The following is a 100,714-nucleotide window of genomic DNA, read 5'->3' on the forward strand; positions in this document are numbered from 1 at the left end:
AGGAGATCGGCAAATGCGAAGCGGAGGCGAAGAAGATCGCCGCCAAGCTCGCCAACGCCGATTTCATCGCGCGCGCCCCCGAGGAGGTGGTCGAGGAGAACCGCGAGCGCCTCGCCGAGGCGCAGGGGCGGGCGGAGCGGCTTTCGGCCGCGCTCGCGCGCCTCGGCTGAGCCTCGCCAAAAAAAAAGGGCGTTTGCGAGACGGCTCGCAAACGCCCGACACGTTCAGAACGTAAGGGCCGGCAGAACGTAAGGGCCGGCTCAGCCCTTGAGCAGCGGCTCGAGCAGCTTGTCGAGCGTTTCGGGCGAAACCTCGCCGCTCTGCTTCTTGCCGTTGATGAAGAAGGTCGGGGTCGCGCTGACGCCGAACTCCTTCGAGGCCTGATCGCGCACCTTCTGCACGTCGTCGAGCAGCTTCTGGTTGTTGAGGCACGCCTCGAACGCTTCGCGGCCCATGCCGGTCTGCTTCAGCACGGCTTCGAGCTTGGTCGCCGGCTGGTCGACGAAGGCCCAGTTCTTCTGCTGCGCGAACAGGAGGTCGATCACCGCGTCGCGCTTGTCGTCGCCTGCGCAGCGGGCCAGCATGAAGGCGGCGGCGGCGAGCGGGTCGAGCGGGAATTCGCGCAGCGTGAAACGCACCTTGCCCGTGTCGATATATTTGCTCTTGAGGACCGGATAGGTCGACTGGTGGAAGGCCGCGCAATGCGAGCAGGTCATCGAGGCGTATTCGACGATCGTGATCGGCGCGTCTTTCGAGCCTTCCCAGACGTCGGGCAGGGCGCCCGGCGCCATCAGCGATTCGGCCGAGACCGTGGCGCCCTGCGCGCGCGCCGGCGCCTGAAGGCCGAAGGCGGCGAGAACGGCGAAGGCCGCGCCGGCGGCGCCAAGCGCGAGGCGGCGGCTGAACAGGGCGGCGAACTCGGTCTTCATGAAAAACTCTCCTGCGGGACGGCGACGCGGCCCTAGCGGCCGTCCTCCCGCGCCTTGCGGCTTAGCACATGGGCGCCGAGGCGCGTCAAGGCGTCGCGCAGCGCTTCGTCGTCGATCGCGCACGCCGCGGCGGCCGCGGCCGTCACGATTTCGGGAGGGGGCGGAGCGGGGCGGGGCGCAGGCGGCGCGCGCCGCTCCAGCGGACCCTGCTTCAGTTGCAGGCGGTCGACGCAGCGCCAGCCGAGATGGGCGTTGACCTTTTCGAGAATGACGCCGGACAGATGCTGCATTTCGAGCGCGAAGCCGCCTTCGACGCGCACGCTCAGCGTGGCCGCGGCGCCGGCGCGCCCGCGCGGCGGCCAGTTGAGCGACAGCGGCTGCGAGACGGCGGCGATCCGCTCGCCGACGATCTCGTCCCAGTAAAGCAGCACGCCGGCCTGCGAAAAGCCGCGGCGCGCCAGCGTCTTGTCCATGGCCGACGCGATCAGGTCGGCGATCGGCCGCGGCCCTCGCCTCCTGAACCCCTGCGTCCTGTTTTCGCGCGCGGCCATGGCTCCATTGTAGCGCGGGCCGCCGGCGAGGGCCATGGGCCGGCGGCGCCGGGCTCAGGGCTCGTGCAGCGCGGCGGCGCGACGCCTGATCTCGTCGAGCGAAACATCCTCGACATGGGTGGCGATCCACCACACGAGGCCGAACGGGTCCTCGAACTTGCCGCCGCGGTCGCCGTAAAACTGCGTCCTGACCGGCTCCCGCGTCCTGAGCCCTTCCCGGCCGGCTCTCGCCGCGAAGGCGTCGACGTCGTCGACGTAAAGATGCAGCATGACCGGCGTGCCGCCATAGGCGCGCGGCGAAAGCGCCTGATGCTCGGGAAATTCGTCGCTCAGCATGATCCGCGCGCCGGCGATCGACAGTTCGGCGTGGCCGACCTTCCCCAGATGCTCGACGCGCATGATCTCCCGCGCCCCGAAGGCGCGCAGATAGAAGTCGATCGCCGCCGCCGCGTCGGCGACGGTGACATAGGGGGTGAGGACGGCGCCCGGCGAGCCTGTCTCGTTCATCGGCTTCCTCCTCGTTTGTCTTTCGGCGCCGCATGAGAGCGGCTAAAGCTGGCGCATGTGTGACGCGCCGGAAAAGCGTCCGGACGGGACGGGCGAGGCCGGGGCCAGGGCTCAGGCGATCGCGCCGGCCGCGCTCGGCTGGTACGACCGCTCCCGCCGCGACCTGCCGTGGCGCGCGCCGCCGGGCGCCTTGGCCGACCCTTACGTCGTCTGGCTCTCCGAGATCATGCTGCAACAGACGACGGTCGCAGCGGTCAGGCCCTATTTCGCGGCCTTTCTGGCGCGCTGGCCGACGGTCGAGGCGCTCGCCGCCGCGCCTGACGCCGAGATTCTCGCGGCATGGGCCGGCCTTGGCTATTATTCGCGGGCGCGCAACCTCATCGCCTGCGCGCGACGCGTCGCGCATGAGCTTGGCGGCCGCTTTCCCGACACGGAGGAGGGGCTGCGCGCCCTGCCGGGGCTCGGGCCCTATACGGCGGCGGCCGTCGCCTCGATCGCCTTCGGGCGGCGCGCCGTGGTCGTCGACGGCAATGTCGAGCGCGTGCTGTCGCGCGTCTTCGCCGTCGCCGCGCCGCTTCCGGCCGCACGGGCCGGGCTGCGCCGGCTCGCCGGGGCGGCGACGCCCGCGACGCGCCCCGGCGACTATGCGCAGGCGATGATGGACCTTGGCGCGACCATCTGCGTCCCACGCCGCCCGGCCTGCGTCGTCTGTCCCCTGTCCGCGCCCTGCGCGGCCCGCGCGGAGGGAGATCCGGCGCGCTATCCGGCCAGGGCCAAAAAGCCGGAGCGGCCGCTGCGGCGCGGCGCGGCCTTCTACGTCACACGGCCGGACGGCGCCGTTCTGCTGCGCCAGCGCCCGCCGAAGGGGCTGCTCGGCGGCATGGCGGAAATCCCGTGCGCCCCCTGGAGCGTCGAATTCGACGAGGCCGAGGCGGCGCGCTTCGCGCCGCTCGACGCGCGCTTCCAAAGGGTCGCGGCCGAGGTCGAGCATGTTTTCACCCATTTCGTCCTACGACTTTCGATATACTGGGCCGAGGTCGAGATGGAGCGGGCGGCGCCGCAGGGCTGCCGCTGGGCCCCGGCGCGGCTCGAGGGAGAGGCTCTGCCGAGCGTGATGCGCAAGGCGATCGCCGCCGCGCGCCGCGAAGCCGCGGCGACTCTCCGCCACACGGCGTAAAATTCCGGCAAGGAGGCGCGAAGTGACAAAAAGCGGACGGCGCGGGGCGGGCCCCCGCATCACCCTGACGGAAGGGGCGGTCAGGGTGACGTGGGGCGAAAAGACCCTCGTCATCGCCTCCGCGCCGCAGCCGCCCGACGCCGAGGAGCCGGCCGACTTCACCATCGACATGGACAGCCTGATCGCCTGGAGCCCGCCGCACGACCACATCGAGATCAGCGTCGACGAACTGCAGACGATCATGCAGGCGATCGAGGCGGAGTTCGACCGTCTGGGGCTTTCGCTCGACTTTGAATGAAGGCGCCGCAACGCCCGGCGGGCCATGACGGGCGGGCCATGACGGGCGGGCCATGACGGGCGCGCCTTGCGCGCGCCGGCGCTTTTCGGCACAAGCGGGCGTCATCTGACAGGGGGGCCTCATGTCGCGCACGCCGAAAGAAATCTTCAAGCATCACGCCGAGACGCTCGTCGCCGGCGACCTCGACGGCATCGTCTCGGACTACGCCGACGACGCCGTGATCATCACGCCGAAGGGCGTTTATCGCGGCAGGGACGGGGTTCGCGCCTGTTTCGTCCAGCTTCTCGCCGACGTGCCGGAGGCCGCCTGGGCGCTGCCGACCGAGACCTATGAAGACGACGTGCTGTTCCTCGAATGGACCGCGCGCGCCAAGGACCGCTATGTCGACGACGGCATCGACACCTTCATCTTCCGCGACGGCCTGATCCGCGTGCAGACGGTGCGCTACACGCTGAAGGCCGTCTGAAGCCGCAGACCGCCCGAAGCCGGACGGCGTCGCCGGCTCAAAAATCGCTGGCGATGCCCTTGACCTCCCAGTCGCCGTAGCGGACCGGCTCCGGCCCGTCGCGGCCGTCGATTTCCTTCGGCGGCGCCTGCCTTTCGGCGTCGCGCCGGCGACGGCGCTCCTCGGCTTCGGCCAGCGCCCGCAGCGCCGCCGGCGGCAGCTCGCGGCGCGGCGGCGCGGCTTCGGCGCTGGCTTCTTCGGCGCCGGCGGCGTCCGCCCCGGCCTGCGCTTCGCTGTGAGGCGTCATCGCTCGCGCCCTGTCTCGTCAAATTCGACCGTGTTCACTGTAAAAGCTTTTGGACGGCGGCGAAACCCGCGCGCATGCGGCGCCGCGACATGCTATAAGCGCGCCGTCTGCTTCGGCCCTTTTGGCCCAACCTGGGAGAGCCGCCGTTGAACGCGCCGCCGCGCCAGCCGGACCGTCCGAACGACCGCAGGGACGGGCGCAAGGGGCCGGGCCGCCGTCCCGCCCAGTCGGCGCAGGCCGCGCGCGAAGAGGCCGAGCGCGCTCCGGGCCTTCCGGCGCGTCTCGCCGCGGCGGCGATCCTCTCTGACGTCGTCGCGAAAGCGCATTCGCTCGACGAATGTTTCTCGCCGCAGGCGGTGCCCTCGCGCCTCGGCGGGCTCGAACCGCGCGACGTGGCGCTCGTGCGCTCCATCGTGACGGCCGCGCTGCGACGCCTCGGCACGATCCGCAAGGCTCTGGCGCAGCGCCTCGAAAAGGGCCTGCCGAAGCCCGTCGCCCATCTCGAATGGACGCTGATCGCCGCCGCGGCGCAGATCCTGTTCCTTGACGTGCCGGACCACGCCGCCGTCGACCTCGCCGTCCGCGCGACGCGGCTCGAAGCCAAGGCCGCGCCCTTCGCCGGCCTCGTCAACGCCGTCCTGCGCAACGTCGCGCGCGGGCGCGACGAGATTCTCGCCGAAAGCGACCCGCTGCGCGACGACACGCCAGGCTGGCTCGCCGCGCGCTGGATCCGCGCCTATGGCGAGGGCGGGGCGCGCGCCATAGCTGCCGCGAACCGCGCCGAGCCGACGCTCGACCTCACCGTCTGGTCCGACGCCGAGGGCTGGGCGCAGAGGCTCGGCGGCTTGGTCCTGCCGACGGGCTCGGTGCGGCTTTTGACCCACGCCCCGGTGAGCGAGCTCGAAGGCTACGCCGAAGGCGCCTGGCAGGTGCAGGACGCCGCCGCGGCCCTGCCGGCGCGCCTGCTCGGCGCGAAGCCCGGCATGCGGATCGCCGATTTCTGCGCCGCGCCCGGCGGCAAGGCCGCCCAGCTCGCCACGCTCGGGACCAGCGTCACGGCGATCGACCGGTCCGCCGAACGGCTGAAGCGCCTCGCCGCCAATTTCGAGCGCCTGAAGCTGTCGGCCGAGATGGTCGTCGCCGACGCCGCGACGCTCAGGGCGCAGGCCTTCGACGCCGTGCTCGTCGACGCGCCCTGCCTGTCGACCGGCACCATCCGCCGCCATCCCGACGTCGCCTGGATCAAGCGGTCGTCCGATCTGCCGAAGCTCGCCGAAATCCAGGCGCGCATGCTCGACCGCGCGGTCGAGCTGACGCGTCCGGGCGGCGCGATCGTCTATTGCACCTGCTCGCTCGAACCGGAGGAAGGGGAGGCGCAGATCGCGGCCCTGCTGCGCCGCAATAGCGAGGTGGCGCGCTCAAGGATCAGCCCCGACGAGATCGGGGGGCTCGCCGACGCGATCACGCCTGAGGGCGAAATGCGCGCGCTGCCGTTTCATCTTCCGGCCGACGACCCCCGCGCGGCCGGGCTTGACGGCTTTTTCGCGGCGCGGTTGATCCGCCGCTGACTTGCAACGTCAGCCTGAGCGGTTAAGAAAGCCGACAGTTTTTCCCTTCAATATCATGTCAACGCCGCGCCGGCCTTCGCCTGACGCGCGCTGGTCGAAGCGCGCCCACGCGACCGGCCGACGCGAGAAGCGGGCCGAAAGCGAGAGCATGGATCTGGGACTGTCCGAAAACGTCCCGTCGGACGGGACGGGCGCGCTTCGGCGAGAGCCGCAGGACTCGAAGGAGAACGGCTCTGTGGCCGGATCGGGACTGAAGGATCGGCTGCATGTCGTCCGGCTTCTGTTCGTGCGGGGCGCGGCGCTGTCCTGGCGGCGCGCGCTGTCTCCGTTCCGGGCGCTGTCCTCGCTGCGGCAGCGCCCGCCCGAGCGGCTGCTGATCGCGCCGCAGGACATCCGCACCAGCGACCCGACGCTCGCCGCCGACATTTACGCGGGCTATTTCGCCTTCGCCGGCAAGATCGTGAACGCGCATGGCCGTTCGCCCTTCGAGATCGAGCCGCAGTCCGAGGCCTGGGCCGCGGCTCTGTCAAGCTTCAGCTGGCTGCGCCATCTGCGCGCCGCCGACACGGCGATCTCGAAGGCCAACGCGCGGGCCCTCGTCGAGGATTTTCTTCAGATCTACGGCCGGCCAGGCCAAAATCCCGCCTGGGAGCCGCGCGTCGCCGCGCGCCGGCTGCTCGCCTTTTTATCGCAGTCGCCGATCATCCTGCACGGGGCCGACCGCGCCTTCTACAAACGGTTCATGAAGGGCGTCGGCCGCACCCAGCAGTTTCTGGAGCGCCGGCTCGCGGAGGGGCTCGCCGGCGAGGACCGGCTGTTCGCCGCGCTCGCCCTGACCGAACTCAGCCTCTGCGCCGAAGGGACCGGCAAGCTGCCGCAGCGCGCCGGCAAGCTGCTGGTCGAGGAGCTGCAACGCCAGATCCTGCCCGACGGCGGCCACCTCAGCCGCAACCCGCAGATCCTGATCGACCTCCTGCTCGACCTTCTGCCGCTGCGCCAGGCCTATGCGGCGCGCGGCGCGCAGCCGCCGTCCCAGCTTCTCAACGCCATCGACCGCATGATGCCCATGCTGCGGCTGTTCCGGCATGGCGACGGCGCGCTCGCCCTGTTCAACGGAATGGGCGTGACGCCGCCCGAGCAGCTCGCGACCGTCCTCGCCTATGACGACAGCCGCGCCCGCCCCCTCGCCAACGCGCCGCATTCGGGCTACCAGCGGCTCGAGACCCATGGGGAGGCGCAGGGGAGCTGGCAGGGGAGCGGGCAGGGGCGCGCAGAGGGGCGCGGGGCGCGGCCGGCGATCCTCGTCGCCGACGCCGGCAGGCCGCCGCCGCCGGCGTTTTCGACCAAAGCCCACGCCGGCTGCGGCTCGTTCGAGTTTTCGGTCGGGGCGCAGCGGCTCGTCCTCAACTGCGGCGCGCCCGACGCGAGCCGGACCGCGGCGCGCGAGGCGGCGCGCATGACCGCCGCGCATTCGACGCTCGTCGTCGACGACACCTCGTCCTGCCGCTTCGCCTTTCATCTCGGCGCCCGCAAATGGCTCGGCGACGCCATCGTGGCCGGCCCGACCGAAGCGCTCGTCGAACGGCGCGACGAGGCGGCGGGCTCGACCCTCGCCATCCAGCATGACGGCTACGCCGCGCGATTCGGGCTCGTGCACCAGCGCCGTTTCACGCTCCACAGCGACGGGCGCTGGCTCGACGGCGCGGACCGGCTGCGCGCCGCGACGCCCGGCGTGGCCATGGAGCAGCGGCCGTTCGCGCTGCGCTTCCACATCCATCCCAACGTGCGGCTGAAGCGCGTGCGCGACGGCCATGCGGCGCTTCTCGTCCTGCCCGACGGCGAGCGCTGGCTGTTCGAGACGCCGTGGATCGCCGACATCGAGGAAAGCATCTTCTTCGCCGCGCCGGACGGCCCGCGCGCCTGCGCCCAGATCGTCATCGAGGGCGAGACGCGCGACGGGCTCGAGATCGCCTGGAGCTTCCGGCGGCTCGACGAAGCGTGATCTCTGCGGCCTAAATGTCGCAGGCAAGCCGAATAAAACAATTCGCGCCGCTTCAATCGGCCGTTAACCAAAAATCGCCTCAATGGACCCGCAAGCAGGCAGCGAAGCCCGCGCCTGACGGCGCCGATCGACGCTTCACGCCGCAGGGATCTGGGAACGCGACGATGACCGATTTCAGCCAGCCGTTCGCTTTCGCGCCATATGAGGCGCCGCGCCGCCGGCCAAGACGCGCGCTGCGCCGCGCCGCCGGGCGCGTGCTGCCGGGCGCGGGGATCCTGGCGCTGACGCTGTTCATGGGCGCGCTCTACGTACAGCCGCCGCTGCCCTCGTTCACGGCGCTTTTCGCGCGCGTTTCGGGCGCCGACACGCCGGCGCGGACCGTGGCGCCCGTCGCGCAGGCCGAAGCCGCGGCTCAGCCCGCCGAAGACCCGGCGCAGGCCTATGGCGCCCTGGTCGATCCCCGCAAATTCGCGCTCAGCGTCACGAAAGACACGCCGCCCGTCGTCGCTTCGCTTCAGGCCCGGCTGGAGCCGGCGGCCCCCGCCGAGGAAACCGAGCTCGTCGATCCGCCGTTCCCGCCGCCCTCGCCCCTGCGTCTCGCCGAAACTCCCGACGAGGGCGCGGACGCGCCGCTGCCGGCGCCGCGCCCGCGCGAGCTGGCGGCGCTTCCAAAGACCGAGGCCGCGCCCGCGCCCGTCGTCCCGGCGCCGTCCCGCCGCATGGCGCGGCAGGAGTCGCGTCCGGCGCTCGCCCCCGGCGCCCCGATCGATTCGAGTTCGATCTTCGACAAGCTGTTCGCCGGGCTCAAGTCCTTCGGCCAGCAGCAGCAGCAGCGCGGCCAGGCGCTCGCCTACGCCGCGCCCGACGGCGGCGTCATGAACGACGCGGCGCGGCTCTCGCCGCGCATCCCGTCCGCCGTCACGCCGGGCGTGGACCGCCAGACCGCCGTCTACGACATCAGCGCGCGCACGGTCTACATGCCGGACGGCACGCGGCTCGAGGCCCATTCCGGCCTCGGCGACAAGATGGACGATCCGCGCCATGTGCATGTGTCGATGCGCGGCCCGACGCCGCCCGACGTCTATGAGCTGTCGCTGCGCGAGCAGCTGTTCCACGGCGTGCAGGCGCTGCGGCTGACCCCGATCGGCGGCGGACGCCAATATGGGCGCAACGGCTTTCTCGCCCACACCTATATGCTCGGGCCGAGCGGCGCCTCGAACGGCTGCGTGTCGTTCCGCAATTACGCCGCCTTCCTGCGCGCCTTCCAGATGGGGCAGATCAGGCGCCTGATCGTCGTCTCGAGGCTCTGACGCCGCGGCGCACGGATTTTCTGCGGCGGCCCGGTTTAAAGCTGCTCGGCCGCGGCCTTCGCCTTTCGGATCAGCTCGTCGGCGCTTGCGAGCCTGTCTTTCTTGGGGTCATGCGTCAGCGCCCCGAAATCGCGGGCGAGCGCGGCGCAGACGGCCATCGCGCAGGCTTCTTCGCGCGGATCGCCGCCCCAGCGCAGCAGCACGGCGGCGTCGCGCGCGCCGATCTCCTCCCTGACCGAAGCCGGCGGCTCGGCGGGGGCGTCCTCGAAGCGGATGTCGAAGCCCGCGTCCTCGCCGTCGAAGGTGCAGGGCAGGTAGCTGACCGATTTGAACGGCGCATAGGCCTCGTCGAGCACGATCTTGAGCTTCAGCGCGTCGAGCGCTTTCTGCAGGCTCGCGCGGTCGGGAACGCGGGAACGTTCGAGATAGGCGGTGAGCGCGCGCGCCATTCTGGCCTCCTTGGCGTCAGGGTTCGGGCGAACGGGTCGAAAGCCCGCCTTTAGCGCGCATTCGGACGTCATCAGTCGCGAACGCGCTGTAACATTTTGTTTTTTCACATGTTCTTAACGTAAAAGTCTGCAACTTCCACTAAAAATGCTCTTAGCGCGAACGGCGCCGTCGCGCCAGACGTCTTCGCGCCGCAGCGGCGCGCTCAGGCGTCGCGACGAAACGCGGCCGCCATCGCCGCCCAGCCGCGCGCCCGCGCCTCCGGGTCGGCGTCGAGCGTGACGTCGGTCACCACGGCCACGCTGTCGGCGCCGGCGGCGAGCACGCCCGGCGCACGCTCCAGCGTGATTCCGCCGATCGCGACGAGCGGAATGTCGCCGATCCGGCGCTTCCACTCGCCGACGCGCTCAAGCCCTTGCGGGCCGAAGCGCATGGCCTTGAGCCGCGTCGGATAGATCGGGCCGAGCGCCACATAGTCCGGCCGGCACGCGAGCGCGCGCGCGAGTTCGGCCTCGTCATGGGTCGACACGCCAAGCCGCAGTCCGGCGCGCCGGATCGCCGGAAGGTCGGCGTCGTCGAGGTCTTCCTGGCCGAGATGGACGAAATCGCAGCCGCAGTCGATGGCGAGCCGCCAGTAGTCGTTGACGACGAGCTGCGCCCCGTAAGCTTCGCACAAGGCCTTGCTGGTCACGATCTCCTGACGCAGGCGCTCGTCGTCGGCGTCCTTGACGCGCAACTGCGTCAGCCGCGCGCCGCAGGGCAGCAGCCGCGCGATCCAGTCGGAGCTGTCGGCGATGGGGTAGAAACGCTCAAGCACGGGTCATGTCCGCGGGCGCGGAGGCCGGCGCGTCTTCGACCGAAGGCGAGGGCCGTTCGCCGCCGGACCGGGCGTCCGAAGCATGGCCCTGGCGCTCAGCCTGGCGCAGATCTTGGCGCGAAACCGCCGGCGCGTCGGAAAAGGCGCGGCCGAGCGTCGGGGTCGAGGGGCAGGCCATGTCGCGCGGCTCCATCGGATCGGCGAGGCGGCCGACGCGTCCGGCCTCGACCGCGAGCGCGAAGGCGCGGGCCATGGCCGCCGGATCGCCCGCCCTGGCGACCGCCGTGTTGAGCAGAACGCCGTCATAGCCAAGCTCCATGGCGGCGGCGGCATGGGAGGGCGCGCCGAGCCCGGCGTCGACGATGAGCGGAACGTCCGGGAAATGCGCCCGCAGCGCGCGCAGGCCATAGACGTTGTTGAGCCCGCGGCCGCTGCCGATCGGAGCGCCCCAGGGCATCAGCACCTCGCAGCCGGCCGACAACAGCCGTTCGGCCGCGACGAGGTCCTCGGTGGTGTAGGGGAATACTTCAAAGCCGTCGCGGCGCAGGATGCGCGCCGCCTCGACGAGGCCGAAGAGGTCGGGCTGGAGCGTGTCGTCGTCGCCGATCACCTCGAGCTTGATCCAGGGCGTGTCGAAAATTTCGCGCGCCATCTCGGCCGTCGTCACCGCCTCCTTGACGCTTCTGCAGCCGGCGGTGTTGGGCAGGACGCGCAGGCCGAGGCCGCGGATCAGAGCCCAGAAGTTTTCGCCCGCGCGGCTCGCGCCGGATTCGCGCCTGAGCGAGACGGTCACGATCTCGGGCCGCGCCGCCTCGACGGCTGCGGCGAGGACGGCGGGGGAGGGGTATTGCGCCGTGCCGAGCAGCAGGCGCGACGACAGGGAGACGCCATAAAGGCGGAGCGGGTCGTCGATCATCCGCCCTGCCTCGGGCTGACGATTTCGACCGCGTCGCCGTCCTTGAGCTCGGCGCCGGCGCGGGCGTCGCGCCGCACGAAATCGCGATTGAGCGCGGTCGCGACATGACGTTCGTCATAGTCGAGTTCGGCGAGGAGCTCGGCGAGCGTCCTCGCCCGCGCCTCAAGCGTCTTGCCGTTCACTTCGATGCGCATGGCCGTCTCGGATCTGGTCGTCGTCTCGAGGTTCGCCGCGGGGGGTCGCGCGCAGCGCGGCTTCGGGGTCGGCGCCGCGCAGCGCGACGTCGACGGCGCGGCGCGCCACCGCCGGGGCGAGCAGGAAGCCGTGCCTGTAGAGCCCGTTGAGGACGATTCTTCGACCCTCGACCCTGACGCGCGGCAGATTGTCGAAAAAGGCCGGCCTGACGCCCGCGCCGGTCTCGACGATTTCGGCCTCGCCGAAGGCCGGATGCGCCGTATAGGCCGCGCCGAGAAGCTCCAGCATGGCGCGCGCCGTGACGCGCCCGGCCTCCTCGTTCTCGATCATCGTCGCGCCGATCATGAAGCGCCCGTCGCCGCGCGGCACGATATAGACCGGATGCCGCGGATGGATCATGCGGATCGGGCGCGACAGCGAGACGTCGCGCGTCTGCAGGACGAGCATCTCGCCCTTGACGCCGCGCAGCCCTTCAACCTCGCGGCGCGCGTCAAAACCGCGGCAGTCGATCGTCCAGTCGACGTCGTCGTCAGCGACCGGCGCGGCCCCGGCGCCATAGCGCAGCCGGACATTGGGAGAAGCTTCGAGGCGCGCGGCCAGGGCCCTGATCGCGGCGCGCGGGTCGAGATGGGCCTCGTGCGGGAAAAACAGGGCGTCGTCGAAGCGGCCCGCGAGATCGGGCTCGAGCTCGGCGACGCGCGCGCCGTCGACGCGCTCGAAGCCGCTCGTGCGCCGCGCGAAACGCGCAAGCTCCGGCCGGTCGCGGGCGGGCGCGACGACGAGCGAGCCGCGCCGCAGCGCGACGGGGACGGTTTCGGTCCAGAAGGCGAGCGCCTCGAACCCAAGCTCGACGACGACGGGCTCGGCGCTCTCGGCCTCGCACCAGGGCGCGATCATCCCGCCCGCGAGGAAGCTGCATCCGAGCCCTGGCCCGTCGCGGCGCTCGACGACCTCGACCTCGGCGCCCGCCTCGGAGAAGGCGAGGGCGGCGCAAAGGCCGAGCACGCCCGCGCCGATCACGCGCACGCGCGGCGCCGCGCGCCCGGGGCTCATGGCCGCATCCTTCCGGACGGCCGAGGGCGGGGATTGAATGGGGAGAAGGTCATGAGGGCGGCCATTCCTACGCCAGCGCGAACTGGATCAGGTTCGAAGGGTCGCCGGGCCGCCGCGAATCGCGACGCCGCCGGCCTCTCAGCCCCCTGGCGGGGATCCCCTAGGCAGGCTTCATAGGTAGGCGCGCCGGCCGCGACCGTCAAGCGAGGCGGGCGCGCCGCATGGCCAAGCCAAGCTTTCGCGTTCGCGCAAGCGCCCTTCGAAAATTGGCCAAGCTTTCGCGTTCGCGCAAGCGTCTGTGGAAAAGCGGCGGGCCTCGGGTAGGATGGTCCGGCGCGGGGGCGCATGATCAGCGCGCCCGCAAGGACGGATCGAGGCTCCCGGATCGGGGCTCACGGGTCGAGGTTTGGCGAAAAACGTCTTTTCCATCGCGCCCGGCGCGCCCTTCCTGAAGACCTTCGCGCGGAGCTTTCTCGAGGGCCGCGTCGTCGCGGGGTTTTCGGCCGCGCTCGGGCCGCTCGCCCTCGCCGACGCCACGATCTACACGCCGACGCGCCGCGCCGCCCGCGCGCTCGCCGACGAGTTCAGCCGCCTTCAGCCCGGGCGCGCGACTCTGCTGCCGCGCATCCTGCCGCTCGCGGCGCTCGAGGAGACCGAGACCGAATTGATGTTTGAGGCCGGCGCCCCGTTCGACGAGGGCGAGGGGGCGGACATCTTCGCGCCGCCGCCGGCCGTCGGCGCGCTCGACCGGCGCATGCGGCTCGCGGAGCTGATCCTCGCCTGGGCGCGCGCGCTGCGCGGCGCCATTGTGAAAATCGGCGCGGACGGGGCGAAAATCTGCGACGACAGCGAGCCGCCCCTCGTCGCGACCTCGGCCGTCGACGCCTTCGCGCTGTCTGGCGACCTCGCGCGGCTCATCGACGAGCTTGCGATCGAGGACGTCGAATGGCGCAGCCTCAATCCGCTCGCCGCGGGCTTCGACGACTACTGGCGCATCACGCTCGACTTCCTGAACATCGCGATCGAGCGCTGGCCGCAGATTCTGGCCGAGCGCGGCCTCGCCGACCGGGCGAGCCGGCAGCTCGCGCTGATCGAGGCGCAGGCGCGCCGTCTTGGCGGCGAAGGCGGCGCGCCGGTGGTGGCCATCGGCGTCAACGGCACGAGCCGCGCGGCGGCGCGGCTGCTCGACGCCGTCGCCCGCGCCCCGCGCGGCGCCGTGGTGCTGCCTGGCCTCGACTTCGACCTCGACGAACCCGCCTTCGCCCAGGTCCTGCGCGCGAGGGAAGGACATGAAGCGGCCTTCACGCATCCGCAGGCGGCGCTTGCGCGGCTTCTCGAGGCGCTGAAGATCTCGCGCGCCGACGTCGTCGAGCTTGGCGCGCCGGAGCGCGCGCTGAAGGCCCGCGCGCGCTTCGTGTCGCAGGCGCTCGCGCCGGCCGAGACGACCGAAGGCTGGTTCGCCTGGCGCGAGGCGGAAGGGGCCGGCGCCCTCGAGGCGGCGCTCGAAGGCGTGAGCCTGATCGAGACCGCCGACGAGCGCGAGGAGGCGCTGGCGCTCGCCATCGCCATGCGCGAGGTTCTGGAGCGCCCCGAGGCCACGGCGGCGCTGGTCACGCCCGACCGCGAGCTGGCGCGGCGCGTCGGCGCCGAGCTTGCGCGCTGGGGCGTGAACGTCGACGATTCGGGCGGGGCGCCGCTTGGCGCGTCCGAAGCCGGGCTGCTCGCGCGCCACGCCGCCGCCTGCGCCGCGGCCGCCATGAGCGCGCCGAGCGTCGCGGCGCTGCTCGCGCATCGGCGCGTCTCGCTCGGCCTTGGCGAGGAGGAGGCGCGACGGCGCGTCCCGCTGCTCGAAATCGGCGTTTTGCGTTCGCCGGGCGGGGCGCTGCTGCGCGACCCCGAGGCGGCGCTGCGCGCGGCGGCCGGGGCGGCGGGCGATCGCCATGCGCATCCGGCGCAGGCGCGGCTGTTTCCCCAGGAGCAGGCGGCGCTGCAGGATCTGCTCGAACGTCTCGCGGCCGCGCTCGCGCCGATGCTGGCGCTTGACGGCGAGCATGACCTTTCGGTCTGGGCCGACGCGCATGAGGCGACGCTCGACGCCTTGCGCGCGCCGCAGGAGGCGCTCGCCGACGACGAGGCCGCGCTCGCCGCCCTGTTCGACGAATTGCGCCTTTCGGCCCGCCCGGCCATGGCTTTCGACGCGGAAAGCTATCTGCGCTTCTTCGCCTCGATCGCCGGCGAGGCGCGTTTTGCGGGCGACGGCCGGGTCCATCCGCGGGTCAAGATTCTGGGCCTCATCGAGGCGCGGCTGATGGACGCCGACCTCATCCTGCTCGGCGGGCTCGACGAAGCCGTCTGGCCGCCGCAGGCGCAGATGGACTGTTTCCTCAACCGGCCGATGCGGGCGGCGCTCGGCCTGACGCCGCCCGAGCGCAGGCTCGGCCAGGCGGCGCATGACTTCACGCAGGCCATGGGGCGCGCCACGGTCGTGCTGAGCCGCGCGCGCAAGCGCGGCGGGGCCCCGACCGTCGCCTCGCGCTTCGTGCAGAGGCTCGCCGCGCTCGCCGGGCCGCAGTGGGAGGAATGCGCCCGGCGCGGACAGCGCTTTGTGGATTATGCGCGCCTCGTCGACCGCGCCGGCGACGAGCCCGCGCCGCCGCGCCGGCCGCAGCCAAGGCCGCCGGTCGAACTGCGCCCGACCTCTCTCAGCGTCACCCGCGTCGAGACGCTGCGGCGCGACCCTTACGCCGTCTACGCCGAGAAAATCCTGCGCCTTCTCCCGCTGCCGGGCCTTGACGAGGATTTCGGGCCGGCCGAGACGGGCGGCGCGATCCACGCCGCCGTCGAGCGTTTTTCAAGGACCGTCGGCGCCGGGCCGACGCCGCCGGACGCGCGCGCGCTGTTTCGCCGGTTTCTGGAGGAGGAGCTTCATGCGCAGATCGAAGACGCCGATTTTGCCGCCTTCGCCCTGCCGCGCCTTGACCGCATGATCGATTTCTATGTGAGTTTCGAGGCGCGCCGGCGGTCCGGGACGGCGCCGCTCGCGAGGCTCGAGATCGAGGCCTCCGCCTCCCATGAACTGACGCTCGCCGACGCGTCGACGTTCCGCCTGACGGCGCGCGCCGACCGCATCGAGCGCCGCGCCGACGGGAGCGTCGCCGTCATCGACTTCAAGGCCGGGAGCGTGCCCGGCAGGAGCGAGGTCGAGGTGGGTTTCGCGCCGCAGCTCACGCTTGAGGCGGCCATGGCCCGGCGCGGCGCCTTCGGCTTTTCCTGCGACGGAGACGTCGAGGGGCTTTACGTCAAGCTCGGCGGCGCGCAGGGCGGGAAGGAGCTCGCGCTGACGTTCAAGTCGAAAACCTTCGGCGACCTCGCCGAAGACCATTATGAGCATCTTTTGGGGCTGCTCGCGCAGTTCCGCGACCCGCAGACGCCCTATCCGCCGCGGCCCTTTCCGAAATTCGCCGCCGCCCATAATCCTTACGACCATCTCGCGCGGGTGCGCGAATGGGCCGCGGGCGGCGAGGAGGAGGGCTGATGGGCTTCTTCAAGATTCCCGATCAGACTCTCAAGAAACAGCGCGACGCGGCCGACCCTGCGGCCTCGGTGTGGGTTTCGGCCAACGCCGGCTCGGGCAAGACCCATGTGCTGACGCAGCGCGTCATGCGGCTTCTGCTGCAGGGCACGCAGCCTTCGCGCATTTTGTGCCTGACCTTCACCAAGGCCGCGGCGGCGAACATGTCGGCGCGCGTGTTCCGGCTGCTCGCCGAGTGGACCCGGCTCGACGACGACGCCCTGCGTCGCTCGATCGAGGCGACCGGCGCGAAGGCCCCCGGGCGCGAAGACCTCGCAGAGGCGCGCCGCCTGTTCGCCCGCACGGTCGAGACGCCGGGCGGCCTGAAGATCCAGACCATTCACGCCTTCTGCGAAAGGCTGCTGCATCTCTTCCCCTTCGAGGCGAACGCGCCCGCGCGTTTCGAGGTCGCCGACGACGAGCGTCGCGACGAGCTTCTGGCGCGGGCGCGGCGCGAGGCGCTTGAGCGCGCGCGGACCGACGAAGCGTTCGGGGCGCTCGTCGACCGCGTGGCGCAGGATTGCTCCGGCGCGGATTTCGACCGTGTGCTGCGCGAGGCTCTGGCCATGCGCGCCCAGCTGCGCGAGGACTGGCCGGGCGGGCGCGAGGACGTGTTGCGCAAGGCGCTGAAGCTGCCCGCGGAGCGTGACGCGGCCACGATTTTCGCCGAAATGGCCGAGGGCGGGATCGCGCCGGGGCGCTGGCCGGAGATCGCCGCCTTTCTGGCGACCGGCAAGGCGAAGGATTCCGCAAAGGCGGAGAAATTGCGAAGCGCGATCGCCGCCCGCGCGCAGGGCGATCTCGACGCGGGCTTCGCGCATTACCGGGGCCTGTTCTTCAACGCGTCGGACGACGCCCCGGCCAAGGACCTCCTGTTCAAGCCGCTGAAGGACCAGCGTCCGGAGCTGCTTGAAGAATTTCGCGCCGAGCAGGCGCGTCTCGTCCGCCTCGACGCCGAGCTGCGCGCCGCCGAAACGCTGTCGCGCTCGCAGGCGCTCGCCGGCGTCGTCGACGCGATCTTCGCGCGCTATCTGCGGCTCAAGGCGGAGCGGGCGATCCTCGATTTTGACGATCTCGTCGACCGCACGCTGACGCTGCTGACGCGCTCGGCGCCAAGCTGGGTGCTCTACAAGCTCGACGCCGGAGTCGACCATATTCTGGTCGACGAGGCGCAGGACACGAGCGACGCGCAATGGCGCATCCTGACGAGCCTCATGGGCGAATTCGCCGTCGGCCGCGGCGCCAACGAGGCGGCCCGCACTTTTTTCGCGGTGGGCGACGAGAAGCAGTCGATCTTCTCCTTTCAGGGCGCGGCGCCGCACATGTTCCACGAGATGCGCCGCGCCTTCGAGACCAAGTTCGCGCGCGGCCGCGAAACCTTCCGGCATGTGACGCTGACCCATTCCTTCCGCTCCGCTTCGGGCGTGCTTTCGGCGGTCGACGGCGTCTTCGCCGAACAGGGCTTCCGGCGCGGCCTCGTCGCCGAAAACGAAGTCTGGATGGGCCATGAGCCGATCAAGACGCGCCTGCCGGCCCTGGTCGAGATCTGGCCGCTCGTCGGCCCGGGCGAGACGAAGGAGCGCCGCGACTGGCGCCTGCCGCTCGACCTGCTCGACGAGATGGACCCGTCGAGCCGCGTCGCCGAGCGCGTCGCCGAACAGGTCGCGCGCCTTGTCAGGCCCGGCTCGACGGAGCGCGTGCATGACGACGCGACCGGCGCGCCGCGCCCGGCGCGGCCGGGCGACGTGCTCATTCTGGCGCGCCGGCGCGGCGTGTTCTTCGAGGCGGTGATCCGGGCCCTGAAGCGCAAGGGGGTTCCCGTCGCGGGCGCCGACCGCCTGCGGCTCGGCGAGCATATCGCCGCGCAGGACCTCGTGGCGGCGGGCCGCGCGGCGCTCCTGCCGCAGGACGATCTGTCGCTCGCCTGCGCGCTGAAGTCGCCGCTCGTCGGGCTCGACGACGACGATTTACCATCGCGCTCGCGCCGCGGCGCGCGGGCGGGCTCTATGACGCGCTCGCGGCCTCGAACGACCCGCGCCATGTCCGCGCGCGCGAACGCATTGACGCGTGGCGCGCGCGGGCGGCGCTGCGCCCGTTCGATTTTTATGCGCGGCTGCTGAGCGAGGACGGCGGACGCCGCGGCGCTCGAAGCGCGGCTCGGGCGCGAGGCGGCGGACGCGCTCGACGAGTTCTTGCGGCTTGCTCTGGCGCATGAGGCCGAGGCCGCGCCCTCGCTGTCCTGCTTCCTCGCCCTGTTCGAATCGACGGAGCGCTCGGTCAAGCGCGACATGGAGGCCGGCGGCGACGCGGCCCGCGTCATGACCGTGCACGCCGCCAAGGGGCTCGAAGCCAAGATCGTCTTTCTGCCCGACGCCTGCAACGGTCTCTCGGCGCAGCACGACCCGAAAATCTTCGCGCTCGAGGAGCGTCATCTCGGCAGGCGCCCGGTGCTGTGGTCGCCGCGCAGGGCGGAGGATTGCGCGGAGGCGGCGCTGGCCCGGGCGCGGGCGCGCGAGCTCGCCGAGGACGAATATCGCCGCCTGCTCTATGTGGCGCTGACGCGGGCCGAGGAGCGGCTCTATATCGCGGGCTTCCATGGCGCGAAGGATCCGCCGGCGCTGTCCTGGGCCAGAATGATCGAGGCGACGCTCGGCGCCGACGGGCGCTTCGAGGAAGCGGAGGCGTTCTGGAGCGCCGATGAGAAGGTGCTGCGCCTCGTCGTCGAGGCGGAGGCGCTGGGCGCTGGCCGAACCGCGCCCGCCGCGCCGTCCGGCCGCGTACCGACTGGCTGGCGCAAAAGCTCGCGCCGCCGCAAGAGGCCGCGCCGCCGATCCGCCCCTCGAGCGCGCTCGCCGCGGCCGACCGCCGCCGCTTGGCGCTGACGCGCAGCCGCAGGGCCGGAAGCTGAGGTCCGGCGCGCTCATTCATACGCTGCTGCAATATCTGCCGGCCGTCGCGCCGGCGCGGCGCGCCGCCGCGCGCGCCTTTCTGGCCCAGCGCCGCGGCGGCCTCGACGAGGCGACGCGCGCGCGCTCGCGACCGACGCGCTCGGCGTCGTCGAGGCGCTGGAGCTCGCCGCGCTCTACGGCCCGCGTTCACGCGCCGAGGCCGCGCTCGCCGGGACGGCGCGCCTGAGCGACGGGCGCGAGGTCGCCGTCGTCGGCATCATCGACCGGCTCGCCGAGACGGAGCGCGAGCTCGTCGTCGCCGACTACAAGACCGGCGCGCCGCCGCCGCGCGACGCGCTGCCCGCCGCCTATGTCACGCAGATGGCGCTCTATCGCGCCGCGCTTGCGCCGCTGTGGCCCGGCCGCGCGCCGCGCCTGCTCCTGATCTGGACCGAAGGGCCGCGCGTCGACGAGCTGCTTGCGGGCGAGCTCGACGCCGCGCTCGCCGCCCTTTCGGAGAACGGCCGCGCCTGCTGTCCGCGCTTTGACGCAGGAAGCTGGGCGTTCTTACGTTCCTTGACTGAAATCAAACCGGCGCGGCCCTGGGCGGCGCCCGGCAAATCGAGAGCGAAACATGTCGTCGACCGTCAAAGTCACCGATGAGAATTTCAAAGCCGACGTCGTCGACGCCAAGGGCCCGGTGGTCGTGGATTTCTGGGCCGAATGGTGCGGCCCCTGCAAGATGATCGCGCCCGCGCTCGAGGAGATCGCCGACGAGCTCAAGGGCAAGATCACCATCGCCAAGCTCAACGTCGATGAAAATCCCGGCGTCGCCGGGGCTTTCGGCATCCGCTCCATCCCGACCCTGATGCTGTTCAAGGACGGCAAGGCCTTTTCGACCAAGGTCGGCGCCGCCCCCAAGGGCGAGCTCAAGAAATGGATTTCCGAGGCGATCTGACGCCGGCTGTCATAAGACCGGGCTTTCATCGCGCGGCCGGCTGAAGGACCTCGAAAGAGGTCCTTTTTGCGTGCGGCCGGCTGAAAAGGGCGCAGCCATGGGCCGCTATGCGGTGAAGGAAATCTTCCTGACCCTGCAGGGCGAAGGCGCGCAGGCCGGCCGCGCGGCCGTGTTCTGCCGGTTTTCGGGCTGCAATCTCTGGTCGGGCCGCGAAGAGGACCGCGAAAGGCGGTCTGCCGCTTCTGCGACACGGATTTCGTCGGCATGGACGGGGCGGGGGGCGGCGCCTTTGCGGACGCCGACGCGCTCGCCGAAGCGATCGCCGCGCGCTGGCGCGGCGACGCGGCCCGGAAATTCGTCGTCTTCACCGGCGGCGAACCGCTTCTGCAGCTCGACGACGCCCTGATCGCCACGGTCCATGCGCGCGGCTTCGAGATCGCGGTCGAAACCAATGGCGCGCTGGCGCCGCCGGACGGCGTCGACTGGCTCTGCGTCAGCCCCAAGGCCGGCGCGAAGCTCGTCGTGTCGTCGGGCTCGGAGCTGAAGCTCGTCTATCCGCAGGAGGGACTTTCGCCGCAGACGCTGCTCGCGCTCGATTTCGCGCATTTCTGGCTGCAGCCGATGGACGGGCCGGCGTGCGCGGAAAACGTCAAATCGGCGGTCGCCTATTGCCTCGAACATCCGCGATGGCGCCTGAGCCTCCAGACGCACAAGATGATCGGCATCCCCTGACGCAGGCGGCCCGCGGCGCGTGCGCCTGCGCCAAACCCCCGATCTCGTTTTCCGCAGCTGCGCCAGAACCTTCCATGCGTCATATGGCGACGCAAATATGATGTCGTGGTTCACTCGGTTTTCCTGACCGGAAACGCGCGCTCGCCCGAGTCGCCGCGCCGCATGAACATGCGACGGAAGATTTCAGCGCGCGCAAGCTCTCGCCCGAGCCATGTCGACAACAGGGCCCGCCCAAGCCCGAGAAGGACGCCCGCGCCGATCAGGGCGAGCGCGAGCGCGCCGAGCGCGCCGCGCCAGAACGCGTCGGGCGCGACGACATACACAGCCCGACGAGGGCGAGCGCCGACAGGATCTTGTGACGCAGAAGCAGGTTGTAAAACGACATGGGGCTTTTCCTTGCGCAGGACGGCGAAGCGCCGCCGGCGCGCCTTGCGCCGCCTGGGCGACGTCAATCCGCTCTCGGGCATGGCCGAGCCGACCGCCCGGCAAGCGTGGCGTAGTCGGCGAGCCGGCGCAACAAGCCGGCCTGACGCGCGCTCAAGGGCGGGCTCGTGCGGAACGAGGCGGAAGGGCTGATCACGAGACTGTGTTCCTGCGGGCGGAGACTGGAGCGCCGCGCGTTTGGTCCCGTCCGGCGGCGCTGGCTTGCCGCAAGAAATGTATGTGAGGGCAATCCGGCGTTTCTCCTATATATCTCCCGGAAATTTCGGGCGGACGCGCCCGAAGCACGAGGCAAAGACCCGAAACCCGAATGAAAATCACCCAGGCTTTCCATTTCGAGGCGGCGCACATGCTGCCGCGCGTGCCCGAGACGCATCGCTGCCGCCGCCTGCACGGCCATTCCTATCGCGTCGAACTCGAGCTCGAAGGGCCGGTCGATCCGCGAACAGGCTTCGTGGTCGATTTCTTCGACATCGAGGCCGCCTTCGGCCCTCTGCTGGCGCGGCTCGACCATCATTATCTGAACGAGATCGAGGGCCTCGAAAATCCGACCGCCGAGCTCATCGCCGTCTGGATCTTCGAGCGGGTGCGGCCGCTGCTCGCCACGCTCGCCAAAGTCACGGTGTTCGAGACGCCGGACTGCTGGCCCACCATTCCGACCGAGGCATGGTCCGGTCGGATCGAATGGAAACGGCGGGAGCCTGCGAATTGTGATGCGCGCCGGCGCCGGGGTCTGATAGGCTCGCCGCGCCGGCCGTCAAGAAGCCGGGACGTGGGGAAGCCCCGATGGCGCGGATCGAAATCGTCCATTCGACCGACTACAGATATCGCAATCCCGTCGGCCTCTCGCGCCATCGGCTGATGCTGCGCCCGCGCGACAGCCACGACCTGCGCATCAATCACGCGAGCCTGTCGGTCGACCCAAAACCCTCGGCCATTCGCTGGGCGCATGACGTCTTCAACAACTCGGTCTGCTATCTGTCGTTCGATCCCGACCTGCGGACGCAGCGCCTCAGCATCGTCTCGACGCTCGACCTGACCCATTACCCCATTGGCGCCGACCTGCCGCCCTGCAGCGTCGATCCGGCGGCGGAGCTCTTTCCGTTCTCCTATGAGGCGCAGGAAATCCCCGACCTCGCACGGCTCGCGGAGCGGCAGGAGCCGGACCCGAAGCGCGTCGTCGACGCCTGGGCGCGGCGCTTCGTCTCGGGCAGGGGAGAGGTCCAGACCCTGAAGCTGCTCGCCGACATGACGCGCGCCGTCAGGGAGGAGCTCGCCTATGGCGCGCGCCATGAGGAAGGCACGCAGACCGCGGCCGAGACGCTGGAGCGCGGAACCGGCACCTGCCGCGACTTCGCCGTGGTGATGATGGAGGCGGTCCGCACGCTCGGCTTCGCCGCGCGCTTCGTCACCGGCTATCTTTATGAGGAGGACACCAGGGGCGAACTGCGCGGCGGCGCCTCGACCCACGCCTGGTGCAGCGTCTACCTGCCGGGCGCGGGCTGGGTCGAATATGACCCGACCAACGGCCTGCTCGCCGGCCAGAGTCTGGTGAGGATCGCGGAGACGCGCACGGCGTCTCAGGCGCTGCCGCTGTCGGGCGGATATTTCGGCGGGGCGGACGACACGCTCGGCATGGACGTCTGCGTCGCGGTGCGCTCGGCGCCGCTCGCGCCCGCACGGCCGGCGTCTGCGCAGGAGCGGGCGGCGGTGTAGGCCGGGAGCCCATGCATGACGTTGAATTTGCGTCGTCCTTTCGCTGTGATCCGAGTCTCGTGTTTGAGCCTCCTAAACGCTTGGTCATGGCGAAGCGCCTGTTTTGGCGGTCGGACGCGGCGCGGCAGGACGGCGATCTCTTGTGTCGCCTCGCGGCGCGCGCCTGGAGCGCGTTCAGCGTTCATCGAGTCGCGAACGCACTCTAACATCTTGGTTTTCCGCATTTTCTTAACGTAAAAGTCTGCAGCTTTTACTGAAAATGCGCTAGAACAGCGAGCCCTGTTCGGGCTTGCGACGCCGCGCGCCGGGCGGTTTCCGCGCCGGGGCGCGCTCGGCGATGCGTGCGGGCTCGCCGCCCGCCACGGCGGGGCGATCGCCGTCTGAAAAACGCAGCGTCAGCGCGGCGCCGTCCACGACTTCGGCGGCGCGCCGGACGAGCTTCGCGTCGCCGTTCAAGGATCAGCGCGAAAACCACGCGCCAGAATGTTTTCATAGCCGAAGCTTGCTTAAAGCTGTTCGAGCCGCCGCAGATCGGCGCGGCGCGCGGCGATCGCGTCGGCGGCCGCGTGCCGCATGCGCCGCGCGAGCGCGTCGAGCGCGGCGCGTCCCGCGGCGGCGCGCCGGCTCTCGGCGCGAAGTTCGCGGCGCGGGCGGCCCCGAGCCGCGCGGCGAGGGCGGTGAAGGCCGAGACGTTTTTCGCGCCGCGTGACGCTCGCGAGGCGCAGGCGGCGGCCGAGATTGTCGAGCCGTTCGAGAAACCGGCGAGCCGCGCCTGCGGCGACTGGCGCGCGAGACGCTGCGCCGCGCGCTCGACCATGAGGCGACGGCGGTCCTGCTCGCGCGCGATCGCGCCCGCGACGCGCCGGCCGGCATGGTCGAGCTCTGGCGCGCGCGCGGCCATGATCTCGTCGGGCGCGGGCAGGGCGCGCGCCGCTGTGCCGCGCAGGTCGCCGCGCCGCTGCTCGACCAGACGGCGCATCGCCGCGGCGTGGCGGCGCGAGAGCGCGGCGAGGTCGGCCGCGAGTTCGAGCCGCACGGGCACGGCCTTTTCGGCGGCGCCGGTCGGCGTCGGCGCGCGATGGTCGGCGGCGTGGTCGATCAGCGTCCAGTCGGTTTCATGGCCGACTGCGGCGATGATCGGAATGGCGCTCGCGGCCGCGGCCCGCGCCACGATTTCCTCGTTGAAGCCCCACAGGTCTTCGAGCGAGCCGCCGCCGCGCGCGACGATGACGACGTCGGGGCGCGGAATCGGGCCGTCGGGCGGCAGGGCCGAAAAGCCCGAGATGGCGGCGGCGACCTCGGCGGCCGAGGTTTCGCCCTGCACGCGCACGGGCCAGACCAGCACATGGCGCGGAAAGCGGTCGGCGAGGCGGTGCAGGATGTCGCGGATGACGGCCCCGGTCGGCGAGGTCACGACGCCGACGACGCGCGGCAGGAAGGGCAGGGGCCGCTTGCGCGCGGCGTCGAAAAGACCTTCCGCGGCGAGACGGCGGCGGCGCTCCTCGAGCAGCGCCATGAGCGCGCCGACGCCCGCGGGCTCGATCGCCTCGACGACGATCTGATAGCTCGACTTGCCGGGAAAGGTGGTGATCTTGCCGGAGGCGACGACTTCGAGCCCCTCCTGCGGCTTTACTTTCAGCCGCGCGAAGGTTCCCTTCCAGACCACGGCGTCGATGCGCGCCGAGGCGTCCTTGAGGCTGAAATAGGCGTGGCCCGACGAATGCGGCCCACGATAATTGGAGATTTCTCCGCGCAGCCGCACGAAGCCGAAGCGGTCCTCGATGGCCCGCTTGAGCGCGCCGGAAAGCTCGGAGACGGAAAATTCCGGCGCGTTGCTCCGCGCCGTTTCGGAGCCTGAGGCGTCGGTCATGGCGGGCTAGCCCGGGTTGAGCTGGGTTTCGAGCAGGTCGGCGTCGCGCACCAGCCGGCGCAGGGCGTCCTCCCCGAGCGCGCGCCGGCGGGCCAGCCGAAAATATTCCGTGCGCTCGGCGCGCAGCGCCACAAGGCGCAGCTCCCGCTCGATGCGCTCGGCCTTGAGCGCGAGATCGGCCTCGGCGTCGGTTTTCGAGCGGGCGTCGATGCGCGCGCGATAGACCGCCATCACGCGGGCGCCGGCCTCGGCGTAAAGGTCGGCGGCGGCGCCGTCGCCGCTCATCTGGTGCTGGGCGTGCGCCACGGCCTCGATGGCGGCCGTCGCCGCGGCGATGCGCGCGGCGTCCTCCTCGCGCTGGTGCTGCGGCTCGGGCGGGACGTTCAGGCCCTTCATCAGGAAGGGCAGGCCGATCGCGGCGGCGGCGAGCGAGACGATGATCACGCCGGCCGCGAGAAAGATCGCGAGGTCGCGCGCGGGAAAGGGCGAGCCGTCGCGCAGGACGAGCGGCAGGCTCATCACGCCGGCGAGCGTGATCGCCCCGCGCGCGCCGGCGAGCGTCGTCGCCGCGAGAATGCGCCAGCTCAGCTTCTCCACCTTGCGGCCGCGCCGCGCGGCGCGGAACAGGGTGAAGCGCAGCGAGACCCAGACCCAGGTGAAGCGCAGCGCGGCCAGCGCGACATTGATCGCGACGACATAGACGATGAGCCAGACGGGGTCGTGGTGGCCGGTTTCGCGCACGACCCTGGCGGCGCCGGCGACGATGCGCGGCAGCTGCTCGCCGAGCAGGACGAAGATCACGCCGTTGAAGGCGAACTGGACTGAATCCCACACGGCGTGGCGGCGGACCCGTGTGACGGCGAGCGCGCCGCCGCCGAGTTCGGCGTAGCTCATGGCGACGCCCGCGCCGACCGCGGCGAGAATGCCGGAGCAGTGCAGATGCTCGGCGAAGAGATAGGCGGCGAAGGGAACGAGCAGGCTGACGAGGATATAGGAGCCGGTCTCCTCGCCGACGCGGCCCGAAATCGCGGATTTCAGCCGCACGACGGCCCAGGTGACGCCGACGCCGATCGCGACGCCGCCGATCGCCACCCACAGAAAGGTTCCAAACGCCTGCGGCAGCGAGAAGGCGCCGGTCAGGGCGGCGGCCACGGCGAAACGCATGCAGACGAGGCCCGAAGCGTCGTTGAGCAGGGATTCGCCTTCGAGAATATGCATCAGCCGGCCGGGCACGGAGGTGCGCGAGGCGATCGACGAGACGGCGATCGGATCGGTCGGCGACAGCACGGCCGCAAGCGCGAAGGCGACGGCGAGCGGCATGGCCGGAATGAGCCAGTTGACGAAATAGCCGACGCCCAGCACCGTGAAGACGACGAGCCCGAAGGCGAGCTCCATGATGATCGAGGCGTCGCGGAAGAGGCCTTCCTTGGGGATGCGCCAGCCGTCGAGGAACAGAAGCGGCGGCAGGAACAGAAGGAAGAAGATCTCGGGTTCGAGCGTCACGCTCATCGAGGTGGCCGCGCCGATGAGCGCCCCGAAGGCGATCTGCACGAGGGGCTGCGGCACGGGGATCGGCGAAAGGCGAGCGCAGGCGGAGCTGACGACGACCGCCAGCAGCATGACGAGGACGACCGTGACGCTTTCCACGCTGTTATGGGCTCCCTTGACGGACGCGGGCCGAGAGGCGGGGCTAGTCCCTGATGAGACGTCCGGAATAGATCATCGGGCCGGTCGGGCCGCCGGTCGGCGAGCCGCCCTTGGGTTCGACCGTCACGGCGAAGCGCGCCTTTTCGATCGTCATGCCTTTCGGCATGCGCATCTGCGCGCCTTCGACCGGCACCAGCCCCATGGATTTCGGCGCGCCGGTCTCGCCCATATACCACAGTTCGAGGCTCTTGCCTTCCGGCGCCTGCGCGGACACCGGCCGCACATGGACCACGGCGCGCGGCAGATCGACCCGGACCACCAGCGCGGGCAGGTCGCCGCCGCGGTTGACCACCGCCACATAGCTTTCGCGCGTGGCCGCCTGATGCGCGATCTCGCGCATCACGACGACTCCTGCGAGGCAGGCGGCGAGAGCGGCGCCGCCGATGGCGGCGGAGCGCCAGCGCGCCCGCGACCGGCGCAGGAGCGACGGGTCGTTTTCGTCGTCATCGTCGTCGTCCGCGGGCGGCAGGCCCCCGCGCGGCTCGATCGCCGCCGCTAGCCGCTCCCACAGGCTGCGCGGCGGCGCGATCGGCGGCGCGGCGAGGGCGAGGGGGGCGAGGCGGGCGCGCCACGCCTCGGCCGCGGCGCGGACGTCCGGGTTCTGCGCCGTCACATTGACGAACAGCGTGCGCTCGTCGGCGTGAAGGGCGCCGAGCGCATATTCGGCGGCGAGGATCTCTTCCTCCTCCGTCATGGCCGGACGTCCAGGCAGGCGCGCAGCGACGTCAGGCTGCGGCGCAGCCAGGTCTTGACCGTGTTCGGCGGCGCGTCGAAGCGGGCGGCGAGCTCGTCGCGCGAATAGCCCTCATAATAGGCGAGCAGGACGCAGCTGCGCTGCGGCTCCTCGATGGCCGACAGGCAGCGGCGCAGCGATGCGAGCTCGGAGGCGGCTTCGGCCGGATCCCCCGCCGCCGCGATCCTCTCCATCCAGTCGGTGGGGTCGGTCGCCGGCGGCGGCGCGGAAAAGCTTCTGCGGCGCAGCACGTCGATGGCGCGGTGGCGCGCGATGGCGCAGAGCCAGGCCAGCGCGGATCCCGCCTCGGGCGAATAGGCGGCCGCGCCGCGCCAGACGCGCAGATAGACGTCCTGCAATATGTCTTCGGCGCTCGCCCGGTCGCGCACCACGCGCAGGATCAGGCCGTAAAGCCGCGCCGAGGTGGCCTCGTAAAGCGCCTGGAAGGCCGCGCGGTCCCCCTCCGCCGCGGCGACGATGAGCGAGGCGACGTCGGGAGCCGGGAGATTGGAGGAGTTGTCCAGGATAGTCCTCCCTGCGCGCGTCGAGGCGAGACCGGATTGTTCAGTCAGGCGGCGTCAAGGTCAAGCGCCGCGGCGAGCCCGCCGGGCGCGCTCAATGCGCCTCCCTGTGCGGCTCGTCGCGGCCGAACCGCTTCAGCACATGATCGAGCATGCTGTTGGCGAGCTCCTGCTCGCCGAGGAACACCATGCCCGCCTTCTCCTGCCGCAGCAGGGCGGCTTCGGCCTCGTTGTGCGTGCGCAGGACCGTCTCGATCTGCGGATTGATCCGGACCGCGTTGGCGATCATCTGCCGCACGTTGAGCGTGTCCGGGGTCGCGATGACGAGCATGCTCGCCTTTGAGATATGGGCCTGGATCAGCACGGCCATTTCGGCGGCGTCGCCCGTCACGGCGGGGATGCCGGCCTTGCGGCACTGCTCGACGAGCTCGCGATTCTCGTCGACCACCACGAAGGGGACGCCGGCCGCGCTCATCGCCGCCGCGATGCGCCGGCCGACGCGGCCATAGCCGACGAGCACGACCTGCTTCGAAAGATATTTTTCGTCGGTCGACATCGGCAGCTCGGCCAGCGGATCGTCGGAGCGTTCGAACCGGCGCGCGAGCGGCGAGCGGCGCCTGAGCCACGCCTGCACCGGCCGAAGCGCGTCGAACAGCAGCGAATTCAGGGTGATCGAGATCAGGGCGCCGGCCAGCACGAGGCTCTGCCCGTCGCGCGACAGGAGCCCGAGGGACACGCCGAGGCCCGCCAGGATGAAGGAGAATTCGCCGATCTGCGCGAGGCTCGCCGAAACGGTGAGCGCCGTGTTGACCGGATAGCGGAAGGCGAGCACCAGCGCCGCCGCGGCGAGCGACTTGCCGATGACGATGATGAGCACGACCATCGCCACCGCGCCCGGCTGCTTCGTCAGGATCGTCGGGTCGAACAGCATGCCGACCGACACGAAGAACAGCACGGCGAAAGCGTCGCGCAGCGGCAGGGTCTCCTCGGCGGCGCGATGGCTGAATTCGGATTCGCGGATGACCATGCCGGCGAAGAAGGCGCCGAGCGCGAAGGAGACGCCAAACAGCTCGGCCGCGCCATAGGCGAGGCTGACGGCGGCGGCGATGACGCAGAGCGTGAACAGCTCGACCGAACCCGTGCGCGTGACCTGCCACAAAACCCAGGGAAAGATGCGCCGGCCGATGACGAGCATCAGCGCCACGAAGGCCGCGATCTTGGCGACGGTGACTTCGAGCGTCCACAGAATGTCATGGGTCGGCGCGCCTTCCGCCCCCGAAAGGGCGTTCGAGAGCGGCGGCAGCAGCACCAGCACGAGGACCATGGCGATGTCCTCGACGATCAGCCAGCCGACCGCGATGCGGCCGTTGGTGGTGTCGAGCACGCCGCGCGCCTCAAGCGCCTTGAGCAGCACCACGGTGCTTGCGACCGAAAGGGAAAGGCCGAAGATGATCGCGCCGCCAGGCCCCCAGCCCCACCACAGCGCGAGCCCCGCGCCCATGGCGGTCGCGACGGCGATCTGGAGCAGCGCGCCGGGCAGGGCGACCTTGCGCACGTCCCACAGGTCGTCGAGCGAAAAATGCAGGCCGACGCCGAACATCAGCAGCATCACGCCGATCTCGGCGAGCTGGGAGGCGATCTCGACGTCGGCTGTGAAGCCCGGCGAATAGGGGCCGATGATCACGCCCGCCAGCAGATAGCCGACAAGGGAGGGCAGTTTGAGCTTGGCTGCGATGAAGCCGAACAGAAGGGCGAAGCCGAAGGCGGCGGCGATCGTCGTGATCAGCGGGACTGCGTGGTGCAACGTCGGCCCTTCCTCTCTCCTTGCGTCGGCGGCGCGGCCGCCCGCTTCGCCTTGAAGCCGGACAGGCGCGGGATCGCGATGCGCGCGGGCGGGTCAGTCGACCGGGTGGCTCTTGCGCAGCTTGCGCACGTTCCACCAGACGCCGAAGGCGATGAAGGGCACGAACAGCGCCGTCGCCAGCGCCGGATTGATCCAGTGCTCCTGCTGGTGCACGCCCTCGAACACGAGGTGCAGGATCGAAGCCATGTAATAGGTGATGGCCGCGACCGAGAGCCCCTCGACCGTCTGCTGCAGGCGCAACTGCATGCGCACCCGCTCGTTCATCGTGCTGAGCAGGTGCTGATTCTGGCTTTCGAGCGCGACCTCGACCCGCGTGCGCAAAAGCTGGGCGGCGCGCGCGAGCTTTTGCGACAGATTGTCCTGGCGCGCCTCGATCGCGGCGCAGAAGCGGATCGCCGGCGTCAGCCGGCGGGAGAGAAAGGCCGCGAGCGTCGGATAATCGTCGATCGGCCGCTCGTCGATCAGCCGCAGCCGCATCTCGACGGTTTCATAATAGGCTTTGGTCGCGCCGAACCGGTAAAGGCTTTGCGCCGCGCCGCTTTCGAGCTCGGCGGCGAGCGCGGTCAGACGGTTGAGCAGCGCCCGGCTGGCTTCGAGCCCGTCCGCCTCGCTCATGCCGCCGATGAGCCGCGGCAGTTCGCCCTCGATGCGGCTGATCGAGGGGGAAAGATCCTGCGCGCGCGGCAGGCCGAGGAGCGCGAGCGTGCGGTAGGTTTCAAGCTCCAGAAGCCGCTGGGTGAGGGCGCCGGCTTCGAGTTCGCTCAGGGAGCGGTTGAGCACGAGAATGCGCACGAAGCCGAACACGTCCGAACGGAAGTCGGTCGCGACGATCGCCGCGCCATGCGAGACTTCGGCCGCGGCGAGCTCGTTCTGGCCAAACAGCCGGCGCCAGGCGTCGCTGACCCTCGCCTCGGGCGCGAGGTCGAGGTCGACGGCGACGATCAGCGGCCCGGGCTGGGGCAGGGTGCGCATGACCCTGGCGAATTCGCCCGCCGCCGGCCAGAAGGCCGGGTTTTCGCGCTTGGTCTCGTCGTCGCAGGGGAATTCATAAGTATAGGTCACGAATTCGCCGTGGCGCTCCCAGCGCAGGATCGTCGGCGACAGTTCGACGCGGTGGTGCTTGGCGCCTGCGAGCGGCGGCGGCGCGGCGCGGTCGCGGCAGAACTGCGCCAGCGCCGCCTGCGCCTTCTCGGCCGCGTCATGATCGGTCATGAAGGCGAAATGCAGGAGGCGCTTCGAGCCCGAGATCGGCTCGAACGGCCGCGCATGCAGTTCGGCGAGCACGCGCGCGCGCAGCTCATGCTCCCTGAAGCCTCCGGCGGCGGAAGTGAAATCGTCGAGCACGCGTCGCAGCCTCTGGCGGTTGATCGGACAGGCGGGCCATCATGGACGGACGGACGTCCTCAATGTCAATCGGTCAGCCTTCGGGATTTTCGAGCGCGGCGACGCGGTTCGCCTCGGCGAGCAGGGCGCGCGAGAGCGGCGGCATCGGCTCGCGGCGCGGCATGACGAGGCCGATGCGCTGCACCTCCTTGGGCTCGACGATGGGAATGGAGCGCAACGGCGGGCTGAGCCCCAGCACCTCGGCGAAGGTCTCGGGGATGATGCTCGCCCAGCGTCCCGTGCGCACATGGGCCGCGAGCACGACCATGGAGTTCGACTCGAGCATCGGCCCGTTCTCGGGGCCGACGCCGTCGAGCATGCGGTCGATGATGCGGCGGTTCTGCATGTCGGGCGTCAGCAGGCAGAGCGGAATCCGCGCCGCCTCCTTCCAGGTCACGGTCGCGCGGTCGCCGAGCGGTCGGTCGACGGAGGTCAGCAGGCGATAGCGCTCGCGATACAGGGGTTCGGCGCGGATATGGCCGAGCGGCTCATTGTCGAGATAGGTGATCCCGGCGTCGATCTGGAGGCCGTCGAGCATCGTCAGAATTTCGCGCGAGGTCTGCGACAATATGGTGAAGCGCACGTCAGGGTGCTTTTCCTGGAACGGCCCCGTGAGCTTCTGCACCATGCCGAGCGCCGTCGGCACGGCGGCGATGGTCAGATGGCCGACGAGCGACTTCCGCGGGGCGCGCATCTCCTGCCGCATGGCCCGCGCGTCGGCGACGATCCGCTTCGCCCATTCAAGCGCGCGCTCGCCGTCGGGCGTGAAGCCGTGAAAGCGCGAGCTGCGGTTGACGAGCAGGGCGCCGAGGCTTTCCTCGAGCTGCTTGATGCCGGCCGAAAGCGTCGGCTGCGTGACGCCGCACGCCTCCGCCGCCCGGCTGAAATTACGCTCGCGGGCCAGCGCCAGAAGAAATTCGAGCTTCTCGATCATCGCGGCGCGTCACACGCCGCGCGGCGCGCGGCGCAGGCGCTGACGAAGGCGGCGTGGCTCCAGGCGAGGCTTTTTGCGGAGGTCTGCGCGCCGTTCGTCTGGTCGAACTGCTCCGACAGGTCGCCGTCGGGCGCGGCGCAGGCGAGCGCCGTTTCGAGAAAGGCGTCGCCGCGCGCCAGCAGCGCCGCGGCGAGGCCGCCTTCGGGAAAGGCGAGCCCCGCGCGCCGCCATGGCCCGGCGTCGGCGAAACGGCTTTCGGCCGCCGCGCGAAAATAGAATTCGGACGCGCCGAAGGTCGAGAAGAAATAGGCGCCGCCGCTGTAATAGCGATCGTCCCGATAGCGGCCCATGGCGGGAGCGAGCGCGCCGGGCCCGGCGCGGTTCAGGGCGTAGCGCTCGGAAAACAGCGCTTCGAGCCGGCGCAGCGTCGCGATCAGACGCGCGTCGCCGACGCCATGCGGGCCGCTTGGCCGCCCGGCGTGGATCGCGGCGAGGACGACGGCGATGTCGAGCAGCTTGTCGCGCCCCGCGGCGTCGGGGTCGAGCCGCGAGCGCATGAAGCCGTCATCCTCGCTCCAGAAGGCGTCGAGCCCGGCCTCAAGCGATTCGGCCGCCTCGACCAGCGGCGCGGCGGCGGCGTGGTCGCCGCAGGAGCGCAGGAAGGCGGCGCCCCGGCCCAGCGCCTCGGCCTGCAGGAGCTGCGTGTAATAATGCCGGCCAAGCTCCTCCTCCCAGATGTCGAAGGAGGGGCGGCGGAAGCGCTCAAACGTGAAGGCGAGGTCGCGCCGCAGCAGCGCGTCCGCAAGCCTGCCCGCTTCGCCCTCGGGCGGAAAAGCCGCGCAGAAGCGCAGCACGCACAGAACGCGCAGCGCCGGGCCGTCATGCTGCGGGCGCGACCATTTGAGCATGTCGAGCGCGCCGTCGGGGTCGAAGCGCGGCTCGCCTAGCGCGTCGTCGCCGACGACGGCGCGGATCTCGGCCTCGGGCCGCAAAAATTGCAGGAAATGCGGCTCGACCTTTTCGCGATAGTGTCCGGCCCGCTCAAGAAAGGCCGCGCCGTCCTGCGCGCAAAGCGACAGGCTGAAGCCGAGAAAATCGGAAAAATGCGCGACGCCCGTTTCGCGCGGAACGGCGCCCAGCTCCGTCAGCAGGCGCAGCGCGTCGACGACGACGGCCGAATCGCGCAGCCAGTGAAAGAAATAATCCGGGTCGGGATCGTAGGCGGCCATGACCGGCGAGGCGAGGACCGAGCCTTTCGCCGGCCTCATGAAGCGGTTGAAGCCGACGCGCTCCTTGACGAGGTCGGTCCGCGAAAAGGCCGCGAGCATCTTTTCGGCCGAGGCCGAGAGCTGGCGGTCGAGGCGCCGTTCAAACGCCGCGCTCATGCGCCGGCCTCAAGATGGGGCGAGGAGAAGCCGAGCCGCGCGAGGCCGCGCCTGACGTCCGGGTCCGACATGAACAGCCGCCACAACAGCCCCGAGCGATAATTCTCGATCATGGCGACGATCGGCCCCTGGTCGATGGCGAGACAGGAGTCCGCACGCCAGCCATGCGCCTCGCTGAAGGCGTCGGCGAAGCCGAAGCGGCCGCAGATCCAGTCGCCGAGGTCGTCATGGAAATGGCGCAGGGCGCGCATCGCCTCCTGCGGCAGATAGGGGAAGCTCGACAGCGCCGCCGTCGGCGAGATCACGCCCGTGTCGTGGTCAGGCGCATGGGCGGCGTAGCCATGCAGCGCGTCGTCGCTCGCGGTCAGGCCCCAGCAGTCGGGCCCATAGCCGGCGTAGCCGTTGGGGTTGAGGACGCAATGATCGTGATTGATTCGCGCATGGGCGACGTTCTGCGCGAAATAATCGGCGTATCGGTCCCTGAGGCCGCGCGGGTCGAGGCCGCAGAAGGAATAATGCGCGAAGAACAGCGGGCCGCCGAAATCGGGGCCAAGCGGCAGTTCATGGCCAAGCCAGACGCGGCGGTTGAGAAAGTTGCGGCTCTGGGCGAAGCCCTCATGATACACGACCGGATCGACCGGAAAGCGCGGCGCGGCGGCGGCGAGCACATAGGCGATCAGGCATTCGTTCCAGCCGCGCACCTCGGCGTTGAGCGCGAAACCGTTGTTCGGGCTCCAGTGCCAGAGCAGCGCCTTGCGTCCGTGCGGGGCGTGCCAGCTCCATTCGACCTCGCTCCACAGCCATTCGATATGATTGCGAAGGTCGGTTTCGAGCTTGCCGTCGCCGTCGAAATAGCGGCGCGCGCATAAAAGCCCCTGAAACAGCAGCGCGGTCTCGACCAGGTCGGCGCCGTCGTCCTTGCGGCCGAAGGGAATGGTCGCGCCGGTGCGCGCGTTGAGGAAATGCGGAAAGAAGCCGTGATAGGCCGGGGTTCGCTCCAGAAAGGCGACCATGCGCATGAGCCGCAGCGCCGCCTCCTCGCGCGCGACCCAGCCGCGCGCGGCTCCGACGATCAGCGCGAGCGCGCCAAAGCCCGCCCCGCCGACCGAGACATGCTCGTTCGCCGCGTCGCCTTCGGGGTCGGGGGAAAAGCGCAGCCGGTCGCGCGGCAGGAAGCTTTCAGGATGCGCGCCTTCCCAGAAAAAGCGAAAGCTCTCTCGTTGCGCGAATTCGAGAAGCGCCTCGTCTGGGAGGGGCGAGGAACGGGCGCTTTTTTTCATGGGGGGCCGGCCTTGGTCTGTCGCGGCGCCTTCGCGGCGCTTCTCGCGCGACTTTAGCCAATAAGGCCGGCCTTCGTCGAGGCTTGCGCTTCAGCCGCCTCGCGCCTGTCGGCGGCGCGCGAACGCGGGGCGCGCAGGCCGTGCGGCTCTTCGACGAGATGCAGCATGCGCGTGAAAAAGCCGCCACGGTCGTCCGGCCGGCCGAGATTGACGAGGGTCGCGCCGGCGAGCTCATGGGCGAACACGTCGAACGCCGCGGCGCTCGTCGCCTCGTCGAGCGAGTCGAGCGCCTCGTTGACGAAGATCCAGCGCGGCTGGTGCACGAGCAGCCGCGCGAAATGCACGCCCTGCTGCTCGTCGCCGGAAAGGTCGCGCTCCCAGCGCCGGATCTGGTCGAGCCTTGGCTTCAGATGGCCGAGCCCGAGCCGGTCGAGCGCCGCTTCGAAGGCCTGCTCGGGAAAATCCGCCGGCGCGCCCGGATAGGCCATCGCCTGGCGCAGCGTGCCCGGCGGCAGGTAGGGCCGCGACGACATGAACATCATGGAGGCGTCGGCGGGCAGGACGATGCGCCCCGAGCCGCAGGGCCAAAGGCCCGCGGCCGCGCTCAGAAACTGGCGCCGCGCCACGCCGGGCGGCGCGACGACGAGGACGCGCTCGCCGGGCCCGATCTCGACATGGCGCTCGCTGAGACGCGTGACCGTCGAGGAGGAGACGATGACGAGGTCGTCGAAGCGCAGCGCGTCGGCCGATCCGACGCGCCGGTCGATGCGCGGCGCGGCGCCCTCGATCTTGTCGATGTCGATCAGGGCGCGGCGGAACGAGGACACGCGGATCATGGTCGCGCGCCAGTCGGCGATGACGCTGAAATTGTCGACGAACCAGCGCAGCGCCTGCTGCACCTGGTTGAAGGCGCCGACCACCATCATCAGGCCGCCGAGCGACAGGTCGCCCGAGAAGAAGCCGGGCGCCGCCACGATGATCGGCGCGACGATGGTGAACCAGCCATAGCCCGCCGTCACCCAGGTGAGCCGCGTCACGCCGGACGCATAGCGCCGCATGATCGACAGCACGGGCTTCAGTTCGCGCGTCAGGCGGAGCTTTTCGTCGTCCTCGCCGCGATAGAAGGCGATGGCGTCGTTGCGCTCGCTCGCCCGCACCAGGGCGAAACGGAGATCGGCCTCGCGCGCGTAGCGCTCGGCGTTGACGGAAATGAGCGGACGGCCGACGCGCCAGCTCATCCATGACGCCGCGCCGGCGTAGATCAGCGCGGCCCAGACCATATAGCCGGGAATCGACAGTTTTTCGCCAAACAGGCTGAGCGCGACGCCCGCCGACAAGGACCAGAGCACGCCGATGAAGCAGGCGAGCAGCAGGCTCGCCTGCAAAAGGCCGATGCCGAGGTCGGTGGTGAGCTCCGTGAGGTGGCGGGCGTCCTCATGGATGCGCTGGTCGGGATTGACGCCGATGTCGCCGGCGTTGGCGATGCGGAAGGCGCGGGTCGGCTGGAGCCACAGGCCGATCAGGCCGCCGGTGAGCCGCGCCCGCAGCTTGAGCTTGGTCATCTGGTTGAGCCAGATCTGCGCGACGTTGAGGACGAGCAGCCCGCCGGCGATCAGGGCGAATCGCCAGAGCTGATAGAGAAACTCATGCAGGTCCTTGCGCGCCAGCGCGTCATAGAACGGGCTGTTCCAGGCGTTGAGCTTGATCTGGCCGAACGCCGTCGCGCCGATCACGGCGACGAGGGCGAAGCCGAGCAGCAGGAACTGGCTGCGCTCCGGCGAGGTCAGGAGCGCCCGCGTCATGCTGAAGAATTCGGACGCGAAGGCGCCTTCCGAAAATCGCTCCGCGCTGCGATGCTCGCCCGTGTCGATCGTCAAATCGCTTTCGTCCTCCTGCTGAACGGCGGCCTTTCCATGAAGCCTTACCATGACGACGCCGAATATGCGGACGCCTCATGACGGCCGACGACATTGAAAATCTGCTCGCCGCCATGACGCTCGCCGAAAAGATCGGCCAGATGACCATGGCCGCCGGAACGCAGGCGCTGACCGGGCCGGTCGCCGGCGGCGAGATCAGGGCCGCGGCGCGCGCCGGCCTCGTCGGCAGCCTGCTCAATCTTTGGGGCGCGCATGAGGTCGCGGCGATTCAGGCGGAGGCCGAACGCGCGCGGCTGAAGATCCCGCTGTTCATCGGCTTCGACGTCGTCCACGGCCACCGTTCGATCTTTCCCATCCCTCTCGCCGAGACATGCGCCTTCGACCCGGATTTATGGGAGAAGACCGCGGCGGCGGCGGCGGCCGAGGCGCGCGCCGACGGAATCCACCTCGTCTTCGCGCCGATGATCGACGTCGCCCGCGACCCGCGCTGGGGACGGATCGCCGAAGGGCCGGGCGAGGACCCTTATGTCGCGAGCCTGTTCGCGGCGGCGAAGACGCGCGGCTTTCAGGGCGGGAATCTGGCCGATCCTGCCCGCGTCGCCGCCTGCGCCAAGCATTTCTGCGCCTATGGCGCGGCCGAGGCCGGGCGCGACTATGCGAGCGCCGACGTCTCCGACCGCACGCTGCGCGAGGTCTATGCGCCGCCCTTCGCCGCCGCGATCGCCGCCGGCTGCGCCTCGATCATGCCGGCCTTCATGGACCTCGCCGGGGTTCCCATGACCGCGCATGACGCGCTGATCGAAGGCTGGCTGCGGCGCGCGCAGGGCTTCGACGGCGTGGTGATCAGCGACTACAACGCCGTCGCCGAACTCATGGCGCATGGCGTCGCGGCCGATCGCGTCGAGGCGGCGGCGCTGGCGCTGAAGGCCGGCGTCGACGTCGACATGATGAGCTTCTGCTACCGTGACGGCCTGCCGGAGGCGCTCGCGCGCGGGCTCGTCTCCATCGCCGCGGTCGACGCCGCCGTGCGCCGCGTCCTGCGGCTGAAGGCGAGGCTCGGGCTGTTCAGGCGGGCGGCGGCGCCGGCCGTCGCATCGCCGCCGCCGGAGCCCGAAGCGCCCGCGGCGCTCGCGCTCGAGGCGGCGCGCCGCTCCCTCGTTCTCCTGACCAACAGGGGCGCCCTGCCGCTGCCTCCGGGCGTGCGGCGGATCGCGCTCGTCGGCCCGCTCGCCGACGCGCCCTGCGAGATGGACGGGCCGTGGGCAGGAGCCGGCGCGCGCGAGGCGGCGGTCTCGATCCGACGCGGCCTTGCCGAGCTCCTGCCCGACGTCGAGCTTCTCTACGCGCAGGGCGCGCCGATCGACGGCGGGGACGATTCGGGCGTAAACGCCGCGCTCGCGGCGTGCCGCGCGGCCGACGCCGTCGTCCTGTGCCTTGGCGAGGCGGCCGAGATGAGCGGCGAGGCGGCGAGCCGGACGAGCCTCGGCCTGCCCGGACGCCAGCGCGGCCTCGCCGAGGCCGTGCTCGATCTCGCGGCGGAGACAAAAAAGCCGGCGGTGGCGCTGCTTTCGAGCGGGCGCCCGCTCGTCGTCCCGTGGCTGTTCGCGCGCGCCGACGCCGTCGTCGCGACCTGGTTTCTCGGCGAGGCGGCGGGGACGGCGATCGCCGAGGCGCTCGTCGGGCGGGTCGATCCGGTCGGCCGTCTGCCCGTCGCCTGGCCGCGCGCGGAGGGGCAGACGCCGATTTATTTCGCGCGCCGGCCGACAGGGCGCCCGTTCGCGCCGGGCGATCATTATTCGAGCCGCTATCTCGACTGCGAGGTCGAGCCGCAGTTTCCCTTCGGGCACGGGCTGTCTTACGGCGCCTTCATGATTTCGTCCTTCGCCGCCGGGTCGGCGAATTTTCGGCGCGGCGACACGCTGCGCTTTCGAGTCGAGCTGCGCAACGACGGCCCGCGCGACGGCGAGGCGGTGGTGTTTCTGTTTGCGCGCGATCTCGTCGCCAGCGTGGCGCGGCCGCTGCTGGAGCTCAAGCGCTTCGGCCGGCTCGCCCTGCGCGCCCATGAAAGCGGCGCGCTCGCCTTCAGCCTTCCCGCCGGAGAGCTGGCCTTTCTTGGCCGCGACCTCACGCCCGTGTTCGAGCCGGGCGGCTTTGAATTCTGCGTGGGGTTCAGCGCCGACCCCGCGGCGCTCGTCCGCCTGCGCTGCGAGGCGCGCGCCTGACTAGTCCGGGGCGCGGAAGCTCAGCACGCGGTCCTGCGGGAAATCATAGAGCCTGCCGGTTTCGGTCGAGCCCGGCGCGCAGAGCGCCGCGATCTTCGGGGCGAGCTCCTCGGGCGTGCGCAGCGTCATCGGGTCCTCGCCGGGCATGGCCTGGGCGCGCATGCGCGTGCGCAGCGGCCCCGGATTGACCAGCATCACCCTGACCGGCGTGATGTTCATGGTTTCGACGGCGTAGGAGCGCGCGAGCGATTCGAGCGCGGCCTTCGAGGCGCCATAGGCGGTCCAGTAGGGCCGCGTCGCCGCCGCATGGGCCACGCCCGAGGTGACGAACACGACGCGCCCGGCGTCGGAGGCGCGCAGCAGCATGTCGAACGAGCGGATCAGCCGCCAGTTGGCGGTGACGTTGACGGCGAAGACCGAATCCCATTCCTTCGGCTCGACATGGCCGACCGGAGTGATCGGGCCGAGAGCGCCGGCGGCGCCCACCAGAATGTCGAGCCGGCCCCAGCGGTCGTAGATCGCGCGTCCGAGACGGTCGAGGGCGTCGAAGTCGCGGATGTCGCAAGGCGTGAGCGTGGCCTGTCCGCCGAGCGCGCGAATCTCGTCGTCGAGCTCCTCGAGCGCGCCCTGCGTGCGCGCGAAGGCGACGATATGGGCGCCCGCGCGGGCGAGTTCGAGCGCCGCGGCGCGCCCAATGCCGCGTGACGCGCCGGTGACGACGGCGATGCGGCCTGAAAGATCGAGGGACATGGAGGGCTCGGCAGGTTGACGGCGAGAGGTTGACGGACAGCGCGCGAGGTCTAGCCGTCCGACGCCGGCCGCGAAAGCCCCGGACAAGGAAAAAGGCTCAAAGATTGAAAGCGAAAGGGCGAAGGGGGCGCCTGCGAGCAGGCGGCGGCGTCGCCTATGAAAACAGGAGTCTCGACACGCGCGCGCGAAACAGGACGCCGCCGTGTTCGACGCTCGCCGGTCCGTCTGGCGCGAGGGTTGCGGGGGCGCGTCGGGATTGGGCCAAAGTCGGCGTGAATGGACGGGCCAGAGCCGGAGCGGGGCGGCGATCGCCGCTTCGGCTGAGCGGTCGGCGCCCGAAACTCAGGCGCTGGATGGCGGCGCGTCATGGACGCGCCACGCAGGCGTTGTTTCAGCCAAATCGCCGGCGTGGCTCAAACGACGGGTTCGGCGGCCTCAACTCGCCTCGGCGAGCAGCGAAAACTGACTTTTCGTCGCGCCGCTGAGATCGGTGAGGCTGGTCGGATAGTCGCCCGTGAAGCAGTGGTCGGTGAACTGCGGACGCTGCGCGTCGCGGCTGCCCTCGCCCATGGCGCGATAGGTGCCTTCGACCGAGAGGAAGGCGAGCGAATCGCAGCCGATATAGCGGCGCATCTCTTCGAGCGTATGCGTCGCGGCGAGAAGGTTTTCACGCACCGGCGTGTCGATGCCGTAATAGTCGGGATACATGATCGGCGGGGAGGAGATGCGGAAATGCACCTCGCTCGCGCCGGCGTCGCGCATCATCTGCACGATCTTGACCGAGGTGGTGCCGCGCACGATGGAATCGTCGATGAGCACGATGCGCTTTCCGGCGACGACGGCGCGGTTGGCGCTGTGCTTGAGCCGCACGCCAAGCTCGCGCACGGTCTGCGTCGGCTGGATGAAGGTGCGCCCCACATAATGGTTGCGGATGATGCCGAGCTCGAAGGGCACGCCCGAGGCCTGGGCGAAGCCGATCGCCGCCGGAACGCCCGAATCGGGCACGGGCACCACCACGTCGGCGGGAACGGCCGATTCGCGCGCGAGCTCCGCCCCCATCTGCTTGCGCACGTCATAGACGGAGCGGCCATGCACGACGGAATCGGGCCGGGCGAAATAGATGTATTCGAAGATGCAGGGGCGGGCGGGACGGCGGGGGAAGGGGTGGAGGCTTTCGACGCCTTCTTTCGAGACGACGACGACTTCGCCATTCTCGACGTCGCGCACGAAGCGCGCGCCGATGATGTCGAGCGCGCAGGTTTCGGAGGCGAGGATGTAGCGCCCGTCGAGCTCCCCGAGCACGAGCGGGCGGATGCCCAGCGGATCACGCGCGCCGATCATCATGGTGTTGGTCAGGGCGACGAGGGCGTAGGAGCCTTCGAGCGCGCGCAGCGCCTCGATGAAACGCTCGACGATGCGGAGCTTGCGGCTGCGCGCCATGAGATGAAGGATGACCTCGGTGTCCGACGTCGACTGATAGATGGCGCCGCTCTGGACGAGGTCGCGCCGCAGCGTCAGCCCGTTGGTCAGATTGCCGTTGTGGGCGACGGAGAAGCCGCCGGAATTCAGCTCCGCGAACAGCGGCTGGACGTTGCGCAGGATGGTTTCGCCGGTCGTCGAATAGCGCACATGGCCGATCGCCGCGTCTCCCGGGAGGCGCTCGATGGTCGAGGCCTTGGAGAAATGATCGCCGACAAGGCCGAGGCGGCGCTCGGAATTGTAGCGCCTTCCGTCAAATGAGACGATGCCGGCGGCCTCCTGGCCACGGTGCTGGAGGGCGTGCAGGCCAAGCGCCGTGACGGCGGCGGCGTCAGGATGGCCGTAGATGCCGAAGACGCCGCATTCTTCGCGCAGCCGGTCGGCCTCGAGGTCGAGATCGACTCCGTCGGAGCCGACCCAATGCGTGTCGCTTTGCGTTGCGCCGTCCATCCCCGCCTCCTGCGACTCGCGTCGCCTGCCTTACGTCGAACGAAGGCGCGCCGGCGGGACCGTCCAGACAGCCTCGCCGTCGCGCGCTCCACGACGAGAAAAACGACCGCCGCCGCCGGCGAAAGACTGGCGGCCGACGAAAGACTTATGCTGCTGGTGATGGAGCCGCGCCGGCGCCACAAAACCTACATAGTGTAAAAGGCGGTCGTCGTCGACCCTGAGCGGCTGCGGGAAATGTCGCAGCTGTCAATTTCTCATCGGAATTTCGCCACGGCCCGCAGCGCCGGCGCTTCGCGACATCAGCCGCGCGGCGCGGGAGCGGCGTCTCTTGGATCGGCGTCGGGCGCGGATTCCTCGCCCTGCGGCGGCTTCGCCTGCTTGAGCCGCGCGAGGATTCCTTCGGGGTCGTCGGGCAGCATGGCCATCAACTGGTCGCCCGTGCGCACCAGCAGGGGGCGCATGCGCGCTTCTTTCACCCATTCGGGCTGCGTTTTCTCGGGCACGAGCCAGTTGAAGAAAATGAAGGCGATGACGCACAGGAGCAGCCCGCGCGCCGCGCCGAAGACGAAGCCGAGCGAGCGGTCGAGCGCGCCGACCTTGGAGTCGAGGATCGCGTCGGACAGCTTTATGGTGATGAGCGAAACGATAATGAGCGTGACGAAAAAGACGCCGCCGGCCGAGACGGCGAGCGCGAAGACCTCTTTCGAGCCCTTGGGAAGAAGCCCTTTCGCATAGGGCATGACGAGCGGATGCAGGTAGATGGCGGCGAGCGCCGCGGCGGCCCAGGAGGCGATCGCCAGAACTTCGCGCGTGAAGCCGCGCAGCATCGCGAGCAGCGCGGAAACCAGAACCACGACGAGAAGGGCGATATCGAGATAGGGAGGCGTCAAATCCTTGAACCTTGCTGCCTTGCTCTGCGTCCGGCCGAAAAGTCCTATAGCGGCCCTGACGAACTCCGTCACCTTTAAAGACGACGCCAGGACCGTGGCTGAACGGCGCGCTCAAGCTTCGCGCAGGCCTCGCGCCGCGGACGGCGGCGGGCGGCCGTCCGCGGCGCGCCGTGGCGGCTTCGCGCCGATGTCGGCGGCGAGGCCCGAGATATGCCGCAGCGGGCGCAGGTCGAGGTCCCGGACCGCGCCGTCGCGCTCGCCGGCCGCCTGCGGCGCCGTGGCTGAGCGGAATCCGAGCTTGGCCGCCTCCTTGAGCCGCGCGCCCGCATGCGCGACCGGACGAATCGCCCCCGACAGCGCGATCTCTCCAAAATAGACGGCGTCGGCCGGAAGCGCGATCGTGCTGAGCGAGGAGACGAGCGCCGCCGCCGCCGCGAGGTCGGCCGCGGGCTCGCCGACGCGCAGCCCGCCGGCGACGGAGAGATAGATGTCATACTGACTGAGCTTGACGCCCGCATGCGTCTCGAGCACGGCGACGATCATGGCGAGGCGCGAGGCGTCCCAGCCGACCACCGCCCGGCGCGGCGTGCCGAGCGGGCTTGGCGCGACGAGCGCCTGAAACTCGATCAGCAGCGGCCGCGACCCCTCCATGCCGGCGAAGACGGCGGCGCCCGGCGCGGCCTCGTCGCGCGCCGACAGAAACAGCGAGGAGGGATTGGCGACCTCCTGCAGGCCTTGGCCGGTCATTTCGAACACGCCGATCTCGTCGGTCGGGCCGAAACGGTTCTTGACCCCGCGCAGCAGACGCAGCCCGCGGCCGTTGTCGCCTTCAAAGGACAGCACGGCGTCGACCATATGCTCGACGACGCGCGGCCCGGCGATCTGGCCGTCCTTGGTCACATGGCCGACGAGAATGACCGCCGCGCCGCTCGTCTTGGCGAAACGGATCAGCGCCTGCGCCGCGCCACGCACCTGCGACACCGTGCCGGGCGTCGATTCGATCAGGCTCGTCCACATGGTCTGGATCGAATCGATCACGACGAGGGAGGGCCGCTCGCCGCGCGACAGCGTGGCGACGATGTCCTCGACGCTGGTTTCGGCGGCGAGTTCGACCGGCGCGCCGGAAAGGCCGAGCCGGGCCGCGCGCAGGCGCACCTGATCGACCGCCTCCTCGCCCGAGATGTAGACGACGCGCCTGCGCTTGGCGGCGAGGGCCGCGCAGGCCTGGATGAGCAGCGTCGACTTGCCGATGCCGGGCTCGCCGCCGAGCAGCAGGGCCGAGCCCGGGACGAAGCCGCCGCCGGTGACGCGGTCGAGTTCGGCGAGGCCCGTTGTAATGCGGGGCGGGGCGGGGCGCTCGGCGTCGCCGAGCCGTGAAAGATCGAACACGCGGCCCTTGCGCGCGCCCTGCGCCGCCTGCGCGCCGATGCCGGAGGCGGCGGCCTCCTCGACGATGGTGTTCCATTCGCCGCAGGCTTCGCACCGGCCCTGCCAGCGGCGCGTGACGGCGCCGCAGTTCTGGCAGAAGAAAGACACTGAGGTTTTTGCCATTCAAGCTCGCGCGCCGCGCTTTGCGGCGTCTGGCGTCAGAGGTGGCGCTCGGGCAGGGCGTCTTCCCGGGCGAGATTGCCGAAGCGGGTCATCTCGGCCTCGAAGGCGAGCTCGACCGTGCCGGTCGGGCCGTGGCGCTGCTTGCCGATGATGACTTCCGCCTTGCCATGCACCCGCTCCATGTCGGTCTGCCAGGTCAGGAATTCTTCCGTGCCTTCGCGCGGCTGGCGGTTGTTGAGGTAATATTCTTCACGGAACACGAACATCACCACGTCGGCGTCCTGCTCGATCGAGCCCGATTCGCGCAGGTCAGAAAGCTGCGGACGCTTGTCGTCGCGCGATTCAACCTGGCGCGAGAGCTGCGACAGCGCCATCACCGGCACGTTGAGCTCCTTCGCCAGCGCCTTGAGGCCGGTGGTGATCTCGGTCACCTCCTGCACGCGGCTGTCGGACCGCGACTTGGAGCCGCCGAGCAGCTGGAGATAGTCCACGACCAGAAGATCGAGGCCGCGCTGGCGCTTCAGCCGTCGCGCGCGCGCCGTGAGCTGGGCGATCGAGAGGCCGCCGGTCTGATCGATGTAGAGCGGGATCTGCTGCATGATCCGCGCCGCGTCGACGATGCGGTGGAACTCGGATTCGGTCATGTCGCCGCGCCGGATCTTGTAGGAGGCGACCGCCGACTGTTCGGCGATGACGCGGGTGGCGAGCTGCTCGGCCGACATTTCGAGCGAGAAGAAGCCGACCACGCCGCCGTTGACCGTCTCATGGGCGCCGTCGGGCCTGGCGCGGAATTCATAGGCCTTCGCGACGTTGAAGGCGATGTTGGTGGCGAGCGCGGTCTTGCCCATGCCGGGGCGCCCGGCGACGATGATGAGGTCGGACGACTGCAGCCCGCCCATCTGCCGGTCGAGGTCGACGAGGCCGGTCGCGATGCCCGAAAGCTGCCCGTCGCGCTCGAAAGCCCTGGCGGCCATGTCGACCGCGGTCGCGAGCGCGTCCGAAAAACGCTGGAAGCCGCCTTCGTAGCGGCCCTGCTCGGCGACGGAATAAAGCTTGCGCTCGGCCTCCTCGATCTGGTCGCGCGGCGACGCGCCGACGGGCGCGTCATAGGCCGAATTGACGATGTCCTCGCCGATGAGGATGAGGTCGCGGCGCACGGCGAGGTCGTGGATCGTGCGGCCGAAATCCTCGGCGTTGATGACGGTCGTCGCCTCGGCGGCGAGACGGACGAGATAATGGGCGATCGGCGTTCCGGCGAGCTCCTGCTCGCCGAGAAAGGTTTTCAGGGTGATCGGCGAAGCGATCTTGCCCATGCGGATGAGCTGCGAGGCGGTGTCGTAGATGCGGCGGTGCGCCTCTTCGGAGAAATGCTCGGGCTTGAGAAAGTCGGAGACGCGGTCGAAGGCGTCGTTGTTGACGAGAATGGCGCCGAGCAGCGCCTGTTCGGCTTCAAGATTGTGAGGGGCGAGGCGGAAGGCGCGCTCGGGCGCGGGCGGCCCGCGAAACGGGGTCTGGCGGTCGGCGAGCTGGTCGATCGAGGTCATTCAGGCCTGTCCTGCGGCGCGAAGCGCCGGTCCGAATCGAAAAATTCCGCCCAGTTTCGCACGCGGGCCGCAGAACGCCGCGCGTCCTGGCGGGCCGCCCCCGCAATCCCCGCTGTTCAGACCCGCGCATGGCGATCGACCCCACGCGCGTTTCATCCGCCCCACGACGTCGCGCCAGCGAATATGATCTTGTTTTGTTCTTTTCGCAAGAGCGCATGCGCAAGGTTCGCGCAAGCGACGGCCGGCGCGGCTACCAGCCTTCGTCCTGCTTCGCGCCGCATTCGCGCCGCTCAAGGCACTGGCAGCGCCCGGTGTCGCGCTGGCAGACGGGCTTGCGGGTCTTGCCGCAGGGATAATTGTCGCGGTCCTGGCCGACATAGGGCGCGCCGCACGGGCCTTCGGCGAACTCCGAAAAGAGCCCCTGCGCCCGCGCGCCTGCGGGCGCCGCGACGATCAGTCCCAGAAGAGCCAGCGCGGCGAAAATCCTGACGGCCATCATTGCTCCTTGCGCGACGCTTTTCGCCGCGACGCTTGTGACACGACGCCGCCCGGCGCGGGGCGGAATTTGGGCTTCAGCCGGCCCGCAGGAGTCGCGCCGCGCGCGGGGCGAAATAGGTCAGCACGGCGTCGGCGCCGGCGCGCTTGAAGGCCATCAGGCTCTCCATCATGGCGCGGTCGCCGTCGAGCCAGCCGTTGCGGGCCGCGCCCTCGATCATGGCGTATTCGCCCGACACCTGATAGGCGAAGGTCGGCACGCCAAAGCGCTCCTTCACCCGCCAGATCACGTCGAGATAGGGCATGCCGGGCTTCACCATGACGATGTCTGCGCCCTCCTCGAGGTCGAGCGCGACCTCGCGCAGGGCTTCGTCGCCGTTCGCCGGGTCCATCTGATAGGTGCGCTTGTCGCCCAGCAGCGTCTTCGAGGTGCCGACCGCGTCGCGGAACGGGCCGTAGAAGGCCGAGGCGAATTTCGCGGCGTAGGCGAGCACCTGGACGTTTTTGAAGCCTTCGGCGTCGAGCGCGCGGCGGATCGCGCCGACGCGCCCGTCCATCATGTCGGACGGGGCGATCATGTCGGCGCCGGCGCGCGCCTGGTTGAGCGCCTGACGGGCTAGAACCTCGACCGTCTCGTCGTTGAGGATCTCCTCGCCGCGCATCAGCCCGTCATGGCCATGGCTGGTGTAGGGGTCGAGCGCGACGTCGGCGACGAGGCCGAGCCCGGGCGCCTTCTCGCGGACGGCGCGCAGCGTGCGGCAGACGAGGTTTTCGGGGTTGAGCGCCTCGCGGCCGGTTTCGTCGCGCAGGGCGGGATCGGTATAGGGGAAGACCGCGATCGCCGGCACGCCGAGCGAAAACGCCTCCTGCGCGCTCTCGACCGCAAGATCGACGCTCATGCGCTCGACGCCGGGCAGGGACGGCACCGGTTCGCGCACGCCCGCGCCGTCACGCACGAAGATCGGCCAGATGAGGTCGTCCGAGGTCAGCGCGTTTTCGCGCACGAGCCGGCGCGTCCAGTCAGCCTTGCGGTTGCGGCGCATGCGGGTCGCGAGCGTCAGGCGGCCGGAGCCGGCTTCGCCCGAAATCTCCGAAGACGGCTTGGCTTTGGGATAAAGAGGCCAGATCATGCGCAAACTCTCGCTGCGGCGCGTGGTCGGCGCCGGCCGCCTGAGGCATAGGACGCCCGCGCCGCCGGAGCAAGGCGCGCGCGGGACGCAGAATCGTCGCAAGCCAAAGGGGCGCGTCATGGGATTGCTGGTCGACGGCGTATGGCGCGATCAATGGTACGACACCGCGAGCCATGGCGGGCGCTTCGAGCGCGACGCCGCCAAATTCCGCAACTGGATCACGCCCGACGGCGCGCCGGGGCCGAGCGGGGAAGGCGGTTTTTCGGCCGAGCCCGGGCGCTATCATCTCTACGCCGCCTATTTCTGCCCCTGGGCGCATCGAACCCTGATCCTGCGCAAGCTGAAGGGGCTCGAGGACATGGTCGGCCTGTCGATCGTCAACTGGCTGATGCGCGAGAACGGGCTGACCTTCGACCCGGCCGACGGGGTGATCGGCGACCCGAACCTCGGGGCAGGCCGTCTTTATGAGGTCTATGTCGCGGCGGCGCCGCGCTACAGCGGGCGCGTCACCGTGCCGACGCTCTGGGACAAGAAGAAAAAGACGATCGTCTCGACCGAATCCTCCGAGATCGTGCGCATGTTCAATTCGGCCTTCGACGGCGTCGGCGCAGCGGCGGGCGATTATTATCCGGCCGACCTTCGCGACGAGATCGACGCGCTCAACGCGCGCATCTATCCGACCGTCAACAACGGCGTCTATCGCGCCGGCTTCGCGACCTCGCAAGGCGCCTATGAGGAGGCGATCGGCCCGCTGTTCGAGACGCTCGACTTTCTCGAGAAGAGGCTTGAGGACCGGCGTTATCTGTGCGGCGACCGCCTCACCGAAGCCGACATCCGCCTTCTCACGACGCTGCTGCGCTTCGACATCGTCTATGTCGGGCATTTCAAGTGCAACGTGCGCCGCATCGCGGACTATCCCAGTCTCTGGGCCTATGTGCGCGACCTTCATACGCTCGACGCCGTCGCCTCGACGTTCAGGCCGGACCATGTCAAACGGCATTATTATGAAAGCCACCTGACCATCAATCCGACCGGGCTCGTCCCCGTCGGCCCGGCGATCGACTTTTCCGCGCCGCAGGACCGCGCGACGCTGTCGCGCGCATGAGCTTCGCGCGGCGGGCCATAATGAAAGGCGCGCGGATCTGGCGACGGCGGGCGGCCCGGCCGCCGCTCCTTGGCGCAAACGCTGACGGAAGCCGCGCACGGGGTTGAGCGGCGCAGCAAACCGGCTGTCCGGCGCCTGCGCGCCCGGAGCCGCCTCCGCTTCGCCGGCGCGCCGCAAAAGCCCGACCCCGGACGGCGCGATTCTCCGCAGGGTCGATGGATGGGATAAAGAGGCTGACGACGTCGTCCGCGGCGAACCGCGTGGAGCCGCTCTTCGATGGGCGGGCGAGCCCTGCGTCTCCGCCACGAGGCGATCGGGAAAGGGATCGAGCCCGGCGACTGGCGCCGCGGTCACGCTCGCCTGACGCTTCGAGACTGAGCGGGCGCCAGGCATTGACGCCATTCTTGACCGCGCCAAACCTTTGTGCGATGCACAATGCACCGTCAGAAGAGCTTGGCTGCAATGCCCGTTTCCAACCCTAAAAGCTGGCTCATTCTTTCCGTGATCGCCGCTTATTACATCGTCGCCACGGCGCAGCTTCATTCTGTTCTTCCGCTTCGACCTCTTGACCTGCCGCGCGCAAAAGCCATGGCCTTTGCGCTAGAGGCTTATGTGTCGCAGGGCGCCGCGGACGATAAACTCACGGCGCTTCAGGTCTTTTCGTCCCCCTGAACCGGCCCGCACGCCCTTCGGCCATCTGAAATTTTCACGCGCAGCCTTCCCGGCCGCCGATGTCGCGCGCTTTTTCTGACGCCGCGCCGGCCTCAGCGAAGCACGCGTTGACGGCCGCGGCCCTTATATACATTAATAATATGTTATTATGTAATAATCTACGCGCTTGCGTGCTAATTTTTGATGTGCCATATATTTACTGTTGAATCCATATTAAAACGTGAACATCATGTATAATATTCGGTTCGAACCTTTCGGAGAGCGGCTTCCCGACGCGGCGGGAGCCCGACCGGCATGGCGCGACGGGATTTCCGGTCTCGGGATCATGGTTTTCTGGACCCTGGTCCTCGTCATCGTCGCGGCGCGCGCCGTCTATTTCAATCCCGACGTCGGCGCGTCCTTCTTCGACGCGGCGGCGCAGAGCCTGAGCGGCCTGACGCGCCTCTAGCGCGCTTTCCGACCGGTTGAAACATCCCGGTCGATCAGAAGTCGCGCCGGAGTCAGTTGCTCAGGGCGAATTGGGCTTCAGTCGATTCGGGCGGGATGCGAAGGAGGCCGGCGGGCTCTTTCGCATCCCGCCCTTTTTGTTTCGCGCCGCCCCGGCGCCCGGGGTTCGTGATGAGGCCGCGTCAATGACGCCATAAAGGAAAAGAATTTGTTTTGGCGCGAGCGCGCCCGTACCTTCGCTAAAAACAAATAAGATTTTGTTTTCAAAGCAAAAGAGATGACGCGGCGGCGTGCGTCGGGAGGAACGGGAATGGACGGTTCGATGGCCTTCGCGGACACTCTCGACATGGGCGCGCTCGACGAGGCGAAGATTGAAGCCCATAACGCCATTCAGTGGCTGGCGCGCCTCGCCCGAAGCTACGCGGGAGAGGCCGGGCGGGACGAGCCGCCGCTCCTCTGGGACGCATCGAGAAGCGCAGTGACGACGCCTCCGTTCGCTGACGGCCTGCGCGTCGAGCTTCGTCTGCCCGAACTTATCCTCCAGTTCACCGAACACGGCGCGCCCTCGCCGCACAGCCTCGATCTCGAAGGCAGATCGTCGGCCGAGGTCGAGGCCTGGATCCTGATCGAAACCTATCACCGGGGCGTCGACCGCGCCGCCTTTTCCAAATCCTTGCCCTACCGGATCGCGCGGATGCGCGACGGCGACGAAATTCGCTATTCCGCCGAAAGCTGCAAGAGCGAGCTCGAGGCCATCGCGCGCATCCAGCAGCGCGGCGCGCAGGTGCTCGACGCCGTTCAGACCGCCCTGCTCGCCGACGCCGTCGACGGGACGCGGCAGGCGGCTCCGCCCCCCGGCCTTGCGGTCTGGCCGGAGCGGTTCGAGACGGGGTTCGATCTTCCGGTCGAAGGGGCCTCGGGCGGCGCGAAGACCGTGCTGCGCATCGGCCTGTCGCTCGCCCGCGACAGCCTTTCCGCCCCGACGCTGTTCATCCGCTCGGCCGGCGCCGACGCGCAGCGCGCCGCGCTCGTCGAGCGATCGCTGCCGCTGACGCGGCAGACGTTGCGGACGCGTTCGATCGCGCAGATCGCCGAGGCGCTGGCGAACCAGGCGAGGGACGCGGCCGCGCTCGCGACGCGACTGTAAACCGGCGCCGCGCGCCTCCTCTTCCCGCGCCGGCGCGGCCTTGAAGCGCGCCTGCGTTCAGCGCAGCCGCACGGATTCGACCGGCCCCGCGCGCGAGCTTTCGAGAAGCCGACGAAGCTCGTTCGTCTTGTTGAGCTTCTTGATGATCGAGACGACGACGCCGGCCATCGGCATCATCGTCTCGGCCTCGGCCCAGAACAGCCCGACCTCGCGGCTCGGCGTCGGCGCGACGAGTTCGAGCGCCCGCGTTCCAGGATGCAGGCCCGGCATTCGGGTGAAGTGGGACGGGATGATGGTGCACAGCTCGGTGTATTGCACCTGGAACATCAGGTGAAGGATCGACTCCGACTCGACCTTCGGCGTCGGCGTCCGCCCCGTCGCCGACAGGAACACGTCGTCGATGAACTGGCGTTCGTGCGCCGAGGACCGCAGCAGGCCGAGCGGCAGCAGCGCGGCCTCCTCCCAGCTGATCGTCGTCCGGCCGGCGAAGTCGGCGACGTCGGGCACGAGCAGGCTCAGCGACTCCGTGTAGATCGGCAGCATGTTGCGCCGGCCGATGCTGCCGGTGTCCATGTAGGCCATCGCCACGTCGAGCGAGAAATTGTCGAGGCCCGTCCTGATGGCGTCATGGCCGATGAAGCGCACGTCGACGCGGACGTTCGGGTAGCTCGAGCGCATCAGTTGCAGGATGTAGGGCAGGACAGGCGAGATGGACGACATCGCGCCGATGCGCAGATTGCCGTGCAGGTCGCCCTGCATGTCGTCGATCTCGTCCTTCATCGCTTCGCAATGGGAGATGATGAGACGCGCCCATCGCGCGATCCGTTCGCCTTCGGCGGTCAGGCCCTGCAGGCGCTGGCCGCGTCCGCGCAGGAAGATCGGAACGCCAAGCTCGAGTTCGAGCTGCTTGATGCCGTTCGACAGACTCGGCTGCGTGGCGTTGCATTTGGCGGCGGCCCGGCCGAAGTGCCCTTCTTCGATGATGGCCACCAGATATTTGAGCTGTCTGAAGTACATCGCTTCCGCCCTGTCGCCCGCCGCCGGAAACGGCTCTTGCGCGCCGCGCGGGTTTTCTGCGGGGGCTCGCTTTTATTTTGGTCAAATTACCCGACGCGGCTCGCCCATTCCAGCGGGATCGGCGCCGGCGTTTCAGGGGTCATGACGGCGCGGAGAAACCTCATGCTTTCCACGATCCTCGTCGGGCTTGGCTGCGGCGTCCTGATCGGTTCGGTCGGCGTCGGCGGCGTCCTGCTCGTCCCGTCCCTGACGCAGTTTTCAGGCGTTCCGGTCCAGACGGCGATCGCCGCCTCGATGGGCGCCTATGTCGTCGCCGGGGTCGTCGGCGCCGTGACGTTCGCGCGGCGCGGCGCGGTCGACTGGCGCGAGGCCCGGCCGCTCTGGATCGGCTCGGCGCCCGCCGCCGCGCTCGGCGCTTTCGCGGCCAGGCTGGCGTCGCCGGCCGTGCTTGAGGCGCTCATCGCCGCGGCGGCGATTCTTTCGGGCCTTTACGCCATGCGCCGTCCGGCAGCGCCGAAGGCGCGTGGGGGACGGCGTCTCGGCGGCCGGTCCGGCCTCGCCATCGGGGCGGTCGCCGGCTTTCTGTCCGCGCTCACCGGGACGAGCGGCCCCGTCGTCCTGATGCCGGTCCTGCTCTGGCTCGGCGTCGAGCCGTTGACGGCGGTCGGGCTCGCGCAGACGATCCAGATTCCGATCGCCCTTCTGGCGAGCGCGGGCAATTTCGCGACCGGCTCGATCGACTTGCCGCTCGCCGGGCTCATCGCCCTCGGGCTGGGTTCGGGCGCTTTGGCCGGCGCACGGATGGCGCAGGAGGTCCGCCCCGAACGTCTGCGCCGCGCCGTCGCGCTCATGCTGATCGGAACGGGCCTGCTGCTTTGCCTCAAGGTCGCGGCCCGTCTGGCCGCGGCGCCGATCTGAGCGCCGCGGCCTGTCTGTCCGCCGGGCGGGCTCGTCCCGCCTGGGCGCTGCGGCCGTTCAGAGCTGCACCTCTTCAAGCTCGCGGCGCGCCGTCTCCGGCCCCATGAGATAGCCGGCGATGGTCAGCAGCCACAGTCCGGCGGTCGCCAGGAACGGGCCGGTCGGGCCGAATTCAGCGATGCCCCAGCCGACCGCGACCGGCGCGAGGATCGAAACGAGACGCCCGCCGCCGACCATGATGCCGAAGCCCGTGCCGCGCAGCGAGGTGCGGAAGAATTCGCTGAGATAGGTGTCGCCGACGCCCCACAGCCAGCCGAGCATGCCGACCATCAGCGCGCCGAAGACGAGGAAAGCGTTCAGCGTCGTCGCCGTGGTCGCAAGCACCGTGCAGGCGATCATGATGAGCGCGCCGAGAATGCCCGCCGGCCTGCGGCCGATCACGTCGGACAGCCAGGTGCCGAAGAAGGACAGGAAGAACTGCGCGACGTAGAACAGCATCGCGTAGAACACCGCCTCGATCGCCGTCACATGGAACTTGTGGATCATGAAGGTGGTGAGGAAATAGGTGATCCCCCAATAGCCGCATGTGTTGGCGACATAGAGCAGCCAGCCGACCGTGATGCGCCGCCACGCCCCGGGGATCGACCAGATGCTCACGCGCGGATGCTTCACGCTGTCGAGCGCGATCATCCGCTCCATCTCTTCCTGGGCCTCCTTGAAGCGCGGCGAGTCGTCGACGGCGCTGCGCAGCCACAACACGCCAAGCGCAGGCACGGCGGCGAAGATGAAGGCGGCGCGCCAGCCGTAGGTCGGGACGACGGTGAGCGCGACCAGCGCGGCGACGATGTAGCCGAGCGAATAGAGCCCGAACATGATGCCGCCGGTGCCGACCGCGCGGTGTTTGGGCGGCCACATCTCGGCGGTGTAGGGCGCGCCGACGGCGAGCTCGCCGGCGCCGCCGACGCCGGTGAGGAAGCGCAGGCCGGTCACCGCGCCGAGATTGCTGACGAAGCCGCCGAGCACCGTCGTGGTGCCGTACAGAAGGATGGAGAAGCGCAGCGAGTTGCGCCGTCCGATCTTGTCGGCGAGATAGCCGAAGGCGACCGTGCCGATGGTGTAGCCGACAAGGAAGAGAGATCCGATGACGCCAATCATCTTGACGCTGATGTCGAGTTCCTTGGCGATGATCGGGCTCAACATGCCGAAGATGTTCACGGCGTAGGCGTCGAAGCCGTAGCCGAGGCCCGCCGCGAGCGCCACCATCAGCGCCTGCTTGAAGGGAATGACATGGCCCGCGGCGGTGACCGTATGTTCTCCCGCGAGAATGCCTTCGTTGTGGCGCAGCTCGACTGCGCCGACGCGGGCCGGCGCCGGAGGCGCCGCGCCCGAAGATGCCGATACCGTCATTGGCGTTTTTCTCCGCTGGTGTTCTTATGCGCTCTACAGGGCGCCCTAATTCGGCGACCGAGTAAAATCGTTTCATTCAATGTCGCTATAAGGCGCTGTTATGAGTGAGGCGCGCGCCGCGCCACGGCCGGGGCAGCCGTCTCCCGGCGACCGCGCCGGCGCGGTCGTCGGGAGACGGCGCCAAAGCGCGCGACACGTCAATCCGCGCGTTTCAGCGCGACGAGGTAGTCGAGAATGGCGGGGATGTCCTTTTCGTCGACCGGCGCCTTGTAGACGTTGATCATCTTGTGGATGGTCGCGTCCCACCCCTGGCGCGCCGTCGGCGGCTGATTGAGGATCATCTCGGCGGAATGGCACGCGAGGCAGCCGCCGGCGATCGCCTCCTGTCCCGCGCCCGGCGGGAAGGACATGCGATCGGCTGGCAGGGCGACCTCGACGCGCTTGAAGTCCAGAGCCGCCGCGGCTGGCGCGATGAGAAGGACGGCGGCGACGGCGAGGGCTTGGGGAACGGCGTTCGGCGTGGCGGGCATGGCGAATGTCCTCGTCGGAATCGGCCGGAGCGCGAAAGCGTTCAGGCCACCGTGGCGTTGAGGCGCGTCGTTTCGACGACGTTGCGCATGAAGCCGCCCGGGTTCCAGTTCGCCGTCATCGGCTGCGCGATCCCGTCGGCGTTGACGCAGCGGACCATGACGGCGACCTTGCCCGCCGGCGGCGCGATCGTCGCCGACCAGCGCCGGAAGCTGTAGGCGCCTTCGTCGCGTTCGAGCGCGGCGGGGCGCCAGCTGGCGCCGTCGAGAGACACGTCGACCGATTTTACGCCGCTGTCGCCGCCGAAGGCGAAGCCGCGCAACAGCGTCGGCCGATTGGCCGGGACGGCGTCCCCGTCCTTGAAATTGGTGAGGAAGGACCGCGGAGCCATGCGGCTGATTGGAACCGTCTTGAAGCCGGTCTGTCCGGGCGTCACGTCCGCGCCTGGCGTGTCGGGGATCATATAGGCCTTGGCGGTCCAGAAATTGTCGTCCGGCCCGTCGAGAACCTCGATCGTGTTCAGCATCTTGACCCAATAGGTCGAGTACCAGCCCGGCACGACGAGGCGAAGCGGATAGCCGTTGAGGAAGGGCAGCGGCTCGCCGTTCATGGCGAAGGCGATCATCGTCTCGCCGTCTCGGGCGCGATCGACGGGGATCGATTTCTTGAATTTCGGCGCGCCTTCGACCGTGGCCTCGTCGAGGCCGCCGAAACGCACGCGCTGCGCGCCCGCCCTGACTCCGGCCTTGTCGAGCACGTCCGTGAGCCTGACCCCGAGCCAGCGGGCGTTGCCCATCGCGCCGTCGCCCCATTGGGCGCCCGGCACGCGCGGCGAAAACCTTCCGCGCGAATTGCCCGAGCACTGGTTGACGGCGGCGATCTCGAAACGCGGCATGGCGAGGAGGTCGTCAAGCGACAGGCTCAGCGGGGTTTCGACATGCCCCGACACGGCGAGGCGGAAGACGGCTGGATCGACCACGGGCGGGATCGCGCTCCAGTGCCAGCGCACGAAGAACTGGTCGTTCGGCGTGAACACGCCCTGGTTGAACACTGAAAAAGGCGTTTCGAGCAGCGGCGGCCGCGTGCGTTGAAGAATCATCTCGCCTTTTTGCGGAAAGGCGCCGGTCGTCGGGCGCAGGCTCGGCCCCCCTGAAAAACCGAGATTGATCTCGCCCGCGGCGAACGCCCATGGCGCGCCCGCGCCAAGAAGCGCGCCGAGCGCGCCGCCGCCCTTCAGGATCCGCCGTCGCGTCACGCGAAGGCCGTAGTCGTCGCCTCGATCCATTGTCAGCTCCTTTGAGCAGGGCCGTCATCTTGAAAACTGGCCGTCGCGACCGCCCGGCCGCTCAGCCAAGGCTGAGGACGTGGACGAGGATCAGACTGACGATCACCAGGCCGACAAGCGAAAGCGTCACCGCGGCGGTGACCTTGCCGCCGACGCGGCTGATCACCCGCAGGTCGACGCCAAGGCCGAGCGCGGCCATCGAGATGACGGTCAGGACGACGGCGATTCTCGTCAGCGGCGCGACCATGAAGTCCGGGATGACCCCGACCGAGCGCGCCGCGGCGAGCGCGAGAAATCCCGTAATGAACCACGGCGCCACCTTGAACGCGCCGAAGCGACGCCGCGGCGCGGCGGCCGCCTCGCCCTGGAGCCGCCGCACGACGAAGGAGAGAAAGAGCACCACCGGGCCCAGCATCAGGACCCGCATCAACTTCACCAGCGTGCCGATCTGCGTGCTGACGAGCCCGGCCGGCACGGTCGCGGCGAGCACCTGCGGCACGGCGTAGACGGTGAGGCCGGCGAGCACGCCATATTGCTTCGGCGAGAGTTCAAACAGCGGAATGAGCAGCGGCAGGCCGAGCACCACCACGACGCCGAGGATGGCGGTGAAGGAGATCGACGAGGCGATGTCGTCGCTGTCGGCGCCGATCACCGGCGCGACCGCGGCGATCGCCGAATTGCCGCAGATCGAATTGCCGCAGGCGATGAGGATCGACAGCCGGCGCGGCAGGCCGAGGAAACGCGACAGGCCGTAGCTCGACGCCAGCGCGAGCGCCACCGTCGCAAGCACGGCGACGAGAAGGAACGGCCCCGAGGCGAGGATCGCGGCGAAGCTGATCGACGCGCCGAGCAACACCACGGCCACTTCGAGAAGCTGCTTGGCGCTGAAGCCGACGCCCGCGCGCCAGCGCGGCCCCGGCGTCCAGACCGAGCGGATGGCCATGCCAAGCAGGATGGCGACGACCAGCGCCTCGACATAAGGGTGGTTGAAGATCGACTCCTCGACGTGCTGAAGGCCCATCGAGACGAGCGCCACGCCAAGGCACAAGAGAACGCCCGGCAGTCGCTCCACGACGCTCCGAGGAAGCGCAAAAACGCGCCTAAACTGCTGATCGTGAAGGCGATGCAACACCGGCGACATCCCTGTCAAATGAGATTTGGTTAAGTCATCGCCGGCGCCCCGGCAAATAATTTCTCTGATTTGAACATAGTCTACGCCTATGCCGCGCCGCAAAAAACGCGGCGCCGCGCCACGTCCAGCTAATTCACCCGGTCAATCGGGCCATAGGATCGTTTCATTTTCCATGGGCGTCATTCAGGGCGATCGTCGGCGACATCCGCTGCGGCGGCGCTGTTTCGCCGGAGGCGTCCGGCGCCGGCGCGGCCAAAGCGCAACGGGAGGAGAAAGATGTCCGCGAAAACGCGTCAACAGTGGAACGCCGCGCCGCCGCTCGCGCGCGGCGAGTGGGTGGACAGCCGAATCTACTCGGACCGGGGCATTTTCGAGGACGAGCTTGAGAGAATTTTCAAGCATGCATGGATCCCGGTATGTCATGAGTCGGAGATCCCGGAGCCTTACGATTTCCGCACCGCCTCGATCGCCCGCGAGCCGATCGTCGTCGCGCGCGGGCCGGACAATGTGGTCCGCGCCTTCCTGAATGTTTGCCCGCATCGCGGCATGATGATCGAGCGCCGCCCCTCCGGCAGTTTTCTCGAGGGTTCGCCCTCGGGCAATTCCAAGCGCATGACCTGCATGTTTCACGCCTGGCAATATGACATGAAGGGAAACTGCGTCTACATCAGCCGCGAAAAGGAAGGCTACCAGGACCGGCTGCGCAAGGAGGACATCGGCCTGCGGCGGCTCCGCTGCGAGGTGAAGTTCGGCGGCTTCGTCTGGGTCAATCTCGACGACCAGCCGGCGCTTTCGCTCGAGGAGTGGGCGGGCGAGCCCTTCGCCTGCCTGCGCAAGTCGATCGACGCCGAGCCGCTCGAGGTCTTTCACTACCACAAGGCGATCATCGATACGAACTACAAGCTGTGGCACGACACCAACAGCGAATTCTATCACGACTACATGCACTACCATAACCGCGTCACCGGCTTCAACGACGCCTATTTCGCGCGCAAGAACGACGCCTTCGCCCATGGGCACGTCACCGTCGGCACGTTCGAGGTCAACTACGAGCAGTATGAGGGCTTTCAGAGTCGCGGCGAACTTTCCTTCCCGCATCTGCCGCCCAATCAGTGGCACATGGTCGACCTTTTCCCCGGCATGAACTTCAACCTGCGCGGCTCGGCGCTGCGCTGCGACATCGTCACGCCGCTCGGGCCGGGCAAGGTGATGATCGAGTTCAGGGGCCTCGGCCTCAAGCGCGACACGCCGGCCGAAAGGGAGGCGCGCGTCAATCACCACAACTCGATCTGGGGGCCTTTCGGGCGCAATCTGCATGAGGATCTCATCGGCGTGACCGGCCAGGGCTCGGCCATGCTTCCCGGCAGCGAGCCGCGCAGGATTCTCCACGGCCGCCATGAGAACGAGACGATCCACGACGAGGTCGGCATGCGCCATTACTACGAGGAGTGGAGCCGCTGGATGAACCGGCGGGCGGACGATCCCGACGCGCCCTTCGCGCCGAAAGAGCTCGAGACGGCGACCGCCGCCGAATAGGCGCGGGGCGACGCGCGGCCGCCGAGCCGCGCCGCGATGTGACGAAGCTGAAATCACGACGCCGACGCGAAGTCCGTCGGCGCCATTCCCGAGGAAACGAACATGAGCTGCAACGGCGCCGATGTCGCGGGAAAGGTGCGCGACGCCATCTATCGCGCAACGATCATGCTGGATGATCAACGGTGGGACGAATGGCTCGGCATGTGCCACGACGATTTCCACTACGCGATCAAGTCCTACAGCCCTGAAATCCGCAAGGACATGACCTATCTGCAGGGCAAGCGCAGCGATATGGAGCATCTGATCAATCTGCTGCCAAAACACAACACGGACCATTCTCCGCTGCGCCGGCATACTTCGGTGTATATGGTGGAGCTGGCGGAGGACGGGCGCAGCGCCAGCGCGGTCAGCTCCTTCGTCGTCTACCAGAACCTTCTCGACGGCGTGAACTCGCATGTCGACGCCGGAGAAAGCCGCCTTTTCCTCGTCGGCAAATATTACGACACCTTCGCTCTCGACGACGAATCCGAGCCAAAATTCCTCAAGCGCGAAGTGCGCATCGACGAGCGCCGCCTCGACAAGGGCTCGCACTGGCCGATCTGATTCCGCCGAATGCGCCGGTCCCGCGCGTGGGGCGCGATCAGCCGGATTGAGCCGCCCGACTGCAAAGGACAAAAGCCGTGGCCTGGAAACGCGTGTGCGGCGTGTCGGACGTTCCCCCCGACACGGTTGCGAAGTTCGTGGTGGGCGGCGTGCCGCTCGCGGTGGTCAATTACGGCGGCGCATTTCGCGTTCTGCCTCCGGTATGCCCGCACATGGAGGAGCCGCTCGACAAGTCGGGCGTGGTCGCCCGGTGTGTGCTGACCTGCACCAAGCATCTGTGGGCGTGGAATCTCCACACCCTCGAGATGATCGGCGAAACCGAGAAGCCGCTCGAAACCTACGAGGTGAAAGTCGAAGACGGCGACGTCTGCGCCTATGTCGACAAAGAGCTGGTCTATGAATTTGAAGGCGCCGACGACAATGACGATGACTTCTTCAAGTAGCATGGCGGATCTCTCCCCCCTGGAGCGGTCGGGGCCGGACGGCCAGCCCGCGCAACGCGGCGCGGCGACCGTCGGCGTCGAGACGAAGTCTGATCGTTTCGCCTTCTCCGCCGCGCCGGATGAAACGATCCTGATGTCCGCGCTTTCGGCGGGCTATGACCTGCCTTACGAATGCGCGACGGGAACCTGCGGCTCCTGCCACGCCCGCGTCATGCAGGGCGCAGTCGAGCCTGGCTGGACGGATGCGCCCGGTTACGCGTCGCTGCGCCGCGACAAGGGCGACGTCCTGATGTGCCAGGCCCGCGCGACCGGCGACTGCGTGCTGCGCGTTCGCACCGGCCTGCGCCAGCCCGCCGTCGCCAAGCCCCGCGCCATGAGGCGGCGCGGCCGCATCTGTGGCTTGAGGCGGTTGACGGCCGACGTCATCGACTTCGACCTCGACCTGTCGGCGCCGATGGATTTCGACGCCGGCCAGTTCGTGACGTTGCAGGCGCCGGGGCTCGTCGGCCGTCGCGCCTATTCGATGGTCAATTGCGAGGCCGGCGCGCAACGTCTGCGTTTGGTCGTCAAGCGCAAGCCGGGCGGCGCCTTTTCAGACTGGCTGTTCGACCGTCGCCCGGCCGGCGCGGAGGTCGAGGTCAGGGGTCCTCTCGGCCGGGCGACGTTCCGTCCGGAGGCTGACGGCGACATCGTCTGCGTCGCCGGCGGCTCCGGCCTCGCCGGCATGATGGCGATCATGCGGCGCGCCTTCGACGTCGGGCATTTCGCACGCTGGCGCGGCTCGGTGTTCTTTGGCGCGCGCGCCCTCGCGGACGCCTTTTACGTTGAAGAACTCGCGGCATTCGTCGCGGCGGGACAAGGCGCCGTCGAGGCCACGCTGGCCATCTCGCATGAGGACGTCGCGGCGTCGGCGCATCCGCAGTTTCCCGGCGTCCAGATCGGCGCCGGCATGGTCCATGAAGTCGCCTCGTCCCGCATGGCGGGACGCTGGGACGACGTCACCGGCTTCGTCGCGGGCCCGCCGCCGATGGTTGACGCGACCTTGCGCATCTTCATCGCCGAAGGCGGTCTGCGGGCCGATCGCATCCGTTTCGACAAGTTCGCCTGACGCCGCCCGCGGACCGGGCCCGACGGGACCGCGCCGCGTCAACGCGCGCAGCGACAGGCGCTGATTATCTGATCACCCCAACCACAAGGACACCGCCATGCCACAGACTCAGCCGATCGTAGACATGCGGAGCCGGCCGTCGTTTCTCCACCCTTTCTTCGGGGCGGCGCCTTGCGCGCCCTCGTATGAGGTCGTGCGCTGGCTCAACAAGCGCGTTGGCGGGCGGGACGTCGACCATTTCGCCCGAGCCAGGGACGCGGATGGATTCATCGCCGAGATGGACGCCGCCGGCATCTCCGTCGCCGTGATGGTTGCGCGCAGCGTTCCGGGCGTTCGGGTGCCAAACGAGAGCCTCGCCGTTCTTTCCGACGCGTCGGGCGGCCGACTCGTCGGGATCGCCTCGGTCGATCCGATCGAGCTGGGGCGCGAGGGCGCCGTCGAGGCGGCGCGCCACGCCATCCGCGATCTCGGCATGAAGGGCCTCAATCTCGACGCCGGCTTCTACGCGACGCCGATGAAGGCCGACGACGAGCGGCTTATGCCGCTCTACGAAGTTTGCGTTGAATGCGGCGTGCCCGCCTTCGTGATGTCGGGGCCGACGACGCCTGATCTCGTCTATAACGACCCGCTCGCCGTCGACCGCGTCGCCAGGACCTTTCCGAAGCTCCCGCTCGTCTGTTGCCACGGATTCTACCCTTACGTCGACGCGATGGTCGCCGTCGCTTTCCGCAATGAGAATGTTTATGTTTCGCCCGACATGTACACATTCTCTCCCGGCGGCGGCCTTTACGTCGAAGCCGCCAATGGCTTCATGCGTGACCAGTTCCTCTTCGGCAGCTCCTATCCGTTCCGTCCCATGAAGCAGGGCGTCGACGATTTCGGCTCGCTCGGCCTGACGCAAGAGGCCTATGAGGCGGCGACCTGGAGAACGGCGAGCCAACTGCTCGGCCTCGCGCTTCAGGAGGCGTCTGTTTCGCCGCTCCCCGTGGCGGAGAAGAAACGCGCCGCCGGCGCTGCGGCTTGAGCGCCAGCGCCCGAGGTGAAAGGTTTTCGGCCCTTCTCAATTCCGGGCCCGCCTGCATGGTCTTCCTACCCGGAACGGCCATGCTTTTTTTTCGCCGCAGGAGCGGCGCGCAAAGCCGCCTGCGCCGCCGCGGAGATTTATTTCACGGGATCCGCGCGAGCTATTCCAGGCTGTGCAAGCGGTCCGCCGCGCCGGCTTTGTCGGCGGCCGTTTCGAACCACGCCACGACCACGGCGTCGTCGACGGGCGCATGGCGACGCGCGTCCGCTTCAACCGGCGGATATCGCCGGTTGGCCCCGTCAGCCTTCGAGGGTTCGGCTCGCAGCTTGGGGCCGCCAAACCCGGTCCGGTTTGGGGCGCGGCGTTTGAAGCTTGTTCAGTCTGTCTCTAGTCAAAAAGACGCTTCAAATCTTGGCGCCAAAGAAAGTCAAGAGAAAATGAAAACTTTCGCTTGTTTGCCGCACGAAGTTGATTTATAAAAAATAACTTCAAGTTTTCGCGTTGCGATATTGGTTTGCGGTTGCGAAATAGCTGTTTTTTCCAAGCCGATAGACTAGGGTCCAGACTCATAACCAGTAACTGACAGTCGCAGCGATGTGGACGGCGGCGAGGAAATTCGCGGCGCTTCTGTCGTACCGCGTTGCGACGCGCCGAAAGTCCTTCAACCGGCAGAACATCCGCTCGATGGCGTTCCGGTTTCGGTAAAGGACTGGCGAAAAGCAGTTTTTCCATTTCCGGTTGGCCTTGGGTGGGATGTTCGGCATCGCGCCGCGATCCTCGACCTGGCGGCGGATGGCGTTGGCGTCATAACCTTTGTCGGCGTGGAGAATGTCGCAGACGGGAAGCTGTGTGAGCAACGCCGCGCCAGCGGTGCAATCGGCGACATGCCCGCCGCTCAGTATGAACGCCAGCGGGCGACACAGGGCATCGGTCAGCGCGTGGATTTTCGTCGTTCGCCCACCCCGCGAGCGACCAACCGCCTGATTTTTCTCCCCCCTTTACCGCCTGCGGCCGAGCGATGCGCCTTGACCGCCGAACTGTCGATCAGAACCTCGGCCGGTGGCCTGCCCGCTTGCGCAAGAGCTTGAAACAAGGCCGTCCACACGCCCTTTCCGCCCATCGGACGAAGCGATTGTAGAGCGTCTTCCTCGGTCCATATTCCTGCGGCGCGTCGATCCATCGACCGCCAGATTTCAGAACTTGAACGATCCCGCTGATCACGCGGCGATCATCCACCCGCCGCTTGCCGCGCGTGTTTGTCGGCAGATGCGGCTCGATCTTTGAAAATTGTTCGTCCGTCAGCCAGAACTGATCCCGATTCATCGGCGCTTCCTTTCGGAAGCCGTGAATCACAAACCGCTGATCACGCCAACCATTTTATGGGTCCAGACCCTAAAGCTGCTTCTATTTGAATAAATTCATATGGAGGGAATGATGTCCCTTGAAGCGCGTGAACTCGCGGAGTTGATCACTTCAAATGTCTCGTCAATGGAAGGCGAGGCGGCTCAAAGTCCGCAAGAAGATTTCTGTTCGATCTGGCCTAAAGCCAAGCCAGTTCTGGAATTCGTGTCTGGCGTCGTCATTTTTATTCCTGGCGCGGGCGTGACCGCAGGAGCCGTGCTGCAGGGACTGCTGAAGGTCGGCGATCAGGTCGCTTCGCAGATTTGCCGAACCTGACCTCGTGTTTGCCAAACCATGCGCCGGCGATGGACGCTCGCCGCCGGGCGATCCTTCGCCGCGCAAGTTGTCGGCTTTATCCATGCGAAAACTGCCTCGGCGCGAACGATCGGCGGAATGACGCCGCCTCGTCAGAGGCCGACAATATATTTCTAACATAATATGTTTGCCGCTTCGGTCGTTGCGGGCCGGCTCGACTGTCGGACGATCAGGGGCCGGACCCCAGTTCCAGAACTTCTAACTGTCGCAGGCCGATCATGCGTGTTCCCGTTTTAGCGACGCTTCCCGCGCAGGAGCCATTCAGAGAATCCGCACAGTCTTCGATGGAAAGGCGCGGCCCGCCGGTCGACCTTCGGCGCGCGGATCTTCCAAGAGGATTCGAGATCGATCCCGAGTTTTCGGCCGTGCCCTTGGGCGCCGGTCCGGTTTCCGACATGAGCGCCGACGAACTTCGGGCGGACGATTCAGAAAACTTCATCGTCCGCGGCTTCGTCGACGCGGAGAGCGCGGACGATATTCCCGCTGAAATCGAAGGTCAGGCGCTGTTCTCGGATCCCGTCATTGCGCCGTTCTTGACCTGCGTCGGCACGCCTGCCTTTGGCGGCGTGCAGCAGGTCGTCTCTGGGCTTGGCGTTCAGGCGCTCCAGGCGCGCGGCCTGACAGGCAGAGGCGTCGCGATCGCGATCATGGACACGGGCGTCAACATCAATCATCTGCGGGCGAAGCTCAATGTCATGCCACGGTTCGACGCCGTCAACTCCTGGCGGCCTCCGGGAACGGTTACGGCTCCTGGAACCTATCCGATCGACCACGGGACGATGTGCGCCTTTGACACGCTGATCGTCGCGCCGGAGGCGACCCTGCTCGATTTTCCGATACTCGCCGCGACGGCGCCGGGCGGTGCGATGACGGGGCGCACGCTGAGCGTCGCGGTTCAGGCTTACGCGCAACTCATCGCCTTCTGGGGCGTCGCCTTCGCCGCCAGAGGCCCGCGATACGCGGGGCTTGTGGTGAGCAACAGTTGGGGAATCTATCATCCGAGCTGGGATTTTCCATCCGGCCATCCCGGTCGTTACATCGACAATCCAAACCATCCCTTCATTCAACTGGCCGGCGTGCTGGCGCGCTCCGGGGCGGACATCATTTTCGCGGCCGGCAATTGTGGAGTCCAATGCGCTGACATGCGATGCAAATCGCGTACGGCTGGAACGATCATGGGCGTGAACGCCAGCAGCGACGTATTGACAGTCGCGGGTTGCGACGTATCCAACATGCGTGTGGGATATTCGTCGCAGGGGCCGTCCATCTCCGGCATGCCGCAGCAGAAGCCGGATGTCGCCGCCTACACCCATTTTCTTGGTTCTGAAGCTTTCGGAGCCGGGTCGCCGGACACGGGAACATCCGCGGCGTGTCCGGTCGCGGCCGGTTGCGTCGCAGCGATCCGGACGAAGGTTCCGCCTTCCGCCATGGCCCCGCAGGCGCTCTTTGCGCAGATCGCCGCTACGGCGCGTCCCGGCGGCGGGACGACGCCTGGATGGAACGGCGACTATGGCTACGGGATCATCGATCCCGACGCCGCGGCGGCGATTTGCGGCGTATGAACTGGGCGGCTGATCAAGGCGATATGCGACATGACAGAACGGAAATCCGTGCTGCTCACCGTGCCTGGCGCCCCAGGCCAGACGCCCAGTCTCGAGGAGGCGGCCGCTCGGCTCGGTCTTCCCAGGGAGGCGCTCAACCGTGACTTTGGCGTGACGGCCCTCGATCCGGAAGAGGGCGGCTACCTGGTCGAAGCCTTTGACGACGCGCTTCCGTCGAATTTCGCCGACGAACAGGAAAAGCGCGCCTTCTCCAACCCGAGGATCGAGCCGCTCGACCGGAGAAGAGAGTGAACCTGACGGGGATGATCTAATTCGCGGGCGGCGTGTTTCAATTTTTGGAGATCATCCCATGTCCGATCCTTCAAACGTCGCGTTGGCGCCAGATCGCATTTCTGCGCTCGCAGACCGTCTCGAAGCGGCCCGTCTCATGTTGTCCCGGATAAGTCGGCCCGAAAGCGCGGCGGCGTCGGCTTCGAACGTCGACGATGACGTCTTCGAACTTGAGTGGGCGTTACGCGAAGAGCTCGAAGACATCGCCGCCGGCCTCGCCGCCGGCCGCTCGACGGAACCCGGCGGCGTTGATCTTTCGGCGACGATGCGCGCGCCTGACGGTCTCGCGGTCATGGTCGGGCATAAGCGCGCGAGCCCGGGAGCGGAAGGGGCCTGTCCGCCGTTCGCCCCCGACGACCGTTTGGAATATGGATGGAACGCCGATCTCGCGAGACGCATTTTCGCGGTCGCCGCCACGCAGGGCGTCCGCTGCAAACTCTTCACGAGAGACGGCATGGACATCGCCGGCTCATATGATCCGGTCAAGACCTGGGGGCCCGCGGCGACGGTCGAACTTCATTTCAACGCCGCCGGCGCTCCGGTCGCGAAGGGCACGCTGACTCTTTACGGCGCCGAAGCGTCGCGCCCCTGGGCGCAGTTGCTGCAAGACAGGATCGCTGCTCTGTTTGATCGCCGCCGCCGCCATGAGGATCGCGGCGTCCATATGCCTGGCCAACCCGGCTCCGGCTACGCGCGTGGCGCTCGCAATGTAGCTCAAATCCATCCTTCTGCGCTCATCGAACCGTTCTTCGGCGACAACCCCGCTGACGCAGAGCTCGGCGTGCGTATGAAACAACAGCTCGCCGAGGCCGTGGTCGGCGCCTATGCCGATTTTGTCGGTCGTCCCGCGCCAAAGCCGCAGCCTGGAAACACGGATGGTCAGGTCTCTGACGCCGCCACGGACGGCCTGTTCGCGCGACTACAGGAAACTTACGACTCGCTCGATCCACCCATAGCGGGCATGGACGCGGAGACGGCGAAAAGTCTGAAAACGATCACACTCGCCCAATGGGCCGAGGAATCCGGATGGGGGACGTCTCGCCTCGCCACGGATCATTTCAATTTCGCCGGCATGAAGGCGCTGAGCGAGGTGGAGCCCATCCTGACCCAGGTTTCGGCGCAAAAAATCTGGTACGAAGCGCATGACGGCTTCGACTGGTATTTGCGCTTCGCCAGCATCGACGATTTCATAAAGGGCTATTTTCTGTTTCTGGACCGATCGCCCTATCGTGGATGGCGCGAGGCCGCGAAACGCTCGTCCCATGATTTCATACGCTTCATCGGCCGCATCTGGTCGGGCGGCAATCCAGGCTACGCAGACCGGGTGATCGCGATCGAGCGACGTATTCTACGCTCCGTTCGCGTCGAGCCGCGGCATGACCCGGGCGATGGCCTCCCTGTCAATCTTGACGGCGTTCCAGCGGACGCCGCTCTTTTTCGGGAGCTTGTCCTCAAGCATCAGGCGGCAGATCCGGACCTTGCGCGCATGGCTCCGGTCCTTGCCGCGCAATGGGCGCATGAATCTGATTTCGGCCGTTCGCCGCTTGCGTTTCGGCATTATAATTTCGCGGGACTCGAATGGTCGGAACAATTATCTGACATCGCCGCAAGGACGCCGCATCCCACGCGCCCCGAGAAGGGCGATTTCTGCCGCTTTCTGGACCTTGCCCATTTCGTCGAAGGCTATCGGCGGCGACTGGAGCGTGATCCGGCCTTCGACGGCTGGCGCGAGCGAACGCGCACATCCGAGGACTTCATCGCCTTTCTTAGCGACGCATGGCGACGCGACGACCCCGGATATGCGCGCGCGCTCACGGCGCTTCACGCCAAATTCTCGCCGCGGAGCGCATCCCCGAAGCCAGACCCCTCCCCACGGCCGGCGCCGCGTCCGGGCGGCGGTTCTCATTCAGAAATCGATAGAGGAGGCTTCGTCATGAAAATCAAGCGCACGCGTTGCGAGCGTGCGCGAGGCCGCGCCTTCGACCGCACGGTCGGCTCATATACATGCTATTTCGAAGGCGTCGCTCTGCCCGGGCTTTCGGGCGCAGTCTACGAGCGACAGGGTCCGGGGGACAATAATGCGACCGGGCGAGCGAACCATCGCCGCGTCGAAGCTGGCGTCTATCCGCTTTCGACGCACGCCGGCGATCGAAACGATCATGGCGTGACGCTCTACCGGACTCTCGGCTATTCAGCGAGCGGCGTGGTTGGACAGGCCTCGCGGCCCTGCGTCCGTCTGCTGGGCACGCGCGGCCGCTCGGGCGTTCTGTTCCATCCGGCGGACGGCTATCTCTGGAGCGTCGGATGCTTCAATCTCTCGAAGCCGCTTGCCCCTCTTGGCCGGATCGAATGGTCTGACAGCCGCGCCCGCGTCATCGCCGTCATCGACGCCATGCGCAATAGTCTGGGCGCCCGCTTTCCCGCCGACGCGAACAAGCCGATTCCGGACGCCGTCATGATCGTCGAGGGAGAGCCGGGCCCCGCCGGCGCGCCGCCGACGTCTATGGCGTCGGCGTCCGCCTTCGGACGACTCCAGCTCGACGCCGCACGCACGACGCTCGCTTCTCCCGCGGCGGCCGAGCTTTCAGTCTATGATATGTATCATTTATTCGAATCGGCCCTCGTTGGAGGCGCGGAGGCGGGGGACATCGACATCCGGCTTGTCTCCCAGATCCTTGATGGCGCGAGCGACGTTTCCGTGCTGCGTGACGAAAGCGGGGCGGGCGTCTGGACGCCGTTCGTCGGCGCCTGCTCCATCGTCGAAACGCACGCCGATCCTGCCGCGCGCATGGCCCTGTTCGGCATTCTGTCGCTAATCGCCGACAAGCTTGTCGCGCGCGTGACGGTCGAGGACGACCGCGGACCACACACGCCGATGGTCGAAGCGAGCGTCGCCGATTCGCCGGCGGCGCTTGCGCAGCTCAAAACTGTTGGCGCCTCGGTTGACGGCTATGATCGCAGCGGGATGACGCCGCTGCTCGCGGCGGCTTATTATGCGAGCGTCGCTGCGCTGCGCTGGCTGCTTGAAAATGGAGCGGATCGGCTGGCGAAAACAACGCCACCGACTTTGCGAGACGAGAGCGTCGCAGACGTCGTCTCCGATGATTCGACAAACCCGCCTCCCGTCGGTTTCGACGCCATGGCGTGCGCTGAGGCGGGCAAGCGCAGCGTCGAGGGAGACGACGAAGCTCTCGATCTTTACGAAACGACGATTTCAGAACTCTGGCGCGCCCGGAATTGAACCCCTGGCGGAAGCCGGCCGGGTCGAAAGCGCGCGGGCATGATCGCGCGGCGCTTTCTTCGGGGGCGCGCGCCTGTCAGGCTGCAGGAACATCCTCCATCGAAACGCGTGCGTAGGGGTGTCCATAGACAGTGTAGGCGAGCCATGTGAAATCGTTGCGGGCTCCTTTCGCCGCCTGCCGGGCGGCGCGAATCGACTCCATCACGGTCCGGCCGACCTTCAATCCCTTGTAGAACGCTTCACAGAACGGAACCGCCGGCTGGTCGCCAATCGACCATAATGTGCCGACGAACAACCCTGCGCCTTTCTGCACGAACGCCTGGGCGAGACCGCCCGCGCCGCTCAGCGCATATCCTCCGACGCCTGACTGGCAGGCGTTGAGGAAGATGATCCGGCGAACGTCGTCCTTGTCCAGGGCGGCGCCGGCGCTCACGTCGTCGACGCTCAGCTCCTCGCGGACGACGCGGTTGTTTCTTATGAAGCCGGCGAGAATCAGACCCGAGTTCCACACCTGTTCGGGATCGCCTGCGCCGTGACAGGCGAAATGAAGCAGGTCGAAATCGACGTCGTCTTCCTGCGCAAGCGTTTTCAGAATCGGGCCAAGCCGTCCTTCGACGGGCTTCGCGTCGAGCAGCGTCTTGAGCATCGACACTTCCTGCTCGACATGCGCGAGTCTGTAGTTGCGATCGAGGTAATCCGGCGCGCAATAGAGCGCCTTGCCCTGACGCAGACGGAGGCGGACAGGAGGCAGGGGCACGTTCGCGATCCAGCGCGTCAGTCCCATCTCGGCAAGAAACGCGCCGCCGCGCTGCGCCGAGTCGCCGTCCGGCGCCGTCATGTAGGCGATTTCCCAAGGGATGGACGGTTCACGCGAAAAGACCTGAATCGAACCGATGCGCTCCCGGTTGTCCCACAGCAGGCGCCGTAAAGCCTCTGGAAAAAGACCACGAAACAACACGGAGCCGACGTTGCGCGCGCTCAGCGAGAGCGCCTTATAATCGGCCTGGTCATCGGCCGCCCAGTTCTCGAGTCTCTTGTAGAGCGCCTTGACGTAGTCGATCTTGTCGGATCGGTTGAAAGCATTGTCGTCGGTTTGATAATCATTATGAACGCCGAGCTCTTCGCAGCTTGCGAGAAAACGCAACCGCCATCCGCCATCCGCCAGCCGGTCCTCGAAAATATTCAGATCGAGCAACGGGAGGTCGGGCGCTCCTGACTGCGCCGAGGCGAAGGCCGTGATTGTCCCCGCGGCGGAAAATCGCGGCTGGAGGACGAGGCGGGCGAGGCGGAGCGGGCCCTGATATGCGTTGACCCAGACTTCCGCCGGCCCCGCCGCCGTTCCGCGCAACCTGAAGGTCAGGTTCTGCGGCTCGCCAGGCGCCGGGGGTGATATTCCTTCCTCATCCTCGCCGACAATGACGCAATTGGACCTCGCGACGACCTGAATACGGATCTTGCGTCCTGGAGCGACTGAAAGCTTTTTGGCGGCGTAAACGGCGCCGGCGGGCGCTTCGATGTCTTCGTGCGATAGCGTCACGTCAAGATCGACCGAACGGCCAAGACGCGGCGCCTCCGGCATGGAGGCCATGACGTTGCATGAAAACGAAGGCTCTTCCGGATCGGGAGAAAACGGCCCTTCGTCGCGCCCGGCGAAAATGACCCGCTCGGGCGCGGAGCGTCGGCCGTCGCCATAAGCCCCGGCCTGTTCCGACGGCGTGATCGGCAAAAGAGAACCATATTCCTTGATGATCGGCGTCCAGCGCGACATGCTCTCAAGCGAGGCTGAAGCTTCTTCAAGTCTGCTGAAATCCATCGACGCCTCGCTGTGCGTCGCCGCGTCATCCGTCATGGGAAGATCGAGCGTCTCGCACAGATAGCGGCAAAGCCGCGGCGACGCGAAATAGATCGTATGATAGACGGCCTCCGTGTCTCCGAAGTCGAGTTCGCGGCCCTTCCAGAACAACTTTCCACGCGCGCCAAAATTGCTCATCGAGTCTGTGTCGACCACAAGGTCGTTAGGCGCGCCGCGCCACAGATCGTTCGTGACCCTGTCGAGCAACAGTTGCGCGAGCTCCCGCGTCAGTCCTTTCGACGGCTCGAAACGCGGCGTGAAGTTGGATTGCACGACATAATAATCCGGCGGATTGGAGAGAGGTCCATCGAGCGCGAGAAGCCGCCGCGCCGTCGCGCCGCCGGGCCGCATGGAGGCGAGGCCGGGCAGCAGGCGCTCGGCCACGGCCTCCTGCGCGAGCGCCTGCGCGAATTCGCCGAGTGTCTTCATGGCGACGTAAATCAGCGCGCCGAGCGCGACGGCGCCCGAAAATCCCGTGACGACCCGCGCGCCCGCCATGACGACATTGGTGTAGAGATTGACCAGCGCATCCCAGTTGTCGGGCTCGGCGAGATGCGTTCCGGCGTTGGCGCAGCCGACGAACACGGCCTTGCGAAACCGCACGTCCGGCCGGCGCAGGGGAAAGATCTCTTCAACGAGAATGCGAAGCAGAAGCCCTCCGCGGCTGAAGGCGATCGCGTCGACGATGGCTCCCTGCGGCAGGCCGGAGAGCGCGTCGGCGAGGGCTTCGGCGTTGGTCTCGACGTCTTCCGTCAGAGTCTTGTGGTCGAAGCCGAGAACGGCGTCATAGGTTGACAACGCCGCGTCTAGAAACGCTTCTCCGTCCGTGTTGAGCGCGAGATGACCGAAACTGCCGGCCGTGGACGAGAAGGTTCCATGCGCCAGCAACAACACGCGGGCGGGTCGATCTGTCGGGGCGGAGATCTGTGGAACGCCGACGTTCGCCTTCCAGAGCGAGGGAGTCTTGCCGTCGACGGCGACAAGCCCGGCCGGGTTGCCGCTTTCGATGCGCGCGGCGGCGGCCTCGATGGTGAGCCGCGCGGCAAATTTCAGGACCCGCACCCGAATAGGTCTCAGCAGAGCTTCGGACAGCCAGCTGCGGAGCCCGCCGCGCGTCCCGGTCTGTTCGGCGAGCGGGAATTCAAATATGACGGAGCCGGGCGTTCCACGACGTTCGCCGGAAGCGTCGTCGGCTTGCGGCCGCATCCAGCCAAAGACGCCGCCTTCGCTCTCGACGAGCAACAGGGCGTTTTCTCCCGGCCCCGTCATGACCTTGACCGCGCCCGCCTCGCCGGGGGCGCTTCGGAAAGCCCCTTCTGGCGCAAGATGCGCCAGCGCGTCTCCGGCGATCTCGAAGCCCGCGGCTTCGAGCGCGTCGGTCAGCGCGTCGTCGACCAGCCCGCCGGAGCGCTGCGCGCTCTCGACCGACATGTCGCGCCTTTGCGCGCCCGCATCCCTTACGTCGAAAGGTCGCGCCCACGCATAGTCCGGAATCTCGATGACGACGTCATCAGGGCGTCCGAGCCGGCCGGCCGAGATCTTCTTCATGGGCAGCTCCATCGGGTTCGGCGTCGCGTCAGAGCACCGCGTCGGCCATTTCGTTCAGCTCGAAGACGACCGGCTGATTGGCCGTGACGGCTTCCTTGAGCGCGTCGAGGCGGCCCAGCGGATCGGCGCCAATGAACGCCGCGAAATCATAGCCCGTCGCTTCGGCCAGATCGGCGATCCTGATCTGGAACGTGCGATATGCGCCGAGGAGCCGGGCGCCCTCGCGCGCTTCCGGGCGATTGCGTTTTTCGATGAGCTTGCGGATGAGCTGCCCCTGACTCAACAGATAGGCGGTGGCGTGCAGGCTCTCTCGATCCGCGCCGATCATGGCGACGAGCTTCCAGAATTCCAGAGGAACCCGGAGTCCGTCGATCTCCGGATCGTCTTCGCCGAATACGGGTCCTGTAAAGACGCAGGCCCTGAAGCCATAGGTGCGCGCGCTGCCAAGGATGTAGTTTTCGAGCCCCTGCCACAGAGTCTTGCCCTGGTTCAGATCGGAATGTTGCGGCGCGCTGTTGACATAATGGAAAGTGTCGGCGTTGGCCTGCCGCGCGTCGGCGCCCCAGTTCGGATCCTCTCTGCGCACCATATGGCCGCGGTCGATGCTGGGGTCCGCGTAGGCTGCCGCGCCATGTTGTGTTTCGAGCGGAATGCGGGCGTCGAAGAACCATTGGTCGGCGCCGCGCTTGATCGGAACCGAAAGCTCGCCGTCAATATTCACGGCGGTGATCGCCGGCAGCTTGAAAACCGTTGAGAATTTGACGCCGAAGTGAGTGTAACGCAGCTCATGCGGCCGGTCCTCCGTCGCATCGGCAGGACGAGCGAGCGTGGCCTCGACGTCGGCGCTCAGCCCCGGCCAGGGCGCGACGAACCGGTCTCCGAGAAAATTGGACTCATAGCCTGCGCGGTTCGCGAGGTCTTCGGCGCTGTGAACGCCGTCGGCGCGGGCTTCCTGCGCCGCCTGGTCGTGAAGCAGCGCGCCCGGGCTCAGCCCGCGGCCGCCGCGGTCGCGCAGGGCGCGCAGCGTCGTCAGAGAGACGGCGGTGTTCTCGACGCCGTAGGCGCCGGCGAAATGCAGGCCGATGACCGCGCGCTGGTCGAGGCTGACCACGGGAGAGCCGGAATTGCCGCCAAGGGTCGTGCAATCATAGCGGATCAGTCCGTCGGTCGACGTCGATCGGATCAGCATGCCGGGCGAGAAGCGCTTGAGGTCATAGCCGTCGTTGAAATATCGCGCCAGGGCCGCGATCGCTTCCGAGTCTTTTTCGTTGCGTGAATCCCGGGCCGGATAGCCGATCACCGCGACAAGCTCGTTGAGCTCGCCGTCGCGCTCGGCCAATTCGATCGGCGCGGGCAGGGTCCATGCGACGCCGGACGGCAGGGAGACTTTCATGAGAGCGGCGTCGGCCGCGTGATTTTCGGCGAGGTAGGTCACCGCGAGAACCGGGGCGGCGCGCGCATCCTCCCTGCGCGCGTCGATCTCCTCGTTGAAGTCGACCGCCGCGCCAAATTTCAGGCCGGTCACGGGCGAGCGCATGAACACGCCGGCGCCGTTCGCCGCGCGTCGCGCGACCAGTTCGGCGACATGCCGGTTGGTCACCACCGTGCAGGCTTCGGCCGTCTTGTCGAGCACCCACGCGGTTCCGCCCCAGATCATGTCGTGGTTCACGAATTCGACGCGGCCGACGGACGCGACGAGCGGCTCGACCCGCCTGATCTTGACATCCGTGTCGGCAGGAAAATCGAACAGCGGCTGCAACTCGACCTTGTTGTCGCGCACGATCAGCGGCGGCCGGCCCGCCATCCTGATCAGGGCCTCGAGCGCCGGCGGATTGACGCCAAGCGTCTCGAGCCTTGCGGGACCGGCGGACAGCGCGTCGAGAGCCTGGCTGTCGGTCATGCCGAAGCGGGCCGCCCAGTCGGGCTGCGTCTCGATCATTTTCGCCGCCGCCTGCCTGAATCTGGGTATCAGGGTCTCAAGCGCGGCCATGCTTTCTTCATGGCTTCTCCGCCCGACGCCAGGCGGCCGATCGACGAATTCGTCCATGGATTTTTCCTTTCGAAGCGACGTCAGGAATAGGCTGCGCGGCCCTGTGGCCTTGATCGTCTCCTTGGAGGCGCGGATGACCGCGCGGTCGGCCGCGCGCATGAATTTGAGTGTCCCGCCGTCGCGCGAAAGGTCAGCCTCGTGAGCGCGCGAGGGCTTTGGCCAGCGCTCTGGCGGCGGCGCGGGATAGGCCCAGCGACCGAAGACGGTTTCCCGGAAGCGGCCGGCGGCTTGAGCGATAAGGCTGAGGTCCGCGGCGAGCCGGGGATCGGCGGGGCGCGGCTGCGCGGCGGCGCCCCATTCGGCTAAGGCGCTCCATTCGGCGAAGGCGCCGAGATCGCGCAGGATCTCGATGTTGTCGAGATCCGGCCTTGTGTCGAAATCGGCGCCGGACAAGCGAAGACGCATGACGAACGGCGCGGCGTAGGGCGTGAGCGACGCGAGCGCGCGGGCGCAGGCCGACGCGCTCCGCTCGCCCTCGCTCGAGGTCGGAAGCGGCGCGTGGCCGTGCTCCTGCCGTTGGCGATTGGCGATCAGAACCGCTTGGGACAGTCGCCACGAGCGACGCTCTTCATCCTGCGGCGCGCCCCACAGATCGAAAGCGGCGCCTACCGGATCCGCAAGGCGCCTGGCCGCCGGCGGCCGCTCGACGCGCGCCGTTTCGAGGCAGAATCCGAGCGCCCCCGCACCAAGGTCGAAGGCTGCGCCATAGAGCGGATTGCGCGTGAGAGCTGCCGCGAGGTCGCATGCTCCTTGCTCCGGACGGCGCCGCGCGGCGGCGCGGAGCTCATCGACAAAACGCGCGAAGTCGAATTCCGCCCGCATCTCGAGCCAGGCCGTCCGGTCGAGCTGGCGCAACGCGCCCGGGCGTTCGCATGCGAGGCCTGCGCCGAGCAGTCCACGCGCTTCGCTCCAGCGTCCGGCGCGCCACAAAAAAGTGCGGGCGGCGTCGGCGGCGTCGCTCGCGCGGGCCAGCAGGCGTCCCTCGAATTCCCGCTTGAAGATGCGCCCGGCCTCGACCCAGTCGCTTTTCTCCATGTAGGCGCGCAGGTCCAAAGCGCCGGAATGGTCCACCGTATGAGCGGCGGCGGCGCGCCATTTCATGTCGACGATCTGTTGGTCGGAGACGGGTCCGCCCACATCGTGTTGTGCGGCGGACAGAACAGCCTGCGCCCCGGGCGGAAGCTCGTCCAGGGTGCGCAGGCCGAAATTCCTCGCAATCGACCGATCGATCGTCGGCGCTTCGCCGCCCGACCGCATCAACTGCAGGCGATGATAAAGAGCCTCCGTGCGGCACAGCGGATCAGGACGTCGCTCGAACCACCGCGCCGCGCATTCATCGACCTGCCTGCATTGATCGGGCGCGGCGGAGCGGAGCAGGGGAAGGATCTGCCGGCGGATCTCCGGCCTGATCCTGATCCAGGCGGCGCCCTCGCCGGGCGCGACGTCGGTCTTGTCCTCGTTCGGGTCATCGCCGTCGCGGTTTCGCGCGAGGCGCGGGTCGAACGTTTCGCAAAGCCACTGTTGCCGGGACAATTCGCCGACGAGGCGTTCAGCTTCGGCGCCGCGCGGGCTTTGCAGGTTCAGGCCGCAGGCGACGGCGAGGTCCGCGGCCAGAGACGGCGTAAGCCAGCGCACGACCAGCCCACATCTGGCGAACCGCTTGAGCGACGGATTCGGCAGGCGAGAGAGAAGGATGCGCTCGATCAAAGCCTCGACGAGAGCGCCGCCGTCGAGGGACTTGCTGGCCAGTTCGAGCAGGAGCGGATATCCGTGAAGCGCCTGCAACGCCGGATCTTCGGACACGTCACTCGATGAGCCGGCCACAATCTGGCTCGCGTCCTTGTCGGACAGGGGCTGCAATTTGGCGAGACGTCTGATCGCACGGCCGGAGAGACCGCCGAAGGCGTCGCCCCGACCCGCCGCAATCACTGTCAGCGGGCCGACGCCGAGTTTGAACAGGCTGTCGAGCCAGACGAACACGCGCTCTGGATGCGTCGCCCCCCGCGCGCGGAGCGCCTCACAGGTGTCCATGACGACGAGCGTCGGGCGCGAGCCGCTCGCCGCCGGTGGAATGAGCGCCTTCAGCGCCATGAGCCGTTTCGGCGCAAGCCTGTCCGGTTGTTCGCCGCGCGTCGGCTGATCGCGGCGCAGCGTCGTCGCCGCATCGCTGGTCTTCGTGACGGCGCCGGCATGCGCGGGATCGACGACGCCGAGCTGCCGCGCCGCCTCGAGCGTCAGTCCGACAGGATCAAGGGCGTCAAGGCTCGGCCGGTCGAAGTCGAGCCGCACGACCCGCGCCCTCGGCGGGGCGCTTTTGCGCCATTGCTCGACCGCCCGCTCCAGCAAGGTCGATTTGCCTATCCCTCCCGACCCGGAGATCAACACGGCGCCGACCGGCGGACGACGGCACTTCGCTTTGGACAAAAGTCGCGCGAGCTTCCGTTCTTCCTTATGACGTCCGACGAAGCGGATCGACGGATCAGGCGGCCGGGCGCCGTCTGCGGCGCGGCCGCACGCGAACATCGCCTTGTCAAGCCGTTTCGTTGCGCCGTGCCTTGCGCACAGGCGCGGACCGAGCCGCTCAAGGGTCGTGACGAAGCGCTCGGCCGCGGCGGCCTCCTGCGGCGTCGCGGCGCCTTTCGCGAAGACGCCCTTGCCGGCGAGCGCGTCGAGGATGTCCTTCGCGTCGTCGTCAGGGGCGCGCTTGCGCCGTTCCACGATCGCGGCCGCAAGGCTTCCGTTTTCGGCGAGTTCGAGAAGCAGTCGCTGGCGATGCCCGGCGCGCATCAGCCAGCGGCCGTCGCCGCGTCCGGTTTCACAGCAATTGGCGAGCGTCGAGGCCGCGACGGCCAGGGCGCATGGGTCTGGCGCGTGGGCGCAATGGAATGCGTCCTCGGGCGAGAACAGTCCCGACAGGGCGGCGAAACGGAGGGCGTCGTTGATCATTCTCGCCAGCGCGGGGGCGCCTGCGCGTCGCGTTTTGGGCGCGCGCTTCAGTCCGCCGATTCTCCACAGGTCGGAGTCGATCGCGCGGCAGAGGCTTTTGATCGCGCCAAGCCCGTAACGCCCGTTTATCGCCGTGTCCGGCGGAATCTGGCGCAAAATGTCGTCGAGGCGGATGTCGGCTTCGTGCGTCGTGAACCGGCGGCCGAAATCGGCGGCGGCGAGTTCGACGACATGGGCGATGTCGCTCGCCTCGACGGCGCCGAAGATCTCCACGAGAAAGCCGGGCTCTCCATCGTCGCTGGCCTCGACGCCGTTCAGCTCCGGTCCGGGAGTTCCGAGGCGTTCAAAGCCGAGCATCACGACGCGCAGAGACCGGCGCCGGATGGCCGCAGCGCAGAACTCTTCGAGCTCCATCGTCTCGTTCGACGCGAGGCGTCGCGGCGCCTGAAGAAAAACGAACCACCAGAGTTGGCCGGCCGCGCTCGCCTTGTCATCGAGTTGCGACGCAAGCGTCTCCGCGCGGGATTTGACGGTCGCCTGCCGCGTGGTTTCGTTTGTGCCCAGACCCGGTTGCGCCGCTGCGGCCGGCCCGCCGGCGCGACGGGCGATCTCGTCAAGCACCTCGACCGAAAAGCGCTCAAAAGTGAGTTCGACGACCCGATGCCGCCGGGGACCGTCGCGCTCCAGAATCTGATCCAGCAGACGCCTCGAAAAGGAGAGGCCGCGCGTCGGCTGGCGTTCGGCGTCGAGCCGCTTGACCCTGACGCCGCGCGGACGGGCGTTTTCGCGGATCAAGGCCTTCACCGCTTCAAAGAACGCGTCGCGGCCGATGACGAGGTCTTCGTCCAGTCGCCAGAGATAGGCAGGCGCGACGTCCCTTGCGATGACATCCCGAATCACGGGCAGGACGGTCGTCGCCGGCACGAGGCGCCGGTTTTTAGGGGAGCGGCCTTGATGGACGCCCATGAACTGCCGATTAAAGTCGAAGCATGCGCCCCCGGACGAACCGGAACTCGTCGCGGCGTCATGAATCAGGCGCTTCGTCAGGCCCGGGGACGAAATCAGCCTGCCGTTTGCGTATCCGACCGAGTTTCCCTTCGGAAAGTCAAACACGGCCAGACAGTTGGCCGGCGCCGGATTGGCGTTCCCGGCGGACGACAGCGTCGGATAGCCGATACGGACGCCGTCAAAACCCGCAAGGCGTATCAGCGCGAGGTCATGATGATCATGGTAGTCGGGGTCGGCGGCGTCGGCGGCGGCGAAGGTGTTTTTCAGCTCAAGAGCGGTCGCAGGCGAGTCCACGACGAGTTTTGGGAGCGCCGGAACCGTGCGGCCGTCCGAGAGCCGCACGAAAATTCGGCCGCTGGCGCTTTTGGGGTCCTTGGAGCGGACGACGTGCCAGGCGGTGAGCACGAGGCTCGGGCCGACCACCAGGCCCGATCCCTGAACGCGGCCGTCGATTTCGATGCGACAACTCCAGCGCCGGGCGCGTTCAAAAAAATCGGAGGTTTCGGGGGTCATGCGGCAACCCGCGCCGTTCGACGGGGCCGCCTGCGGCGTGCCCGGCGCGCAAGTGTCGGGCTCGAGCATAAGCAACGCCGTGGCGAATGAGCTGAGCTGATTGCGGCGACCCAGCAGATCCAGCAGGAACTTCGCGAAATCGGTTGCGGATTGGCTTCCGTCACGGCGGGCCAACGTCAGAAAGGCTGCGCGAACGCCTTCGAAGTTGAGAGGGTCGGACCCTCCGCGCATGTCGAGCGCCAGGGCCCGAGCGGCCCGTTCCGGCTCCAACGTCACGGCTTTGAGCAACTTCCGTCGCTGTTTCGGCGTCAGCGCGTCTTGCGTGGGCGGCGCCTTTGCGTCCATGGCGAGGTCTCCGACCTCCGTCGGCTGCGCCGTGGCGCTGACGTTTTCGCCCGCGCTCGCAGCCGGCAATGAATGACTGAAACAAATTTCAACAACGGGATGCGCGAACGACACGTCGCCGCGAAGACAAAGATCGTGGATATCGGCGCGCCGCCCGACTGGAGCGGAGGCTTAGGCCAGACCCGTCGCAACAGAACGGCGGTCGAAAAGCTTGGCCGCGACTTTCTTGAAATTTCAGGAGATGGCTATCTGCGTTTCCAAAGCAAGCTCGACCTGGCCATATGCGAGGAGCTTTGTTTTATGTTCTTTGTTTCATATTCAATGCGCGGAGTGCAATACTTCATATGCGCCAAAAAGGTGCAATAAACAACGGGCTGCTTTAATTCAGCATAAAGAATGCATGCAGATTTCAAAATAAAACATAGAGTCGAAGGCTTGGCAATCCTTAATCCTGGATCACGCTCGTCGCGGCCTGCGCGCTTCAATGTGAAGTTTCTGCGCGCGACGAACGTCGACGCGCGCCGTTTTGGTCGAGTCCGATCGTCGGAGACTTGTGCTCAGCTCCAGCTTGGGGCCAGTTCGGCGAGAACGCGGGAGATCGCCGGCTCCTCGGCGACGCTGGCGGCGTAGCGTTCGAGTTTCGGATAGGCCGAGAGCAGCTTCGGCTTGTCGAACAGCGCCGCGACTTTCGGCAGCATGAACAAGGCCGGGGCGATCTCGCAGTCGGCGAGGGTCAGGCGCGTCCCCGCGGCGAAACGCTCCTCGCTGATGAACGCCTGCAGCGCCGACAGCCCGCGCACGAGACGGGTCAGCCAGATCGCCGCGATCTCGTTTCTCTCATGGTCGGCGCGCCGGTTGAGCTCCGCGAGCGGCGTCAGGATCTGCAATTCGCCGATGCGCTGGAGCAGACGCATCTTCGCGCTCGCCTCGGCGCCGTCCGGACGCAGGGCGGGGACGGGAAATCGATCCTCGAGATACTCCATGATCGCGGCCGATTCCGGCAGCGGCGCGCCGTCGTCGAGAATGAGGCAGGGGATCGTGCCGAGCGGATTGATCGCGCTGAATTTCGTCGAGAGCAGGCCGCCGGGCGGCGGCGCGATCTCGACGTCGAGCGCCTTGGCGTAGATCGTCGCGCGCACCGGCGCTGAAAATGGCGAACTGTCTTCGGAGTAAAGCTTCATGGCGCGGCTCACGATCGGCTCGCGGCGGCGTCCGCAAGACGGGAGGAGAAAAGGCGGGCGGGACACTCAGCGCGCCTTTGCCCCCCGCGCGGCGCGGACGAGGGCGGCGGCGGACAGCAGGGCCGCCGAAACGGCGATCGCGCCGCAGACGAGGCCCGCGGGCGTGAGCCGCGCCGAGGCGTTCAGCGCGACCCTGTCGCCGATCCGCAGCGCGACATGCGCCTTCATCTCCTCGGGATGCGAGGGAGCGCCGGCGCGTCCGGCTTCGGCCAGGGAAAACGGCGGGGCGTCGGGTTCGAGTGCTGAGGTCATGGCGGGTCTCGCGGGCGCCGGGCCGTGAAGCCCGCCGTCGAAGCTGACGACAGACAGGTTGAAGCATGCCCGCGTCGCGATTGACAGGGGCGCGCGGCCGGGCCGGGCCCTCGCGGCCCACGGCCTATTGCGTCGCCGTCGTGGAGTCGCGCGCCGCCTTTTCGGCGGCGGCCCGTGCGCGCTCGGCCTCGCGGCGGCGCTCCGAGTCGAGGCGTCGGCGAAAAAAGGAACGTTCGCGCAGATCGTCGGCGAAGGAGTCGATGCGGGCGTTTTCACGGTCGAGCGCCCGCAGCGCCAGCGCGTTCGAAAGCGAGGCCGCGTCGACTTCGACCGTCTGTGGGCCGCTGAGCAGCCCTTGCGTGAGCAGGGCCGCCCGCGGCGGGTCGCCCCGCCAGCCTTTCGGCGCCGCCGCCTCAAGCGCGAGCCTTTGCGAAAACACGCCCTGTCGCAGGTCGTAGGAGCCGGAAAGGACGGGCGTTGTCGCGCCCGGCGGCGCGACGAAGGAGACGACGCCGGATTGCAGCGTGGCCGAAAAGGCCAGAGCGTTCGCCCGGAAGTCGGCGCGCGCGAGCTCCGTGGCGAGCGCGGCGCCGACCGCCTTCGCCGACAGTTCGCGCGTGTCGTCGTCATAGGCGGCGACGACGCGCGCGAGCGCCCCCGCGTCGGCGCGCGGCGCGACGAGCCCGTCGATCCGGCCCGCGCCCGCGCCCGCGAGGCTTCCCATGAGCGCCTCGGCGCTGCTTCCCGAGCCCGAAACATCAAGCGCGAGATCGAATTTTCCGCGCGCCGAGGCGAGGTCGAGCGCCGCGCCCGAGACGCTGACGCGGCCGGACAGCGAGGCTTCGCCGCCGGCCCTTGCGAGCGAAAGCGCGCCCTGCGCCGCGCCGCCGCCGGAGAGGGTCGCCGAAAAATCCTCGACCGCGACCTGTCCAGGCTTCAGCACGAGGATCATGCGCGCCGCCCGCATCGGCGCGAGCGGCGCGGCGAAGGCCATTTCGCGGGCTTCGAGCGGGATCCGCGCGCGCGGCGGATCGAACACGGGCGCGGCGAAGGCGAGCGCGGGCCAGAGCGCGCCGGCCTTCGCCGGTTCGGGCGGCCCCAGAACAAGCGCGGCGAGGGCGCCGGCCTCCAGCCGGTCGAGCCGCAGGGCGCCGCTCCATTCGGCGCCGCTGAGCGCAAGCCCGCCCGAAAAGCGCGTCGTCCCGAACACGCCCGCGAGCGCGTCGAGCCTGGTCGTCTCGGGCGCCAGCGACAGCGTCGCGGAGAATGACGCCGGCGGCTTCTGGGCGAAATCCGGCAGGACGAGGCCGAGCGCGCGCAGCGCCGGCGCGGCGTCGCGGGCGGAGAAGGAAAGACCGCCCTCAGCCCTCGGCGCGGCGAGGCCGCCGCCAAGGTCTCCTTCGAACGTCAGCCGCGCGTCGCCGATCGCGGCTTCGAGCCGCGCGCGCCGCGTCGCTGAACCCGGCTCCGCCCGGGCGACGAAGTCCACATGGGCGCGGCCCGGGTCGGCCGCGCCCGGCGCGGCGAGGCCCGCGACGCGCAGGAGCGGCAGGCTCGCGCGTGAATCCGCGACGATCGACACGACGTTCGCCTCGCCGCGCGCAAGGTCTCCCTCGGCGCTGGCGGAGACGACCGCCTCGCCGAGCGCGCCATGGGCTTTGAGCGATCTGAGCGTGAAGCCGTCGCCTTCGCCCGCCGCCTCGAACGTAAGGTCGAGATCGACCGGCGTGAGGCTTGAGAGGCGGGCGAGCGCGCGGCGCGGGCCGGGGGCTGACGAAATTTGCGCCAGCGCCTGCGTCAGCGGTCCGGTCTTCGGCAGCCTGATTGCGGCGTCGATGCGCGCCACCCCGTCCGCGAGCCGCCCCGTCGCATGGGCGAAGTCGCCGTCGCGCCCGTCGAAGGTCAGTTCGTCGAGACGCACGTCCTGTCCCGTCCGGGAGGCCGCGAGCCGCAGCGCGCCGAGCGGGGGCGAAGCGCCGACGACAAGCTCCGTCACGTTAAGGCGCAGCCGCCCGTCAGGCGCCGCGCCGCTCTGCGCAAACGCGCGCGCGGCGAGCGGCCCGGCAAGATCGAGTCTTTGCGCGGCGAGCGAGGCGTCTGCGCGCGCCGGCGCGTCCGCCGTGGCGAAGCTGTAGTCCGCCGCGCCTGTGAAGCGGGTTCCGTCGAGCGTCAGGTCGAGCGTTCGCATGAAAACGCCGCCGCGTGAAATCTTCGCGTCGGCAAAAAGTTCGAAACCATGGGCGAACCCGGCCGCCGGCGCCTTGACGCCGAGCGCCGCCGCAAAGGGCCGCAGCCGGAGCAGATCGTCGGCGCCCGCCACGATCCGCCCGTCGAAGTCGGGCGCAAGCGTCCAGCGCGCCGCGCCGTCGAGCGAAAGCCGCGACGCGCCGGGCCCTCGCGCAAAAAAGCGAATCTGGCTTCGCGCGTCGCTGAAGGGAAAGACGAGATCGGCCGAGACGTCCGAAAAGCTCGATCCGCCGAACAGCATGTCGCCGGCGGAAAGATGCAGCGTGAGCGGGAAGGGCGGCGTGAAGATTGGAAAGGCCGAGCGCGCCGGGGCGAGGGCGCGCAGCCTGTCGAGGTCGAGCTGCCCGGCCGCGAGCGTGACGACCGCCTGCGGCCTTGCGCCGGAAAGATCGACTTCGGCTCCGCCCCTGGCGAGAAGCGCGCGCGGCGCTTCGCCCCATGAGGCTTCGAGCGCCGAGAAGACCGCCGTCTGCGGCGTCAGCGCGAGCCGGGCGTCGGCGCGCGCCTCACCGTCTTCGAGGCGCAGCGCGCCTTCGAGCCTCAGCGCGCCGGAAACGCCCGCCTCGCCCTCGAAAGTCAGCGCGCCGAGCGGCGTCTGCGCCAGAATCCTCAGAGGCAGGACGCCCCCCTCGGCGACGCCGGAGCCGAACCGGAACGAGATCCGTGATTTGCGGCCGTCGGCGGACGAAAGCCCGGGCGCGGCCAGTTCGGCCGAGCCTTCGCCCTTGAAGGGCCCCCGGAGCGACTGCGCCTCGGCCTTGAGGTCGAGGCCCGACGCTTCGAGCCTGCGCCGGCCCTCGGCGTCTTCGACGATCAGGGTCGCGTCCGAGGCCCGCAGCGCGGAAAAGCGTAAAGAGGGCGGCGCAAAGGCGGCTTCGCGCGCCTTTTTCTCCGGCGTCGCGTCCTGCGGCGGCAGGCGCAGGACCACAGTGGGGCGCGTCAGCCGCGCTTCGTCGAACACGATCTCGCCGCGCAGGAGCGGAGCGAGCGCCATCTCGAAGCGGGCCGCCTCGGCCGAGGCGCGCCTGAGCGGCGAGGCGTCCGTCGCGCCGGCGTCGAGCGTGACGTCCTCGACGCGAAACGAGGGCGTCGGAAACAGCTTGAGGTCGATCCGGCCGCCGATCCTGGCCTCAAGCCCGCTCGCCTGCGTGATCTGCGCCTCGACAAGGCCGCGCGCGCTCGACCAGTCGACCAGATAGGGGCCGACGAGCGCGGCGCTGAGAATGAGAATCGCGCCTATGGCGAGGGCGGTCAGGCTGTCGCGCAAACGTCGCCGTCCGGGTTGAGAGGGGAAGCGCACCATAGGGCCGGCGCGCGGCGGCTTCAATTTTCCTCGTCCGGGCGGGGCTCGACAGGCCGCACGCGAGGCGCGATAAGAAAGGCCGTCACGCTTTGTTCTCATGCCGGGCCGTCGCGGCCGCAGGGCGCGTGAAAACCCCGACCGGAGCCGAGATTGACTGATCCCTTTTCGCTCGACGATCTTGACGCGCCGCGCCCGCGCCCGGGCGGGATCGCGGCGAGGGCGCGGGCGGGCGCCGGCGCGCCCTATCTCGAAGGGCTCAATGCGGAGCAGCGCGAGGCCGTCGAGACGCTCGACGGCCCGGTGCTCGTTCTCGCCGGCGCCGGCACCGGCAAGACGCGGGCGCTGACCACGCGCATCGCCCACATTCTTGCGCAGGGGCGGGCGCGGGCTCATGAGATTCTCGCCGTCACCTTCACCAACAAGGCCGCGCGCGAGATGAAGGAGCGCGTCGCGCTGCTCGCCGGCCCGGCGGGCGAGGGCATGCCCTGGCTTGGCACCTTCCACGCGATTTCGACCAAGATCCTGCGCCGCCACGCCGAGCTCGTGGGGCTGAAGTCGAGCTTCACCATCCTCGACACGGACGACCAGATCAGGCTCCTGAAACAGGTTCTTCAGGCCGAAAACGTCGACGACAAGCGCTGGCCGGCGCGCGCGCTCGCCTTCCAGATCGACGCCTGGAAGAACCGCGGCCTCGACCCCGCCCATGTGCCGGCGGGCGAGGCGGCGAGCTTCGCCAATGGCAAGGGCGCGGCGCTCTATGCGCTGTATCAGGAGCGTCTGAAAATCCTCAACGCCGCCGATTTCGGCGACCTTCTGCTCGAGACGCTGCGGCTGTTCAAGGAGAATCCCGACGTCCTGCGGCACTATCAGGACCGTTTCAGATATGTCCTCGTCGACGAATATCAGGACACCAACGCCGTCCAGTATCTCTGGCTGCGCCTGATCGCGCAGGGGCGCGGCGACGTCTGCTGCGTCGGCGACGACGACCAGTCGATCTATGGCTGGCGCGGCGCCGAGGTCGACAACATCCTGCGCTTCGAGGCCGATTTCCCGGGCGCGAAAGTGATCCGGCTCGAACGCAATTACCGCTCCACGGGGCATATTCTCGCCGTCGCCGCCGGACTCATCGCCCATAACGAGGGCCGGCTCGGCAAGACCCTGTTCACCGACGACGAAGCCGGCCTCAAGCCGACCGTCTCGGGCGTCTGGGATTCCGAGGAGGAGGCCCGCGTCGTCGGCGAGGAGATCGAGGCCCTGGCGCGCAAGGGCTGCGGCTATGACGAGATGGCCATTCTCGTGCGCGCCTCCTTCCAGATGCGCGAGTTCGAGGAGCGCTTCATCACGCTCGGCCTGCCTTACAGGGTGATCGGCGGCCCGCGCTTTTATGAGCGCGCCGAGATCCGCGACGCGCTCGCCTATCTGCGCTGCGTCGCCCAGCCGGCCGACGACCTCGCCTTTGAACGCATCGTCAACACGCCGCGGCGCGGGATCGGGGAAAGCACGCTGCAGCAACTGCACGATTATGGCCGCCGCGAGCGGATGCCGCTCGCCGCCGCCGCCCGCTTCATGATCGAGACCGACGAGATCAAGCCGAAGCAGCGCCAGGCGCTGCGCGGCCTTCTGGCCGATTTCGACCGCTGGGCCGCGCAGATCGGCGAAAGGCCGCATGGCGAGCTCGCCGAGGCCATTCTGGAGGAGTCCGGCTACACCGACATGTGGCGCAAGGACCGCACCGCCGAGGCCGCCGGACGGCTCGACAACCTCAAGGAGCTGGTGCGGGCGATGGAGGAGTTTCCGGACCTCGCGGCCTTTCTTGAACATATTTCGCTGGTCATGGACGCCGAATCGAAGGACGCCGGCCCGCGCGTCTCGATCATGACGCTGCATGCGGCCAAGGGTCTCGAATTCGAGACCGTCTTTTTGCCGGGCTGGGAGGAGGGGCTGTTTCCGCATCAGCGCTCGCTCGACGAATCGGGCCGGGCCGGGCTTGAGGAGGAGCGCCGGCTCGCCTATGTCGGCATCACGCGGGCGCGGCGGCGCGCGAAAATCACCTTCGCCTCCAATCGCCGCATCCACGGACTGTGGCAGACGACGCTTCCCTCGCGCTTTCTCGACGAGCTGCCGCCCGATCATGTCGAGGTGGTCGAGGCGGCCTCGGGCGCGGCCTATGGCGGCTACGCCCAGTCGCGCTTCGCGAATATGGATTCCTTCGGCTCGTCCTATGGCACGCCCGGCTGGCGGCGCGCCCAGAGCCGCGCGCAGGAAACGCGCGGAGAGGGCGCCAAAAGCGGCGCGCGGGGCTTTGCGCAGGGCGCGGCGCGGCGCGGGCCGATGCAGATCGAAGGCGAGCTCGTCGCCAAATCCTCCGCGTCCTCGGCCTTCGGCAAGGGCGCGCGGGTGTTCCACGAGAAATTCGGCTATGGCGCCGTGGCGGCGGTCGACGGCAACAAGCTGACGGTCGATTTCGACAAGGCCGGCCGCAAGATGGTGCTGCAGAGCTTCTTGCAGGCCGGCTGAGGCGTTCAGGGCTTGCCGGACAGGGCGCCGAACGGGTCGGCCGGCGGCGGCGCCGGGGGCGGCTCGTCTGGCAGGGCCTGCGGATATCGGCGCTCGAACTTCGGCTCGAATTCCTTCGGCTGCGGCATGAAGCGCTGACGCTTCTGGTCCCGCGCGGCGCGCAGCGCATCCTGATCGGCCCGCTGCGCGAACACCACCGCGACGCCCGCCTCGCAGAGCGACTGATGCGCGAGCGCGGCCTCGGTCTTCTCGGTCGAGAAGCGTTTCGCGCAGGCTGCGCGCGCCGTCACATAGGCCCGGAAACGCGGCTCGACGAGCGTCGGATTCAACACTTCTTCGCAGCGTTCGACCACGATCTGGGCGAGCGGCAGGTCGCTTCTGGCGTTGGCGCGGCAGGCGTTCAAAACCTCATAGGCCTGCGCGCAGCTTGGCGCGGTCCTGACCGCCTCGCTCACCAGCGCCGCGTCGGCGGCGTCGACCGGGCATTTTTCGAGCCGCTCGGCGCGCGCCGCGCCGGTCGCCAGCGCCGCCAGGGCCAGCGCCGTAAACGCCGGGGCGCGCCGCGCGCTCATGGCTGAAGCAGCTTTCCGGGGTTGAGCAGGCCCGCCGGGTCGAAGGCGCGCTTGACGGCGCGCATCAATTCGAGCGCCACGGGGTCCTTCACATGGGGCAGGAGATCCCGCTTCATCTGGCCGATCCCGTGCTCGGCCGAGATCGAGCCCGAAAAGCGCAGCGTGACGCCATGCACGATCGCGGCGATCTCGTCCCAGCGCGCCAGAAAGGCCGCTGGGTCAAGCCCCTGGGGCTGCGACACGTTGCAGTGAATGTTGCCGTCGCCAAGATGCCCGAAGGCGACGAGCCGCGCGCCGGGCGCGGCCGCGGCGAGCGCCGCTTCGACCTCGGCCAGAAAGGCCGGGACGTCGGCGATGGCGACGCTGACGTCATGCTTGATCGACGCGCCTTCAGGGCGCTGCGCGTCGGAGAGGTCGTCGCGCAGCCGCCAGAACGCCCGGCGCTGGGCGAGCGAGGCCGCCACCGCGGCGTCCTCGATCAGGCCGCGTTCGACGGCCTCCGCGAGCAGGGCGAGCAGGCGTTCGCCAAGCCCCTCCGGCCTTTGCGCCGAAAGCTCGATCAGAACATGCCAGGCGCAGCGCGTTTCGAGCGGCGCGCGCGTCCCCGACGCATGTTTCAGCACGAAGTCGAGACCGATACGGGGAATGAGCTCGAAGGCCGTGATCTCGCCGCCGCAGCGCGATTTCGCGAGGTCGAGGACATCGACCGCCGCCTGCGGCGAGGCGAGGCCGACGAAGGCGGTCTCCTGCGCCGCCGGCCGCGGAAAGAGTTTCAGCGACGCCGCCGTGACCACGCCGAGCGTGCCCTCCGATCCGACGAAAAGATCCTTCAGGTCGTAGCCCGTATTGTCCTTGCGCAGCTTGGAAAGGCCGCGATACACGCGCCCGTCGGCCAGCACCGCCTCGACGCCGAGCGTGAGGTCGCGCATCGAGCCATAGGCGATGACGCCGACGCCGCCGGCGTTGGCGCCGATGAGGCCGCCGATGGCGCAGCTCCCTTCGGAGGCGAGCGAAAGAGGAAAAAGCCGGCCAGCCCGTTCGGCCGCGGCCTGCGCGTCGGCCAGAATCATGCCGGCCTCGACCGTCATGACGTTCGAGGCGGGGTCGATCTCGCGCAGCGTGTTCATGCGCCGCAGCGACAGGACGATTCCGCGGCCCGATTCGTCGGGCACCTGGCCGCCGACGAGGCCGGTGCCGCCGGCCTGCGGCGTGACCGGCGTTCCCGTTTCGGCGCAAAGCTTCAGCAGGGCCGAAACTTCCGCCGTCGAACCAGGGCGCAGCGCGGCGAGGGCGCGCCCGCGGTAAAGGCCGCGCGGCTCGACGAGAAAGGGCGCGGCGTCCTCGCCGGTCAGGACATTGGCCGCGCCGACGATCGCGCGGAAGCGGTCGAGAAGGGCGCTGGCGGCGCCGGCTTCGGTCAAGGCGCTCATGCCGTCGCGGGCCTCGGAGGCGCGAACAACGGCGGCGCGGGGAGGGAGGGCGCGAACATGGGAGGGAAGGTCAGTCTGCGCGGAGCTGGCAGGAGAGGAGGGACTCGAACCCCCAACCCCCGGTTTTGGAGACCGGTGCTCTAACCAAATTGAGCTACACTCCTACGCTAGCCGCATGTCTAGCGTAGAGCGCGCCGCGAAATCAAGCGCCGCGCGCGGTCTTCGTGCGGCAAATCGCTCACGAGCAGGCGGACTTGCCGCATTTGCGCACATTGGCGATTTTGGCCTGAAGCTCGGCATAGCCGACGGCGCCGACCACGACCTCATCGCCGATGACATAGCTCGGCGTGCCGGAGATGTTGAGCTGGCGCGCGAGATCCTCCGATTGCGCGATCGCCTTCTGGACGTCGGGGCCGGCGGCGTCCTTTTCGAGCTTTGCGAGATCGAGCCCGGCGTCGCGCGCCGCCGACAGCGCCTCGCCCTTGCCGACGGTGGAGCGCATGCCGAGCAGGCGCTGGTGGAAGTCCCAATATTTCGCGCCCTGGAGCTGCTGCGTCGCCGCGCTCGCGATCTTCGCGGCCTGGATCGATTCCTCGCGCAGGATCGGCAGGTCGCGCAGGATCACGCGCAGATCCGGGTTGTCCTTCATCAGGCGGCCGAGATCGCCGAGGGCGCGTTTGCAGTAGCCGCAATTGAAGTCGAAAAACTCGACGAGGGTGATCTTGCCGTCCGGATTGCCGATGACGGCCTGATTGGCCCCGCTGAACAGCGGACTCGCCGGATCGCCGATGACGGACTGGCGCAACTTCGCCTCTTCGTGGCGCTCGCGCGCCTCGAGCGCCGCCGCCGCCTCGCGCAGGACGTCCGGATTCTGCACGAGATAGGACTTCACGATGCTTTCGATCTCGCTCTTTTGCGCGGGCGAGAATTCTGCGGCGCGGGCGGGCGCGCCGGCGACAAGCGAAAGACAGGCGAGGGCGGCGCAGGCGAGTCGTTTGAGGGTCATGAACAGGCTCCAGTGGCGCGGCGACGGGGCCGCCGGCCGTGACCGGAGCCCTGCCCGGAAAAGCCGGCGCTTGCAAGACGGCGCCGTCCGGGCCCTTACCGGCCGTCGCGCGGCGCCGGGCGAATTGCGTCAGGTTGGGCCGTCCGGCCGGGAGGCGGCGACGCGGTCCGATCGTGTGAGCAGGGTCCGCGCCGGAGCGATCCGGCGTGGACGGCCTGCCCGGGCGGTCGGCGAAGCGCCGTCCGGCCAGCCGAACCTCGCCTGACCGAACAATGACGCTCCGGCCGCGAAGCCGGAGCGAATTCGTGTCGGCCGGGCGTCGCGCCGGCGGAAAACCTCAGCGCGTCAGGGTCGCCTTGGCGCGCTGCCACCAGCCCGACCGCTTCGGGCGGTCGGGATCGGCCGCGTCTTCGGCGCCGGTTTCGGGCGCGTCGGGTTCGGGCGTTCCGGACTCCGGCGCGTCGGACTCTGGCGCGTCGGACTCTGGCGCGCGCGCCAAAATTTCGACTTCGGCTGGCGGCGGCGCGGCGGCTTCGCGGTCGGCGGAAGGCTCGGACACGGGCGTCGCGGCAGCCTCCATCGCGGCAGCCTCCATGCCGGGCGCTTCGGCGGCCGGCGTTTCAGCCGCCTCGGCGGCTGCGGCGCGACGCGGCGCGCGGCTGCGGGGCGTGCGGCGCGCGCGACGGGGCGAGCTTTGCTCCTCTTCCTCGGCGTCGACGGCCTCGGCGGCGGTCTCGGCGCCCTCCGGAGCTTCGGCGGCTTCGCGCGTCTTGGCGCGGCGCGACCGGCGCGGCTTGGCCGGCGCGGGCTCGGCTCCGGGCGCGTCGGCGTCGGCCTCGACCGCCTCGGGGGCGGAAGCGGGCTCGCCGTCGGGCGCGGGCGCCTCGACGCGCCCGGATTCGATCTCGACGCCGGCCTCAGCCTCGGGGCCGGCCTCATGCGGCGACGCGGCTTCCGCCTCGTCGTCCTCCTCCTCGTGGGCCGCCCGCACGGCGGGGCCAGGCGCGGGCAGGCCGCCAAGGCTCGCAAGCAGCTCGAGCGCGTCGTCCGAGGGCTGCGGCGCATTGGCCGCGACGCCCGACGTCTCGCGGTCGCCGCCCCGTCCGCGGCGCCGGCGACGGCGGCGACGCCGGCGACTGTCGGCCTCGCTTTCGTCTTCCTGGCGCGGCCCGCCGTCGGCGGCGTCGGCCTCGTCGCCCTCCGTCGCGGCGTCATCTTCCTCGTCGGCGTCTTCGAGCGTGTCGGCGAGCGAGTCATAAGTGAGGAAGGCAGCGGGTTCAGGTGCCGCAGGCTCGCCCGGCTCATGGCCGCCGGAAGCCGGCGCGCCACGCTCCAGCGCGTGATAGGTCGAGCCGATCAGGCTGTCGTCGGCCTCGATCGTCACGCAGACGCCGAAGCGGCGCTCGAGATCGCGCAGATTGGCGCGCTTCTCGTTCAAAATATAGAACGCGACGGCCGAGCGCGTCCTGACGACGAGGTCATGCGACGCGCTCTTGATCAACGCCTCCTCGACGATGCGCAGCACATGCAGCGCGATCGACGCCGTGGAGCGCAGCATGCCCGACCCCGAGCAATGCGGGCAGATCTCCGTCGAGCCTTCGAGCACGCCGGTGCGGATGCGCTGGCGCGACATTTCGAGCAGGCCGAAATGGGAGATGCGCCCGACCTGGATGCGGGCGCGGTCGTTCTTCAGCGCGTCCTTCAGCCGGCGCTCGACGGCGCGGTTGTTGCGGCTCTCCTCCATGTCGATGAAATCGACCACGATCAGCCCGGCGAGATCGCGCAGGCGAAGCTGCCGCGCGACTTCGTCCGCCGCTTCGAGATTGGTGCGCAGCGCCGTGTCTTCGATGTTGTGCTCGCGCGTCGACCGGCCGGAGTTCACGTCGATCGCGACGAGCGCCTCCGTCTGGTTGATGACGATATAGCCGCCCGACTTCAGCGTGACATGGTTGACGAACAGCCCGTCGAGCTGGGATTCGACGTCCTGCTTCGAGAACAGCGGCTGCGGATCGCGATAGGGCTGCACGCAGTTGACGTGGGTCGGCATCAGCAGGCGCATGAAGTCGCGCGCCTCGCGGTAGCCGCGCTCGCCCGAGACGAGAACGTCGTCGATGTCCTTGTTGTAGAGGTCGCGGATGGCGCGCTTGATGAGCGAGCCTTCCTCATAGACGAGCGTCGGGGCCGTGGACTTCAGCGTGGTTTCGCGCACCGTCTCCCACATGCGCAGAAGATATTCGAAGTCGCGCTTGACCTCGGGCTTGGTGCGGCTTGCGCCCGCCGTGCGCAGGATGACGCCCATGCCCTCGGGCACCTCGAGCTCCTGCGCGATTGACTTCAGCCGCTGCCGGTCCGTCGAATCGGTGATCTTGCGGGAGATGCCGCCGCCGCGCGCCGTGTTCGGCATCAGCACCGAATAGCGGCCGGCGAGGGAGAGATAGGTGGTCAGCGCCGCGCCCTTGTTGCCGCGCTCCTCCTTGACGACCTGAACCAGCAGCACCTGGCGGCGCTTGATGACTTCCTGGATCTTGTACTGCTTGCGGAAGCGCGGCTGGCGCAGCGGCGTCTCGTCCATGGCGTCGCCGCCGAGCTGCTCGACCTGCTCTTCTTCCTCGGCGTGCTCCTCGGCCTCGTCTTCGTCCTCGCCGTCCTCGGCGGGCCCGGGCGCGCGGCGCGCCTCGGCGGGCTCGTCCGCATCGGCGGGAGCGTCCATGACCTCCGATCCGGACGGCGTCGAGGCTTCGGCGGCATCGCTCTCGACCGGAGGGGCTTCGACCGGGTGGGCGGCGAGATATTCCGCCGCGATCGCCGCGGCGCCCGCGGCGAAATCCTGCGGCTCCTCGCCGAGCACGGGGGGGAGGGGTTGCACGGCGTCCGTATCCGCGTCGTCATTTTCCCGGGCGAAGCCAAAACCGGCGTCAGCCTCGTATGGAGCCGCGACGCTCTCGTCCGCGTCGGGATTCGCCGCGGCGCCAAAGAGATCGTCGTTCGGGGCGAAAGCCTCGGCCGGGGCGGCTTCGAATCCGTCTCCGGCTTCGGCGGCGTAGGCGTCCTGCGGCGACGTTTCGGCCGCGCCGGCCTCCTCGACGTCTTCGGCCGTCTCGGAGACGGCGTCCGAAGGCATGCGCTTTTCGGCGCGCCGGCCGCCGTTGCGGTCGCGGCGATGGCGGCGGCTGCGGCGCTGGCTCGACTCCTCGTCCTCGGCGTCGCGATGGGCGCGCGCCTCCTCGTCGATCAGCGCCTGACGGTCGCTCACCGGGATCTGGTAATAGTCGGGATGGATCTCGGAGAAGGCGAGAAAGCCGTGCCGGTTGCCGCCGTAATCAACGAAGGCGGCCTGGAGCGAGGGTTCGACCCGCGTCACCTTGGCGAGATAGATGTTGCCGCGCAGCTGCTTCTTGCTGGCGGATTCGAAGTCAAACTCCTCGACGCGGGAGCCGCGGGTGACGACGACGCGGGTCTCCTCCGGGTGGGAGGCGTCGATAAGCATTTTGTTGGCCATGGGGAGCTCGTTCGGGCGCAACGCGCGCGGAGCCGCTCTCGGTCTCACTCTTCAATGAAGAAGCCGGGACATGCGGGCGGCGCGCGGGCGCCTCGGATTGGAGAAGGACGAAAGAAAAAAACAGCGGCGCTGCGTCCGCTGCCGGGCGGCGGCGAACCGCCGGGCCGAAGCCTTGCGCTTCGGGCCTGCGGCGAAGACGAATGGAGCCAGCGGCCGAACAGTCAGCGCCGGCGCGGCGCGGCGTTCTCTGCGCCCCGCGATGTCCGGCGTTTCGGGAGACGGTCTTTGAAGGACGCGTCTTTGCTAGGTCCATAGGCCTCATAACCTGATAGAGCGGCCCTGACGCGCAGCGCCGCTCGCGCTACTTTCCTGGCTGGGCGGCGCCGTTCCGATCAAGTCGATCCGGCCAAGCGCGCCTTGAGACGCTTTGAGCCGGACGCCTCGAGCCGAGGCGCGGGAAACGACCGTCTCCGACGGCGTCGTTTTCACTGACGCCGATGCGACGCCCTTGGCAGGGCGCCGTCGAGATGCTGGCCATCCAAGCAGGATCCGCGAAACCGCGAATCCGACGATCCACGAAAGAATTCGCTTTCATATCGGCATCCATAAAGGTTTGGCAAGTTTTTTGGGCCGGCGGAAGGCGAAGCGCGCCGGACGGCGCAAGCCTGGCGCAAGCGTGAGGCGGCATGGATCGTCATGCGAGGGCGGGGGCGCTCATCTTGCGTTAACTTTGCGGCGCCAGCCTCCCGGGTCATAATGAGCCGCGCCGCTTCCCGTCCGTGCGGCGCAAAAGCCTGGCGGGCGGATTGGCGCCCGCGGCGGGGGCGGCGCGCCGGCGGCGGACCGGCGGCGGACCGGCGCGACGTCGAACAGGGAGGGCTTGATGGCGCATCGCATCGCAGGCGGCCCTGCAGCCTGGCGCGCCCCGGCATCCGGGCCGGCGCGCCGCGCCCGCGCGCCGGCGCGTGTCCGGGCGCGTTCCGTCTTCGGCGCCTGTGTCGCGGCCGTCGTCCTTGTTATCGCCGTCGGTTTGCTCATGGCTCCAGCGCACGCCGAAAGCGCCGCGGCGATCGAGAAAGCGCCGCCTGACAACGCGCCGCCTGGAAAAACGCCGCCTGGAAAAGACGCGGCGCAGGCTGCGGTGGCGACCGCCGCGCGGCTCGACGACGACGGCGAGCGCGCCACGCTCGTGCTGACCCACGACGGCGCGCTCGCGCCCTCGGCCTTCGTTCTGGCTGATCCTCCCCGCGTCATCGTCGACGCGCCGGGGCTGCGCTTCGCCATCGAGCCCGACGTCGGCAGGGCTCCGGCCCGGCCTTCGCGCGGCGGACCGCGCCACGCGAAGGCGCCGCCCGGCCTCGTGCGCCCGGGCGGTCTCGTCGCCTCCTTCCGGTTCGGACAGCTCGACAGGAGCCGGGCGCGGATCGTGATCGACCTTTCGGGCCCGGCGAAACTTTTGCGCGTCGCCTCCGAGAAGGGCGAGGACGGCGAGAGCCGTCTGACCATCGAGCTTGCGCGCGCCGAAAAGGCGCGCTTTCTCGCAGCCGCCGAAAGCGCGCGTCTCGCCCTCATGAACGCCGCCTCGCGGCGCGGGACCGACGAGGCGGCTCCGGTCCCGGCCGGCTCCGGCAAGCCGGTGGTGATGATCGATCCGGGCCATGGCGGCATCGACCGGGGCGCGAGCGTCAACGGGCTCGTCGAGAAGGATCTGGTGCTCGCCTTCGCCACGGCCCTCGCGGAGAAGATCGCCGCCGAGGGACGGTTCGAGCCGGTTCTGACCCGCAGCGACGACAGTTTCATCGCGCTCGGCGAGCGCGTGCGCATGGCGCGCGAGCGCGGCGCCGCGCTGTTCGTGTCGATCCATGCGGATTCGGTCGCCGAGGCGGCGCAGGTGTCCGGCGCGACGATCTACACAGTGTCGGAGCGCGCCTCGGACGCGGCCGCCGCCCGCCTCGCCGAACAGGAGAATCAGGCCGACGCGCTCGCGGGCGTCGCCTCGGCGCCCGAGGCCGGCGACGTGTCCGACATCCTGTTCGAGCTGGCGCGGCGCGAGACGCGCGCCTACAGCCATGTTTTCGCGCGGACATTGATGAATTACTGGAAGCTCGCCGGCGGGCTCAACAAGAACCCGCTGCGCTCGGCCGGATTCCGCGTGCTCATGGCGCCGGACGTGCCCTCGATTCTGCTTGAGCTCGGCTACCTCTCCAATCCGGGGGACGACGCGGCGCTGTCCTCGCCGCAATGGCGCGACGCGGCGATCGCCCGGGTGAGCGAGGCGGTTTCGACCTTTTTCGCCGAGAGGGAAGGAGCGGACGTCGCCCATGCGGGCGCGGCGCCGGCGGCGCAGGAGGCCGGCGGGACGCGCCCCTGACTGGCCGCCGAGCCCCCTTCATGCGATCGTGATCGAAGCGTCATGCCGTTGCGCCGGCGCAGCTTTTCCGCAGAAAACGCAGGACCCTAGCGTCGCCGCGCTGGCATGTTGCGGCGCGACGAAATAAAACCACAAAAAGGCCGCAGGGGTGATGAAATCCTTGCGGAAGGTTCGGTCGGCGTCCCATATCGGCGTCCAGGCGTGAGCGTGTCCGCGTCCGCGTGTCCGGATTGTTGATGAATTGAGCCGTCGCAGGCGACGCCGCGTCCGGACGCGGCGCGCTTCTCTTAAGCGACGGGCTGGCTTGATTGACGGATAAGGCTTCTCCATGCGGCTGATCGCCCGGTTCTTCGGCTTTCTCTTCGCGACGGCCGCCATCCTCTTCGTCGTGGCGGCGGCGGCCGTGGGACTCGTCATCTGGAATTTCGAGAAAGACCTTCCAGACTACACCCAGCTGGCCAATTACGAGCCCAAGGTTATGACGCGCGTCCATGCCGGCGACGGCTCGCTCGTCGCCGAATATGCGCGCGAGCGCCGCCTCTATCTGCCGAGTTCGGCCATCCCGCCGCTGGTCAAGGACGCCTTCATCTCGGCCGAGGACAAGAATTTCTACCATCACGCCGGCGTCGACCCCGAGGGCGTCGCGCGCGCGACGCTCGTGCTGCTGCAGGGCGACAAGCACATCCAGGGCGCCTCGACCATCACGCAGCAGGTGGCGAAGAACTTCCTCCTCACCAACGAGCGCTCCTTCGAACGCAAGGTGAAGGAGGCGCTGCTCGCCTTCCGCATCGAGAACGCCTATTCCAAGGAGCGGATTCTCGAGCTCTACCTCAACGAGATCTATCTCGGCCTCGGCAACTACGGCGTCGCCGCCGCCGCGCTCAACTATTTCGGCAAGTCGGTCAATGAGCTGACCCTTTCGCAGGCGGCCTATCTCGCCGCGCTGCCCAAGGCGCCGAACAATTATCATCCGTTCAACAAGCGCGAGCGCGCCATCGAGCGCCGCAACTGGGTGATCGACCGCATGGTCGAGAACGGCTACGCCACGCGCGAGGACGGCGAGAAGGCGAAGCGCGAGCCGCTCGGCGTCAATCCGCGCGTGCTGTCGCCGAATTCCTTCGCCGCCGGCTTCTTCGCCGAGGAGGTGCGCCGCGAACTCGGCGACCGCTACGGCGAGAAGAAGCTCTATGAAGGCGGGCTGTCGGTGCGCACCACGCTCGACCCCAAGATGCAGTTGATGGCGCGGCGCGCCCTCGTCGACGGCCTCGTGCGCTATGACGAGGCGAACGGCTTCCGCGGGCCGATGCGTCGCATCGACATGGGCGGCGACTGGGGCGTCGCGCTCGCCGAAGTGCCGGCCCTCGGCGACGTCGCGCCCTGGCGCCTCGCCGTGATCATCGACGCCAATGAGACCGGCGCGCGCGTCGGCCTGCAGCCGAAGCGCGAGAAATCGGGCGAGATCGAGCGCGAGCGCGAGTTCGGGACGCTCGTCAACTCGACCGGCCTGCGCTGGACCCGCGGCGCGGGCTCGCGCGCCTCGCTGACGCCCGGCGACGTCATCTATGTCGAACCGCTCGACGGCAAGCCCGGCCAGTTCCGCCTGCGCCAGATTCCGGCGGTCAGCGGCGCCATCGTCGCCATGGACCTGCACACGGGGCGCGTCTTCGCCATGGTCGGCGGCTTCTCCTACGACCAGTCGGAGTTCAACCGCGCGACGCAGGCGCTGCGCCAGCCGGGCTCCTCATTCAAGCCTTTCGTCTACGCCACCGCGCTCGACAACGGCTACACGCCGTCGTCGATCGTGCTCGACGCGCCGATCGAGATCGACCAGGGCCCGGGCCTCGGCGTCTGGCGGCCCGAAAACTACGCCGGCAAGTCGACCGGCCCGCATACGCTGCGCTATGGCATCGAGAAATCGGTCAACCAGATGACGGTTCGCCTCGCGCGCGACGTCGGCATGCCGCTCATCGCCGAATACGCCAAGCGTTTCGGCATTTACGACGACATGCCGCCCTATCTCTCCATGTCGCTCGGCTCGGGCGAGACGACGCTGCTGCGCATGGTCACGGCCTATTCCATGCTGGCGAACGGCGGCAAGCGCATCAAGCCGACCCTGATCGACCGCATTCAGGACCGCTACGGCCACACCATCTACCGGCACGACGAGCGCATCTGCGAGGGCTGCGACGCCGCCAAATGGGAGAACCAGCCCGAGCCGAAGCTGATCGACAAGCGCGAGCAGGTGCTCGATCCGCTGACCTCCTATCAGATCACCTCGATCATGGAGGGCGTGGTCCAGCGCGGCACCGGCCAGGCGGTCAAGGCGGTGGGCAAGCACCTCGCCGGCAAGACGGGCACGACCAATGACGCCAAGGATCTGTGGTTCGTCGGCTTCTCGCCCGATCTCGCGGTCGGCGTCTATATGGGCTACGACCAGCCGCGTTCGCTCGGCGATTCGGCCCAGGCCGGCCATTTCGCCGCGCCGATCTTCCGCGACTTCATGATGATGGCGCTGAAGGACAAGCCCGACATGCCCTTCCGCGTGCCGCCGGGGATCAAGCTGATCTCGGTCGACGCCAGGTCGGGCCAGCGCTCGACCGGCGCGGGCTCGATCCTCGAGGCGTTCAAGCCCGGCACCGCGCCGCCCGATTCCTACGCGGCGAGCGATTCCGCGCCGCGCGCGCAGGCGGTCAACCCCGACGCCGACCGGCTGGTGGGCACGGGCACGGGCGGCCTCTACTGAGCCCGCGGCGCGGACCCGGCCATTTACACCGCGCCGCCGCCTCCCTATGTTCCGAAAATCCCCGAGAGCGCGACGCGCTCTCTTTCTTTTTGATGAAGCAGGACAGGAATGCGCGCCGAAGCCCTTTCCCTCGTCGAAGCCGTCAAGCAGTCCGTGGGACTGCTGAGGAGGCATCTTTGACGTCGAGACAGCTGAACGGCGTCTCGCCGAACTGAACGCCAAAGTCGAAGACCCGAACCTCTGGAACGACGCCGAGGCCGCGCAGAAGATCATGCGCGAGCGAACCGACCTCGACGACCGGCTCGGCTCCCTCGCGCGCTTCGAGAGCGAGCTTGAGGACGCCGTCGGGCTGATCGAACTCGCCGAGGCCGAAGGCGACGCGGACGTCGAGCAGGAGGGGATCGACCAGCTCAAGAATTTGAAGCTCGAGGCCGAGCGACGCCAGATCGAGGCGCTGCTGTCGGGCGAGGCCGACGCCAACGACACCTATATCGAAGTGCATTCCGGCGCCGGCGGCACGGAGAGCTGCGACTGGGCGCGCATGCTGTTTCGCATGTACGCGCGCTGGGCCGAGCGCCACAAGTTCAAGGTCGATGTGATCGAGGAGACGTCCGGCGACGAGGCGGGCCTCAAGTCGGGCGTGATTCTGGTCAAGGGCCACAACGCCCACGGCTGGGCCAAGACCGAATCCGGCGTGCATCGCCTCGTGCGCATCTCGCCCTTCGACTCGGCCGCGCGCCGTCACACCAGCTTCGCCTCGGTCTGGGTCTATCCGGTCATCGACGACCGCATCGAGATCGACGTCAAGGAAAGCGACTGCCGCATCGACACCTATCGTTCGTCGGGCGCCGGCGGCCAGCACATCAACACCACCGATTCGGCGGTGCGCATCACGCACATCCCGTCCGGCATCGTCGTCGCCTGCCAGGGCGAGCGCTCGCAGCACAAGAACCGCGCCACGGCCTGGAACATGCTGCGCGCCCGGCTCTATGAGCAGGAGCTTGAGAAGCGCGAGGCGGCGGCGAGCGCCACCGAGGCGAGCAAGACCGACATCGGCTGGGGCCACCAGATCCGCTCCTATGTGCTGCAGCCCTACCAGCTCGTGAAGGACCTGCGCACCGGAACGACCTCGGGCACGCCCGACGACGTGCTCGACGGCGATCTCGACCCCTTCATGGAGGCGGCGCTGGCGCAAAGGCTCGAGGGCGGCGCGCAGGCTGCGATCGAGGACGTCGAATGACGCCGGCGCGTCGGAGCTTCTTTCCGGGCGGCGCCGGTTCGTCGCCGCTGGCGCGGGCGGGCCGCTGATGGCCCCGGCGCGTCAGCCGATCTTCAACGTTCCGGGCGTCGTGCTGGCGCTGGTCGCGGTCCTGTGCGCGATTCAGCTCGTCACGGATTACATGAACCCGCTGGCGCAGTTCCGCATCCTCGCCGAATTCGCCTTCGTGCCGGCCCGCTTCACGGTCGCCTATGACCCGACCGCCGTCGCGCGGGCCTTCAACGCCGCGGCCTCGAACAGCGAAAGCGCCGCCGAACTCGCGACGTTCTTTCTGGGCGACGGGCGCCCGTCGTGGCATACGGCGCTGACTTACGCCTTCCTTCACGGCGGCTGGACGCATGTCGGCGTCAACTGCCTCTGGCTCGTCGCCTTCGGATCGGCGCTGGCGCGGCGTTTCGGAACGCCGCGCTTTCTGGCCTTCTGCGCGCTTTGCGCGGTCGGCGGGGCGCTCGCGCATTATCTGACGCATCTGACCGATTTCCAGCCGATGGTCGGCGCCTCGGCGGTGGTTTCCGGGGCCATGGCGGCGGTCGTCCGTTTCGCCTTCCAGCCGGGCGCGCCGCTCAACGCCGCCTTCGGCTTCGACCGCTCGCATCGCGCCTATCGGCTTCCGGCCCTGCCGCTGCGCGAGGTTTTGTCGAACCGGACGGCGCTGTCGTTTCTGGGGCTCTGGTTTCTCGCCAATTTCGTGTTCGGCGCCTTTCCGCAGACGATCGGCATGACCGACGCCTCGATCGCCTGGCAGGCGCATGTCGGCGGCTTCCTCGCGGGGCTTTTGACCTTCTCATGGTTCGACCCGCCGGCCGAACGCGCCCCGCCTGCGCCTTCCGAAAGCTGAAGTCCGGCTTTCAAGTCCGCCGCTCAGGCCGCGCTCTGGGCCCGCGCGAGCAGCGCGTCGCGGGCCTCGGCGATGCGGCGATAGCGTTCATTGCTGCCGCCGGCGTCGGGATGGGCGGTTTTGGCGAGCCGCCGGAAGGCTGTCGTAATCTCGGAAGGTTTCAGCGCGCCCGTCGACGGCAGCCCCAGCGCCGCGCGATGACCGCGCGACTCATCGTTGAATTCGACTTTGACGGAGAAGGCGCGACGGGCGCGCATCCCCTCAAGACGCAGTTCGACCTGGTCGAGCCGCCATCTCTCGCGCGACATGACGAGACAGGCGCCGAAGGCGACGCGGCCTCTCGATTCGAGTTCGTCGAGACTGAACGGGCCGACGACGTCATAGGGCTCCGCGAGAAAAGCCCTGCGGCCGGCCCCAATCGTTTCGACGCGGCCGATCGCGGCCTCGGCGAGCACGCCGAGCGAGCCGTTCCAGACGATCCATGTGCTTGTCTGCGTCATGCGGCTTCAATCCGTCGTTCGCGTCACGGCCCATTGTCTCAAAACGGCCATCAAGCGGAGCGTCCGCAGGCCCATGCATGTTCGGAGCCAGAGCGCGGCGGGGGTCAGCCGAGGAGCCGGCGCGGCCGCTTCGTCGTCGCCTTGCGGAACAGCGCGACGATTTCGAGATGCGCCGACCAGCGGAACTGGTCGACTGGCTGGACGCGCTCCAGCACGTAGCCGCCCGCGGTCAGAAGGGCCGCGTCGCGCGCGAAGGTCTGCGCGTTGCAGCTTACGGCGACGACGGTCGCCACGTCAGAGCGCGCGATCATGCGCGCCTGCGCTTCGGCGCCCGCGCGCGGCGGATCGAAGACGAGTCCGTCGAAGCCGGCAAGCTCCGAGGCGTCGAGCGGACGACGAAACAGGTCGCGCGTTTCGGCGGCGACCGGTGGAATGCGGTTACACAGTTACGGCAAAGGCACGCGCGATTGCGCGCCTCCACCGGCACGCGCACGAGCAATTCATCCGGGATTTTGACCGACTCGCACCAGCAAGGACCTT

Annotated in this window: 75 protein-coding genes, 1 tRNA gene, 6 pseudogenes and 1 riboswitch; of the genes and pseudogenes, 36 read left to right on the top strand and 46 right to left on the bottom strand. The window is 68.7% G+C overall.

Annotated elements, in window-relative coordinates; genetic code table 11:
• The first annotated feature begins 5 nt into the window (after window positions 1–5).
• The gene (locus ACILRB_RS06645; RefSeq protein WP_395665586.1) at window positions 6–170 is read left to right on the top strand and encodes a hypothetical protein; all 165 of its coding nucleotides are present in this window, start codon (window positions 6–8) and stop codon (window positions 168–170) included.
• A 90-nt stretch (window positions 171–260) separates the two neighbouring features.
• Here ACILRB_RS06645 and ACILRB_RS06650 read toward each other — a convergent pair whose 3' ends face one another.
• From ACILRB_RS06650 to ACILRB_RS06660, 3 genes are read right to left on the bottom strand one after another with little or no spacing between them, the layout of a single operon-like run.
• On the bottom strand, window positions 261–929 hold the full coding sequence (locus tag ACILRB_RS06650) for a DsbA family protein (RefSeq protein ID WP_395665515.1): 669 nt from the start codon (window positions 927–929) through the stop codon (window positions 261–263).
• A gap of 32 nt (window positions 930–961) precedes the next feature.
• Window positions 962–1,516, bottom strand: a complete 555-nt coding sequence (locus tag ACILRB_RS06655; protein ID WP_395665516.1) for a DUF721 domain-containing protein — start codon at window positions 1,514–1,516, stop codon at window positions 962–964.
• A gap of 18 nt (window positions 1,517–1,534) precedes the next feature.
• Window positions 1,535–1,987 carry a VOC family protein gene (locus tag ACILRB_RS06660; protein ID WP_395665517.1) on the bottom strand — a complete coding sequence of 151 codons (453 nt, stop codon included), beginning with the start codon at window positions 1,985–1,987 and terminating at the stop codon, window positions 1,535–1,537.
• A gap of 55 nt (window positions 1,988–2,042) precedes the next feature.
• On the opposite strand from ACILRB_RS06660, the gene mutY reads away from it, so the two are divergent.
• From mutY to ACILRB_RS06675, 3 genes are all read left to right on the top strand, one after another.
• On the top strand, window positions 2,043–3,164 hold the full coding sequence (mutY, locus tag ACILRB_RS06665; RefSeq protein WP_395665518.1) for an A/G-specific adenine glycosylase: 1,122 nt from the start codon (window positions 2,043–2,045) through the stop codon (window positions 3,162–3,164).
• A 22-nt stretch (window positions 3,165–3,186) separates the two neighbouring features.
• Window positions 3,187–3,462, top strand: coding sequence for an Imm74 family immunity protein (locus tag ACILRB_RS06670; RefSeq protein ID WP_395665519.1), 276 nt, complete (start codon window positions 3,187–3,189; stop codon window positions 3,460–3,462).
• 121 nt (window positions 3,463–3,583) lie between these two features.
• Complete coding sequence (locus ACILRB_RS06675; RefSeq protein WP_395665520.1) at window positions 3,584–3,928, top strand: nuclear transport factor 2 family protein; 345 nt, start codon at window positions 3,584–3,586, stop codon at window positions 3,926–3,928.
• A 37-nt stretch (window positions 3,929–3,965) separates the two neighbouring features.
• Here ACILRB_RS06675 and ACILRB_RS06680 read toward each other — a convergent pair whose 3' ends face one another.
• Window positions 3,966–4,214 carry a DUF1674 domain-containing protein gene (locus ACILRB_RS06680; RefSeq protein WP_395665521.1) on the bottom strand — a complete coding sequence of 83 codons (249 nt, stop codon included), beginning with the start codon at window positions 4,212–4,214 and terminating at the stop codon, window positions 3,966–3,968.
• Between the two features lie 146 nt (window positions 4,215–4,360).
• Between ACILRB_RS06680 and ACILRB_RS06685 the strand changes: the two genes are divergently transcribed.
• The 3 genes from ACILRB_RS06685 to ACILRB_RS06695 all read left to right on the top strand — a co-directional run bounded on the left by ACILRB_RS06685 (window position 4,361) and on the right by ACILRB_RS06695 (window position 9,094).
• On the top strand, window positions 4,361–5,782 hold the full coding sequence (locus tag ACILRB_RS06685) for an RsmB/NOP family class I SAM-dependent RNA methyltransferase (RefSeq protein ID WP_395665522.1): 1,422 nt from the start codon (window positions 4,361–4,363) through the stop codon (window positions 5,780–5,782).
• A 148-nt stretch (window positions 5,783–5,930) separates the two neighbouring features.
• Entirely contained in the window at window positions 5,931–7,784 is a 1,854-nt protein-coding gene (locus ACILRB_RS06690; RefSeq protein WP_395665523.1) for a heparinase II/III family protein, read from the top strand.
• A 164-nt stretch (window positions 7,785–7,948) separates the two neighbouring features.
• Window positions 7,949–9,094: a DUF2778 domain-containing protein gene (locus ACILRB_RS06695; protein WP_395665524.1), complete on the top strand. Its 1,146-nt coding sequence runs from the start codon at window positions 7,949–7,951 to the stop codon at window positions 9,092–9,094.
• A gap of 35 nt (window positions 9,095–9,129) precedes the next feature.
• Here the strand turns inward: ACILRB_RS06695 and ACILRB_RS06700 are convergent, their stop codons facing one another.
• The 5 genes and pseudogenes from ACILRB_RS06700 to ACILRB_RS06720 form a co-directional block, all read right to left on the bottom strand.
• A complete protein-coding gene (locus tag ACILRB_RS06700) occupies window positions 9,130–9,543 on the bottom strand; it encodes a hypothetical protein (RefSeq protein ID WP_395665525.1) in 414 nt (137 codons plus the stop codon).
• 203 nt (window positions 9,544–9,746) lie between these two features.
• Window positions 9,747–10,358 carry a thiamine phosphate synthase gene (locus ACILRB_RS06705; RefSeq protein ID WP_395665526.1) on the bottom strand — a complete coding sequence of 204 codons (612 nt, stop codon included), beginning with the start codon at window positions 10,356–10,358 and terminating at the stop codon, window positions 9,747–9,749.
• A 139-nt stretch (window positions 10,359–10,497) separates the two neighbouring features.
• Window positions 10,498–11,274, bottom strand: a pseudogene (locus ACILRB_RS06710) (thiazole synthase); the annotation flags it as partial.
• A complete protein-coding gene (gene thiS / locus ACILRB_RS06715; RefSeq protein WP_395665527.1) occupies window positions 11,271–11,468 on the bottom strand; it encodes a sulfur carrier protein ThiS in 198 nt (65 codons plus the stop codon). The pseudogene ACILRB_RS06710 and the gene thiS, both read right to left, overlap by 4 nt.
• Complete coding sequence (locus ACILRB_RS06720; protein WP_395665528.1) at window positions 11,437–12,522, bottom strand: FAD-dependent oxidoreductase; 1,086 nt, start codon at window positions 12,520–12,522, stop codon at window positions 11,437–11,439. The genes thiS and ACILRB_RS06720 overlap by 32 nt, the downstream gene beginning before the upstream one ends.
• Before the next feature lie 47 nt (window positions 12,523–12,569).
• Window positions 12,570–12,694: riboswitch (TPP riboswitch) on the bottom strand.
• A 234-nt stretch (window positions 12,695–12,928) separates the two neighbouring features.
• On the opposite strand from ACILRB_RS06720, the gene addB reads away from it, so the two are divergent.
• The 6 genes and pseudogenes from addB (at window position 12,929) to queE (ending at window position 20,671) form a co-directional block, all read left to right on the top strand.
• On the top strand, window positions 12,929–16,057 hold the full coding sequence (addB, locus tag ACILRB_RS06725; RefSeq protein WP_395665529.1) for a double-strand break repair protein AddB: 3,129 nt from the start codon (window positions 12,929–12,931) through the stop codon (window positions 16,055–16,057).
• The gene (locus ACILRB_RS06730) at window positions 16,057–18,213 is read left to right on the top strand and encodes a UvrD-helicase domain-containing protein (protein ID WP_395665530.1); all 2,157 of its coding nucleotides are present in this window, start codon (window positions 16,057–16,059) and stop codon (window positions 18,211–18,213) included. The genes addB and ACILRB_RS06730 overlap by 1 nt, the downstream gene beginning before the upstream one ends.
• A 72-nt stretch (window positions 18,214–18,285) precedes the next feature.
• Entirely contained in the window at window positions 18,286–18,975 is a 690-nt protein-coding gene (locus ACILRB_RS06735; protein WP_395665531.1) for a 3'-5' exonuclease, read from the top strand.
• Between the two features lie 57 nt (window positions 18,976–19,032).
• Window positions 19,033–19,644 carry a PD-(D/E)XK nuclease family protein gene (locus ACILRB_RS06740; RefSeq protein ID WP_395665587.1) on the top strand — a complete coding sequence of 204 codons (612 nt, stop codon included), beginning with the start codon at window positions 19,033–19,035 and terminating at the stop codon, window positions 19,642–19,644.
• Window positions 19,616–19,939: a thioredoxin TrxA gene (trxA, locus tag ACILRB_RS06745; RefSeq protein ID WP_395665532.1), complete on the top strand. Its 324-nt coding sequence runs from the start codon at window positions 19,616–19,618 to the stop codon at window positions 19,937–19,939. The genes ACILRB_RS06740 and trxA overlap by 29 nt, the downstream gene beginning before the upstream one ends.
• Window positions 19,940–20,036: 97 nt before the next feature.
• Window positions 20,037–20,671: pseudogene (gene queE, locus ACILRB_RS06750) on the top strand (7-carboxy-7-deazaguanine synthase).
• Between the two features lie 259 nt (window positions 20,672–20,930).
• Here the strand turns inward: queE and ACILRB_RS06755 are convergent.
• Complete coding sequence (locus ACILRB_RS06755) at window positions 20,931–21,056, bottom strand: hypothetical protein (RefSeq protein WP_395665533.1); 126 nt, start codon at window positions 21,054–21,056, stop codon at window positions 20,931–20,933.
• A gap of 366 nt (window positions 21,057–21,422) precedes the next feature.
• Between ACILRB_RS06755 and queD the strand changes: the two are divergent.
• A pseudogene (gene queD / locus ACILRB_RS06760) lies at window positions 21,423–21,758 on the top strand (6-carboxytetrahydropterin synthase QueD); the annotation flags it as partial.
• A 140-nt stretch (window positions 21,759–21,898) separates the two neighbouring features.
• A complete protein-coding gene (locus ACILRB_RS06765) occupies window positions 21,899–22,828 on the top strand; it encodes a transglutaminase N-terminal domain-containing protein (protein ID WP_395665534.1) in 930 nt (309 codons plus the stop codon).
• A 250-nt stretch (window positions 22,829–23,078) separates the two neighbouring features.
• On the opposite strand, the gene xseA is transcribed toward ACILRB_RS06765, so the two are convergent.
• From xseA to ACILRB_RS06815, 10 genes are all read right to left on the bottom strand, one after another.
• Window positions 23,079–24,698 carry an exodeoxyribonuclease VII large subunit gene (xseA, locus tag ACILRB_RS06770; RefSeq protein WP_395665535.1) on the bottom strand — a complete coding sequence of 540 codons (1,620 nt, stop codon included), beginning with the start codon at window positions 24,696–24,698 and terminating at the stop codon, window positions 23,079–23,081.
• A gap of 6 nt (window positions 24,699–24,704) precedes the next feature.
• Window positions 24,705–26,345, bottom strand: a complete 1,641-nt coding sequence (locus ACILRB_RS06775) for a Na+/H+ antiporter (protein WP_395665536.1) — start codon at window positions 26,343–26,345, stop codon at window positions 24,705–24,707.
• Window positions 26,346–26,388: 43 nt separating this feature from the next.
• Window positions 26,389–27,099, bottom strand: coding sequence for an anti-sigma factor domain-containing protein (locus tag ACILRB_RS06780; protein WP_395665537.1), 711 nt, complete (start codon window positions 27,097–27,099; stop codon window positions 26,389–26,391).
• Window positions 27,096–27,617 carry a sigma-70 family RNA polymerase sigma factor gene (locus tag ACILRB_RS06785; protein WP_395665588.1) on the bottom strand — a complete coding sequence of 174 codons (522 nt, stop codon included), beginning with the start codon at window positions 27,615–27,617 and terminating at the stop codon, window positions 27,096–27,098. Before ACILRB_RS06785 ends, ACILRB_RS06780 begins: the two co-directional genes overlap by 4 nt.
• Before the next feature lie 136 nt (window positions 27,618–27,753).
• On the bottom strand, window positions 27,754–29,463 hold the full coding sequence (gene ybaL, locus ACILRB_RS06790; RefSeq protein WP_395665538.1) for a YbaL family putative K(+) efflux transporter: 1,710 nt from the start codon (window positions 29,461–29,463) through the stop codon (window positions 27,754–27,756).
• 93 nt (window positions 29,464–29,556) lie between these two features.
• On the bottom strand, window positions 29,557–30,867 hold the full coding sequence (locus ACILRB_RS06795) for a DUF3422 family protein (protein ID WP_395665539.1): 1,311 nt from the start codon (window positions 30,865–30,867) through the stop codon (window positions 29,557–29,559).
• A gap of 73 nt (window positions 30,868–30,940) precedes the next feature.
• Window positions 30,941–31,840 carry a LysR family transcriptional regulator gene (locus ACILRB_RS06800; RefSeq protein WP_395665540.1) on the bottom strand — a complete coding sequence of 300 codons (900 nt, stop codon included), beginning with the start codon at window positions 31,838–31,840 and terminating at the stop codon, window positions 30,941–30,943.
• Window positions 31,837–33,225: a glycoside hydrolase family 15 protein gene (locus tag ACILRB_RS06805; protein WP_395665541.1), complete on the bottom strand. Its 1,389-nt coding sequence runs from the start codon at window positions 33,223–33,225 to the stop codon at window positions 31,837–31,839. The genes ACILRB_RS06800 and ACILRB_RS06805 overlap by 4 nt, the downstream gene beginning before the upstream one ends.
• Window positions 33,222–34,505, bottom strand: coding sequence for a glucoamylase family protein (locus tag ACILRB_RS06810; protein WP_395665542.1), 1,284 nt, complete (start codon window positions 34,503–34,505; stop codon window positions 33,222–33,224). The genes ACILRB_RS06805 and ACILRB_RS06810 overlap by 4 nt, the downstream gene beginning before the upstream one ends.
• A 53-nt stretch (window positions 34,506–34,558) precedes the next feature.
• Window positions 34,559–36,433: an ABC transporter ATP-binding protein/permease gene (locus ACILRB_RS06815; RefSeq protein ID WP_395665543.1), complete on the bottom strand. Its 1,875-nt coding sequence runs from the start codon at window positions 36,431–36,433 to the stop codon at window positions 34,559–34,561.
• Window positions 36,434–36,459: 26 nt separating this feature from the next.
• On the opposite strand from ACILRB_RS06815, the gene ACILRB_RS06820 reads away from it, so the two are divergent.
• Window positions 36,460–38,604 carry a glycoside hydrolase family 3 N-terminal domain-containing protein gene (locus ACILRB_RS06820; RefSeq protein WP_395665544.1) on the top strand — a complete coding sequence of 715 codons (2,145 nt, stop codon included), beginning with the start codon at window positions 36,460–36,462 and terminating at the stop codon, window positions 38,602–38,604.
• Here the strand turns inward: ACILRB_RS06820 and ACILRB_RS06825 are convergent, their stop codons facing one another.
• From ACILRB_RS06825 to hemB, 7 genes are all read right to left on the bottom strand, one after another.
• Window positions 38,605–39,354, bottom strand: coding sequence for an SDR family NAD(P)-dependent oxidoreductase (locus ACILRB_RS06825; RefSeq protein WP_395665545.1), 750 nt, complete (start codon window positions 39,352–39,354; stop codon window positions 38,605–38,607).
• A gap of 435 nt (window positions 39,355–39,789) precedes the next feature.
• On the bottom strand, window positions 39,790–41,283 hold the full coding sequence (gene purF, locus ACILRB_RS06830; protein ID WP_395665546.1) for an amidophosphoribosyltransferase: 1,494 nt from the start codon (window positions 41,281–41,283) through the stop codon (window positions 39,790–39,792).
• 299 nt (window positions 41,284–41,582) lie between these two features.
• Window positions 41,583–42,173, bottom strand: coding sequence for a CvpA family protein (locus ACILRB_RS06835; protein ID WP_395665547.1), 591 nt, complete (start codon window positions 42,171–42,173; stop codon window positions 41,583–41,585).
• Window positions 42,174–42,284: 111 nt separating this feature from the next.
• A complete protein-coding gene (radA, locus tag ACILRB_RS06840; RefSeq protein ID WP_395665548.1) occupies window positions 42,285–43,724 on the bottom strand; it encodes a DNA repair protein RadA in 1,440 nt (479 codons plus the stop codon).
• Between the two features lie 35 nt (window positions 43,725–43,759).
• The gene (locus ACILRB_RS06845) at window positions 43,760–45,268 is read right to left on the bottom strand and encodes a replicative DNA helicase (protein ID WP_395665549.1); all 1,509 of its coding nucleotides are present in this window, start codon (window positions 45,266–45,268) and stop codon (window positions 43,760–43,762) included.
• 250 nt (window positions 45,269–45,518) lie between these two features.
• A complete protein-coding gene (locus ACILRB_RS06850; protein WP_395665550.1) occupies window positions 45,519–45,764 on the bottom strand; it encodes a hypothetical protein in 246 nt (81 codons plus the stop codon).
• A 76-nt stretch (window positions 45,765–45,840) separates the two neighbouring features.
• Entirely contained in the window at window positions 45,841–46,893 is a 1,053-nt protein-coding gene (gene hemB, locus ACILRB_RS06855) for a porphobilinogen synthase (protein WP_395665551.1), read from the bottom strand.
• Between the two features lie 118 nt (window positions 46,894–47,011).
• Between hemB and ACILRB_RS06860 the strand changes: the two genes are divergently transcribed.
• From ACILRB_RS06860 to ACILRB_RS06875, 4 genes are all read left to right on the top strand, one after another.
• Complete coding sequence (locus ACILRB_RS06860) at window positions 47,012–47,998, top strand: glutathione S-transferase family protein (RefSeq protein WP_395665552.1); 987 nt, start codon at window positions 47,012–47,014, stop codon at window positions 47,996–47,998.
• A gap of 462 nt (window positions 47,999–48,460) precedes the next feature.
• Window positions 48,461–48,670: a hypothetical protein gene (locus tag ACILRB_RS06865; RefSeq protein ID WP_395665553.1), complete on the top strand. Its 210-nt coding sequence runs from the start codon at window positions 48,461–48,463 to the stop codon at window positions 48,668–48,670.
• Between the two features lie 325 nt (window positions 48,671–48,995).
• Window positions 48,996–49,118, top strand: coding sequence for a hypothetical protein (locus ACILRB_RS06870; protein ID WP_395665554.1), 123 nt, complete (start codon window positions 48,996–48,998; stop codon window positions 49,116–49,118).
• 309 nt (window positions 49,119–49,427) lie between these two features.
• Window positions 49,428–50,264, top strand: a complete 837-nt coding sequence (locus tag ACILRB_RS06875) for a hypothetical protein (protein ID WP_395665555.1) — start codon at window positions 49,428–49,430, stop codon at window positions 50,262–50,264.
• Between the two features lie 57 nt (window positions 50,265–50,321).
• On the opposite strand, the gene ACILRB_RS06880 is transcribed toward ACILRB_RS06875, so the two are convergent.
• Complete coding sequence (locus ACILRB_RS06880) at window positions 50,322–51,281, bottom strand: LysR substrate-binding domain-containing protein (protein ID WP_395665556.1); 960 nt, start codon at window positions 51,279–51,281, stop codon at window positions 50,322–50,324.
• A gap of 162 nt (window positions 51,282–51,443) precedes the next feature.
• On the opposite strand from ACILRB_RS06880, the gene ACILRB_RS06885 reads away from it, so the two are divergent.
• Window positions 51,444–52,199: a sulfite exporter TauE/SafE family protein gene (locus ACILRB_RS06885; RefSeq protein ID WP_395665557.1), complete on the top strand. Its 756-nt coding sequence runs from the start codon at window positions 51,444–51,446 to the stop codon at window positions 52,197–52,199.
• A 57-nt stretch (window positions 52,200–52,256) separates the two neighbouring features.
• On the opposite strand, the gene ACILRB_RS06890 is transcribed toward ACILRB_RS06885, so the two are convergent.
• The 4 genes from ACILRB_RS06890 to ACILRB_RS06905 all read right to left on the bottom strand — a co-directional run bounded on the left by ACILRB_RS06890 (window position 52,257) and on the right by ACILRB_RS06905 (window position 56,560).
• Window positions 52,257–53,606, bottom strand: coding sequence for an MFS transporter (locus ACILRB_RS06890; RefSeq protein ID WP_395665558.1), 1,350 nt, complete (start codon window positions 53,604–53,606; stop codon window positions 52,257–52,259).
• A gap of 197 nt (window positions 53,607–53,803) precedes the next feature.
• Window positions 53,804–54,136 (bottom strand): cytochrome c, encoded by a 333-nt coding sequence (locus tag ACILRB_RS06895; RefSeq protein WP_395665559.1) that lies wholly within the window; start codon window positions 54,134–54,136, stop codon window positions 53,804–53,806.
• A gap of 41 nt (window positions 54,137–54,177) precedes the next feature.
• A complete protein-coding gene (locus ACILRB_RS06900) occupies window positions 54,178–55,419 on the bottom strand; it encodes a molybdopterin-dependent oxidoreductase (RefSeq protein ID WP_395665560.1) in 1,242 nt (413 codons plus the stop codon).
• A 61-nt stretch (window positions 55,420–55,480) separates the two neighbouring features.
• On the bottom strand, window positions 55,481–56,560 hold the full coding sequence (locus ACILRB_RS06905; protein WP_395665589.1) for a YeiH family protein: 1,080 nt from the start codon (window positions 56,558–56,560) through the stop codon (window positions 55,481–55,483).
• Between the two features lie 267 nt (window positions 56,561–56,827).
• Between ACILRB_RS06905 and ACILRB_RS06910 the strand changes: the two genes are divergently transcribed.
• From ACILRB_RS06910 to ACILRB_RS06930, 5 genes are all read left to right on the top strand, one after another.
• Complete coding sequence (locus ACILRB_RS06910) at window positions 56,828–58,087, top strand: aromatic ring-hydroxylating dioxygenase subunit alpha (protein WP_395665561.1); 1,260 nt, start codon at window positions 56,828–56,830, stop codon at window positions 58,085–58,087.
• 102 nt (window positions 58,088–58,189) lie between these two features.
• A complete protein-coding gene (locus ACILRB_RS06915; protein WP_395665562.1) occupies window positions 58,190–58,690 on the top strand; it encodes an aromatic-ring-hydroxylating dioxygenase subunit beta in 501 nt (166 codons plus the stop codon).
• A 77-nt stretch (window positions 58,691–58,767) separates the two neighbouring features.
• On the top strand, window positions 58,768–59,133 hold the full coding sequence (locus ACILRB_RS06920; RefSeq protein ID WP_395665563.1) for a Rieske 2Fe-2S domain-containing protein: 366 nt from the start codon (window positions 58,768–58,770) through the stop codon (window positions 59,131–59,133).
• On the top strand, window positions 59,111–60,241 hold the full coding sequence (locus tag ACILRB_RS06925; RefSeq protein WP_395665564.1) for a 2Fe-2S iron-sulfur cluster-binding protein: 1,131 nt from the start codon (window positions 59,111–59,113) through the stop codon (window positions 60,239–60,241). Before ACILRB_RS06920 ends, ACILRB_RS06925 begins: the two co-directional genes overlap by 23 nt.
• 97 nt (window positions 60,242–60,338) lie before the next feature.
• Entirely contained in the window at window positions 60,339–61,265 is a 927-nt protein-coding gene (locus ACILRB_RS06930; RefSeq protein ID WP_395665565.1) for an amidohydrolase family protein, read from the top strand.
• A gap of 566 nt (window positions 61,266–61,831) precedes the next feature.
• Here ACILRB_RS06930 and ACILRB_RS06935 read toward each other — a convergent pair.
• A pseudogene (locus ACILRB_RS06935) lies at window positions 61,832–62,588 on the bottom strand (IS5 family transposase).
• 108 nt (window positions 62,589–62,696) lie between these two features.
• Here ACILRB_RS06935 and ACILRB_RS06940 point away from each other — a divergent pair.
• The 4 genes from ACILRB_RS06940 (at window position 62,697) to ACILRB_RS06955 (ending at window position 68,114) form a co-directional block, all read left to right on the top strand.
• Window positions 62,697–62,942 carry a hypothetical protein gene (locus ACILRB_RS06940; protein WP_395665566.1) on the top strand — a complete coding sequence of 82 codons (246 nt, stop codon included), beginning with the start codon at window positions 62,697–62,699 and terminating at the stop codon, window positions 62,940–62,942.
• 257 nt (window positions 62,943–63,199) lie between these two features.
• Window positions 63,200–64,543, top strand: a complete 1,344-nt coding sequence (locus ACILRB_RS06945; protein WP_395665567.1) for a S8 family serine peptidase — start codon at window positions 63,200–63,202, stop codon at window positions 64,541–64,543.
• Window positions 64,544–64,591: 48 nt separating this feature from the next.
• Entirely contained in the window at window positions 64,592–64,834 is a 243-nt protein-coding gene (locus ACILRB_RS06950; protein WP_395665568.1) for a hypothetical protein, read from the top strand.
• Window positions 64,740–68,114 (top strand): glucosaminidase domain-containing protein, encoded by a 3,375-nt coding sequence (locus ACILRB_RS06955; RefSeq protein WP_395665569.1) that lies wholly within the window; start codon window positions 64,740–64,742, stop codon window positions 68,112–68,114. Before ACILRB_RS06950 ends, ACILRB_RS06955 begins: the two co-directional genes overlap by 95 nt.
• Window positions 68,115–68,190: 76 nt before the next feature.
• Here the strand turns inward: ACILRB_RS06955 and ACILRB_RS06960 are convergent, their stop codons facing one another.
• Together ACILRB_RS06960 and ACILRB_RS06965 are read right to left on the bottom strand one after the other, a co-directional pair.
• Window positions 68,191–71,514: a CHAT domain-containing protein gene (locus tag ACILRB_RS06960; RefSeq protein ID WP_395665570.1), complete on the bottom strand. Its 3,324-nt coding sequence runs from the start codon at window positions 71,512–71,514 to the stop codon at window positions 68,191–68,193.
• A 28-nt stretch (window positions 71,515–71,542) separates the two neighbouring features.
• Window positions 71,543–78,376 (bottom strand): DNA/RNA non-specific endonuclease, encoded by a 6,834-nt coding sequence (locus ACILRB_RS06965; protein ID WP_395665571.1) that lies wholly within the window; start codon window positions 78,374–78,376, stop codon window positions 71,543–71,545.
• A gap of 72 nt (window positions 78,377–78,448) precedes the next feature.
• Here ACILRB_RS06965 and ACILRB_RS06970 point away from each other — a divergent pair, with 72 nt between their 5' ends.
• Entirely contained in the window at window positions 78,449–78,742 is a 294-nt protein-coding gene (locus ACILRB_RS06970) for a hypothetical protein (protein ID WP_395665572.1), read from the top strand.
• A gap of 191 nt (window positions 78,743–78,933) precedes the next feature.
• Here the strand turns inward: ACILRB_RS06970 and ACILRB_RS06975 are convergent, their stop codons facing one another.
• From ACILRB_RS06975 to ACILRB_RS06985, 3 genes are all read right to left on the bottom strand, one after another.
• The gene (locus ACILRB_RS06975; RefSeq protein WP_395665573.1) at window positions 78,934–79,569 is read right to left on the bottom strand and encodes a glutathione S-transferase family protein; all 636 of its coding nucleotides are present in this window, start codon (window positions 79,567–79,569) and stop codon (window positions 78,934–78,936) included.
• 54 nt (window positions 79,570–79,623) lie between these two features.
• Complete coding sequence (locus tag ACILRB_RS06980) at window positions 79,624–79,869, bottom strand: hypothetical protein (RefSeq protein ID WP_395665574.1); 246 nt, start codon at window positions 79,867–79,869, stop codon at window positions 79,624–79,626.
• Window positions 79,870–79,993: 124 nt separating this feature from the next.
• Window positions 79,994–83,383 carry an AsmA family protein gene (locus ACILRB_RS06985; RefSeq protein WP_395665575.1) on the bottom strand — a complete coding sequence of 1,130 codons (3,390 nt, stop codon included), beginning with the start codon at window positions 83,381–83,383 and terminating at the stop codon, window positions 79,994–79,996.
• A 186-nt stretch (window positions 83,384–83,569) separates the two neighbouring features.
• On the opposite strand from ACILRB_RS06985, the gene ACILRB_RS06990 reads away from it, so the two are divergent.
• Entirely contained in the window at window positions 83,570–85,936 is a 2,367-nt protein-coding gene (locus ACILRB_RS06990; protein ID WP_395665576.1) for an ATP-dependent helicase, read from the top strand.
• Window positions 85,937–85,941: 5 nt separating this feature from the next.
• Here the strand turns inward: ACILRB_RS06990 and ACILRB_RS06995 are convergent, their stop codons facing one another.
• The 5 genes from ACILRB_RS06995 to ACILRB_RS07015 form a co-directional block, all read right to left on the bottom strand.
• The gene (locus ACILRB_RS06995; protein WP_395665577.1) at window positions 85,942–86,508 is read right to left on the bottom strand and encodes a hypothetical protein; all 567 of its coding nucleotides are present in this window, start codon (window positions 86,506–86,508) and stop codon (window positions 85,942–85,944) included.
• Window positions 86,505–87,938: an FAD-binding oxidoreductase gene (locus tag ACILRB_RS07000; RefSeq protein ID WP_395665578.1), complete on the bottom strand. Its 1,434-nt coding sequence runs from the start codon at window positions 87,936–87,938 to the stop codon at window positions 86,505–86,507. Before ACILRB_RS07000 ends, ACILRB_RS06995 begins: the two co-directional genes overlap by 4 nt.
• A gap of 86 nt (window positions 87,939–88,024) precedes the next feature.
• Window positions 88,025–88,102 (bottom strand) — tRNA-Trp (locus ACILRB_RS07005).
• A 74-nt stretch (window positions 88,103–88,176) separates the two neighbouring features.
• Window positions 88,177–88,944: a DsbA family protein gene (locus ACILRB_RS07010; protein ID WP_395665579.1), complete on the bottom strand. Its 768-nt coding sequence runs from the start codon at window positions 88,942–88,944 to the stop codon at window positions 88,177–88,179.
• Window positions 88,945–89,281: 337 nt separating this feature from the next.
• On the bottom strand, window positions 89,282–92,443 hold the full coding sequence (locus ACILRB_RS07015) for an Rne/Rng family ribonuclease (protein ID WP_395665580.1): 3,162 nt from the start codon (window positions 92,441–92,443) through the stop codon (window positions 89,282–89,284).
• A gap of 1,036 nt (window positions 92,444–93,479) precedes the next feature.
• Between ACILRB_RS07015 and ACILRB_RS07020 the strand changes: the two genes are divergently transcribed.
• From ACILRB_RS07020 to ACILRB_RS07035, 4 genes are all read left to right on the top strand, one after another.
• A complete protein-coding gene (locus tag ACILRB_RS07020; RefSeq protein ID WP_395665581.1) occupies window positions 93,480–94,814 on the top strand; it encodes an N-acetylmuramoyl-L-alanine amidase in 1,335 nt (444 codons plus the stop codon).
• Window positions 94,815–95,142: 328 nt separating this feature from the next.
• Window positions 95,143–97,557 (top strand): penicillin-binding protein 1A, encoded by a 2,415-nt coding sequence (locus ACILRB_RS07025; protein WP_395665582.1) that lies wholly within the window; start codon window positions 95,143–95,145, stop codon window positions 97,555–97,557.
• Between the two features lie 108 nt (window positions 97,558–97,665).
• A protein-coding gene (prfB, locus tag ACILRB_RS07030) for a peptide chain release factor 2 (RefSeq protein WP_395665583.1) occupies window positions 97,666–98,797 on the top strand; the annotation gives its coding sequence in 2 pieces (ribosomal slippage) (window positions 97,666–97,734 and window positions 97,736–98,797; 1,131 coding nt in all).
• Between the two features lie 67 nt (window positions 98,798–98,864).
• Window positions 98,865–99,674 carry a rhomboid family intramembrane serine protease gene (locus tag ACILRB_RS07035; RefSeq protein WP_395665584.1) on the top strand — a complete coding sequence of 270 codons (810 nt, stop codon included), beginning with the start codon at window positions 98,865–98,867 and terminating at the stop codon, window positions 99,672–99,674.
• 23 nt (window positions 99,675–99,697) lie between these two features.
• On the opposite strand, the gene ACILRB_RS07040 is transcribed toward ACILRB_RS07035, so the two are convergent.
• The 3 genes and pseudogenes from ACILRB_RS07040 to ACILRB_RS07050 form a co-directional block, all read right to left on the bottom strand.
• Window positions 99,698–100,174 (bottom strand): J domain-containing protein, encoded by a 477-nt coding sequence (locus ACILRB_RS07040; protein WP_395665585.1) that lies wholly within the window; start codon window positions 100,172–100,174, stop codon window positions 99,698–99,700.
• 104 nt (window positions 100,175–100,278) lie between these two features.
• Window positions 100,279–100,599 (bottom strand): annotated as a pseudogene (locus tag ACILRB_RS07045) (RNA methyltransferase); the annotation flags it as partial.
• 26 nt (window positions 100,600–100,625) lie between these two features.
• Window positions 100,626–100,714 (bottom strand): annotated as a pseudogene (locus ACILRB_RS07050) (cysteine-rich CWC family protein); the annotation flags it as partial.

Origin of the sequence: Methylocella sp. (assembly GCF_044226135.1) — a bacterium.
GTDB lineage: Bacteria > Pseudomonadota > Alphaproteobacteria > Rhizobiales > Beijerinckiaceae > Methylocapsa.

Coding starts and splice junctions, on each gene's coding strand:
- ACILRB_RS06970 (WP_395665572.1), top strand. CDS start 78,449: ATGACTGAAACAAATTTCAACAACGGGATGCGCGAACGACACGTCGCC.
- ACILRB_RS06875 (WP_395665555.1), top strand. CDS start 49,428: ATGGACGGTTCGATGGCCTTCGCGGACACTCTCGACATGGGCGCGCTC.
- ACILRB_RS06910 (WP_395665561.1), top strand. CDS start 56,828: ATGTCCGCGAAAACGCGTCAACAGTGGAACGCCGCGCCGCCGCTCGCG.
- ACILRB_RS06650 (WP_395665515.1), bottom strand. CDS start 929: ATGAAGACCGAGTTCGCCGCCCTGTTCAGCCGCCGCCTCGCGCTTGGC.
- ACILRB_RS06765 (WP_395665534.1), top strand. CDS start 21,899: ATGGCGCGGATCGAAATCGTCCATTCGACCGACTACAGATATCGCAAT.
- ACILRB_RS06810 (WP_395665542.1), bottom strand. CDS start 34,505: ATGAAAAAAAGCGCCCGTTCCTCGCCCCTCCCAGACGAGGCGCTTCTC.
- ACILRB_RS06780 (WP_395665537.1), bottom strand. CDS start 27,099: ATGACGGAGGAGGAAGAGATCCTCGCCGCCGAATATGCGCTCGGCGCC.
- ACILRB_RS06905 (WP_395665589.1), bottom strand. CDS start 56,560: ATGTCGCCGGTGTTGCATCGCCTTCACGATCAGCAGTTTAGGCGCGTT.
- ACILRB_RS06880 (WP_395665556.1), bottom strand. CDS start 51,281: ATGTACTTCAGACAGCTCAAATATCTGGTGGCCATCATCGAAGAAGGG.
- xseA (WP_395665535.1), bottom strand. CDS start 24,698: ATGACCGACGCCTCAGGCTCCGAAACGGCGCGGAGCAACGCGCCGGAA.
- ACILRB_RS06930 (WP_395665565.1), top strand. CDS start 60,339: ATGCCACAGACTCAGCCGATCGTAGACATGCGGAGCCGGCCGTCGTTT.
- ACILRB_RS07000 (WP_395665578.1), bottom strand. CDS start 87,938: ATGAGCGCCTTGACCGAAGCCGGCGCCGCCAGCGCCCTTCTCGACCGC.
- purF (WP_395665546.1), bottom strand. CDS start 41,283: ATGGACGGCGCAACGCAAAGCGACACGCATTGGGTCGGCTCCGACGGA.
- ACILRB_RS06695 (WP_395665524.1), top strand. CDS start 7,949: ATGACCGATTTCAGCCAGCCGTTCGCTTTCGCGCCATATGAGGCGCCG.
- ACILRB_RS06815 (WP_395665543.1), bottom strand. CDS start 36,433: ATGGTAAGGCTTCATGGAAAGGCCGCCGTTCAGCAGGAGGACGAAAGC.
- ACILRB_RS06865 (WP_395665553.1), top strand. CDS start 48,461: ATGCCCGTTTCCAACCCTAAAAGCTGGCTCATTCTTTCCGTGATCGCC.
- ACILRB_RS06980 (WP_395665574.1), bottom strand. CDS start 79,869: ATGACCTCAGCACTCGAACCCGACGCCCCGCCGTTTTCCCTGGCCGAA.
- ACILRB_RS06820 (WP_395665544.1), top strand. CDS start 36,460: ATGACGGCCGACGACATTGAAAATCTGCTCGCCGCCATGACGCTCGCC.
- ACILRB_RS06845 (WP_395665549.1), bottom strand. CDS start 45,268: ATGACCTCGATCGACCAGCTCGCCGACCGCCAGACCCCGTTTCGCGGG.
- mutY (WP_395665518.1), top strand. CDS start 2,043: ATGTGTGACGCGCCGGAAAAGCGTCCGGACGGGACGGGCGAGGCCGGG.
- ACILRB_RS06675 (WP_395665520.1), top strand. CDS start 3,584: ATGTCGCGCACGCCGAAAGAAATCTTCAAGCATCACGCCGAGACGCTC.
- ACILRB_RS06655 (WP_395665516.1), bottom strand. CDS start 1,516: ATGGCCCTCGCCGGCGGCCCGCGCTACAATGGAGCCATGGCCGCGCGC.
- ACILRB_RS06680 (WP_395665521.1), bottom strand. CDS start 4,214: ATGACGCCTCACAGCGAAGCGCAGGCCGGGGCGGACGCCGCCGGCGCC.
- ACILRB_RS07035 (WP_395665584.1), top strand. CDS start 98,865: ATGGCCCCGGCGCGTCAGCCGATCTTCAACGTTCCGGGCGTCGTGCTG.
- hemB (WP_395665551.1), bottom strand. CDS start 46,893: ATGATCTGGCCTCTTTATCCCAAAGCCAAGCCGTCTTCGGAGATTTCG.
- ACILRB_RS06925 (WP_395665564.1), top strand. CDS start 59,111: ATGACGATGACTTCTTCAAGTAGCATGGCGGATCTCTCCCCCCTGGAG.
- ACILRB_RS06800 (WP_395665540.1), bottom strand. CDS start 31,840: ATGATCGAGAAGCTCGAATTTCTTCTGGCGCTGGCCCGCGAGCGTAAT.
- trxA (WP_395665532.1), top strand. CDS start 19,616: ATGTCGTCGACCGTCAAAGTCACCGATGAGAATTTCAAAGCCGACGTC.
- ACILRB_RS06755 (WP_395665533.1), bottom strand. CDS start 21,056: ATGTCGTTTTACAACCTGCTTCTGCGTCACAAGATCCTGTCGGCGCTC.
- ACILRB_RS06700 (WP_395665525.1), bottom strand. CDS start 9,543: ATGGCGCGCGCGCTCACCGCCTATCTCGAACGTTCCCGCGTTCCCGAC.
- ACILRB_RS07015 (WP_395665580.1), bottom strand. CDS start 92,443: ATGGCCAACAAAATGCTTATCGACGCCTCCCACCCGGAGGAGACCCGC.
- ACILRB_RS06890 (WP_395665558.1), bottom strand. CDS start 53,606: ATGACGGTATCGGCATCTTCGGGCGCGGCGCCTCCGGCGCCGGCCCGC.
- ACILRB_RS06945 (WP_395665567.1), top strand. CDS start 63,200: ATGCGTGTTCCCGTTTTAGCGACGCTTCCCGCGCAGGAGCCATTCAGA.
- ACILRB_RS06960 (WP_395665570.1), bottom strand. CDS start 71,514: ATGAAGAAGATCTCGGCCGGCCGGCTCGGACGCCCTGATGACGTCGTC.
- radA (WP_395665548.1), bottom strand. CDS start 43,724: ATGGCAAAAACCTCAGTGTCTTTCTTCTGCCAGAACTGCGGCGCCGTC.
- ACILRB_RS06900 (WP_395665560.1), bottom strand. CDS start 55,419: ATGGATCGAGGCGACGACTACGGCCTTCGCGTGACGCGACGGCGGATC.
- ACILRB_RS06940 (WP_395665566.1), top strand. CDS start 62,697: ATGATGTCCCTTGAAGCGCGTGAACTCGCGGAGTTGATCACTTCAAAT.
- ACILRB_RS06885 (WP_395665557.1), top strand. CDS start 51,444: ATGCTTTCCACGATCCTCGTCGGGCTTGGCTGCGGCGTCCTGATCGGT.
- ACILRB_RS06915 (WP_395665562.1), top strand. CDS start 58,190: ATGAGCTGCAACGGCGCCGATGTCGCGGGAAAGGTGCGCGACGCCATC.
- thiS (WP_395665527.1), bottom strand. CDS start 11,468: ATGCGCATCGAAGTGAACGGCAAGACGCTTGAGGCGCGGGCGAGGACG.
- ACILRB_RS06995 (WP_395665577.1), bottom strand. CDS start 86,508: ATGAGCGCGCGGCGCGCCCCGGCGTTTACGGCGCTGGCCCTGGCGGCG.
- ACILRB_RS06895 (WP_395665559.1), bottom strand. CDS start 54,136: ATGCCCGCCACGCCGAACGCCGTTCCCCAAGCCCTCGCCGTCGCCGCC.
- ACILRB_RS06805 (WP_395665541.1), bottom strand. CDS start 33,225: ATGAGCGCGGCGTTTGAACGGCGCCTCGACCGCCAGCTCTCGGCCTCG.
- ACILRB_RS07010 (WP_395665579.1), bottom strand. CDS start 88,944: ATGACCCTCAAACGACTCGCCTGCGCCGCCCTCGCCTGTCTTTCGCTT.
- ACILRB_RS06730 (WP_395665530.1), top strand. CDS start 16,057: ATGGGCTTCTTCAAGATTCCCGATCAGACTCTCAAGAAACAGCGCGAC.
- ACILRB_RS07040 (WP_395665585.1), bottom strand. CDS start 100,174: ATGACGCAGACAAGCACATGGATCGTCTGGAACGGCTCGCTCGGCGTG.
- ACILRB_RS06720 (WP_395665528.1), bottom strand. CDS start 12,522: ATGAGCCCCGGGCGCGCGGCGCCGCGCGTGCGCGTGATCGGCGCGGGC.
- ACILRB_RS06690 (WP_395665523.1), top strand. CDS start 5,931: ATGGATCTGGGACTGTCCGAAAACGTCCCGTCGGACGGGACGGGCGCG.
- ACILRB_RS06850 (WP_395665550.1), bottom strand. CDS start 45,764: ATGGCCGTCAGGATTTTCGCCGCGCTGGCTCTTCTGGGACTGATCGTC.
- ACILRB_RS07025 (WP_395665582.1), top strand. CDS start 95,143: ATGCGGCTGATCGCCCGGTTCTTCGGCTTTCTCTTCGCGACGGCCGCC.
- ACILRB_RS07020 (WP_395665581.1), top strand. CDS start 93,480: ATGGCTCCAGCGCACGCCGAAAGCGCCGCGGCGATCGAGAAAGCGCCG.
- ACILRB_RS06860 (WP_395665552.1), top strand. CDS start 47,012: ATGGGATTGCTGGTCGACGGCGTATGGCGCGATCAATGGTACGACACC.
- ACILRB_RS06965 (WP_395665571.1), bottom strand. CDS start 78,376: ATGGACGCAAAGGCGCCGCCCACGCAAGACGCGCTGACGCCGAAACAG.
- ACILRB_RS06660 (WP_395665517.1), bottom strand. CDS start 1,987: ATGAACGAGACAGGCTCGCCGGGCGCCGTCCTCACCCCCTATGTCACC.
- ACILRB_RS06870 (WP_395665554.1), top strand. CDS start 48,996: ATGGTTTTCTGGACCCTGGTCCTCGTCATCGTCGCGGCGCGCGCCGTC.
- ACILRB_RS06825 (WP_395665545.1), bottom strand. CDS start 39,354: ATGTCCCTCGATCTTTCAGGCCGCATCGCCGTCGTCACCGGCGCGTCA.